We start from the raw sequence: 110,997 nt of genomic DNA, 5'->3' as shown, positions 1-110,997 counted from the left end.
CCTGAATCCAAGAGACATATCCACAGCTCCTTCCTTGCCTCGTGAAACAATATGTTATAAAAACATAACATGTCAAGCCCAACCTCGGACGATCGTGTTTTCAAGGCCTTGGCGCACTCGCGCCGGCGCGAGTTGCTCGACCGGCTCAAGGATCATCCGCAGACCACCGGGGCGCTCTGCGAGGCTTTCCCGGACATGGATCGCTGCACGGTCATGATGCATCTGAAAGTGCTGGAAGAGGCCGATCTGGTCGTGGCGAGGCGCGAGGGGCGCGAGCGCTGGAACCATCTCAACGCGCTGCCGATCAGGCAGATCCACGACCGCTGGATCGGCCAATATGCGGGCCATGCGATCAGCATCCTCGACCGGCTGAAGTCGGATCTGGAGGGATGATGCCGCGCTGCAAGGGCAATCTCGGTCTGTCCGCCGTCAGGGTCGACGGTCCGGCTGGACGAATTGAGCCGATTTATCTATAAGCCGGCCATTCCGACAGAGAGCCCCGCGGGCCTTCGCAGGCACGCTTGCAGCGTTCTGAAATTTTGAATTCGAGCATTTGCCGGGTGATCGCGCCCGGCCGAGAAATGCTCTAGCCGAACACGACAGGGGTGCCATGGCTGGCCATTCGCAGTTCAAGAACATCATGCACCGGAAAGGCCGCCAGGATGCGGTGCGGTCGAAAATGTTTTCCAAGCTGGCACGCGAAATCACCGTCGCCGCCAAGACCGGCACGCCGGACCCGGCGATGAACCCGCGGCTGCGCCTTGCGGTGCAGAACGCCAAGGCGGTGTCGATGCCGAAGGACAACATCCAGCGCGCCATCAACAAGGCCTCCGCCGGAGATGCCGAGAACTACGAGGCCGTGCGCTATGAGGGCTATGGCCCCGGCGGCGTGGCGCTGATCGTCGAGGTGCTGACCGACAACCGCAACCGCTCGGCGTCCAATGTGCGCGCCGCCTTCACCAAGGCCGGCGGGGCGCTCGGCGAAACCGGCTCGGTGTCGTTCATGTGGAACCGCGTCGGCGAGATCTATTACCCGGCTTCGGCCGGCAGCGCGGACACGGTGATGGAAGCCGCGATCGAGGCCGGTGCTGACGACGTCGACTCGGACGAGGAAGGCCACACCGTCTATTGCAGCTTCGAAAATCTCGGCGAGGTATCTAAGTCGCTCGAAGCCGCGCTCGGCGAAGCGGAGTCGGTCAAGCCGATCTGGCAGCCACAGAACAACGTGCCGGTCGATGAAGAACGGGCGCAGTCGCTGATGAAGCTGGTCGCCACCCTTGAGGACGACGACGACGTGCAGAGCGTCTACGCCAATTTCGAGGTCGACGACGAAACGATGGCCAAGCTCAGCGCGGCCTGATCGGCTGATCCATGAGCGGAACTCGATCCGACATGAGCGAGAAGCCGCGGCCCGCCATCCGCATCACCTACTGCACGCAATGCCAGTGGCTGCTCAGAGCCGGCTGGATGGCACAGGAGCTGCTCTCGACCTTCGGTACCGATCTCGGCGAGGTGACGCTGGTGCCGGGCACCGGCGGCATCTTCACGATCTCCTGCAACGACCAGCTTATCTGGGAGCGCAAGCGCGACGGCGGTTTTCCGGAGGCGGCGAAGCTCAAGCAGCTGGTCCGCGATGTCATCGACCCGGAGCGCGATCTGGGACACGCCGACCGCAAGACGCACAAGAAGACGGACCCCGCCTGAGGCGGTGTTTTATCCGCTGGCCGCTCTCTTCAAATCAGCGCCAGGATGAAGCAGGCCATCGCCACGATCGCGGTGATGGTGCGGACGTGGTTCCACATTACCCATTGGCGCAGATGGTTCGCCCACACGGCGGCGCCGTTGCTGCTGGCCGGGTCGACGGCGGCCAGGGCGTCGTTGAGCGGTACGTTGAACACCATGGTCACGATCGGGTTGCCGACGAGATAGATTACGGCGCCGGCAAGCAGCCAGTACGAGCCCGATTGGCTCCAGCCCATGATGACAGCGGCAATCAGCACCAGGCAGATGAGGCCGGTGCCGAAAAGCGCCGTCATGAAGGCGGGCGTAATTACGGTGATGTTGATCGAATTCATCGCTGCGATGCCGGCTGGGACGGGCAGCCTGGCAAGTGCTGCCATGACGAAATTGGAAAAGGCGAAGAAGACGCCGCCGACCACGCCAGAGCCGATCGCGGCAATGAAGGCGAGGGCGGGAAGAATTTTCATCATCTCAGTTACTCCAGACGCCGCTGGCTGCGGTTTCGGTTGCATAGGCGAAGAAGTCTTTCGGCCGGCGGCCGAGCGCGCGCTGCACGCCGTCGGTCAGCGATTCGTTGCGGCCGTCGAGCACCTCGGTGAAGAGCTCGTTGAGCAGCCAGGCGAATTCCGGCGGCAGGTTGTGCGCAGCCACCGTTTCGGTGAATTGGGCATGCGAGATCCGCCGATAGCGGATGTCGCGGCCAGTGGCTTTGCCGATTTCGGCGACGGCCTGAGCAAAGCTCAGCAGACGCGGGCCGGTGAGTTCGTAAAGCTGGCCGGCATGGCCCGGCTCCGTCAGCACGGCTTCGGCGACATCGGCGATATCGTCGACATCGACGAAGGGTTCGCCGACAGCGCCGACCGGCAGGGTGACTTCGCCTTCGAGTATGGATTCGATGAGGAAGCCTTCGCTGAAATTCTGCGAGAACCATGAGCAGCGCAGGATCGTCCAATCGGCACCGGAGACCTTGACCATTTCCTCGGCGCGCTGAGCCTCCGTCTCGCCGCGACCGGAGAGCAGCACCAGCCGCTTGATGCCGCGCTCGACGGCAAGTTTGGCCAACGCCTCGACAGTTTCGGCGGCGCCCGGCACCGCGATGTCAGGATAGCAGCTGATGTAGACGGCGCCGACGCCGTCGAGGGCCGCGCCCCAGGTGTTCTTGTCCGACCAGTCGAAGGGAGGCGTGCCTGCGCGGGAGCCGATCCGCACCGGGATCCTGCGGGCGATCAACCGTTCGACCAGCCGCCGGCCGGTCTTGCCGGTGCCGCCCAGGATCAAAATCGGTTTCTGTGACGTGTCGGTCATCTCGATCTCCTCGTTTTCTGAATATGAGTAATCCTCATGTTTGCAAAACGTGATAAACCCTCGTATTTTGTGAGTCAAGCCAGTTTCTCGAGGATCTTTCGGAGGAAGCTCATGCAAGGCAGGGTAGCCGCGAAGCTCGACCAGGAAATCGCAATGCCCCGGCGAGCGCCGACGCAGCAGCGCAGCCGCGAGCGGGTCGAGCGGATGCTTGCCGCCGCCGCGGCGCTGATCGCCGAGCAAGGCAGCGATGCCATGCGCATGGGCGAGGTGGCGGAAAGAGCAGGGGTGTCGATCGGCTCGCTCTACCAGTTCTTTCCCGACAAGCGGGCGATCGTCTGGGCGCTGGCCGAGCGCTACACCGCCGAAAGCCAGGCCTGCATCTCGGCGGCGCTGAAGGACGTCAGCGACGCCGAGGGGCTGAAGCGGGCGTTTTCGGAGCTGGTCGACATCTATTACGGGATGTTCCTGGCCGAACCGGTGATGCGCGACATCTGGTCGGGCACGCAGGCCGACAAGGCCTTGCGCGAACTCGAACTGGCCGACAGCCGGGCCAATGCCCGATTCCTCGTCGCGGTGCTGAAGCGGTTGCGTCCCGGCGCAGATACCGTGGCGATGGAGACGGCGGCGCTGCTAGTCTGGCAGATGGGCGAGGCGGTCATGCGGCTGGCGATCTCCGTCGACCGGGAGGAGGGCGACAGGCTGGTCGCGGCCTATAAGCGCATGGCGCTGCGGGAGCTGGTGGAAGGGTAGGTACAACCTGGTCGGGTTTCCCGCAGCGTCTGTGGCCAACAAAAAACCCGCCTCGGAGGCGGGTTTTTGATCTGCGACACGTTTAGAAAGGCTTAGAGGCCGAAACCTTCGAAACGCTTCTTGAACTTCGACAGGCGGCCGCCGCGGTCGAGCAGGGTCTGCTGGCCGCCGGTCCAGGCCGGGTGCGTGGTCGGGTCGATGTCGAGGTTCATCGTGTCGCCTTCCTTGCCCCAGGTCGAGCGGGTCAGGTATTCGGTGCCGTCGGTCATGACGACCTTGATGGTGTGGTAGTCGGGATGGATATCGGCCTTCATTGTCGTGTTCCTGGCTTGCCGGCGCTGGTGACGGGCCGATGGCCTGCGTCGATGCGCCCCTTTTTAAAACTCGAAGCCGCAGCTAATGAAAAGCCACGGCTTCTAAAACGGTCGGCGAGCCTATACATCAGCCGGAATTGAATCACAAGGCCGCGGCAGGCGCATATTGAAGCGCATGACGAACACGCGGCCAGAGGAAACGCTCATGGCGGATATTGGTGTCAGTGGTGACGAGCGCAGGCGCTCGGTCCGGCCGCTCAGGAACCTTTTTCCGTACGTCATGCAGTACCGCAAACTGGCGGTCGGCGCGATCATATCGCTGATCGTTGCGGCAGGGACGACGCTGGCCCTGCCGATGGCCGTGCGGCGCATGATCGATCACGGCTTCCAGGCGGCGGGCACTACCTTCATTGCCGAGTATTTCGCCGCGCTGGTGCTGATGGCGGCCGTGCTGGCGGCGGCGTCCGCCAGCCGCTACTACTTCGTCATCACGCTCGGCGAGCGGGTCGTCGCCGACATCCGCCGCGATGTCTTCTCCCATGTCACGACGCTCTCGCCGGCCTTTTTCGATCGCTCGCAGTCGGGCGAGATCGTGTCGCGGCTTGCCGCGGATACCACGCAGGTGAAGTCGGCGGTCGGCGCCACGGCATCGGTCGCGCTGCGCAATCTCATCCTCGGCGTCGGTGCCGTGGCGATGATGGTCTTCACCAGCCCAAAACTGTCCGGCCTGGTACTGGCCGCCATCCCGCTGATCGTGCTGCCGCTCGTCGCCTTCGGCCGTTCGGTGCGGCGCAAGTCGCGGCTGGCGCAGGATACGCTGGCGGAAGCCACTGCCTATGCCAGCGAGCAGATCGGCGCCGTGCGCACGCTGCAGGCCTTCACCAACGAGAAGCTGGTGACGGGGCGCTTCTCGGCCGCCGTCGAGGCCGCCTTCGAGGCGGCGCGCACGTCGGTCTTCGCCCGCTCCTTTCTCACCTTCTTCGCCATCTTCATGATCTTTTCATCGGTGGTGGCGGTGCTCTGGTTCGGCTCGCGCGACGTGCTTGCCGGCACGATGTCGGCCGGCACGCTCGGCCAGTTCCTGCTCTATTCGGTGTTCGCCGCCGGCGCACTTGGCGCGTTGTCGGAAGTGTGGAGCGAGCTGTCGCAGGCGGCGGGCGCCGCCGAGCGTCTGACCGAGATCCTGGCCGAGAAGCCCGCCATTCAGGCGCCCGCCGATCCGCAGCCGCTGCCGGCCAAGGCCAAGGGCGCGATCAGCTTTGACGATGTCTCCTTCTCCTATCCCGCGCGGCCGGACCGGGCCGCCGTGCATGGGCTGAGCTTCCAGGTGAAGCCCGGCGAGACGGTGGCGATCGTCGGTCCTTCGGGCGCGGGAAAAAGCACCGTCTTCTCGCTTATCCTGCGCTTCTACGATCCGGAGAGCGGCCGTGTCGTCATCGACGGCGTCGATCTGCGCCAGGCCGATCCGGCCGCAATCCGCCAGCGCATCGCCATCGTGGCGCAGGACGTCACCATCTTCGCGGCCAGTGCTGCCGACAATATTGGCTTCGGCCGGCCGGGCGCCAGCGATGCCGAGATCGAGGCGGCGGCAAAGGCGGCGCTTGCCGACGAATTCATCGGCAAGCTTGAAAAGGGCTATGACAGCCAGGTCGGCGAGCGCGGTGTGACGCTTTCGGGCGGCCAGCGCCAGCGCGTGGCGATCGCCCGCGCCATTCTGCGCGACGCACCGATCCTGCTGCTCGACGAGGCGACCTCGGCGCTCGACGCCGAAAGCGAAACGCTGGTGCAGACGGCGCTGGAGCGGCTGATGCGCGGCCGCACCACCATCGTGATCGCCCACCGGCTGGCGACGGTACTCAAGGCCGACCGCATCCTGGTCATGGAAGGCGGGCGCATCGTCGAGGAAGGCACCCACCAAAGCCTTGTCGCCAAGGGCGGCACCTATGCGCGGCTCGCCAAGCTGCAGTTCGAGACCGGAGCGAGCGCCTTCAAGGGCGCGGCGGAGTAGCGCCCGCCGGCAGGCGTTATCAGTCGCCGTACCGCTTGCGCAGGTGCTCGGTGAAGTAAACGGCGTTGAGCTTCTCGCCGGTGGCGCGCTCGAGCAGGTCCGGCGTCGACCAGCGCGAGCCCTGCGACCAGATCTTGTCGCGTCGCCACTCATTGATGGCGCTGAAGTCGCCCTTGGCGAGATCTCCGTCGGCTGACGGATGCTCCCTGGTCAAGGCGGCCCACTGCTGTGCCGCCATCATGGCGCCCAGGGTGTAGGACGGGAAATAGCCGAAGGCGGCGCCCGGCCAGTGCACGTCCTGCATCGGCCCGTCGGCCGGGTTGTCGATGGTCGACAGGCCGAGATAGTCGCGCATCTTGGCATCCCAGGCCTCGGGCAGGTCGGCGGCCTCCAGCCGTCCTGAGACGAGCTCCTGCTCGAGCTCGTAACGCAGGATGACATGCAGCGGATAGGTGACCTCGTCGGCGTCGACGCGGATGAAGCCGCGTTCCACATGATGGACATGCGGCAGGATGTCGTCGATCGACCAGGCTTCGCCGAGATGCTTCTCGACAACCGGCAGCGCCCAGCGCCAGAAGGCGGGGTTGCGGCCGATCTGCTTCTCCACGAACAGGCTCTGGCTCTCATGCACGGCCATGCCGCGCGCCTTGCCGAGCGGCCAGTGCGACCAGGCTTTCGGCAGATTCTGTTCGTAAAGCGCGTGGCCGGTCTCGTGCAGCACTCCCATCAGCGCCGACAGGAAATCGGAAGTCTTGTAGCGGGTGGTGATGCGCACATCGGTCGGCACGCCGCCGCAGAAGGGATGGTGCGATACCGCCAGCGAGCCATGGGTGAGGTCGAAGCCGACCGCCGCCATCATGGCAAGACCAAGCTCGCGCTGCTTCTCGACGGCGTAGCTGCCGGAGAGCGGCTTGAGTGCGTGCTTCGCCAGCCGCGCATCCTGCATCGCCAGCGCATGCGGCAGGAAATCCTTGAGGAAAGCCTTCAGCTCGACAAACACCGGCGTGATGTCGGCGGCGCGGTTGCCGGGATCGTACTGCTCCATCAGCGCGTCATAGGGGGCGAGGCCGAGCGCCTCGGCGCGCAGCGCCGCTTCTTCCCGCACCAGCGTCACGACGCCTTCCAGTGCCGGCAGGAAGCCCGCCCAGTCATTCTTGGCGCGCAGGTCGCGCCAGAGCTGCTCGGAGCGCATGCGCGCCGTCGTCTGGCGCTCGACAAATTCGACCGGCAGGCAGGTGAGGTTGGTATATTGGCGGCGCAGTTCCCTCACCGCAGCCTGCTGCTCGTCGTTCAGCGGTTCGGCTTCGGCGGCGGCGATCCAGTCGCCGATCTCCGGTGCGGTAGCCTGGGCGTGCAGCATGCCGGCCAAGGCCGACATCGCCTCGGCGCGCTTCTCGCCGCCGCCAACCGCCATGTGGGTCGCCTCATCGGCGCCGAGAATGGCCAGCGCATGTTCCAGCGCTTCGAGCCTATGGCCGAGCTGATCGAGTTTTTGGAAGGACATGGAGGGTTTCCGGCTGCAAAGGGGTTGGCGCGAAAAGATACCAAGGCGCGCAGCTTGGCAACCCTGATCCGCCCGTTCCGGATCAGCCCATCTTGCCTTGCAACAGCGCTGCGTGATCAAGGTTGGGGCCAACGAGCGGAGGGGACAATGATCGGCAATATCCTGACCGGGCTGGTGGCGCTGATCCACTGCTACATCGTCTATCTGGAGATGGTGCTGTGGGACACGCCGCGCGGCCACAAGGCGTTCAACCTCAAGCCGGACTTCGCCAGCGCCTCGAAAGTGCTCGCCGCCAACCAGGGGCTCTATAACGGCTTTCTTGCTACAGGCCTGATCTGGGGGCTCTATCTCGGCACCGGTGGGTTCCAGATCAAGATGTTCTTCCTGCTTTGCGTTGCCGTCGCCGGCCTCTATGGCGGGGCGACCGTCGGCCGCAAGGTCCTGTTCGTCCAGACGCTGCCTGCGGTGCTTGCCATTATCGCGCTTTGGCTCGGCCGGTGACTGAAAAAAGGACGCCCTCGGGCCAGGTCCCTCGGGCGCCAGATCGTCCCTTCCTGGTCTCGAAACGGCAGTCGCGGCCCGAAACCGCTCAGCCGTTCGGATAGTGACCGCCGTCGGCGCCGTCGCCCATCAGGAAGCCGCTGCCGGTATCGGTTCTCAGCTTCTGGTCGACATTGTCGAGACGGCGCAGCAGATCGTGATATTGCGCAGCCGGAATCCTGCCGTGATCCGAAGCGGCTACGTGCTCGGCCACCTGGCTGATGTGCGCGGCGCGCATATGCAGTTGCTGCGCTTCCGAGGCCGAGATGTCGTTTGCTTGCCGCGCGTCGGCGATGCCCTGATCCACACCCTGGACCTGCTCGATCAGGCTGGTCACCCGCGGTCCGGTGAAGTCGGTTGGATCGGTTGCGTCGAGAGCGCCCTTGTGATGTCCGGCGGCGTAGGCGCCGGCGAGCGGAGCGGCAATCAGAATCGCGGCGAGAGTTGCAGTCTTGAGAGATGTCAAAGCGCGCATGACGGCGCGTCCTCCTGCTGGGGAAGGAGCGGCCATCCCGCTCTGCTTCCGAGCTAGTGGGCCGTCCGGTTCCGTCGCGTCGCGATGGGAGGCATCGCCGGCGGTTCCCGGCCCTGCGCAGCAAATTAGGGCCTCCAAGTCGCCGAGTGTAATTAAAAAAAGATAATGTTTTCAGGCCTTGCCGGCGAGCTTCTGCGCGCTAGAGTTGAGCCTGCGAACAAATTCGCGTGAGTTCGCGTGATGCCGGATCAACGTTCGGTGAGCTTCAGTTCAATTCGGCGATTCTTGCTGCGCGCCTCATCCGTGTCGGCCGGATCGAGCGGCTGGAATTCGCCGAAGCCGGCGGCTACCAGCCGGTTCGCCGGCACGCCGTTCTCGATCAGGAACTTCACCACCGAGGTCGCACGGGCGGTCGACAGCTCCCAGTTGTCGCGATAGCGGCCGGTGCCGGACAAGGGCTTGTTGTCGGTGTGGCCATCGACGCGCAGCACCCAGCTGATCTCGGGCGGGATTTCCCTCTGCAGCTCGATGACGGCATCGGCGAGCTTCTTCATCTCGACCTTGCCGGCATCGTTGATCTCGTCGGAGCCGGTCGGGAACAGCACTTCCGACTGGAAGACGAAGCGGTCGCCGACGATGCGGATGTTCTCGCGGTCGGCGAGGATCTCGCGCAGTCGGCCGAAGAAATCGGAACGGTAGCGGTTGAGCTCCTGGACGCGCTGCGCCAGCGCCACGTTCAGGCGGCGGCCGAGATCGGCAATCTTGGTGTTGGACTCGCGGTCGCGCTGCTCGGACACGTTGAGCGCGTCCTCGAGCGCCGCGATCTGCTTGCGCAGTGCGGCGATCTGCTGGTTGAGGATCTCGACCTGGCTCAGCGCTTGCTGGCTGATCTGGCGCTGGTTGCTGAGTTCGCCGGACAGCGCGTCTGCCCGCTTGTTGGCCGCGTCGCCGGCGCCGGCACCCTGCTCCAGCAATTGCTGAAGACGGCTCTTTTCCGCCTCCGCCGCCGACAGCGAGGCCTGCAGATTGGCGAGCGTATCTTCCTTGTCCTGGCTGTTCGAGCGCTCCAGCGCCAGCAACTGCGTCAGCTCGTTGATCTGCGAGTTGAGGCGGCTGAGCACCGTGTCCTTGCCGGAGATTTCGCGGCTGAGCAGGAATTGCGCCAACACGAAGACCGTCAGCAGGAACATGATGGCGAGCAGAAGCGTCGACAGCGCGTCGACGAAGCCGGGCCAGTAGTCGATGCGGCGATCGGCGCGCCGCCTTGCCAGCGCCACGTCAGTGCACTCCGGTCTTCTTCAGGGCGTCAGCGATCTTTTCCAGCGTGTTGCGCATCGCCTTCTGTTCGTCCGACTGCGCCTCGACCCAGTCGCGCATGATCTGCTGTTCGGAGCGCATGTTCTTGACCAGTCCGGAAATGCCGTCCGCCAGGTTGGCCATGGCGGTGGCGACGCGCGGGTTGGAGCCGCCGCCGTTTTCCTGCAGGCTGCGCAGCCGTTCCGACAGCAGGCGGATCTCCTCCGACGGCTCGGCGCGCGCCGATTCCGACACGACGATATCGGACGAGAGATCGGTGACCGAGGACAGCCAGTTCTCGAGCTCGGTGTAGAAGCGGGTCTGGGCGCGGCCCGCCTGCAGGTCGAGGAAGCCGAGCACCAGCGAGCCGGAGAGGCCGAACAGCGAGGACGAGAAGGCCGTGCCCATGCCGGCGAGCGGCGCCGAGAGGCCCTGCTTGAGCGCGTCGAGTACGGCGGCGGCATCGCCGCTGCCGGGGTCGAGCGCCTCGATCGTCTCGCGGATTGAGGCGATGGTGTTGAGCAGGCCCCAGAAGGTGCCGAGCAGGCCGAGAAACACCAGCAGTCCGACAAGATAGCGCGAGGTGTCGCGGCTTTCATCGAGGCGCGTGGCGATGGAATCGAGCATGGTGCGCATCGAAGAGGTCGAGAAGGCGATCGTCGACGAGCGGCCGATCATCGCCTTCATCGGCGCCAGGAGCACCGGCTCGGTGGTCTCGGAGCCGGCGCGGAAGGAGTTGACCCAGCGCACCTCTCTGAACAGCCGGCCGACCTGGGCGAAGGCGAGCAGGATGCCGACGGCGAGCACGCCGATGATCAGCCCGTTGAGGCCGGGATTGCTGGAGAAGGCGGAGGAGATCTGGCGGGTGAGGATGGCGGCGATGAAGGCGACGATGACCAGGAAGATCACCATCGTGAGCAGGAAGACCTGCGGGCTCGACAGTTTGTGTGGATCGTAGACCAGGACATCCGAGCGCCTGCCGAAGGATCTGAGAAAAGCCATCCGTGCCCCGTTTCCGATGCCACCCGCCGCAGAATTGCCGCGACTCTAAACGGAATTGTGACCAAATTGAATGGTGCTTGACAATATCGCCCCGCGCGGGTCGTTTCAAAAACGGCTGATGACCAGACAGTCGACCATGGCGGCCAGGTGCAGCCCGGCGCCGGTGACGACGAAGCCATGCCAGACGGCATTGTGGAAGCGCAGGCCTTTCCAGGCAAAGAAGATGACGCCCAATGAATAGACGATGCCGCCCGCGACCAGCAGCATGACGGAGGCAGGCGGCAGCGTCGCGGCCAGCGGTCCGGCGAGCACGACGCCGCTCCAGCCGATGGCGAGATAGAAGAGGATCGCCAGCCGGTCGTAGCGCCCGGGCAGGAACATCTTGATGGCGATGCCCATTGCCGCCGCGCTCCACACGATAACGATCATCGGCATGGCAAGCGCGGACGTGTGGAGCTGGGCCAGGAAAGGCGTGTAGGTGGCGGCGATCAGCAGATAGATCGCGGCATGGTCGAAGCGGCGCAGGATCCACTTCGCCGGCCACGAAATCGGCCACAAATTATAGGCCAGCGATACCGACAGCACGGTGAGCAGCGACACAACGTAGAAGACGGCGGCGACATACTCACCCGGGCCGGAATGGAAGGCGGCTAAAGCCAGGAAGGCAGAGCCGGCGGCGATCGCCAGCACGATGCCCACAGCATGGACGATGCCATCGGCGATCATCTCGGCGCGCGAATAGTGCCAGCGGCCGACAAAGGGGATTTCGATCGTTGTATTTGCGCGAGCGTCGTTCATGAATGATCCTGCAACCATAATCTGGGCAGTCGCGGATCAGTATTTCAAGCTTCGGTTGCGGTTTTGCGACGAGCGCGCTGCGCGTCCTTTCGACGCGCAAAGGAGGCTGCAGCCCTTTGATTTGCGCTTATCCGTTCCGAACCGGAGGTCAGCGAAATCGATTCCCGATTTCGGGGTGATGCGATAGGGGCGCTTCAGCGCGCAGCCAGCGGCTTCTTTACCGTCTTCAAGAGGGCGCGTTGGATAAGCTCGTTGCCGGCGACGATGGAGCCGGCCTCCAGCATGTCCTGCCCGCCATCCATATCCGAAACGAAGCCGCCCGCTTCACGGATGAGCAGGGCGCCGGCGGCGATGTCCCAGGCCGAAAGGCCGGTTTCCCAAAACCCGTCCATGCGGCCGGCCGCGACATAGGCGAGATCGAGCGAGGCTGAGCCAAGGCGGCGGACGCCGGAGACCTCGGCCATGACATTGCGCAACTCGATCAGGAAATTGCCGTGCTGGCCGCGCCCAAGATGCGGCACGCCGCAGCCGATCACGGCATCGGTGAGCTTGGCGCGTCCGGCGACGCGCAGCCGGCGGTCGTTCATGAAGGCGCCGCCGCCGCGCTCGGTGGTATAGAGCTCATCCATGGCCGGATTGTAGACGACACCGGCGACGATCTGGCCCTGGCGCTCGAGCGCGATCGAGACCGCGAAGAGCGGGATGCCGTGGAGGAAGTTGGTCGTGCCGTCGAGCGGGTCGACGATCCAGCGATGCTGGCCGTCCTCGCCGTCGACGGCGCCGCGCTCCTCCATCAGGAAGGCGTAGCCCGGCCGCGCCTTCGACAGTTCGGTAAAGACGATCTCTTCGGCCTTGCGGTCGGCCTGGCTGACATAGTCGCCAGGCCCCTTCATCGAGACCTGCAGGTTCTGCACCTCGCCGAAATCGCGCGACAGCGACCGGCCGGCCTTCATCGCGGCCTGGACCATGACATTGAGGAGAGCGGAACGCGCCATTCTTCTTCTTCCTGTGTTGGCCGTTTTATTCTGCGCGACGCACGTAAGTGATCTCGTTGGTGTCGACGATGATGCGCTCGCCGGCCGAGATGAAGGGCGGCACCAGAACGCGGACACCGTTTTCCAGCACTGCAGGCTTGTAAGAGGACGCCGCCGTCTGGCCCTTCACCACGGGGTCGGCCTCGGTGATGGTCAGCGTCACCTGGTCGGGCAGCGAGATGCCGATCGGCCGCTCCTCGTAGAGCTGGACCGTGACCATCATGCCGTCCTGCAGGAAGGCGGCGCGCTCGCCGACGAAATCCTTGTTCAGTTCGAGCTGCTCGTAGCTTTCGGTGTCCATGAAAACCAGCGCGTCGCCCTGCTCGTAGAGGAAGGAGAAATCCTTCATCTCCAGCCGGATCTGCTCGACGGTCTCGGCCGAGCGGAAGCGCTCGTTGAGCTTGGTGCCGTTGATCAGGTTCTTCAGCTCGACCTGGTTGTAGGCGCCGCCCTTGCCGGGCTTCACGGTGTTGGTCTTGACCGCGACCCAGAGGCCGCCGTCATGCTCGATGACATAGCCGGGACGGATTTCGCTGCCACTGATCTTGGCCATGTTGAACTGATCCGGAATGAGATTTTTGGCGCGGAGCGCGCTTTGGCGCCTCCAAGACCACAAATCGCATTGAGTGGCAAGGGAGGCGTCACGAACGCTCATGGAGATGGCCGCTGCCGTGAGCCGTCTTTTCAGGGCAGCCGGTTCGCCCTCTGCAGCGCCTGCTTGGTCTGACCGTCGTCGAGGCCCTGCAGGAAATCGTCCATCTGCGGGTCGATCAACCCGGCGCGCCGGGCGACGATATACCAGGCTCCGGCCAGGATCAGATCGGGGTCGGTACCGATGCCGCCCATATAGAGTTTGGCGAGGCGGTTCTGGGCGGCGACATTGCCGCCTTCGGCCGCGCGCCTCATCCAGGCAAAGCCCGATTTCAGGTCGCGATCGCCGCCGCGCCCCTCGATCATCCATGCGGCGAGGTCAAGTTGCGCGGTGTCGTAGTTCTGCCGGGCGGCCTGCGCCAGCAGGGTGCGTGCCTTGGCGTCGTCGCGCGGTTTGCCGCCGGCGCCGTTGGCGTAGATTTGCGCCATCGCATATTCGGCGTCGGCAAGGCCGGTACTGGCGGCGCGCTCATAATACACAGCCGCCTTGGCGATGCCGGCATCGCCCGGATCCTGCTGGACGAGCAATTGGGCGAAGTTGAACTGGGCCAGGCGGTTGCCCGCCTCGGCGGCGGCCTGCATCAGCGCATAGGCTTCCTTGGCGTCCTTCTTCACATAGCGTCCGTCGAGCAGCATCAGCGCATATTGGAACTGCGCCTCCGGCACGCCCTGCTCGGCGGCGAGCCCATACCATTTCGCGGCCTCTGCCGCGTTGAGTGGCACGCCCAGCCCACGCGACAGGATCTCGGCGACCAGTGTCTGCGCCGCGGGGTCGCCGTTCTTGGCCCGCACCATGGCAAGGTTGTAGGCGGTCTTATAGAGGCCGCGCTGGAAGGCGCCGTAGGCGGCGTCGGGGAGCTTGGCGCCGAAGCGATCGGGATTGATGGTATCGGCCGATGGCGGTTGAAGCGTTGCCGGCTGTGGCAGCGGTGTTTCGATCGGCTTATCGGCATGGGCCGCGCCAGTATTCGGGGCGGCAGCATTCGGGGCGCCGGTATTTGGGGCGCCTAAATTCGGAATGCTTGTATTCGAGGCGCCGCTAGCAGGGGCGCTTGTATCCGGCGCGCCCGTGTCGGGTGTGGTCGTGTCCGGTCTGGGCTGCGGCACCGGCGGGGTCTCGGCGGCCAGCGCAGCGGCCGCCTGGATCGTCAAGGCAGCGGCCAACGCCGCGAAGGAAAGCCGGGGCCAGCGCACGTCAGTCCTCGAAGCGCGGCGCGATTTGGTCGAGCAGCGCGTTGGCCGCGGCGACCGCCGCGCGCGGATCGAGTCCGTCGGCGAAGACGGCGCTGGAGAGCGCCACGAACTCGGCGCCGGTGGCTGCTACCGTTTCCACCGACGCAAGCTCGGAGCCGGCCATGACGATGCAAGGAATCTGGATCATCTGCGCCCACCATTCACCGAGAGCGAGATTGCGGTGGTGCGGCTCGGGCTTGTTGTCATAGCCGAAGCGGCCGAAGAACATGTAGTCGGGCCGCTCCTCGCCGAGCTCCAGCGCCTCGTCGCGGGTCTTGGCGCCGCCCGCGCCGACCATCATCCTGTCGGCCAAGCGCTTAATCGTTTCGGCCAGTTCCTGGCGGTTTGCCTCGACATGGATGCCATCGGCATGGACGCGGCCGGCGATGCGGCTGTCGCCGGCGATGATGACGGCGACGCCGGCGGCCTGCGCGATCGGCACGATCTTCTCGGCGAAGGCCTGGAAGGCGGCGTCATCCATGCCGTTTTCGGGCAGGATCAGCGAGGCGACGTCGCCGCCGTCGAAGGCGGTGCAGATGTGCTCGGGAGTCACAAGCGGCGGCGCGATCAGCACGATTCGGCAGCGATTGGGCGGGGTTGCTTCATTCATCGGTCTTCGATCCCGGTTTTCGCCTATGCCGGGCGAACATGGTGGCATTGCGGCATAGAGCAAAGCGTCCGGCTTGAACAGGAGGCGGGCGAAGATCGCCGCTGAAAAGCGTCGCGGCAGCAGCGGCTTGCGCAATCTTCAAGGACTGACAGACGGCCTGTTGAAGCTGCTGATGGACGCTAACGAAACGACCGCTAGGTTAGCAAGCGAAAGCACGGGAAGAGCATGGCGCAAAATATCTACGACAAGGCCGATTTCTTCGAAGGCTACAGCCGTCTGCATCGTTCGGTGGAAGGGTTGGACGGCGCGCCCGAGTGGCCGGTTCTGCGCGCCATGCTGCCGAAGGTGGGTGGTCTAAGCATCGTCGATCTCGGTTGCGGCTTCGGCTGGTTCTGCCGCTGGGCGCGGGCGCAGGGAGCCAAGCAGGTTCTGGGCCTCGACCTGTCGGAAAGGATGCTCGCCCGAGCACGCGCCGCCGGCTCCGACGAAGCCATAGCCTATGAGCGCGTCGACCTCGACGAGCTGAGCCTGCCGAAGGCGCGCTTCGACCTCGCCTATAGCTCGCTTGCCCTGCATTATGTCAGCGATGCCGCGCGGCTGTTCGCGACGGTTTACCAGGCCCTGGTCCCTGGCGGGTTCTTCGTCTTCTCGACGGAGCATCCGATCTTCATGGCTCCAAGCAATCCGGGCTGGTCCGTGGACGCCGCAGGAAGGAACGTCTGGCCCGTCGATCAGTATCTGGTGGAAGGGCCGCGCACGACCGACTGGTTCTCCGAGGGCGTGGTGAAGCACCACCGCACACTCGGCACCACGCTCAACAACCTGATCCAGGCCGGGTTCACCATCGGCCGCGTGGAGGAATTCTGTCCAACTGAAGGGCAGATCGCCGCCAGGCCTGAACTGGCCAAAGAGGTCGAGCGGCCGATGTTTCTTCTGGTTCAGGCGCGGCGATGAGAGGTCGCCGGCATCGCCGGCGCGGGTGCGTCAAAGATCCAGCTTGTAGCCGATGTGGCTCGGCTTGAAGCCGACCCGTTCGTAGAAGCGGTGCGCGTCGAGCCGGCTCTTGTTGGTCGTCAGTTGCACCACCCTGCAGCCGCGCTCGCGGCATCTTTCGATCGCCCATTCCAGCAGGCTATGCCCGAGCCCCTCTCCGCGCCGGCTCGCCGCGACGCGCACCGCCTCGATCTGGCCGCGCCAAGCGCCCTGCAACGACAGGCCTGGGATAAAACTGATCTGCAAGGTGCCGATGACTTCGGCGCCGTCCGTCATCACCGCCAGGAAATGGTTCGGGTTGCCGTCTATGGTCGCGAAGGCGTCCTGATAGGCTTGCGCCAAAGGCACGCTTGCATTCTCGCGGGCGCGGCCAAGCGCGTCATCGGCAAGCATCGCGACGATCGCCGCAAGATCGGCTTTGTCCGCGCGGCGGATCAGGACTTCGCTCATCGTCAAACCTTGTGCTGGGCGGGTGACCTTATGCATGGCCCGCCGCCAGCCGCAAACTCGGCAGGCTGGATTACGGACAGTTGATCGCGCCGACCGGCTGGCGGGGCGCTTCGGCTATCGCGGTCTTTCGCTTTCTGGTCTATTGCAAGTCTCCCGCCATCCTCCAGCCGTTTCTTGTCGCCGTATCTCCCATGTCAGGCCTGCTCAGCGATCCCTGGTTCTATGCCGCCGCCATTCCGGCGGTCATCCTCGTCGGCCTGTCGAAGGGCGGCTTCGGCGGCGCCGTAGGCTTCGTCGGCGTGCCGCTGATGGCGCTGGCCATCCCGCCGGTGCAGGCGGCGGCCATCCTGCTGCCGATCCTTTGCCTGATGGACATCGTTTCGGTGTGGACATGGTGGGGCGTCTATGATCGCAAGATGCTGGTCGACATGATGCCCGGCGCCGTCATCGGCATCGGCCTCGGCTGGCTGACGGCGGCCCTGGTGACGGAGGAAATGGTGCGGCTGATCGTCGGCGCGGTCGCGCTGGTCTTCGTCCTGCGCTGGATCTATCTGCAGTTTCGCCACGGCGCCGACCACGAGGTGGAGCCGAACCGCATCGCTGCGGCGTTCTGGGGCATCGTTGCGGGCTTCACCAGCTTCGTCGCCCATGTCGGCGGCCCGCCCTTCCAGGTCTACGCGCTGCCGATCCGGCTCGACCCGAAGGTGCTGTCAGGGACGGCGGCGATCTTCTTCGCCGCTACCAACGCGCTGAAGCTCATTCCCTATTTCGCGCTTGGCCAGTTCGACAGCGCCAATCTCACCGCATCGTTTGCGCTGATGCCGCTGGCGCCGCTTTCCACCATCGCCGGCGCCTGGCTGGTGCGCCGCATGCGGCCGGAGGTGTTTTATCCGTTCACATACGCGACGGTGGCGGTGGTGGCGCTCAAGCTGCTCTGGGATGGTATTGCGGGCCTGATGTGATGGGCAGGGCGGCGCACCGGCGCCGCCCGCTACAGAAGGATCAAGCGGCGCTCGGCACCAGCTGGCGGCCGCCGCCAAGCGCAAGCGCTGCGCCGGACGCGATCACCAGCACCATGCCGGCGAGGATGCCGATGTCGTGAAGCGTAGGCTTCAGCACCATGTCGGCGATGATCACCAGCATCACCGCGTAGTCGAAACGCGCCCAGCGCATCATGCGCTGGCCGATGGCGAGAACCGCCGGCGTCACGCCTTCCTTGGCGACCATGGCCCCCCTCCGCTCGCCGGTCGGCTTGAAAACGAGCATGCCGATCGAGAAGGTCGTGGCGTAGCCGACAAGGCCGATGATGATCCACAGGTCGGAAAAGCCAACCCAGAAGCCGCACATGATCAGGCCGAAAATCAGGGTGAGCATCGACATCGGCGCGAAGAAGCGGCCGCCGAGCTCGCCGCTCGCCCGCATCGCTTGCAGCTTGTCCTGGATGTTGCCGGCGCGCTCGGCGAGCACGCCGAGCAGGAACAGGACGAAGCCGCCGCCGACCCACAGGATGGCCGAGACGACGTGAAGGAATTTGACGATCGAATACCAGTCCATGGTGTGCTCCTGCATTTCTTGATCGGTGACGGCGTCGACTGCGCCAGCCCAGAGGAGCGGGCGTTTAGCGCGGAGCGTGTTTCGAAACGATGTCGCGGCGGCGGGGCCGATGTTTCGGCGCCACCATATGCATCCAGGGCTTGATGGCGCGGGAGGAGTCGGGCCGTCCCGTTCCGGCACAGGAAAAGTCCGTTCGCTTGAAAATTCTGCGCGGCGTTAAGGCTTCATTAAGCTTTACAGGCGTTTACTAGGACCATCCAGTTTGTCTGGATTCTTACCGAGTGGTTGGAGCCACTTTGTTTGACGCCTCCCTGTTAAACTCCTGAGAGCCGCCTTATCCGCGGCTCTTTTTTTGCCCGTTGGCCGCCGGCGGGCAGCGCGCCTCGGCGTTAACCGTTTGTTAAACATGCGCTTGCCTTCATGGGCATCGAAGCGCATTTTCAAGCCTCAGTCGTTTAAGGGTGCAGGCCGTATCGGCAAGGATGCCGAATCGGCTTGCGGCAGTGCAGGGGCGTATCGATGAACGAGCCTTCGAAGGGCAGCGCGAAAACCATAAAGCTCGCGGAACGCCGGGTTTTCTCCCAATCCTTCAAGCCGCTTTACCAGGAGGGCATGGGCCTGGTCGAACAGGCGGCCGAATATCTTGACGGCAAGGGCAGGCTCGAAGCCAAGAAGCTGTCGCGCACGGCGGCGACGCTCTATGCGGCCGAATCGATGCGTCTTACCACGAGGCTGATGCAGGTCGCCTCCTGGCTGCTTTTGCAGCGCGCGGCCAATTCCGGCGAGATGACCCGCGACCAGGTCGCCTCGGAAAAATCCAAGGTGCGGCTCGATACCGCCTCCGCGCATGACGAGGCGCTGGGCTGGAGCGAATTGCCAAAGGACTTCCTGGACCTGGTGAGCCGGTCGCTGCGCCTGCAGGCGCTGGTGAAGCGCATGGACGAGGAGATCTACGGCGGCGCCATGAACGACACGCCGGCCGCCACCCGCCGCGCCAACCCGGTCTCCGATCAGATCAGCTTGCTGAACACGGCCTTCGCCCGCGGCTAACAGGCTGCTCCGCACGCTCTGATGGCCATCTGGCGCCGTTTTTTGCGCGTCCGGTCCTCGCGTACCAAAGCACGCTCCGCACCGGTTCTTGAAAACGCCGCCATATGACTCATCGGACCGAATTCTGAAGCACCCCGCCCTGCACAGGCTGTTTCTGGTTTGTTCACAATTCACTGGCATCGCCATGCGCCGCGGTTAGACTTGGCGCATGGGGGAAGCGATTCGCATCATCGGCATCGATCCGGGCCTGAGGCGCACCGGCTGGGGCATCGTCGAGAGCCTCGGCAATTCGCTGCGCTTCGTCGCCTCCGGCACCGTGCGTTCCGACGACAAGGCGCCGCTCGCAACAAGGCTCTGCCAATTGCATGATGGGCTCGCCGAGGTGCTGCACCAGGCCATGCCGCACGAGGCGGCGATCGAGCAGACCTTCGTCAACAAGGATGCCACAGCGACGCTGAAGCTCGGCCAGGCGCGCGGCATCGCCATGCTGGTGCCGGCGCGCGCCGGGCTGGCGGTCGCGGAATACGCGCCCAACGCGGTCAAGAAGGCGGTGATCGGCGTCGGTCACGGCGAGAAGAAGCAGATCCATATGATGGTGAAAGTGCTGATGCCGAAAGCGGTGTTCGAGACCGACGATGCCGCCGATGCCCTGGCCATCGCCATATGTCATGCGCATCACCGTCAAAGCGTCGCCTACCGAATGGCGGCGCTGGCCGGGTAGTGTTCTTGACTTGTTCTCATTTGCGCAGTAAGTAATACCTTCGGAGTATTACCATGCGTGTGACCACCAAAGGGCAAGTCACGATCCCCAAACAAATAAGGGACCACTTGGGCATAGGCCCGGGTTCGGAGGTCCAGTTCGTGGCTACGGACGAGGGCGCCCGGCTTGTCGCCGTCAACGAAAACATTTCGGAGGAGGAAGCTGCCCGCAAATTCAAAGAGGTCCTCGGCAAGATGGAGGGGACGCTGGATTTGGGCGGCATGACGACGGACGAGTACATGGAGTGGTTGAGGGGACCACGTGAAAATCTCGACGTTGATTGACACAAACGTGCTCATTGACGTCTGGGGTCCGGCTGGGCCGCTGACGGAATGGTCTTCGTCCGCGATTATCTCCTGCGGACGCGATGGCGCGTTGGTCATCAACAGCATCGTCTGGTCCGAGCTTGCTCCCCTTGTTGCTTCCGAAGCAATGCTGAGGAAAGCAGCCGAGAGGCTTGAAATGGATCGCGAGTTTTTGCCCTGGGAAGCCGCATTCTTGGCTGGGGTGGCACATTCCCGTTATCGGCGGGCCGGCGGTGTTCGAGAGCGGACCTTGCCGGATTTTTTCATTGGTGCTCATGCGGCCGTTGCTGGTCACCGCCTATTGACGCGCGACGCTCCTCGCTATCGCAGCTATTTTCCCGACCTCGAAATCGTCTCTCCGGAAACGCATCCATGAAGGCCAGGACATGATCGGCAAGCTGAAGGGCACGCTGGATGAGATCGACGAGGATTCCTGCGTCGTGGACGTGCACGGCGTCGGCTATGTCGTCCATTGCTCGGCTCGCACGCTTGCCGCGCTGCCGTCCCCCGGCGAGGCGGTGGTGCTGTTCATCGAGACCTATGTGCGCGAGGACATGATCCGGCTATACGGCTTTCAGACCCCGCTCGAGCGCGAGTGGTTCCGCCTTTTGATGAACAATGTGCAGGGCGTCGGCGCCAAGGTGGCGCTGGCCGTGCTGTCGACGCTGGCGCCGCCCGACCTCGCCAATGCGATCGCGTTGCGCGACATCGCCATGGTGTCGCGCGCACCGGGCGTCGGCAAGAAGGTGGCCGAGCGCATCGTCACCGAATTGCGCACCAAGGCGCCGGCCTATGCGGGCGCCGCCACCGGCACGATCGGCCTCAAGCAGGAGCTTGGCGAAGGCGTGGCGGCAGCACCCATCACCGACGCGGTCTCGGCGCTGGTCAATCTCGGCTATTCGCGCGACATCGCCGCCAATGCGGTGGCCACGGCCCTAAAGTCGGCCGGCGAAGGGGCGGACGCCTCGAAGCTGATCCGCTTCGGCCTGAAGGAACTGGCGCGGTGAGGCGGCGCTTGTCCCGGTCCTTGCCGTATGCAAGGAAGACCGCATGAGCCTTTCGCCCCGTCTCATTGCCCCCGACAAGCGCGGCGAGGATGCCGACCAGAGCTTGCGGCCGCAGTCGCTTGACGAGTTCGTCGGCCAGGCTGCGGCGCGTGCCAATCTCAAGGTCTTCGTCGATGCCGCCAAGAGCCGCGGCGAGGCGCTCGACCATGTGCTGTTCGTCGGCCCGCCGGGGCTCGGCAAGACGACGCTGGCGCAGATCATGGCGCGTGAGCTCGGCGTCAATTTCCGCTCGACGTCGGGGCCGGTCATCGCCAAGGCCGGCGACCTTGCGGCGCTGCTCACCAATCTCGAGGAGCGCGACGTGCTCTTCATCGACGAGATCCACCGGCTCAATCCGGCGGTGGAAGAAATCCTCTACCCGGCGATGGAGGATTTCCAGCTTGACCTCATCATCGGCGAGGGGCCGGCGGCGCGCTCGGTCAAGATCGATCTTGCCCGCTTCACGCTGGTTGCGGCGACAACCCGGCTCGGACTTTTGACGAATCCTCTGCGCGACCGTTTCGGCATCCCGGTCAGGCTCAATTTCTACACGGTCGAGGAGCTGGAGCAGATCGTGCGCCGCGGCGCCCGCATCCTCTCGATGCCGCTCGGTGACGACGGCGCGCTGGAGATCGCGCGCCGCGCTCGCGGCACGCCGCGCATTGCCGGACGTCTGTTGCGCCGGGTGCGAGACTTCGCCTCCGTCGCCGGAAACGGCCATGTCGATAAACGCATTGCCGACGAGGCGCTGACCAGGCTGGAAGTCGACGGGCTCGGCCTCGACGCGCTCGACCGCCGGTATCTCTCGATGATCGCCCGCAACTTCGGCGGCGGACCGGTCGGCATCGAGACGATCGCGGCTGGGCTGTCGGAACCGCGCGACGCCATCGAGGACATCATCGAGCCCTATCTGATCCAGCAGGGGTTCATCCAGCGCACGCCGCGCGGCCGCGTGCTGACCGCCAATGCCTGGCGGCATCTCGGCCTTGAAGCACCGAAAGACCTCGCGCAGCAGCAGATCAGCCTGTTCCAGGAAGAGTAACGGACATTTGTTCGTCGGACGCGCCTTGAAGGGCTTCCTGCGCGAAATCTCCCCAGCTCCGCCAAGCTGAAGGCACAATTGCAGCCTCTAAGGCAGCTTGACGCATTTCCGAGGGTCGGGGCTGACCGATGATCACCAGACGTGGCTTTCTGCGCCTCATCGGCGGATCGTTCCTGTCTATGGTGTCGTTGAGCGCCTATGCGGTCGGCATTGAGCCGATGCTGCTCGCCCATGTGAAACGCTATTCGCTGACGCCGCCGCACTGGCCCGCAGGCCTCAAGCTGCGCGTCGCAGCACTGGCCGACATTCATGCCTGTCATCCCTGGATGACCTCGGAGCGGATCGCCTCGCTCGTCGAAAGGACGAATGCCCTGCAGCCAGACCTGATCGTGCTGCTCGGCGACTATGTCGATGGAATGCGGCTGGTCACGGCCGAAGTGTCTGCACCGGAGTGGGCCGCCGCTTTGTCAGGGCTGAAGGCGCCGCTCGGCGTGCTCTCGATCCTCGGCAATCACGACTGGTGGCACGATCATGCGGCGCAACTGGCCATGGCCGGGCCAACGGCCGCGCGCAAGGCACTGGAGAGCGTCGGCATCCCGGTGCTGGAAAACGACGTGATGCGGCTGGAGAAGGACGGGCAGGGCTTCTGGATCGCTGGACTCGCGGACCAGCTGGCAATCCGGCCGAGCAAAGCCCTGGGCCGCCACGGCTTCAAGGGTCTCGACGACCTCGGCGGGACGCTTGCCAAGGTGCAAGGCGACGAGCCGATCATCCTGCTCGCGCATGAGCCGGACATCTTTCCGAAAGTGCCTTGGCGAGTTTCGCTGACGCTTTCGGGCCACACCCATGGCGGGCAGGTGCGGCTGTTCGGCTATTCGCCGGTCGTGCCATCCGACTTCGGCAACCGCTACGCCTATGGCCATGTCGTCGAGAACGATCGCAACCTGATCGTCTCCGGTGGGCTCGGCTTCAGCATCATGCCGGTCCGTTTCGGCATGCCGCCGGAGATCCTGCAGATCGATCTCGGGTAGCTCCAGTATTTTTCACGCGGACGGAAAACCGCGCAGGCGCCAAGCGCCAGCAGCCCCGCCATCAAGGTCTTGATCATCGCGCCCATCGGTGCCATCCGGTTCTCGCGCCAAAGTTCAGGCCTGAAAAGGAAAGCGCGATGGACGATCATGGTGAATCCGCAGCGCTCAGCGCCGGGCTCTCGGGGGCGCTGACGCAATCCGGCCATCGCCTGATGGCCCGCGTCTACTATGCCGACACCGATTTCTCCGGCGTCGTCTATCATGCGCGCTATCTCGAATTCTTCGAACGTGGGCGCTCGGACTATCTCAGGCTCGCCGGCGTCCATCACACCGAGCTTGCCGATGGCAAGCATGGCGAGCGCATCGTCTGGGTGGTGCGGCGCATGGAGATCGACTTCCGTTCGCCGGCCCGCATGGACGACATCCTCACCATCGACACGCGCACCGAGGACATTTCGGGCGCCCGCATCTTCATGGCGCAGCAGTTGAAGCGTGGCGGCGAGGTGCTGGTCGAAGCGAAGGTCGAGGCGGCGATCATCGGCGAGAACGGCCGGCCGCGCAGATTTCCGAAGGAATGGATCGCGGCCTTTATGCCGAGGACGAGCGACTGATCACCGCGAACCGGCTTCGGCCGAATCCCTGTCACGCAGGAGTTGCCCGTTCTGGGACAACGACATGCACCAAAACACCTAAAGCGCGTCGCCTGGACCTGCTTCAGCGCGATGTGCACTGATCGGCCGCGTCCAGCATGGCGCCGGCCCGGTGGGCGCGGCAATGCGCCACGCTTCATATCCTAACCCATCCTTAACCATAACGGTTCATGAAGGAATTGGTGAAGATTGGCGCAATTCGTGTGCCTTCCTTTCACCAAGATTTGCCCCGAAAACGCCGCGAAACGGTGCATTCGGGGCTTGTCCCGCGAGCTTCAGGCTTCGCGCGATCGGACCAAAGGGATGCCATGGGCCAGCCGCCAGCGATGCCCGGAAAAATCTTAAGGACGTAGTCATGGAAAACATCGCACTCGCCGACCCGGGCGCGCATTTGTCGATATGGGCCTTGTTCATGCAGGCCGGCTGGGTGGTCAAATTGGTCATGATCGGCTTGCTCTGCGCCTCGATCTGGACCTGGGCAATCATCATCGACAAGCTTGTCGCCTATAGCCGCATGCGGATGGCGCTCAACCGCTTCGAGCAGGTGTTTTGGTCGGGACAGTCGCTCGAGGAGCTCTACCGCACGCTCGCCGACCGCAAGACCACCGGCATGGGCGCGATCTTCGTCGCCGCCATGCGCGAATGGAAGAAGAGCTTCGAGAAGGGCGCCAAATCGGCGCTGGCATTGCAGACCCGCATCGACAAGGCGATGGATCTCGCGCTGACCCGCGAGATGGAAAGGCTGGAGGGTCGGCTCGGCTTCCTCGCCACCACGGGTTCGGCCGCGCCATTCATCGGCTTGTTCGGCACCGTCATCGGCATCATGACCTCCTTCCAGGCGATCGCCGCCTCGAAGAACACCAGCCTGTCGGTCGTGGCGCCCGGCATCGCGGAAGCCCTTCTGGCGACGGCCATCGGCCTGCTCGCGGCCATTCCGGCCGTCATCGCCTACAACAAGCTGTCATCGGATGCGAACAAGCTCGCCGTGCGCATGGAAGGGTTTGCGGATGAGTTCTCCGCCATACTCTCGCGCCAAATCGATGAAAAAGTCGCGCAGAAGGCCTGAGGTACGATCATGGGTATGTCTGCTGCTAGCGCAGGTGGCATAGGGCGAGGCGGACGCGGCCACCGGCGGCGCGGTCGTCATCATGGCCTGATGTCGGAAATAAACGTCACGCCGATGGTCGACGTGATGCTGGTGCTGCTGATCATCTTCATGGTCGCGGCGCCGCTGCTCACCGTCGGCGTTCCGATCGACCTGCCCGACACGAAAGCCAAGGCGATGAATGTCGACACGCAGCCGATCACGGTGTCGATCAACGCGGCCGGCCAGATCTATCTACAGGAAACCGAGATCCCGATCGAGGAGCTGGTGGCGAAGCTGCAGGCAATCTCGAAGACCGGCTATGACGAGCGCATCTTCATTCGCGGCGACAAGTCGACGGATTATGGCACCGCCATGAAGGTCATGGCCCGCATTTCGGCGGCCGGCTACAAGAACATCGGCCTGGTTTCGCTGCAGGAACAGGATCAGTAAACGCCAAATGCGGACCGGCCTCACCTCATCGGTCATCTTGCATGCGGTGGCGCTGGCCTTCGGGCTGTTCACGCTGTCCTCGCCGCCCGCCATGCCGGCTTCCGACGTGGAGTCCGTCGCGGTCGACATCGTGCCGATGGAAGCGATCGCGCAGACCCTGCAGGGCGACAAGAAAGCGGTCATGCATGACAAGCCGGCGCCGCTGCCGACCAAGCGCCCGGATATCGTCCCCGACGCGCAGAAGGTCGGCGAGAACAGCGTCGACACCGACAAGCCGGCGACGGACGAAGCCAAGCCGAAGCCGGTCGAGAAGACATCCGCGCCGCCCCCGGCGCCGACGCCGACCGAGAAGCCGGCGGTCGAGGACGTGCCGAAGCCGCAGGAAAAGCCGAAGCCGACCCCGGCGACCGAAGTCGCGCCGACGCCGACACCTAAGGAAGAGGTCAAGCCCGAGCCGGTCAAGCAGACGGAGCCGAAGCCGACACCCGCCAAGGAGCCGACGCCAGCGCCGCCGAAGGACACGACCGCCGCCATCCAGAAGGAAGAGGTCAAGCCGGACGCCGTCGCCGAGGCGATCGCCAAGGAGCAGCCGACCGAGGAGGCTAAGCTTCCGGACTCGGCACCTGCCCCTGCAGCGCGGCCAAAGCCGCAGCCCGCTCCCGCCGAAAGCGCCAAGGCGCCGGAGCGCAAGGACGCGGAAAAGCCGGTGAAGGAAGCTTCCTCGAAGCCGAAGTCGGATGAAAAGCAGTTCAACGCCGACGAGATTTCAGCACTTCTGGACAAGCAGAAGCCGTCGGGTGGCGGCGCCAAGCGCTCCACGCAGCAGTCGTCGCTCGGCGGCGAGAAGGATCAGGGCCAGAAGCTGTCCAAATCCGAGCAAGGCGCGCTCGAAGCTCAGCTCGGCGGCTGCTGGACGTTGCCCGTTGGACTGGAAGGTTCGGAGAACTTCGTCGTCGTGGTCCGGTTCAATCTCGATACCAACGGCAAGCTCGACGGCCGCCCGTCGATCGAGCAGTCGAGCGGCAACCGGCAGTTCGACGAAAGCGCAGTGCGCGCGGTTCAAAAATGCGACGTGGCCGGCCTGCAAGTTCCAGCCGGCAAGCAGGATATTTGGAACGACATCCGGGTCACCTTCGACCCAAGGGAGATGCTTGGCCTATAGGCTTTGCGTCCGAACCATCAAAGAAGAGAAGCGAGAAGACATGAGATCTTTCCTCAAGCCGCTCCTGACGATTGCAGCCATGGCGCTGGGCATGACGACCGCCGCCACCTTGCCGGCCTGGGCGCTCGTCGAGCTCAACGTCAACAAGGGCAATGTCGAGCCGCTGCCGATCGCCATCACTGACTTCCAGTCCAATGGTGAGCTCGGCGCCCAGATCACGGAGATCGTCACGGCCGACCTCAAGCGTTCCGGCCTGTTCGCGCCGATCGACAAGAGCGCTTTCATCGAGAAGATCTCCGGCCCGGACGCCACGCCGCGCTTCGATGACTGGAAGGTGATCAATGCGCAGGCGCTGGTCACCGGCAGCGTCGGCAAGGAAGCCGACGGCCGTATCCGCGCCCAGTACCGGCTATGGGACACCTTTGCCGGCCAGCAGATGGCCGGGGAGCAGTTCTTCGCCAATGACGCCAATACCAGGCGCGTCGCCCATATCATCGCCGATGCGATCTACGAGCGGCTGACCGGCGAGAAGGGTTACTTCGATACGCGCGTCGTCTTCGTCGACGAATCCGGCGCCAAGAACGCGCGCAAGAAGCGTCTTGCCATCATGGACCAGGACGGCGCCAACGTCCGCTACCTGTCGGACGGCCGTTCGATCGTGCTGACGCCGCGCTTCTCGCCGAACCGGCAGGAAATCACCTACATGTCCTATGAGAGCGGACAGCCGAAGGTGTATCTGCTGCAGATCGAGACCGGGCAGCGCGAGCTGGTCGGCAATTTCCCCGGCATGACGTTCGCGCCGCGCTTTTCGCCCGATGGCCAGAAGGTGATCATGAGCCTGCTGCGCGATGACGGCAACTCCAACATCTTCGCCATGGATCTGAGAAGCCGTTCGACCACGCGGCTCACCGACTCGACCGCCATCGACACCTCGCCCTCCTATTCGCCCGACGGCTCGCAGATCGTCTTCACCTCCGACCGCGGCGGCGGCAGCGGCCGCTCGCAGATCTACGTCATGGGCGCGGACGGCTCCAACCCGCACCGCATCTCGTTCGGCGACGGCGTCTATTCCACGCCGGTGTGGTCGCCGCGCGGCGACCTCATCGCCTTTACCAAGCAGTCGGGCGGCGAGTTCCAGATCGGCGTCATGAAGACCGATGGTTCGGGCGAGCGCATCCTGTCCTCCGGCTTCCAGCAGGAGGGGCCGACCTGGGCGCCGAACGGTCGCGTGCTGATGTTCTTCCGCGACTCCGCCGGCGGGCCGAAGCTGGTCACGGTCGATCTTACCGGCCGCAACGAGCAGCAGATCCCGACCTCGAACTTCGCCTCGGATCCGGCCTGGTCGCCGTTGCTGGAGTAGGCAGAGGAACGGAAGAATTTAGGAACGGCGAACTGACGAACTGAGGAAAATGGAGGACCGGGGGCGCTTGTAAATCTCAGAGAGAAGCTGGCTTAATTTCTTCCTTCAATTCCTCAGTTCTTCAGTTCCTCAATTCCCCCTTTTTTCATGTTTTGGCCGCATTTCCGCCTACGGTCGCCGCGCATTGTGAGCCTAGCTAAATCGGCCGAGGACGGCGGCTCGAAACGAAAAATTAACCGTGTTTCTTGAATGCCGGTTAACCCAAACGTGGTTACTGGGTGATCAACGAAATCACTCGAATGCGAAGGAGAGGCGGCATGGGCCGTATCGCAGCACTTACCAGAAATCCGGCGATGATCGCGCTGGTGGCGGCTCTGGCCATCACCGGCTGCGCCTCGAAGAAGACGCCGAACAGCGCCGCCGATCTCGGCCTCAACGGCGCCGGCTCTGCCACGCCCGGCTCGGCGCAGGACTTCACCGTCAACATCGGCGACCGCATCTTCTTCGACACCGACTCCTCGTCGATCCGCGCCGACGCGCAGACGACGCTGTCGCGCCAGGCGCAGTGGCTCAACCAGTACAGGCAGTATGCCATCGTCATCGAAGGCCATGCCGACGAGCGCGGCACGCGCGAGTACAATCTGGCGCTGGGCGCCCGCCGCGCCGCTGCCACCCGCGACTTCCTGGTTTCGAAGGGCGTCGCGGCCAACCGTCTGAAGACGATCTCCTACGGCAAGGAACGCCCGGTCGCCGTCTGCGACGACATCTCGTGCTGGTCGCAGAACCGCCGCGCCGTCACCACGCTCTCGGGCGCCGGTTCCTGACGCGCCGCGCCGGAAATCGATATCGATTTTCGGAAACGCTCATAAGCGCCACAGCGTCCTTGGCGCGTCTGACGACGCGCGGCGCTGTGGGCGGCAAAAATACAACATCGCTGAACGAAAGGCGGCCTCCGAGCCGCCTTTTTCATATGCGACAGCTTGAAACAAAATTTGGCCGAAGTCTCGCGTCCTGCTAAGAGCGCGAGGGCGCTTTATCCCCCTCCGATTTGGAAAGGCGCATCGGGCCAACAGATTTTCACGGCGAGAGACATAATGCATTTCAGAACGGTCCTGAGCGGCACGCTTGCGCTGCTGCTCCTATCAAGCATCGCAGGCGTCGCAGCCCCGGCGGACAGCGGGCAAGCCTCGAACAGCGGCTTCACTTTCCATCTGCCGACGCTGGGCATTTTCGGCGACAAGAAGAAGACCGAGCAGGCGCAAGTCGCCCAGCAGGACGGCGCCGGCATGACCGGTCTGGAGGATCAGATCCGCCAGATGAACGGCAAGCTTGAGGAACTCAATTTCCAGATCCTGCAAATGCAGGAGCAGATGCGCAAGCAGCAGGAGGACAACGAGTTCCGCTTCCAGCAGCTCGAAGGCGGCTCGCAGGGCGCGAAGCCAACCGGCCAGAAGAAGTCGGAGGCCGCGCCGCAGGACGGCAGCAGCGGCAACACGAATATGGGCGATGCTGGCGCCGGCGACAGCGGCACCGACACCAACGTCGCAACGGCTCCGGCGACGCAAGCTCCGGCCGGCTCGGCTCCGCAGGACGGCGGCGGCAAGAGCGTCGGCGACGTCATCGTCGAGTCTCAGACCGGCGACCCGGGCAAGTTGATCACCGGCGCGCCGCCGAAGACCTTCGGCACCATTACCGTCGACAAGAACGGCAATGTCGTCAATGCCGACCCCGCCCCGCAGGCGGGCTCGCAGACGGAAGCTCCCGCGGCTACGGCAAACGCGCCTGCCGCGGAGACCGGCAGCAAGGCTGGCAAAGGCAAGTCCGGCGGCACGGTCATGGCCTCGCTGCCCTCGACCAACAATCCGGACGAACTCTACCGCAACTCCTACCAGTTCATCCTGTCGGGCGACTATCCCACCGCCGAGCAGGGGTTCCGCGACCATATCTCGCGCTTCCCCAAGGACGCCAAGGCGGCGGACGCGCATTACTGGCTGGGCGAATCCCTGCTTGGCCAGCAGAAATACCGCGACGCGGCGGAGGTTTTCCTGGCCGCCAGCAAGGATTATCCGAAGGCCAAGAAGGCGCCCGACATGCTGCTCAAGCTCGGCGTATCGCTGGTCGGCCTCAAGCAGAACGACGTGGCCTGCGCCACTTTCAACGAGATCGGCAAGCGCTACCCGGATGTTTCCGGCACGCTGAAGGAACGCATCAAGCAGGAAAAGGCGCTGGCCTCGTGCTAGCTTGCGTGTCGTTGTCCCAGAATCGGGACCGCTTGTGGACGACGCGCAGTGATGTTCGGTACCGAGACTGACCTTTCGGATCGCCTTTTCCAAGACTTCGACTTCTCCCACGGCGCCGTTGCGGCCGTGTCCGGCGGCAGCGACTCGACCGCCCTTCTCCATCTGCTCAAGCACCACCTCGACCGTACCCTGCCCGCGGCAAGGCTGCTTGCGGTGACGATCGATCATGACCTCAGACCAAGCTCGGCGGCCGAAGCGCAAGCTGTCGCCCGGCTTTGCGCCGAGCACGGCATCGCGCATCGCACGCTCGTCTGGTCCGGCCGCAAGCCATCGACCGGCTTGCCGGCCGCCGCGCGCGAGGCGCGCTACCGGCAGCTGGCCGAGGCAGCCGAAGCGGAAGGCATCGGCGCGGTGGTGACCGGACATACCGCCGACGACCAGGCCGAGACCGTGCTGATGCGGCAAGCTCGTGAAGGGGATGCACGCAACGAGGATCCACGCGACGGCCGCGGCCTCGCCGGCATGGCGCCCGCGACGCTCTACGATTGGCGGGTCTGGATCGCCCGCCCGCTGCTCGCCACGCGCCGCGCGGCATTGCGGGAGATGCTGAAGCGTCGCGGCATCGGCTGGACCGAGGATCCGACCAATGTCGACCGGCGCTTCGAGCGGCCGCGCCTGCGCATCTCGCTCACGGGCGGGGCCGGCGAGGCGCGCCTCATGGAAGCAATCGCCAAGGCCGGACAGGCAGCCGCCGAGCGCGAGAACCTCGGCCAGCGTGCGGCGGCGCTGATCGGCGCCTTCGCTCGCCAGCCGGCTCCGGGGCTCATCCGCCTCGATCGCGATTTCGCAAGTGGTGAGGATAGCGAAGCCGCCGTCTATGCATTTCGCATCCTGCTCGCCACGGTCGGCGGCGTCACGTTCCTTGTCGACGAGGCGCGTTGCCGGGCGCTGTTCGAGCATCTGCGGTCGGGGACGCTTTGCGCCACATTGTCGCGGACGGTGGTCGACGCGCGCCGCACCGGCATTTTCCTCCACCGCGAGGCCCGCAATCTGCCCGCAGTTCCGGCTGCTGAGCAGGCCCTATGGGACGGTCGGCGGAGGATCACATTGAGCGACAGGCCGAGCGGGTTGGTGATCGCGCCAGCAGGTCCCGGCGCCGCCAAGCGATTTACCCCGGAAGGCGACGTTCCGGCGAGCTTGCTGCGCAAGGCGCTGGCCGCCGAGCCCGCGCTGTGGCGCGGCGGCGAACGCCTTGATTTGGCTGGCGGTGATGCCGCGCCGGCGGCGACGGCGATCGTTCCTGCGGTGTCGCCCTTCACCCGCTTCCTGCCGTCCTTCGATCTCCGGCCCGCTGCCGCCGTCGCCGCGCTGATCGGCGCGCCGCCGCTGCCGCCCTCGCCTTTTCGCGGCCATGATCCCGGCGGAGCATGGGCGAAAGCTTAACCGAGGCATGCTGTTCTGCTTGGCAAGGGGAGACGCTCTCCCTATGTTAGGCCCAAGCCTCCAATCACCATCGTGGGTCCGCGCGCGGACGCCAACAGGACAATAGATGAATCCGAATTATCGCAACCTCGCGCTCTGGGCGATCATAGCGGTCCTGCTCATCGCCCTGTTCAATCTTTTCCAGACGCCGCAGACGCGCGGCGCTTCGAGCGAGATTGCCTATTCGCAGTTCCTGCAGGATGTGTCTTCCGGCCGGGTCAAGAGCGTGACGATCGCCGGCGCCCGTATCTCGGGCAACTATACGGACAACGCCAACGGCTTCCAGACCTATTCGCCGGGCGATCCGTCGCTGGTCTCCAGGCTGCAGGACAAGAACGTCACCATCAATGCGCGGCCTGAAAGCGACGGTTCGAACTCGCTGTTCGGCTATCTGATCTCGTGGCTGCCGATGATCCTGATCCTCGGCGTGTGGATATTCTTCATGCGCCAGATGCAGTCCGGCTCCGGCCGCGCCATGGGCTTCGGCAAGTCGAAGGCGAAGTTGCTCACCGAGGCGCATGGCCGCGTCACCTTCCAGGACGTCGCCGGCGTCGACGAGGCCAAGGAGGACCTGGAGGAGATCGTCGAGTTCCTGCGCGATCCGCAGAAGTTCCAGCGGCTCGGCGGCAAGATCCCGCGCGGCGTGCTGCTGGTCGGCCCTCCCGGAACCGGCAAGACGCTGCTCGCCCGCTCCGTCGCAGGCGAGGCCAACGTGCCGTTCTTCACCATCTCCGGCTCGGATTTCGTCGAGATGTTCGTCGGCGTCGGCGCAAGCCGGGTGCGCGACATGTTCGACCAGGCCAAGAAGAACGCCCCCTGCATCATCTTCATCGACGAAATCGACGCCGTCGGCCGCCATCGCGGCGCCGGCCTCGGCGGCGGCAATGACGAGCGCGAGCAGACGCTGAACCAGCTGCTGGTCGAGATGGACGGCTTCGAGTCCAACGAAAGCATCATCCTGATCGCCGCCACCAACCGGCCCGACGTGCTCGACCCGGCGCTGCTCAGGCCGGGCCGCTTCGACCGCCAGGTGGTCGTGCCCAACCCCGACATCGTCGGCCGCGAGAAGATCCTCAAGGTGCATGTGCGCAACGTGCCGCTGGCGCCCAATGTCGACCTCAAGGTCATCGCGCGCGGCACGCCCGGCTTCTCCGGCGCCGACCTGATGAACCTGGTCAACGAATCCGCGCTGATGGCGGCGCGTCGCAACAAGCGGCTCGTCACCATGGCCGAGTTCGAGGACGCCAAGGACAAGATCATGATGGGCGCCGAGCGCCGCTCGTCGGCGATGACGCAGGCCGAGAAGGAGCTGACCGCCTATCACGAGGCAGGCCACGCCATCCTGGCGCTCAACGTGCCGACGGCCGATCCGCTGCACAAGGCGACCATCATCCCGCGCGGCCGCGCGCTCGGCATGGTCATGCAGCTGCCGGAAGGCGACCGCTATTCGATGAGCTACAAATACATGATCTCGAGGCTGGCGATCATGATGGGCGGCCGCGTCGCCGAGGAGTTCAAGTTCGGCAAGGAGAACATCACCTCCGGCGCCTCCTCCGACATCGAGCAGGCGACCAAGCTGGCGCGCGCCATGGTCACGCGCTGGGGCTTCTCCGACAAGCTCGGCCATGTCGCCTATGGCGACAACCAGGAAGAGGTCTTCCTCGGCCATTCGGTGGCGCGCCAGCAGAACATCTCGGAAGAGACCGCGCAGATCATCGACGCCGAGGTGCGCCGGCTGATCGACGATGCCTATTCCACCGCCAAGACCGTGCTGACCAAGAAGAAGAAGGACTGGATCGCGCTGGCCGAAGGGCTGCTCGAATACGAGACCCTGACCGGCGAGGAGATCAAGCAGCTGATCGCTGGCCACAAGCCCGCCCGCGACCTTGGCGACGACACGCCGCCCAGCCGCGGCTCGGCTGTGCCGAAAGCCGGCACCGGCGGCCGTCGCAAGAAGGGCCCCGAGCCCGAAGGCGGCATGGAGCCGCAGCCGCAGGGCTAAGGCTCGATCGAAAACGAAACATAAAAAACGACGCCGCGGCTCAGACCGCGGCGTTGTTGTTTGCGAGGTCACAGACGATTGGCGAGTCGCTCGCGGACCGCACCTGCAAGATCGGCGTCCGGCGCAAGCGCCAATCTTCCTTCTGGCTCATCACGCTTCTGGCCTCGCATGGCACCCCGAACCTCCCGCGCAAAACGCACGAAACTGTTCGCGATGTCTTCGCACACCTGTTCGCGATGTCCTCAGTCCATATAGGGGGAGATTGGTAGCTTCGCCGGCGGGGGTTCTTTTGCGGCGCCGATATGCCTCTTTAAGCGCGTCCAACGAAAAAGCCCGCGCATCTCGCGATGCGCGGGCCTTGGTCTTGGAGGTAAGCGCTGAGCGATCAGCTCTTCAGCTTGGCGTTGCAGAGGCTGTAGAAGCCGCCGCCCTTCTGGATCCACCGCAGGCCGTTCAGCGTGTTGGCGTCCTTGTTGGCATAGTACTGCTCGAGGCAGGTGTGCATGCGGGCCTTGGCCGGCGTCTCGTTGGCGAATTTCGGCGAGATGGCGGTCGGGAAGGTCACGCCCTTCGGCGCAGCCACGCTGGGCTTTGCCGGTTCCTTGGTGAAAGTCGCCTCGGTCGGAGCCGGCACGGTGTCGTCGTCGTCGCCGGCGCCGCATTCGGTCTTGCGGAAGTCGTTCCACTTCATGCCGTTGAGCTTGTTGGCGGTCTTGGCAGCCTGGTACTTGCTGCTGCATTCGGCCATGGTCAGGCCCTTGGCCGAACCACCGTCAGCGGCGGTGGAAGTCTTGCTGGTGGCAGGTTTGGCGGTTGCCGCAGCAGTGGCGCCGGGGCCGCATTCAGCCTTGCGGAAATCGTTCCACTTCATGCCGTTCAGCGTGCCGGCCGCCTTAGCGGCCTGATACTTGGTGCTGCATTCCTTTGCGGTCAGGCCCTTGGCCGTGTCGTCCGAGGCAGCTGCCGTCTTTGCCTTCTTGGTGTCAGAAGCCTTGGTCTCGGTCGCAGCCTTGGTCTCAGTCGCCGCCTTGGTGTCGGTCGCCGCCTTGGTGTCGGTCGTGGCGGAAGCGTCGCTGCCGCACTGGGCCTTGCGGAACTGGTTCCAGGTCTGGCCATTGAGCGTTCCGGCGTCCTTGGCCGCGTTGTACTTGGTGCTGCACTCGGCCATGGTCAGCGCGTTGGCCGGCGCCGCCAGGAACAGGGTTGCGACGGCGATGCCCGTCAATGCTGCAAGTCTATGAATAAGCATGGCGTTTTTCTCCCTTGCTGCCGCCAAATGGTGCCTATACCAAATCAATAGCTCTCAACTTCGGGCTGCGCCAGATGCTTCCCGCGCGGATGCCCTCACAAAGTGTGTTCCTGCCGACAAGGTGCTAAATTGCTGGCGCTCGGTTCGAGCAAATAAGGTTTTTACAACCGTGTCGGGCGGAAAAGCTGTCTGGGCTTCTATATTCCCGTTACAACGAGAGGTCGTGGCAGGCCGCCGAATCACTTGACCCGTCCGCGACAATGATTTTCTAAGCAATGGTAATATATAATCACGAAACGTGATGATCGGATGCGGCCCAATTGTGGCAATACGGGCGGCTGAAAACGACGGGGACTTTGGCAGGTATGGCAGGGCAGTATTTCGGCACCGACGGCATTCGCGGACGCGCCAACAAGTTTCCCATGACGGCCGAGGTGGCCATGCGGGTGGGTATGGCCGCCGGCCTTTCTTTCCAGCGGGGCAACCATCGGCACCGCGTCGTGCTCGGCAAGGACACGCGGCTTTCCGGCTACATGATCGAGAACGCGATGGTGTCAGGCCTGTGCGCCGCCGGCATGGACGTGTTCCTGCTCGGGCCGATTCCGACACCGGCGGTCGCCATGCTGGTGCGCTCGCTGCGCGCCGACATCGGGGTGATGATCTCGGCCTCGCATAACCCCTATTACGACAACGGCATCAAGCTGTTCGGCCCCGACGGCTATAAGCTCTCCGACGAGATCGAGGAGCGAATCGAAGGCATGCTCGACAAGGACATCGAGTTGTCGCTTGCCGATTCCGACGGGCTGGGGCGTGCCAAGCGCGTCGACGGCGTCCACGACCGCTATATCGAATTCGCCAAGCGCACGCTGCCGCGCTCGATGTCGCTTTCCGGGCTTCGGATCGTCGTCGATTGCGCGAACGGCGCCTCATACAAGGTGGCGCCGGAGGCGCTGTGGGAGCTCGGCGCCGAGGTGGTCGCCATCAATGTCGAGCCGAACGGCTTCAACATCAACAAGGAGTGCGGCTCGACCCATCCGGCCGGCCTGCAGAAGAAGGTGCACGAGGTGCGCGCCGATATCGGCATCGCGCTCGACGGCGACGCCGACCGTGTGGTCATCGTCGACGAGAACGGCGCCATCGTCGACGGCGACCAGATCATGGCGCTGATCGCCGAGTCCTGGCACCAGAGCGGACGGCTGGCCGGCGGCGGCGTCGTCTCGACGGTGATGTCCAATCTCGGTCTTGAGCGTTTCCTTGGCGACATGAAGCTGCAGCTGCACCGCACCAAGGTCGGCGACCGCTATGTCGTCGAGCACATGCGCGCGCACGGCCTCAATGTCGGCGGGGAGCAGTCCGGCCATATTGTGCTGTCCGATTTCTCGACCACCGGCGACGGCCTGGTTTCGGCGCTGCAGGTGCTGGCCTGCATCAAACGGCAGAACCGGCCGGTCAGCGAGCTGTCGAAAAAGTTCGAGCCGGTGCCTCAGCTTCTGAAGAACGTCCGCATCTCCGGCGGCAAGCCGCTGGAGGAGGCGCCGGTCAAGGCAGCCATCGAGGAAGGGCGCAACCGCCTGGGCAAGGCCGGCCGCCTCGTTATCCGACCGTCCGGCACCGAGCCGCTCATCCGCGTCATGGCCGAAGGCGACGATCCGCAGCTGGTCGAGGCCGTCGTCAACGAGATCGTCGGCATCATCTCGGATACCCGCAGCGCCGCCTGATCGCCGCAGCAAACCGGACGATCGCACCTGCAAGCCCGCCGCCAGGCGGGCTTTTTCAAGCGCGCGCAACACCCCCGGACAACGGAATACCCTCTAAAATTGTAGGCATTCGTGGTTAATCGGTACGGTTAAACGGCTTTTAACCTTTGCAATTCATTATCCACGCCGAGGTTCATCTTCGGGCGATGTCGTCCCGAGGCTTCTTAGGGGTGACAGCATGTTCGATACCGCAAGAATGGCACTGTTTGCCGCGCTGTTGGCGGGAGTGGCCGGACCGGCCCTCGCCGCCGACCTGGGGGAACCACCGCCGGTGGAGGAAGCTCCGCCGCCGGTGGTCGAGGCGCAGCCGATCGACGTCGGCGGCTGGTATATTCGCGGCGACATCGACTACCACAAGTCGACCTTGCGCGGCATCGACTACATTACATACGGGCCACCGCCCGGCACCAACGATTTCGATTTCGGCAAGCTGAAGGGCGGCTTCTCGCTCGGCGGCGGCGTCGGCTACAAGATCAACGATTACTTCCGAACCGATCTGACGGCCGACTATTGGTTCAAGTCGGACTTCAACGGCCAGACCTCGGACCTCGTCACGACATCAACCGAGGTGTCGAGGATGAGCGCGCTGCTGCTGTTGGCCAATGCCTATGTCGACATCGGCACCTATCACGGCATCACGCCTTACGTCGGCGCCGGCATCGGCGGCGCGCACGTCAAGTGGGACACGGTCCACGATCCGAACACCACCGAAACCAACCCGGGTTCGTCCAACTGGCGCTTCGCCTATGCGCTCATGGCCGGCGCTTCCTACTGCCTGACCGACAGGGTGATCCTCGACGCAGGCTACCGCTTCACTCACATCCAGGGCGGGCGCATGTTCGAGTTCGATTCGACGAGTTCCGGGCCGGGGTTCGACCACGGCATCAACACGCATGAGGTGCGCGGCGGTCTGCGCTACCAATTCGGCGGCAACAATGGGTGCACTACACCGGTGGCCTACCAGCCTGAGCCGGAGCCGATCTACACCAAGTAGCCGCTTCGAGATCCTGAAATTCTGCCGATCGCCCGGCGCCAGCCGGGCGATTTTCTTTTGTGGGTGGCCGGTAAAACAGCATCGAAATCAATTCGGTAACCCCCTGTTATCCTTAACCGGCACTTAACCACTATGGTTAACAATGCTCCTGAAACGGCAGCTGTGCTCGCGTTCGCGACTGGCGCCAATCTCAGGAGCCGGGGACCATGACATCAAAATCGTGTATCGCACTGGCGCTCGCCGCAATCGTGTTGATGCCGGCGACACAGGCGGTGTCGGCCGACTACGATCCGCCGATCTATGTCGATCAGGCGCCGGATTATCAGCCGGTCGAGGTAGGCTCCGGCTGGTACCTCCGCGGCGACGTCTCCTATCTGGTGGAGAAGAGCTTCAGGAATGAGGATTTCGCCTCCCCGCCGGGGAGCTTCAGCGACAAAGAAGACCCGATCTTTGCGAGTATAGGCTTCGGCTACCATTTCACCGATTACCTGCGTGCTGATTTCAATTTCGGTTATCTGCCGGGCAACAGGGTCAGTGTCGGCTACGATGACACATTGATCGTGACACCGCCGGCCACGGCAACCGTGGCATCCGCGACCCTCAAGAATTATGCATTCTCGGGCATTCTCAACGGTTACGTCGACCTTGGTACCTATATTGGCGTTACACCTTATGTTGGAGCGGGTCTCGGCATTGTGCGGAGCAAGTACAATCTTTCAGCGAGCTATTTCACCGACAACGCTGATCCCTCCGATGATTTCACCCAAACCGATAACAAGACGAAGTATTCACTTGCGTACACCTTGAATGCAGGTTTTGCTTACCAGGTCTCAAAGAATGTGCTGATAGATCTGGGATATCAGTATTTCTCAGCGCCTGATGCTGAATATGCGACAGCCGACAGCCTGACCTCCTACTCGATCCGAAAGGGGATCAGCAATCACCAGGTCAAGCTCGGGCTGCGCTACGATCTTTGGTGAGCGAGAGAACTCGGAAATTGCCGCCGGCGGATCGAGCGGTCCGCCGTTCTTTTTCGTTTCCGGCGCGTGGTGCCGTGAGACAAATATCCCGACAGCGACAAAAACTTTGCTCTTGACGCCGAAAGCCTGAAAGCATATCGCCGTCCGTGGGCCACCCCTCCCCAACGAGGGGCCACTATCTGGAAGGATAGACCACGATGACGACGCTTACCAAGCCCGGACTCCGTCCGGCAAACCCCAATTTCTCCTCAGGTCCCTGTGCAAAACGCCCCGGCTGGTCGGTCGAGGCGCTGAAAGCTGCTGCGCTCGGACGCTCTCACCGCGCCAAAATCGGCAAGGGCAAGCTCGAACAGGCGATCGAGCTGACGCGCGAAATCCTCAAGGTCCCGGCCGGTTACCGGATCGGCATCGTGCCGGCATCCGATACCGGCGCGGTCGAGATGGCACTGTGGTCGCTGCTTGGCGAGCGCGGCGTCGACATGGTCGCCTGGGAAAGTTTCGGTTCCGGCTGGGTGACCGATGTCGTCAAGCAGCTCAAGCTCGCCGATGTGCGCAAGTTCGAGGCCGGCTACGGCGTGTTGCCGGATCTGACGCAGATCGATTTCGATCGCGACGTGGTCTTCACCTGGAACGGCACGACCTCCGGCGTGCGCGTGCCGGACGGCGATTTCATTCCGACCGACCGCAAGGGTCTCACCATCTGCGACGCCACCTCGGCGGCGTTCGCGCAGCGGCTCGACTTCGATAAACTCGACGTCGTCACCTTCTCCTGGCAGAAGGTGCTGGGCGGCGAGGGCGCGCACGGCATGCTGATCCTCAGCCCGCGCGCCGTCGAGCGGCTGGAAACCTACAAGCCGGCCTGGCCGCTGCCGAAGATCTTCCGCCTGACTTCCGGCGGCAAGCTGATCGAGGGCATCTTTAAGGGCGAGACCATCAACACGCCGTCGATGCTGTGCGTCGAGGACTATCTCGATGCGCTTCAATGGGCGAAGTCGATCGGCGGCCTGGAAGCGCTGATCGCCCGCGCCGACGCCAACGCCGCGGTGCTGGACCGGTTCGTGGCCAGGTCGTCGTGGCTCGGCCATCTGGCCGTCGATCCGGCGACGCGCTCAAACACTTCCGTGTGCCTGTCCTTCACCGATCCGGACGTGGCGGCGCTCGATGCCGACGGTCAGGCGGCTTTCGCCAAAGGTATCGTCTCGACGCTCGACAAGGAAGATGTCGCCTACGACATCGGCTCCTACCGCGATGCGCCGCCCGGCCTTCGCATCTGGTGCGGCGCGACCGTCGAGACCTCCGATCTCGAAGCACTGCTGCCCTGGCTCGACTGGGCCTTCGCCATGCAGAAGGCGTCGCTGAAAGCGGCCGCCTGAGTCATTCGCGGCGGCCTTCGGGCCGCCGATCCCAAACGGATCAATCCCATTCTTCAAGGAGGCCGCCATGGCGCCCCGCGTTCTCGTCTCGGATAAACTTTCAACCACCGCCGTGCAGATCTTCAAGGACCGCGGCATCGAGGTCGACTACCTGCCCGATCTCGGCAAGGACAAGGAAAAGCTTCTCGAAGTGATCGGCCAGTATGACGGCCTCGCCATCCGCTCAGCGACCAAGGTCACCGAGAAGCTGATCAATGCCGCCACCAGGCTCAAGGTCGTCGGCCGCGCCGGCATCGGCGTCGACAATGTCGACATTCCGGCGGCTAGCCGGAAAGGCATCATCGTGATGAACACGCCCTTCGGCAATTCGATCACCACGGCCGAGCATGCCGTTGCGATGATCTTCGCGCTGGCGCGCCAAATCCCGGAGGCCAACGCCTCGACGCATGCGGGAAAATGGGAGAAGAACCGCTTCATGGGCGTCGAGATCACCGGTAAGACGCTGGGCGTGATCGGCTGCGGCAATATCGGCTCGATCGTCGCGACGCGCGGCGTCGGCCTGAAGATGCATGTCGTGGCTTTCGATCCGTTCCTGTCGGACAGCCGCGCTGAAGAACTCGGCGTCGAGAAGGTCGAGCTCGACGAGCTTTTCGCGCGCGCCGACTTCATAACCTTGCACACGCCGCTGACCGACAAGACGCGCAACATCATCGATGCGGCCGCGATCGCCAAGATGAAGGACGGCGTGCGAATCATCAATTGCGCGCGCGGCGGGCTGGTCGTCGAGGCCGACCTGGTCGCGGCGCTGAAGAGCGGCAAGGTGGCCGGCGCCGGCGTCGATGTTTTCGAGGCCGAGCCGGCGGAGAACAATCCGCTGTTCGGCATGCAGAATGTCGTGGCAACCCCGCATCTCGGCGCCTCGACCACCGAGGCGCAGGAGAACGTTGCGCTGCAAGTGGCCGAGCAGATGGCCGATTACCTGATCAAGGGCGCCGTTTCCAACGCCATCAACATGCCCTCGATCACCGCCGAGGAAGCGCCGCGACTGAAACCCTTCGTCAAGCTGGCCGAGGTGCTCGGCGCCTTTGTCGGCCAGGTCACCGAAGATCCGATCAAGGAGGTGGAGATACTGTTCGACGGCTCGACCGCGACGATGAACACGCGCGCGCTGGTCAGCGCCACTCTTGCCGGCCTGATCCGGCCGCAGGTCTCCGACGTCAACATGGTCTCGGCGCCGATCATGGTGAAGGAGCGCGGCATCATCGTCGCCGAGGTCAAGCGCGACAAATCTGGCGTCTTCGACGGCTACATCAAGCTCACCGTCAAGACCGAGCACATGACGCGCTCGATCGCCGGGACCTGCTTCTCGGACGGCAAGCCGCGCTTCATCCAGATCAAGGGCATCAACCTCGATGCCGAGGTCGGCCAGCACATGCTCTACACGACCAATGCCGACGCGCCCGGCATCATCGGCCTGCTCGGCACCGTCTGCGGTGAGAACGGCGTCAACATCGCCAACTTCCAGCTCGGCCGCAACCGGCCGGGCGGCGATGCGATCGCGCTGCTCTATCTCGACGCACCCTTCCCGGAAAGGGTGCTCGATCAACTGCGGGCGCACCAATCGATCGATTCGGCCAAACCGCTGCACTTCGATGTCGGCGCCGCCTGAAAGATCATGCCCCGCATGCTTCGGCATGCGGGGCATTCCCCTACAGAACGGCCCTGCTGCCGCTGTATTCGGCCAGCGCGATGCCTCCGAGCACGAGCCCAAGCGCAAGACCCTGATAGAATTGGAACTGCTCGCCGACGATCAGCACCGAAAGCAGGGTGCCGAAGATGGGCACCAGATTGATGAACAGTCCGGCGCGATTGGCGCCGATCAGCTCGTTGCCCTTGATGTAGAAGATCTGCGAGACGACGGACGCGCCGAGCGCGGTGTAGAACGCGACCGCCCATCCTCGCGCGTCCGGGACGATGACGCGGCCCGCCGCCACTTCCCAGACAAAGAACGGCACCGAGGTCAAAAGTGCGGCGAGCGACAAAGCCAGCATGAAGCTCTGCCAGCGGACGGCCGGCTTCAGGCGCAGCCCCACCGAATAGAGGCTGTAGCAGAGGACCGCGACCAGCATGATGGCGTCGCCGAAATTGAGCTCGAGCTTCAGCAGCTGGCCGAGGTCGCCTTGGCTAGCGGTCAGGGCGACGCCGAGGATGGTGAGCGCGACGCCGACGATCTGCAGGCGCTGCACGTGCAGCCTAAACAGCACGAAGTTGGCGAGGATGATGACGATCGGTATGGAGGCCTGCTCGATCGAGACATTGATGGCGGTCGTGTAGTTCAGCGCCGTGTAGAAGATGACGTTGAACACCGTGAAGCCGCAGGCGCCGAGGCCGGCGACCAGCAGCCAATGCCGGCGCAGTTCAGGCCAGTCCTCGCGAAGCGTCCGCCAGCCGACGGGCAGCATGATCAGCACCGCCAGCACCCAGCGCAGGAAAACCAACGTCATCGGCGACACATGGCCGACGGCGAGCTTGCCGGCCACGGAATTGCCGCCCCACAGCAGCATGGTGGAGAGCAGGAACAGATAGGCGGCTCGATGCATCGCTTAATCCTGGACCGGCAGGCGCGGTGGAAGAAGGATGCCGGCCTATTGCGATGGCGAGGCCAAGTAAATGATGCGAAAGCCGGAATTTGTTGTGCCTGGTTTGTTGTGCCCTGGGTGGTTTCGGGGACAAAGAAGGGGTCGCATCGGCCTGCACATGAGGCTATAGAGGCCTGTCGTTTCAAGCCGCCAAGGCGGCATCTCAAAGGAAAAGAACATGGCCAATGTGGTGGTCGTCGGCTCGCAGTGGGGCGACGAAGGCAAGGGCAAGATCGTCGACTGGCTGTCGGAGCGCGCCGACGTGGTCGTGCGCTTCCAGGGCGGCCACAATGCAGGTCATACCCTGGTCGTCGACGGCAAGGTCTACAAGCTTTCGCTCTTGCCGTCCGGCGTGGTCAGAGAGGGCAAGCTGTCGATCATCGGCAACGGGGTGGTCTTCGATCCGCACGCCTTCGTCGCGGAAACAAAGAAGCTCAAGGAGCAGGGCGTGGAGGTGACGCCCGAACGCCTGAAAATCGCCGAAAACACCGCGCTTATCCTGTCGCTGCACCGGGAGCTGGACGGGTTCCGCGAAGACGCCGCCTCGAATTCCGGAACCAAGATTGGCACGACCCGCCGCGGCATCGGCCCCGCATATGAGGACAAGGTGGGCCGGCGTGCGGTGCGGGTGATGGATCTGGCGGATTTGGAAACGCTTCCCCTGAAGGTCGACAGGCTGCTCACGCATCATAATGCGCTGCGCCGCGGGCTCGGCCATCCGGAAGCGACCCAGGAGGCGATCATGCAGGAGCTGACCTCGGTGGCCGGCGAGATCCTGCCTTACATGGACCGCGTCTGGAAGGTGCTCGACGACAAGCGCCGCGCGGGTGCGCGCATCCTGTTCGAGGGCGCGCAAGGCACGCTGCTCGATATCGACCACGGCACCTATCCCTTCGTCACCTCATCCAACACCGTGGCAGGGCAAGCGGCCGCCGGCTCCGGCACCGGCCCCGGCGCGATCGGCTATGTGCTCGGCATCACCAAGGCCTATACGACGCGCGTCGGCGAAGGGCCGTTCCCGACCGAGCAGAAGAATGAGGTCGGCGAGTTCCTCGGCACGCGCGGCCACGAATTCGGCGTCGTCACCGGCCGCAAGCGCCGCTGCGGCTGGTTCGACGCCGTGCTGGTGCGCCAGGCGGTGGCCGTCAACGGCATCAAGGGCATCGCGCTCACCAAGCTCGACGTGCTCGACGGGCTGGACGAGATCAAGGTCTGCACCGGCTATCGCCTCGATGGCGAGTTGATCGACTATCTGCCGGCCAGCCAGGGCGCCCAGTCGCGCGTCGAGCCGGTCTATGAGACGCTCGAAGGCTGGAAGGGAACGACGGCCGGCGCCAGGAGCTGGAACGATCTGCCGGCGCAAGCCGTCAAATATGTCCGCCACATCGAGGAGCTGATCGGCGCCCCGGTTGCACTGCTTTCCACCAGCCCGGAGCGGGACGACACGATACTTGTGACCGATCCGTTTCAAGACTAGTTTCACAGCGCTTCCAGGCGCTACGGCTGATTTGCGGCCGGCCCGGGAAAGAATTGCAGGTCGACTGACGCATGGCAGATTTCGTTGGTGTTCTGAAAAAACAGCTTGCGAAGCACAGCGAGCCCTCGCCCGAGTTGCGCAAGCGGATTTACGAGAATGCTCGTGAGATGCTGGCGAAGAAACTCGCGAACTATTCTCCGCCGTTGTCGGCCGAGGTCATCAGCAAGCAGAAACGTTCGCTCGAAGATGCCGTCGCCAGCGTCGAGCGCGAGTATGCCAAGCCTGCTCCGGCGCCCAAGCCGGCTCCAGCGGAAGATCCCCTGGCGGAGCTGGAACATATTTTTTCCTCGATCGACCGCAACAAGAACCAGCCGAGCCACGTCCGGCAGCCGTCGGTGGCGAAGCCCGAACCTGCCAAGCCGGAGCCCTTCAAGCCGGAGCCCTTCAAGCCGGAGCCCTTCAAGACGGCGCCCGCACCGGCGCCGGTGAAGGCGGAACCGAGCTGGCAAGCCGCAGCAAAGACGGAACCAAGCTGGCAACGGGCAACGAAGACTGAGCCCGGCGGCTGGCACAAGGTGCCCGCGGCACCGCCGCCCATGCCCTCGCCGCGCGAGGACGATGTCGGCCTGCCCGGGATGAACGCCGCCGAACCGGACGAGGACAGCGATGTCTTTGCCAATGACGAGCAGCCGGCCGATACTTTCCAGCGGCTGCGGCCTGCGCCGCGCAAGCGCAGCTATGGCGGGTTGATTGCTGCCGTTGTCGCATTGCTGGTGCTGGCCGGCGGCGGGTACGGCGTTTGGCTGAACAAGGATGCGTTCAGCTCCATACTCGGCTTGAAGGGCGGCAGCAGCCAGACCGTCTCGACCGAGCCTCTGGTCAAGCCTGCCGCCCCGACAAAGCCGACCGCCGAGACGGCGGCCGCGCCGCCGGCTGCGGGCAATAACGCGGCTGCAGCCAATGAGCCGGCCGAAACGGCGAAATTCACCCAGCGGCTGACGCCCGAGGGCAAGGAAGTAGATCCTGGTCCGGCCGGCGGCCAGAGCACCATCGGCGAGGGCGAATCCGTCGCCGCGCTGACCACGCCGCCGCCAGCCGCGCCTGGGATGACGCCGGCGCCCGCCGCCGGCACGCCGCCCGCCGCGCCAACTCCGGCCGCGACCCCGCCCGCCGCCGACACTCCGCAGGCTGCGCAAACCCCGCCAGCGAGCCCGCCTGCCGGGACCACGCCGTCGGCGCCCGCCGGTGCCGCCGCCAATCCGCCCGCGCCGGCCGCCGGAACCACGCCTCCGGCCGCGGCGGCCACTCCGCCTGCCGCTGGCACGACTCCGCCACCCGCGTCCGGGACTGCGCCTGCGACGGCCCAAGCGACCGTGCCGGTCGGCCAGAAAGCGATCTTCTATGAGGAGCGCACCAGCACCCAGCAGGGAACCGCCGAGCCCGGCAGCATCGTCTGGTCGTTGGTGCAGGAATCGCCGGGCGGCGACCTGCCGCCGGAGCCGGCGATCCGCGCCGAGGCGACGATACCCGGCAAGGACATCCAGCTGCGCATGACCATCCGGCGCAATACCGACCAGACGCTGCCGGCCAGCCACATCATCGAGATGATCTTCCTGACGCCGGAAGGGTTTGACGGCGGCGGCGTCGACAACATCCTGCGCATCGCCATGAAGAGCTCGGAACAGGACGCCGGCAGCCCGCTGATCGGCATCCCGGCCAAGATCGCCGACGGCTTCTTCCTCGTCGCCCTCAACGACACCAAAGCCGACGAGGACGCCAACCTGACGCTGCTCAGGGGGCAGGCCTGGATCGACGTGCCGGTGGTCTACAAGACCGGACGCCGTGCCCTGCTCACCATGGAAAAGGGCATTCCGGGCGAGAAGGTTTTTGATGAGGCGCTGAAGGCCTGGGCGACGAAGACGTCCGGTTGAGGCCGAGCGGCTCAGAAGCCCTGAAACAGCATGTCGAGCGCTGCAACGATCTCGTCGTGATGCTTCGCGAGGTTGAAACGGTTTTCCCCGAGTTCCGTCGCAGCCCCCGTAGCGATCAGATGGGTGGCCATGACCAGCTTGCGTCCATTGATTTCGAAGACCGGATGCAGCTTCCGCATTGGCGGCGGCGCCGACGCGAGGGGCAAAAGCGGAACGACGACGCGCGTCTTGAAATTGTCGAGCAGGTCGGATTGAACCTCGAGGACGTAGCCGCCTTCGATGCCGCTGGCGGCAAAGGCGTCATAGCGCGCCATCAGAACGCCTATGCTCCTTGAGCGGAACGCCGTACGTGTCGACATACTCGTTCCAGGCATCCATGGTGGCGCGGTTTTCGAGCTTCCACAGCCGCGTTTTCTCGGCTGCCACGGCTTCTGCGATCCCGGCTTCGGCGGCACGAGATACATTCACGTTGAGCCCCTTGGCTTCCTTCATGAGCTGTGAATCGATCGATAGATTTGCCGGCTGGCGGACCGCATTTGCGGCAATCTTGCGCATGATAGCCTCCGCAACATGCGTATAGAATATGCGCATCACGCGAGTGCTGCAATGGATAGCTTGGACCAGCGCGACCTTCGCGACCGAACCGGCATGGCAAATTCGCCCTCAAATGCTATAGTCGCGCAAGCGGCAGGTCTGACCGGAGACGGCGATGACCAGTGCGAAGATCGACGTTCGTGAGCTGGGTGAAGCCGTTTTCCTGACCGATGGCGGCCTCGAGACCTCGCTTGTTTTTCTGGAAGGCCTCGATCTGCCCTCCTTCGCCGCCTTTCCGCTTCTTGGCGAGGAGGAGGGGCGGACGACGTTGGCCCGCTATTTCCGCCAGTATCTCGACATCGCCGACAAACACGGGGTCGGCTTCGTGCTCGATACTCCGACGTGGCGCGCCAATCCGGACTGGGGCGAAAAGCTCGGCTATTCGAAAGTCGCATTGTCGGGCATAGACATGCAGGCAGTGTCATGGGCGCGGGCGCTGGCTGCGCCCTATGTTGCGCGTGGCATGACCGTGCTGGTCAATGGGGTGGTCGGGCCCCGTGGCGACGGCTACCGCATTGACACAGTCATGACGCCCGCCGAGGCCGAGACCTATCACGGCGATCAGGTCAAGGCGTTCCGCGATGCCAGCGCCGATATGGTCAGCGCCATCACGATGACCTATGCGCAGGAGGCTGCCGGAATAGCCTGTGCCGCGATGGCGGTGGGGCTCCCGTCGGTGATTTCGTTTACCGTCGAGACGGACGGACGCCTGCCTTCGGGGGAGAGCTTGAGAGACGCCATCGAGACCGTTGACGACGAAACGGACGGCGCTCCCGCATATTTCATGATCAACTGCGCACATCCGAGCCATTTCGACGCCGTCCTTGCCGGCGACGGACGCTGGATCAGGCGCATTCGCGGCGTGCGGGCCAACGCCTCAGCCAAAAGCCATGCCGAGCTGGATGCGGCGACCGAACTCGATCCAGGCGATCCTGTCGACCTCGGCCGGCGCTACCGCGCCATGCGCGACCGCTTCGGCCAGATAGCCGTGCTTGGCGGCTGCTGCGGCACCGACAGACGCCATATCGCTGCGATCTGCGAGGCCTGCCTCTGAGCCTTGCCGATAGCGGCTAGCCTTCCATCTCCTCGCGTAGCATCTCCAACTCCAGCCACTCTTCCTCAAGTGAGGCCAGCGTGGTGCGCTCCTTGTCGAGCGCGGCGATGGTCTTCTGGAACGATGCGGGATCGCGCTCGTAGAAGGACGGGTCGGCGATACTGTTCTCCAGCCTTGAGATGGACGCGCTCACCGCCTCGATCTTCTTCGGCAGGGATTCCAGCGCGAACTTCTGCTTGAAGGAGAGCTTCTTGGCCGGGCTTTTAGCGCTGGTCTGTTCGGCTCTGGCCGTCGCTTCGTTCGCTTCAGCCTTCGGCCTTGCCTTGCGCTCCTCCAGCTTCGAGCCGCCGCGTTGCGCCAGCATGTCGGAATAGCCGCCGGCATATTCGATCCAGCGTCCGGCGCCGTTGGGCGCGATCACGCTGGTGACTGTGCGGTCAAGGAAATCGCGATCATGGCTGACCAGGACGACCGTTCCGGCAAAGCCGGCGACCAGTTCCTGCAGCAGCTCCAGCGTCTCCATGTCGAGGTCGTTGGTCGGCTCGTCGAGCACCAAAAGGTTCGCCGGCCGCGCCAGCACCCGGGCCAGCAGCAGTCGCGCCCGCTCGCCGCCTGAAAGCTCGCGCACCGGCGTGCGCGCCTGCTCCGGCTTGAAAAGAAAATCCTTCATATAGGAGACGACGTGGCGCTGCTCGCCATTGACCACAAGGTTCTCGCCGCGCCCGTCGGTCAGGTAATTCGCCAGCGTCTCCTGCGGGTCGACGGCCTCGCGCTTCTGGTCGAGTGTTGCGATTTCCAGATTGACGCCGAGCCGCACGGTGCCGGCATCCGGCGGCAGCTCGCCGGTCAGCATCTTGAGAAGCGTCGTCTTGCCGACGCCGTTCGGCCCGACAAGGCCGACGCGATCGCCGCGCTGAATACGGGTCGAAAAGCCCTTGACCACGGTGAGGTCGCCAAAACTCTTCTCGATGCCCTTGGCTTCGATCACCAGCTTGCCGGATTCAGCGGCGTCGCTTGCCACCATCGTCGCCGAACCCTCGGCGCCGCGATGGCTGCGAAAACGCTGGCGCATGGCCTGCAGCTCGCCGAGCCGGCGCATGTTGCGCTTGCGCCTGGCGGTCACGCCATAGCGCAGCCAATGCTCCTCGCGCACGATCTGGCGGCCGAGCTTGTGCTGTTCGCGCTCTTCCTCTTCAAGCACCTGGTCGCGCCATTCCTCGAAGCGCGCGAACCCCTTGTCCAGCCGGCGCGTCTGGCCGCGGTCGAGCCAGACGGTGGCGCGCGAGACGCGCTCGAGAAAGCGGCGGTCGTGCGAGATCAGGATCACGGCCGACGAGGTGCGGGCAAGCTCTTCTTCCAGCCATTCGATGACCGACAGGTCGAGATGGTTGGTCGGCTCGTCGAGGAGCAGGATATCGGGCTCCGGCGCCATGACGCGGGCCAGTGCTGCGCGGCGCGCCTCGCCGCCGGAAAGGTCGTTCGGCCGCTCCTCGCCGGTCAGGCCGAGATGCTCCATCAGATAGGTGGCGCGATGCGGGTCGTCGGCCGGCCCGAGGCCGGCCTCGACATAGGCGCGCACGCTGGCGAAGCCATCCATATCGGGCATTTGCGGCAGGTAGCGCACCGTTGCCGAGGGCTGGCGGAATACTTCGCCGTCCTGCGGTTCGATCAGCCCCGCGACGATCTTGAGCAGCGTCGACTTGCCCGAACCGTTGCGGCCGACAAGCGCGATCTTCTCGCCGGCGGAGGCGCTCAGCGCCGCGCCGTCGAGCAGCGGCGTGCCGCCAAAAGTCAGTTTTATGCCATCCAGATTGAGAAGAGGCGGTGCCATGTCAGCTTTCGGGAAGAGGATAGGGGTGGGCGAGCAGCAGCGCCCGGCCACGCTCGAGCGCGATCTCGAGCCGACCCTTGATCTCATTTGATATGGTAAGCGATGAGCCGAACGCCACCTCGACACCGTCCAGCGGCCATTTGGCGCCTGAGACCGTCAGGCCGGCGAGGTCGGAGAAGCCGAGCACCGAGAACAGCGTGCCCTCGGCGTAGTCGAAGCCGGCTTTGCCCGGCAGGATCGGCACGCCTTCCTGCGCGCCGCTGGTCAGCAGCACGGTCATGCCCGCCTCGGCCAGCCGCACGCTCAGAGCCAAATGCAGAAAGGCATGATCGGCGCGCTTGCCGCCGAAGGCGCCGGCCAGCACCAGGCTGGTGGCGCCGCGCGCCAGCGCCTCGGCAATGGCGAGCTCGCCGTCGGTCATGTCCTTCTCGGTCGGGAAAATCTTGCGCGGCACGGCGGCCAGATTCTCCGGCAGGTTTGGCGGTACCGAGTCGAAATCTCCGACCCAGAGCTCCGGCAGGAGGCCAAGCATATGGGCATGGCCGATACCGGCATCGGCGGCGATGATGCGGGAGCCTTCGATCTGGCGATCGAGGCGAGGCGTGCGGACGAGATCGCCGCCAAGCAGGATGGTGAATGTGCCCATGGCCGTCGCCCTTACCAGCCCGGCCCACGAAACGGAAGCGGGCGCGTCCAAACGGAATCGCGCTTCGCTACCGCGGTGAACGGTGATGATCCCCGGAAACTTCCGCTTGCGCGCCGCATCGGCCGGGCCTATGTCTCGAAATGCTCTAACGGGGTGCCGGACGCTGATTTTGCGAACCGGCTGAGAGGCAACGAAAGCCAACCCGCTGAACCTGATCCGGTTTGTACCGGCGGAGGGATTAGACGCTTCGGACCATCCGACGCCTCAATTCCTTTAACGCGAACGAAGGAGGCGCCGATGCGCTCGTTATTGTCCAACCTTGTTCTTGCAGCCGGCCTTGTTTCGCTTTTGGTGGGCGTCGGGCCTGCCGAGGCGAAAGACAAGCTTACCGTCTACACCTACGAAAGCTTCACCGCCGACTGGGGTCCCGGGCCCGCGGTGAAGAAGGAATTCGAGGCCGAATGCGGCTGCGATCTCGAATTCGTCTCGGTTGCCGACGGCGTGGCACTGCTCAACCGCGTCAAGCTGGAGGGCGCCGGCACCAAGGCCGATGTCGTGCTCGGCCTCGATACCAACCTGACCGCGGATGCCAAGGCGAGCGGCCTATTCGCGCCGCATGGCGCGGTGGCCGATTTGAATGTGCCCGGCGGCTGGAAAGACGACACTTTCGTGCCTTTCGACTACGGCTATTTCGCCGTCGTCTACGACACCGAAAAGCTGAAGACCCCGCCGAAGAGCTTGAAGGAACTGGTCGAGGGCACCGGCCCCGACAAGATCATTATCCAGGATCCGCGCACTTCGACGCCGGGCCTCGGGCTGCTGCTGTGGGTCAAGTCGGTCTATGGCGACAAGGCGCCGGAAGCCTGGGCCAAGCTGAAGCCGAAGGTGCTGACCGTGACGCCGGGCTGGAGCGAGGCCTATGGTCTGTTCACCAAGGGCGAGGCGCCGATGGTTCTCTCCTATACCACTTCGCCGGCCTACCACATGGTGGCCGAGAACACCGAGCGCTATCAGGCGGCGTCCTTCGAGGAGGGCGAATATCTGCAGATCGAGGTCGCCGGCATCACCAAAACCGGCGCGAAGAACCCGCTGGCGGAAAAATTCATAGCCTTCATGACCGGGCCCAAGTTCCAGGACATCATCCCGGAGACCAACTGGATGTTCCCGGCCGGCAAGACCGACAAGCCGCTCAACCCGGCCTTCGAAAAGCTGGTGAAGCCGACCAAAACCCTGCTGTTCAGCCCGGACGAGGTGGCGGCCAACCGCAAGGCCTGGGTGGATGAATGGCTGGCGGCGATGAGCAAGTAGGACGCAGGATGGCGCTTGAGCACCCCCCTCTGTCCGGCCGGCCATCTCCCCCGCAAAGGGGGATCGGTGATTTCGCTAGCCGCCGACGGTGTAGGAAGAGCGGCAAAGCTGCCAATCTCCCTCCTAGAGAGGGAGATGTCCGGCAAGGCAGAGGGGGGCGCGACGGAACGCGGCGTTCGCTAGCTCGAGCCAACGTGGTGCAGCGTGCAATCCACGCCGCGCCCTGACCCTCACATCACTGCCGGCATCATCGCCCTTGTCGCCATTACTTTGCTCATCGGCGGCGCCTTCGCCGGCCTCATCCTCGAAGGCGCAAGCGGTCCGTCCAGCGCTGCCGCGGCCTTCGACAGCTATCTGCTCCGCGTCGCCCGCTTCACGCTTTGGCAGGCGCTGCTGTCGACATTGCTTTCGGTCTTGCCGGCAGTGTTCGTCGGCCGCGCCCTGTCCAGGCACACCAACTTTCCCGGACGTCGCCTGATCCTGCAGTTGTTCACGGTGCCGCTGGCGCTGCCGGCTATCGTCGCCGCGCTCGGCGTGTTGGCGCTTTACGGCCATGCCGGTTATTTTGCCGGCATCCTCGGCACGTTCGGCGGTGGGGAATGGCCGGGCATTTACGGCCTTTCCGGCATCCTGGTCGCGCATGTCTTCTTCAACCTGCCATTGGCCACGCGGCTGTTCCTCGAGGCGCTCGGCACCGTGCCGGCCGACCAGTGGCGGCTGGCGAGCCAGCTCGGTATGGACGCTCGGTCGGCCTTCCGGCTGATCGAATGGCCGGCGCTGCGCACGGTGCTGCCGGGGGTCGCCGGGCTGGTCTTCATGCTGTGCATCACCTCCTTCACAATCGTACTGACGCTGGGTGGCGGGCAGGCGGCGACGACGCTAGAGGTCGCGATCTACCAGGCGCTGCGCTTCGATTTCGATCCCGCGCGGGCCGTGACACTAACGTTTCTGCAGATCGTGCTGACCTTCGTCGTGGTCGCCATGCTGACGCGACTCGGCGCCAACACGGTCGGCGATGCGAATCTGCCGGTAGCGCCACGCCGCTATCTTGCGACCAGCACCACCGAGGCCGTGTTGAATGCCGGCCTCATCGTGCTTGCGCTGCTGTTCGTCGCCGCACCGATGGCGGCGACCGTGCTCGCCGGGCTGGAGGCGGATCTCGGCCGGCTGGCCGGCGAGGACGCCGTGCGCCGCGCGACGCTCACCAGCGCCGGGCTCTCCTTTCTCTCGGCGCTGTTTTGCGTGATGCTGTCGCTGTCGCTGATCGCCGCCCGACGCGCACTGGCCCTGAGGCGCCGCGCGGGCGGCGCCATGTCGCTTCTCGAACATGCCGCCGACACCGGCGCCGGTTTCGTGCTGGTCGTGCCGCCCATCGTGATCGGCGCCGGCTGGTTCCTGGCTCTGCGCAACATCACCGATGTGTTCGCCATCGCACCTGTCATGGTCGTCGCGGTGAATGCGGTGATGGCGATGCCTTTCGCCATTCGCGCCGTCCGCCCTGCCTATGACGCGGCGAGCGAGCGCCACGAGCGACTCTGCCTGGCGCTCGGCATTTCCGGCTGGAACCGGCTGCGGCTGGTCGACTGGCCGTCGCTCCGGCGGCCCTTGGCCACCGGCTTTGCGTTCGCCATGGCGCTGTCGCTCGGCGATCTCGGCGTGATCGCGCTGTTCGGCAGCGATTCCGTCCAGACCTTGCCCTATCTTCTACTCGCGCGCATGGGCAGCTACCGGACCGCCGACGCCGCGGGGCTGGCCTTGCTGCTCGGCCTCGTCTGCCTGATGCTGGTTGTCGCCGCCGACTGGCTGGGGCGGGAGGCAAAGGCATGACGAGGGATTATAATGGCATCGCGGCCACGAAGGGCCTGGCCGTCACGTTGGACGGCGTATCCTTCAGCTATGGCGAGGCATCCTTCCGGTTCGATGTCGAATTCGCCGCCGGCAGGATCACCGCCATCATGGGGCCGAGCGGTTCAGGCAAGTCGACGCTGCTCAATCTGGTGGCCGGCTTCGAATCACCCAATGCTGGCAAGGTGCTGATCGGCGGGATCGATGTCGACAATGCGCCGCCCTCGGCGCGGCCGGTGTCGATGGTGTTCCAGGAAAACAACCTGTTCGCCCATCTTTCGGTCGAGGGCAACGTCGGGCTTGGCCGCTCGCCATCGCTCAAGCTCACGGCCGACGACCACCGCGCGGTCGCGGAAGCGCTGGGGCGTGTCGGCCTTGCCGGCAAGGAAAAGCGGCTGCCGCGCGAGCTTTCCGGCGGCGAGCGGCAGCGCGTCGCGCTGGCGCGGGTGCTCATACGGGACCGTCCGGTGCTTCTGCTCGACGAGCCTTTCGCCTCGCTCGGCCCGGCGCTGCGCGAAGACATGCTCGATCTCGTGGCCGGCATTCACGCCGAGCGACAGATGACCGTCCTTTTCGTCACGCACCAGCCGCAGGACGCGCGTAGCATCGGCCAGCAGATCGCGTTCGTCGACGAGGGCAGGGTCGCGGCAACAGGGTCGGCCGCCGATTTCTTCGACGGTGCTGGACCGGAGGCCTTCCGGCGCTATATCGGCGATCGAGGCGGTAGCGTTGCCGGATGACAACACATTGCCCGGAAGCGGACATAATTTACGGCCAAACCGGCTGCGGGTGATCAGGCGTTTGCTTGCCTTGTCCGGGGGAGTGTGGCTAGGTCCGGCCATGCTGGTCCGGGTGGGCCGTGATTTGCCGAAAGATTACGAAAGGAAGCCGATCTGACAGCCGGCATCGAGAGGGTATGGACTAAGCCGCTGGCGCGATTTTTCGCGATGGCCGGCTTTGCCGTGGCGCTGGCGAGCTGCCAGATGTTCACGCCGCCGGACGTGCAGGAGTCCGGCTTCCAGCCCTCCGATAAGCCGATCACCGTCGACAATGTCGTCGCCAACGCCAGGCTGGCCGAAATGGCCAAAGCGCAGCATCCGCGGATTCTCGCCACCTATGGCGGCGAATATTCCGATCCGAAGCTCGAGCGCATGGTGGCCAAGGTCGTCGGCAATCTGACGGTGGTCTCGGCCAATCCGACCCAGACCTATCGCATCACCATCCTCAACTCGCCCAACGTCAACGCCTTCGCGCTGCCGGGCGGCTATCTCTATGTCACGCGCGGTCTGCTGGCGTTGGCAAATGATTCCTCCGAGCTTGCGGCCGTCATCGCGCATGAGATGGGCCACGTCACCGCCAATCACGGCCTGCAACGACAGCAGCTCGAGGCCGAGGAAGGCTTGGCGACCAAGGTCGTCTCCGACGTGCTCGGCGACAGCCCGACGGCCAAGGCCGCGCTCATCCGCGGCAAGCTGAGGCTTGCGCAGTTTTCGCGCAACCAAGAACTGCAGGCCGACGCGATCGGCATCAAGTCGATCGGCGAAGCGGGCTATGATCCCTATGCGGCCGGCCGCTTCCTGCAGTCGATGTCGGCCTATACCGATTTCCGTTCGGTCAGCGGCGCCACGGATGCCAGCCTCGACTTCCTGGCCACGCATCCCAACACGCCGCAGCGCATCGAGCTGGCGCAGCGGCTCGCCCGCAACTTCGGACCGCCCGGCGTCGGCACGCGCGACCGCGATGCCTTTCTAGCCGGCATAGACGGGCTGCTCTACGGCGACACGCCGGAAGAGGGCTATGTGCGCGGCCAGACCTTCCTGCATCCCGGCCTTGGCGTGTCGTTCTCGGTGCCCGAGGGTTTCGTCATCGACAATTCGGCGGCCGCGGTGACCGCGACCGGTCCGGGCGACATCGCCATCCGCTTCGATGGCGTGGCGATCGACAAGTCTGTGTCGCTCACCGACTATATCCGCAGCGGCTGGGTCGCCGGACTAGACGATGCCAGCGTGCGCCAGGAAACGGTCAACGGCAACGAGGCGGCGATGGCGCATGCCAGCGCGCAAGGGTGGCAGTTCGATATCGCGGTCATCCGGGCCGGCGGACAGGTCTACCGGCTGCTGACTGCGGCACCCTCGGCCAGCACCGCGCTGGAGCCGGTCGCGCGCTCCGTCAGCAGCTCCTTCCGCACGTTGAGCGCGGCCGAGAAGGCGGCGCTGAAGCCGCTGCATATCCGGGTGGTCACTGTGCAGCCCGGCCAGAACATGGGCACGCTTGCCGCTCAGATGGTCGGCGTCGACCGAAAGCTCGACCTGTTCCGGGTGCTCAACGCAATGTCGCCGGGCGCGAGCGTGTCGGCCGGCGACAAGGTCAAGATCGTCACCGACAAGTAGGGTCGCATCCCGTTTCGTGCTTCCGCAACGAATCAGCCGCGCGCTTCTATTCAGTCAACCCGGGCGCGCGGCTGCCGCAGCAATCAGAGCCCGCCACTGCTGCCGCCTTCAGGGCTGGTCTGGCCGCCGGTGCTGCCCCCGCTGCCCTCACCACTTTGGCCGCCGCCGGACCCCGAATGATCGCCGCTACTGCCGCGCCAGGGCGCCGGCCCGGTATCGGTCTGAGGTGGTTTGACCACTGTCGGGACTGTCACCGTCGGCGTCTTCGGCGCGGGTGTGCGGACAACCTTTACCTTGGTGACTATTTTCGTCACAACCTTCGGCTTGCACACTGCGACCGTTAAGGTGCTGCGCGCGGGAAGGCCGAGAATGCTCATCGAATATGCCTCTTGCCGCGCGATGCCGGCTTTGAGGAAAGCCAAGGCGCGGGCCTCGTCGGCGGGCACGCCGTTGCGGCCATCCTTGAAGATCACGGCGAGATCGTTCATCGCGTTGACGTGCCCCATGGCCGCCGCCTTGAGCAGCAGGTCCAATCCCTTGCCGGTATTCTGCTCGACGTCGACACCATTGAACAAGGCTCGCCCCCAAGCGGCCATCGCATAGGGGTCTCCCTTGTCGGATGCTTCTGAATAGAAGCTGATCGCTTTCGCGGAGTCCGCGGCCGGTCCTATTCCGGACGAAGCGATATGGCCGAGCTCGAACATGGCGCGGACGTGCCCCCTGTCGGCAGCTTCCTGGATAGCTTTCCTGGCCTCGTCGACCTTGCCGGACGCCAGCAGCGCCCGCCCAAGCTCGTAGCGAAACCGAGCGACGTCGGGGTAGGCCTTCACCGCCGCCTGGCAGGCCTCAGCGGCCTCGCCGGTGATCTCGTTCTGCAAACGGCCGGGCGCGACGCCCTGCAGGTCGAGCGGTGCGCCCGCCGCTTGGTCGCAGGGGTCGACGCTTGGCGACAGCTTCATCATCGCTGCCTTGGACGCGCTGCCGCCGCGGATTTGGAAGCCAATCTGGACCGGAGCAGCCGAGCCGATCTGCGGCTCGTAACGCAAATTATCGACTTCACCGGCCATCAGGCTGGAATCCGGAGACAGGGTCCGGTCCGGCAGCGACAGAGTTCCCGCTGCCGGATAGCTTGCAAGCTTCAGGCTGAGTGCGGGGTCGTTGCTCGGGAAATCGAGCTTCAGCGGAACCGGACCGACGCCAACCGGGATGCTGATATCGCGATTTTCGATCGCCTCGGCGGCGCCGGTGAGGTGGATGCCGATCTCTGGATCCGGCTGCTTCTGCTTGGCCGTGACCTCCTGACCCCCGGCGTCATCGTGGCGCATCAGCACCACCTCGTCGACCAGCGAGGAATTCTCCCACGGAACCTGCTTGCCGTTGGTGGCTTTGACCACGTCGCGGCGAACCGCCGCCATCACCGTGCGGATTTCCTGGTTGGGCGCCAACGCGTGGCGCGAAAAGGCAGATGAGAACGGGCTGAGGGCACCGCGCCCGTCATAGGCGACCGCGCCTGGCTCGGTGGCGAAGGCAATCAGCGTGTTCAGTGAGCTCTTCACCTGCGCAAGGCCGGCGTCGCCCGCGACGATCAACTGGTCCCTCAGCCAGTAATCCTGGCGGGGGAAAGGATTGTTCCGGCAGGCGTCGAGGATGATCACCTGGATCTTCGCTTTCGAGCGCAATTGCTCCAGCACGTCGTCGAGCTTGATCGCCTGGACCTCGATGTCGGCGGCATCCTTCAGCGACGCATCGACGGGGATCAGGAAATTCTCGCCCCCGATCTGAAAACCATGGCCGGAATAGTAGACGACGGCCAGATCCGCACCGTCCGCCGCGGCGAGATAGTTGCGGAACCGCTCCTCGAACTGAAGCTTGGTCAAGTCCTTTGCGACGAAGACGTCGAAGCCGGCCAGTCGGAACGTGTTCGCGACGTCCTGAGCATCTTTGTCCGGGTTTTTGAGAGCCGGAATATTTCGGTATTCGGCATTGCCGATGACCAAGGCAACCCTTCGATCGGCGTGAGCCTCGAACGCGGTGAAGCACACGAGAACCAGGGCTGCAAGGAACGCGCAGCATCGCAGCATGGCAAACCCCCATCCGCTAAAGTTGGTGCAGTCAGGAAGACAGTTTACGCCGCGAGGGTCTGTTAAAGAATTCACAATCCATGGCTACGGATGCAGAAAGCCGCCAAGAGATGGCCTCCTGACGTCTTCGAGCCGCTGCCTCGGCTTTCAGGCGGCTTCCGCCAGGAATTCGGGGTTCTGCTTCACTAGCGCCGCCCGCAGCTTTTCCATGGCGCGGGCTTCGATCTGGCGGACGCGTTCCTTGGAGATGCCGAGCGCCTCGCCGAGCGATTCCAGGGTGGCGCCGTCGTCGCTAAGGCGGCGCTCCTCGATGATGCGCAGCTCGCGCGCATTGAGCGCGCCGAGCGCGCTTTTCAGCCAGACCGCGCGGCGCTCGACGTCGATCGTTTCGCCGACGACCTCGTCGGGAAGCGGATCCTCCGAGACCAGGAAATCCATCCGCTCGGCGGCGCCGTTCTCGTCGGCAAGCGGGGTATTGAGGGAGCTGTCGGGGGCCGAAAGACGCGAATCCATCATTGCCACGTCGGCTTCCGGCACGCCGAGCGCGGCCGAAACCTCGCGGTACAGCGAGGCATTGGAGAGCGGCTCGGCGCCGTTGGCAAGCCGCGCGCGCAGCCGCCTCAGATTGAAGAACAGCGCCTTCTGCGCGGAGCTGGTGCCGCCGCGCACGATCGACCAGTTGCGCAGGATATAGTCCTGCATCGAGGCGCGGATCCACCAGGTGGCATAGGTGGAGAAACGCACTTCGCGGGCGGGCTCGAAGCGGGCAGCCGCCTCCAGCAGGCCGACATGGCCTTCCTGAATGAGGTCGCCGAGCGGCAAACCGTAGTGGCGGAATTTGGAAGCCATCGAAATCACCAGCCGCATATGGGCGACGGTGATCAGATGCAGCGCGTCCTGATCCTTTTTTTCCCTCCAGCGTATGGCCAGGAGATGCTCCTCGTCGCGCTCGAGATAGGGAGCCTTCATTGCCGCCCGGAGCAGTGTCCGTCCTGCCACATCCTCGATCATGCCGGCTCCTTTGGCGGTCGTTGCACTGGATGACGGTTGAAATGACGTCGCAGCGCCCTACAACAGCCAGCAACGTGCCAGAAGCGCGAATGGTTCCGTAGTGCCGGCGGATGCATATGCCTGCCGAAAACGTTTCTGTTATCGATCCGTGAGGCTTGGCTTGGCGGATTTTTCGCTGGTTTTGAGAACTGGATTTCTGGAACGGTGGTTTTTTGGAATCTGGTTCCTTATTTCTTGAGGTTCCATCTGCCAGTTTGCGGCTCTCACCATGCGCCGGGGCACCGGTCAAAACGGGATCACAGAAAAATGAAATGGCTCAAATCGCTTCTCGTCGCCGGAACGCTGCAGGTTCTGGCAGTCACAGCCGGTCATGCCGGCGCCAATCTCGACCAGATCAAGCAGGCGGGCGTGATCAAGGTCGGCACGGAGGGCACCTACGCGCCCTTCACCTATCATGACGAATCCGGCGCCCTGGTCGGCTTCGACGTGGAGATCGCCAAGGCGATCGCCGAGAAGCTCGGCGTCAAGGTGCAGTTTCTCGAGGGCAAGTGGGACGGCCTCATCGCGGGGCTCGACGCCAACCGCTACGACGCCGTCATCAACGAGGTCGGCATCACCGACGCGCGCAAGGCCAAGTATGATTTCTCAGATCCCTACATCGCCTCCAAGGCGGTGCTGATCGTGCGCGGCGACAACAGCGACATCAAGACATTCGCGGATCTCAAGGGCAAGAAGGCGGCGCAGTCGCTGACCTCGAATTTCGGCAAGCTCGCCGAGAAGAACGGCGCCGAATTGGTCGGCACCGACGGCTTCGACCAGTCGATCCAGCTGCTGCTCACCGGTCGCGCCGACGCCACCATCAACGACAGCCTGTCCTTCCTCGATTTCAAGAAGCACAAGCCCGACGCCAATGTGAAGATCGCCGCGCAGGAAGAGAATGCCGATTATTCCGGTGTCATCGTGCGCAAGGGCGATCCGGAACTGGTGGCGGCGATCAACAAGGCGCTGGCCGACATCAAGGCCGACGGCACCTACAAGAGGATTGCCGACACATATTTCGGCCAGGACGTCTCGCAGTAAGCCCAGTCATCCCTTTTGCTTGAGTTCCGGCGGGCCGTCTTTGACGGCCCGCCGATTTTTACCTGATAGTCGCTCGCATGCGGCCAGAGGGTCGCAGCGTCCGGAAAGGAGAAGGGCTCCGTGCCGCACTGGTTGCAATTGATGCTGGAGTCGCTGCCGGCGCTGCTATGGGCGGCACTGATCTTCACCGTGCCGCTGACGCTGCTGTCCTTCGCCTTGGGGCTTATCGCCGGGCTGGTGACGGCGCTGATCAGGCTGTTCGGCCCGAAACCGCTGGTCGCTCTTGTGCGCTTCTATGTCTGGATCTTTCGCGGCACGCCGCTTCTGGTGCAGCTCTTCCTGATCTTCTACGGCCTGCCGTCGGTGGGCATCCTGCTCGATGCCTTTCCCGCAGCGTTGATCGGCTTCACGCTCAATATCGGCGCCTACACGTCGGAGATCATCCGCGCCGTCATCGGCTCGGTGCCGAAAGGGCAGTGGGAGGCCTCCTATTCGATCGGCATGACCTGGAGCCAGGCGATGCGGCGCACGATCCTTCCGCAAGCGGGCCGGGTCGCGGTGCCGCCGCTCTCCAATACGTTCATATCGCTGGTCAAGGACACCTCGCTCGCGGCGGCAATAACGGTGCCCGAAATGTTCCAGGCTGCGCAGCGCATCGTCGCCACCACCTACGAGCCGCTGATCCTCTATGTCGAGGCGGCGGCGCTCTATCTGGCGATGAGCTCGGTGCTGTCGGCTCTGCAGGCGCGGCTGGAGGTGCGGCTCAACCGCTATGGCGGCTTCCTGGAGGCCAATGCATGATCGGCCTTACCAACATCGAGAAGCGCTTCGGCGACAATCTTGTCCTGAAAGGTGTCACCGTCAGCATCGACGAAGGCAGTGTCACGGCGCTGGTCGGGCCTTCGGGCGGCGGAAAAAGCACGCTCTTGCGCTGCATCAACCTCTTGGAAATTCCGACCTCGGGCACTTTGCGCATCGGCGACGAGACGCTGGAATTTCGGCCGGGCGCCAAGGTACCGGCGGCGGACATTCAGCGCGTGCGGCTGCAGACCGGCATGGTGTTTCAGAATTTTCAGCTCTTTCCGCATCGCACCGCGATCGAGAACGTCATGGAAGGGCTGGTGACGGTGCTGAAATGGCCGCAGGCGCGGGCGCGCGAGCGGGCGATGGCGCTGCTCGAGAAGGTCGGCATGGCGCATAAGGCCGATGCCTGGCCGGCGACTCTGTCAGGCGGCCAGCAGCAGCGCGTTGCGATCGCCCGGGCGCTGGCGCCGTCGCCGCGCGTGCTGCTTTGCGACGAACCGACCTCGGCGCTCGATCCGGAGCTGGCGCAGGAAGTGGTCGACGTGCTGGGTCAGCTGGCCCGCGAGGGCACCACCATGGTGATGGCCACGCATGATCTGAGACTTGCCTCCAAGATCGCGCAGGAGGTGGTGTTCCTCGATGCCGGCTCGATCGTCGAGAAGGGCCCGGCTTCGATCGTGTTCGACAATCCCGAGCGCGAGCGGACCAAGCGCTTCATCGCCTCGCTGCGGCAGGAGGAAGCGCGGAAGGAAGGCGGGGGCGGGGGATCAGGTACGATTTCTTCATAAGTTGGCGCTGCCCCTCATTGCTCTGCCGGGCATATCTCCGCGTATAGTGACGGGAGAAAGGACGCTTTCATCAGAGAGTTCGCCTATCGCCAACGTTTCAGAATGGGCGCCAACGACGCCGTCATCTCGCTTCTCCCCGTTCACTATACGGGAGAAGGTGCCGGCAGGCGGATGAGGGCAGCACCGACCTTCCGATATTGCGCGCAACAAAAAACCCGGCGCCAGGCCGGGTTCTTCGTTGTCCGGCAGGCGAATGCTCAGGCAGCTTCTTCCTGCTCGGCTTCCTCGTTGTCGGCCTTGGCGCCGCGCTTCGGACCCTTGTTGAGGTTGACCTCGATGAGGCGAACCGCCTCGGTCTCCGACATGCGGTTGACGGCGGCGATCTCGCGAGCCATGCGGTCGAGCGCGGCTTCGTAGAGCTGGCGCTCGGAATAGGACTGCTCCGGCTGGTTGTCGGCGCGATAGAGGTCGCGCACCACTTCCGAGATCGAGATCAGATCGCCGGAATTGATCTTGGCATCATATTCCTGCGCGCGGCGCGACCACATCGTGCGCTTGATGCGGGCGCGGCCCTGCACGACCTTCAGCGCGCGATCGACATAATCCTCTTCCGAGAGCTTGCGCATGCCGATAGAGGTCGCCTTGGCGACCGGCACCTTAAGCCGCATCTTGTCCTTCTGGAAATCGATGACGAACAGCTCCAGCTTGTGACCCGCGACTTCCTGCTCGTCGATGGCCACGATCTGGCCGACGCCATGCGCCGGATAAACGATAAACTCACCGGTCTTGAACCCGTGACGGGCCGCGGTGGACTTCTTCTGCGGGGTGATCGTTGCCATTACGCCCTGAACTCCTTAGTTGTAGCGCCGGCATGGCGGCGCCGGCTGAACTCAGACGATCGGCGGAAGCCGATCTTTAGCCGCACAACAAGTGAACTCACCGGAATAAGCCGGGGCCGACAAACCGCACGAATGCGATTGCCTGCCCCAGATCGCTCTGGTCCGGATTTGAAAAGTTCACCTTTCAGTGATTTGGGGCGTTAGCGCCATAAATCGACGTTGTGTCACCGGCATGTTTCGCGGATATAACACAAAAAGTCGGAAGAATCAAGGTTTTGCTGCATTCGCTAACGCCATGCGCCATCGCTGGCTGTCAAGAGAGCAATTGTACCGGCTCGCTTACGTGGCGTCATGCCGGCTTGCCCGGCCCGGCCGTCAGTCGCCTTCGCCGGGCTCCGGCGAGAAATACTTCTCGAACTTCCCGGCCTCGCCGTCGAAGTTCTTGGCGTCGGCCGGCGGCTCTTTCTTGGCAGTGATGTTGGGCCATTTCTCCGCGTATTCGGAATTGACCTGCAACCATTTGTCGAGCCCGGACTCGGTGTCCGGCTTGATCGCGTCGGCCGGGCATTCCGGCTCGCACACGCCGCAGTCGATGCACTCGTCAGGATGGATGACGAGCATGTTCTCGCCTTCGTAGAAACAGTCGACCGGACAGACCTCGATGCAGTCCATGTATTTGCATTTTATGCAATTGTCGGTCACGACATAGGTCATCGCAGGCTCCGGGACGTCCCGTATTTGCTGGGCTTTTTTGGTGAGGTAACGCCTTTGCCCGCCGCTTGCAAGGGCAGGACTTCCCGCCTGAGCCGGCATCGCGGAAAGGAATTCCGCGCGCCTGCCGCGACGAGGTTCCGTCGTATCTTCTAGTCCTCGCCGAGCAGCCGGTCCGTCTGCCGCCGCTGCCGCTTGGTCGGACGGCCGGTGCCGGCCTCGCGCAGCGCCGGAATGGCGTCAGGAACCGCCTCGCCCTTGGGCGTCGGCGGCGGCGACATATCCTCGTAAAGCAGCCGCGCCTCGTCGGCAGGACCACGCCGGGCGCCAGGCCCAAGCACCTTCCAGACAAGGATTCGGCGGTCGAGCGTGATGGTCAGAACATCGCCGGCCTTGACCAGATCGGAGGCCTGCGCTGCTTTGTCGCGATTGATGCGGACGCGCCCGGCAATGACGAGCTTAGCCGCCAACGACCGGGATTTCACCGCACGCGAGAAGAACAACCATTTGTCGATGCGCTGGCGGCCTTCTCCAACCATCGCGACCGGCCGAGGCTATTTCTTCAGCTGGTCGCGCAAGGCGGCGAGCTTGGCAAAGGGTGAATCCGGATCGAAGCGCTGCGGACGCTCCTCGCGCGGCTTGCTCTGGAAGGTCGGCTTGCTGCCGCCTGCGGCATTGCCCTTGCCGTCCTGCCTGTTGCCTTTCCAGTCCGGCCGGCCCTCGCGGCGGCCCCCCTCGTGGCGATCGGCACGCTCGCCCTGAGGCCTGCCTTCGCGCCGTTCGCCGCCTTCGCGTTCCGGTCTCGGCTTGAACTTCGAGCGGTCGAAGCGCGGCTTGCCGGCCCCGTCGCGCTGGTCGCGGCGGCCCTCACGGGCTGGCCGATCGCCGGCCTGGCCACCCGTGGCAGCCGCCTGGCCATCGCCTGCCGCCTGGCCGTTGCGCGGACGATTGTCGCGGCGATTGTCATGGCGGTGGCGCGGGCGCGAATGGTCGAAGCGCGCCTGCCGCCACAGCAGGATCGGCTTCTGCTCTTCCGGCTCGGCGGAGGGCTCTGCGCCTTCACCACTTTCGCCCTCGTGGGGAGCGCCGGCGTCGCCGGTGTTGGTGCCGCCTGCATCGTTGGCGCCGTCAGCCCCACCCGCGTCGCTTCCCGCCGCGACCTCCCCCATCGAGGTGGAGGCGTCGGCGCTTTCATCCGACCCAAACGCTGCTGCAGCGTCCACCGCTGCAGCGGTCTCCACAGGCGGAGTCTCTTCCGCGACCGCAGCCGACGCTTCCGCCGGATCTTTCGCGTCAGGCTCCGTCGCGGCTTCCGCGATGGCTTCGGCAGGAACTACAGCGGCAGCCGGCTCGGATCCCTCGATCGTTGTCTCTGCAACCGTGTCTGTTGCCACGGCGTGCGCCTCTGCCGCCTGTGCAGCACGCGCAGCCTCTTCCGCCGCAAGCTTCGCAGCCGCGGCCTCGCGGGCGGCATTGTCCAGCGCGTCGAGCTTGGCCTTCACCTCCGCCGCCGGCTTCGGTTCGGCGCGATAGCCAAGGCCTTTTAGGATCTCTTCCATGTCGTCGGCGGTGGCGCCGAGGATCGACATCATCGGCGGCGTCACCATGAAGGCGTGGCCGTCATAGGCGCCGTCCGGTCGCTGGCCGAGGCCGGGCTTCCAGTTGGTCGCGGGGCGAATGAGATCGGCCAGCCGCTCTAGGATATCGACGCGCACGGCGCGGCGGCCGAGATTGCGATAGCCGGCGAGCTTGTAAAACGTCTTGTCGAAAGCAGGATCGATGACCACCGAGGTGCGGCCCGATGCCAGCGCATGCACCACGTCGCCGAAGCCTGGCTTGTCCTTGCCGTCGCTCTTAAGCGCCCAGAGCAGCGTCACCAGCCCGGCCGGCGCCGGCTTGATCAGCGCCGGCACGAAGACGTGGTAGGCACCGAAGCGCACGCCAAGACGCCGCAGCGCCGCGCGGCCTTCCTGGTCGAGCGACTTCATTTCCTCGGCGATGTCGCGGCGGTTGATGAGACCGAAATGCTCGACGAGCTGGAAGGCGATGCCGCGCGCGATGCCGGTGAGCTGCTCGGCATTCTTCAAATCGACCAGCAGCTTCAAGAGCGACTCGATCTGGAAATTGACGAAACGCTCGGCGCGCGCCGCGACCTTGTCGCGGGCAGGGCCGGTGAGCTGCTCGTCGGCAAGCAGCACAAGGCGCGGCTTCAAGGCCTCGTCGCCGGCAACCAGGGTGCCGATCGGCGCGCCGATCCAGCGCAGGACACCGTCCGAGCCCAATGCCAGATCGCCGTTGGCGCAGGCGGCGAAGCGCTCGGCGCGCGTCTCGAACTCAGCCGCGAGCGCCTTCTGGGCAGCGGTGCGCACCGCCTTGGCGTCCTCGCCGCCGGCGCTCTGGTCGGCGGTGAAGCGGAATCCCTGCAGTTCGCCGACGTGATGGCCTTCGACGAGCACGGTTCCGGTTGGGCTGATTTCAGCTTCAGGCATGGTATTTTCTCTAAGGCGCCGCATGAGGACGGAAGTCCTGCGGTCTACGAAGCGTTTCGTCAACCGCTCATGCAACGCATCCGACAATCTGTCTTCGATTTCGCGCGTCTTTTCCTGCCAGTGTAGCTGATCGGCCAGCCAACCCGGTCGGTTGGAGACGAAGGTCCAGGTGCGGATCTGGGCGATCCGGTGCGACAGCGTGTCGATATCACCATCCGTGGTGTCGGCCCGCCGCACCTGCTCGGCCATGTAATTCTCATCGACATGGCCATGGCGTGCAAGGTCCATATAGATCGAGGCGATGAGGTCGGCATGCTGGGCGGGCGCGATCTTGCGGTAGTCCGGCAGCGCGCAGGCTTCCCACAGCAGCGCCACGCGCTCTCTGCCGGTGGCTAGCGTCCTGATGTCCGCGTCGCGCGACAAATGTTCCAGCGCCTGGGCGTCGACCGCCGGCAATGCCCGGGTCAGCCCTTCGACCGGCGCGTTGGTCTCGATCGAGCGTTTCAGGGCATCGAGGCTGGCAAAATCGAAATCGGCGGTGCGCCACTGCAGCACCTTCACCGGGTCGAAATCGTGCCCCTCGATCTTCTTGACCAGATCCTCGTCGAACGGATCGACCTGGCCGGTAACGCCGAAGGTGCCGTCGCGCAGGTGTCGGCCGGCACGCCCCGCGATCTGGCCTAGCTCGGCGGCGGTCAGGTTGCGGTATTGGTAGCCGTCGAACTTGCGGTTCTGGGCGAAGGCGACGTGCTCGAGGTCGAGGTTCAGGCCCATGCCGATGGCATCGGTGGCGACCAGATAGTCGACGTCGCCCGACTGGAAGATCTCCACCTGGGCATTGCGGGTGCGGGGACTGAGCGCGCCGAGAACGACGGCAGCACCGCCCTGCTGGCGGCGGATCAATTCGGCGATGGCATAGACCTCGTCGGCGGAGAAGGCGACGATCGCCGTGCGCCGCGGCAGGCGGGTGAGCTTCTTCGAGCCGGCATAGGCAAGATGCGACAGCCGCGGCCGCGTCACCACCGAGACGCCCTTCAGCAGGCGTTGCAGGATGCCGTGCATGGTGGCGGCGCCCAGAAGCAGCGTCTCCTGGCGGCCGCGCAGATGCAAGATGCGGTCGGTGAAGATGTGGCCGCGTTCGAGGTCGCCGGCGAGCTGCACCTCGTCGATGGCGACGAAGGCGGCATCGGTCTCTCGCGGCATCGCCTCCACGGTGCAGACGGAATATCTCGCGCTCGCCGGCACGATCTTCTCTTCGCCGGTGATCAGCGCCACCTTGCTGGCGCCGACCTTCTCGCAGACGCGTGTATAGACCTCGCGGGCAAGGAGCCTCAGCGGCAGACCGATGATGCCGGTGTCGTGCGCCACCATGCGCTCGATGGCGAGATGGGTCTTGCCGGTGTTGGTGGGGCCGAGCACGGCCGTCACGTCGCGGCCGGAAAGGATCAGCGGCTGGGAGGGTTTCGGCTGGATATTCATCGGCTCGGAAATGAGGCTTTCTGCCGCTCGTTGTCGGGGACGCGGCGGTGCCGCCGCGTGTGACAGGGCACACATAGGGATTTCAGACGCGAAGCGAAAGCGGAATGTTCTCATCAACAGATGGCGCGACGACAGGCAAGGTCAAAATCCGCGGTCGATTAACCGTTGGAACGAGTCTGGAACGAATCGGCGACGAATCACTGACTCACTCTGATTCAGGTTTTGTTCACGGCTATATGTGGATTTTTTGGCCATGAGTCTCACCACATGCTGAATCTGTGAACTGGCCCGTTTCGTGCTTGGCTCGCGCTGGTTCCGGAGCGTCGTTAACCTTTGCGGGGGAGCGACCGCGACGGACTCGAGCGCGGCCGCGAACATTATGAAATGGTTGATCTTTCCTAATCGTCGTTAATCTTTTTCGCGCTGTTTCCGGCGTGGCCCGTTAACCTTTTGGCCAAAGCCGGAACGAATCGGCGACGAATCAGCGATCTGCAAAAATTCCCGGTTTGTTCACCCCTAGATATGGTGTTGTCCAAAGCTTGTGCACCGAAAAATTCACAGCATGTGAACCGGGTTTCCACAGGGCGCGGGGAGGCCGTTAAGTATTGCGTGCCAAATTGAGGCATGCCCACCCGGTGCCGCCGGAGCGCAGACAAAAACAGGCGGCCCGTTTGCGGCGGGCCGCCTGCCATCGGTGTCAGAAGAGTTCAGCCGAATAAGATCTCAGGCGAAATACTGGCCGCCATTGGCGCTTATCGTCGAGCCGGTGATGAAGCCTGCGTCTTCCGAGGCGAGGAAGACGACGCAGCGCGCAATCTCCTCCGGCTCGCCGAGACGGCCGACCGGGATCTGAGCGATGATCGATTCCCGCACTTTTTCCGGCACGGCCATGACCATGTCGGTGGCGATGTAGCCGGGGCAAACAACGTTGACGGTGATGCCGGCGCGGGCGCCTTCCTGGGCAAGCGCCTTGGTGAAGCCGATGTCGCCGGCTTTCGAGGCCGAATAATTGACCTGGCCCATCTGGCCTTTCTGGCCGTTGATCGAGGAGATGGTGATGACGCGGCCGAACTTCCTATCGCGCATGCCGTTCCATAGCGGATGCGTCATGTTGAAGACGCCGGAAAGGTTGGTGTCGATGACCTCCTTCCACTGCTCGCGGGTCATCTTGTGGAACATGGTGTCGCGGGTGATGCCGGCATTGTTGACCAGCACCGAGACCGGACCGAGATCAGCCTCGACTTGGGCGATGCCGGCGGCGCAAGCGTCATAATCGGCGACCGACCATTTGTAGACGGGGATGCCGGTCTCGGCCTTGAATTTCTGGGCCGCCTCGTCATTGCCGGCATAGTTCGCGGCGACCGAATAGCCGGCATTCTTCAGGGCCACCGATATCGCCGCACCGATGCCGCGCGATCCGCCCGTGACGATTGCTACCTTGCTCATGCATTTCCTCCCTTTGGTCGGAAGAGCGAATAGGGAGTGGCGAACAGCGAGTAGGGATCCGATAGCCCGTCGTGCAACGCCCCTATTCGCTACTCCCCATTCGCTATTCGCTCAGTTCGCCATTCGCTCAGTTCAAGGCTTCCACACACATCGCAACGCCCATGCCGCCGCCGATGCAAAGCGTCGCGAGGCCCTTCTTTGCGCCGCGGCGGCGCATCTCGTAGACCAGCGTGTTGAACACGCGGGCGCCCGAGGCGCCGATCGGATGGCCGATGGCGATGGCGCCGCCATTGACGTTGACGATCGAGGGATCCCAGCCCATGCCCTTGTTGACGGCGCAGGCCTGCGCGGCGAAGGCCTCGTTGGCCTCGACGAGATCGAGGTCCTTGGCCGACCAGCCGGCCTTCTCCAGCGCCCGCTTCGACGCCGGGATCGGGCCGGTGCCCATGATCGCCGGATCGACGCCGGCGGTCGCCCAGGAGGCGATGCGGACCAGTGGGGTGATGCCGCGCCTGGCAGCCTCGGCCTCGCTCATCAGCAGCGCGCCGGCGGCTCCGTCATTGATGCCCGAAGCATTGGCGGCGGTGACGGTGCCGTCCTTGTCGAAGGCCGGCTTCAGCTTGGTCATGGCATCCAGCGTAGCGCCGTGGCGGATGTATTCGTCCTGGTCGACGATGGTGTCGCCCTTCTTGCCCTTGATGGTGACGGCGACGATCTCGTCCTTGAACTTACCGGCCTTCTGTGCCGCCTCGGCCTTGTTTTGCGAGGCCAGCGCGAACTCGTCCTGGACTTCGCGGGTGATCTGGAACTGACGAGCGACGTTCTCGGCGGTGTTGCCCATATGGTAGCCGTTGAAGGCATCCCATAGGCCGTCCTTGATCATGGTATCGATCATCTTGTAGTCGCCCATCTTGACGCCGGCGCGCAGGTGCTGGGCGTGCGGCGACAGCGACATCGATTCCTGGCCGCCGGCGACGATCACCTTGGCGTCGCCGGTGGCGATCTGCTGCATGCCGAGCGCAATGGCCCTCAAGCCCGAGCCGCAAACCTGGTTGAGGCCCCAAGCAGTCGTCTCCTTGGGCAGACCGGCATTGACGGAAGCCTGGCGGGCCGGGTTCTGGCCCTGAGCGGCGGTCAGCACCTGACCGAGGATGACTTCGTCCACCTCCGCCGGGTCGACCTTGGCACGCGCGAGCAATTCCTTGATGACGACCGCGCCGAGCTCGTGCGCGGGGGTGGTGGCGAAACTGCCGTTGAAGGAGCCGACTGCTGTGCGGGCTGCGCTGGCGACGACGATTGAATTGGAAGCGGACATTTTCTTCTCCAGGCTTCGAGGTGTCGTTAGGCTATCCTTGGAGACTTTCTTGCCCGTTCAAGCACCTGAGTCAAACCGGAAATCGGCATGGCCGCCATGCGCGGCAAGCAAGTCGAGCGCTTATCGTGACGGCGTAGCCATCGCGCTGCAGCACAATTTGGCCCGCCCTTTCGGCATTAATTGATGCCGCACTGCACAAACCGCTTGGAATTGTGACGCTTTTGCGCATATCCTCGACAAATGGCGCAATCGTTACCGGCCGCTTACTGTGAACGCGCCGGTATCCTGGGGAGGATACGGATGGCCGCAAAAGACGACCCGATCGTCATCAAGAAGTACGCCAACCGCCGGCTCTACAACACCGGCACCAGCACCTATGTGACGCTCGAAGATCTGGCCGAGATGGTCAAGAAGGGCGAAGAATTCACCGTGCAGGACGCCAAGACCGGCGACGACATCACGCATCCGGTGCTGACCCAGATCATCTTCGAGCTGGAGAACAAGGACGGGCAGAACATGCTGCCGATCCCGTTTCTGCGCCAGCTGATCTCCTTCTACGGCGACCAGATGCAGATGATCGTGCCGAGCTTCCTCGAACAGTCGATGATCGCCTTCTCCAAGGAGCAGGAGCGTTTCCGCGAGCAGCTGAAGGGCGCCTTCGGCAAGACGCCGATCGACATGATGAAGACGCCGATGAAGGCGCTGGAGGAACAGACGCGGCGCAACGTCGAGATGTTCCAGAACGCGATGCGCATGTTCACGCCGTTCCCGTCCGGCGGCCCCAATTCCGCTGCGCCCGCCGAGCCGCCGAAGAAGGACGAGAAATCCGACGACCTGCAGGAATTGAAGGCGCAGATCGCCGCCATGCAGCGCAAGCTCGACACCATGTCGTGACGGCTAGCCGTCAGGTGTTCCTGCAGGGCCGTCATAGCGGGCTCGCGGCCTGATCGGCCTGTTGCTCGTCACCTGCTCGATGGCATGCGCCGTCCAGCCGATGCTGCGACCGAGCGCGAACAGGCGAAAGGGCGCGTCGGCGGGGAGATTGAGGCTGCGCGTCAGCGCGGCCAGCGCGAAGTCGACATTCGGGCGCATGCCTGTCGCGGCAAGGACGGCGTCGCGCAGATGCAGCAGACCGTCAGCGATGTCGAGGTCGGGCAGCAGAGCCTCCGCGCGCGGATCGCCTTCGGGATAGAGCTGATGGCCGAAGCCGGGCAGTGGCCGGTCGTGGGCCAGCCAGCGCGCGATCGTCTCGTCCGGCCCGAGCCGCTCGGCATCCTCGACCAGCGCGATCGCCGCGGCGCCGGCGCCGCCATGACGCGGGCCGGTAAGGGTGGCAAGCCCGGCAAGCAGGCAGGCCGCGATCGGCGCGCCGGTCGAAGCGGCGACGCGTGCGGCGAAGGTCGAGGCGTTGAGCTCGTGATCGGCCAAAAGCACCAGCGCCCTGCGGATGAGATCGGCACCGGCAGCGTCGACCGACCAGCCGCGCGCCAGCCTTTCATGTACCGGCTCCGCCCCCGGGCTTGCACCGAGTGACGTTGCGAGCACGCTGGTGGCGCTGGCGCCATCCTGCTGCAGCATGCCCGGCCTGCGGCCGAGCGAAGGCCGGCCTGCCGCGGCAAGCGCCGACAATCTTGCAAAGGCCGTCGGGGTGCCGCTCTCGCGAACGATCGAAGCGGTCAGCGACGCGAAGGAGATTGCGCTGCCGGATGCCCAAAGCAGGCTTGCTGCCTCCTCCAGCGTCGCTGTCGCGGCAAGTGCAACGGCATCCTTGCCACGATAGACCAGGCGGCCATGCAGCACGGTCGAGATGGCGGTGGTGATCGCTGGCTCGCCCCAGGCGATGGCGCTTTCGGCGATCGCCTGGGGGCTGCGCCCGCGCGCCCGGCGGGTGGCGAGCGCGGCTATGTCGTCGGCTCGATACTGGCTGCGGCGCGGATCGGCCCCGTCGGGCCGCATGCCGATGCGGCCGCGGCTGACATAGGCGTAAAGCGTCTGCGGCCGGACCTTGAGCCGCGCCAGCGCTTCCTCCCGCGTCAGCCATTCGGACAAGTCCGCACCGCCTCATATTGATTCAGTTGATCAAGATTGATGCGTTGATTGTAGAGCATTAACTGCAGTGCACAAAGGGTCAAGGAGACAGTCATGGCAAATGGGCTCGATGATGTTGTGGCGGCGGAGACGGTTCTTTCCGATGTCGACGGCGCGGGCGGCCATCTCACCATCCGAGGCCATTCGTTGACGGAACTCGCCGGGCACTGGCGCTACGGCCAGGTGGTCCGTCTGTTGTTCGACGGGTTCTTCGACGAGCTTCCCGGCGACAGCGAGCTGGAGAAGGCGATCGGCAATGCGCGTGTCGAGGTTTTCGAACGGCTGCAGCCGATGCTCGCTGAACTTCCAGCGCTCGATGTCTACAGCGGCATGCGCGCCGGCATCGCCCTGCTGCCCGACGGCGACTCGCTCGCCGACGCGCTCCGGCTGATCGCGGCGCCGGCGGCGCTAACCCCGGCCCTGCTGCGGCTCGGACGCGGCGAGAAGCCTGTTCCTCCGGACGCACGCGCCGATCATGCGACCGACATGCTGCGAATGCTCTCCGGTACGGCCTCGCCGGCGCTTGCCAAGGCGCTCGATACGTATCTGGTGACGGTCTGCGACCATGGGCTCAATGCCTCGACCTTCGCAACGCGGGTGGTGGCGTCGACGCAGGCGGGCTTGACCTCGGCGATCCTGGCCGGGCTCGGCGCGCTCAAAGGCCCGCTGCATGGCGGCGCGCCGGGGCCGGTGATCGAGATGCTCGACGCGATCGAGGCGAGCGGCGACGCGGCCGCCTGGCTGCGAAAAGAGATCGCGCGCGGCGAGCGCATCATGGGCTTCGGCCATCGCATCTACCGCGTGCGCGACCCACGTGCCGACGTGCTGAAAGCCGTCGTGCGGCGGCTGGGCACACGTTATGAGACCGGCAGCCGGCTGGCCTTCGCCGAGACGGTGGAACAGGCGGCACTCGACGTGCTCAGGGTCGCCAAGCCGCAACGCTCGATCCAGACCAATGTCGAATTCTATACCGCGCTCCTGCTCGAAGCCGCGGGCTTCCCGAAGGAGGCGTTCTCCAACGTCTTTGCCGCCGGCCGCGTCGCCGGCTGGATTGCGCATGCGCGCGAGCAGCAGGCGACCGGACGCCTGATCCGGCCGCAGTCGCGCTATGTCGGGCCGGTGCCCGATCTCGTCGCCTGACGCCGCGAGCAAACCCCAATGCAATACTCCGCGTCCGGCAGCGGACAGTTTTTTCATGAGCGAAATTTCACCCGATCACGCTTGTGTGCTCGTGTTCTTGCCTTGGTCCGTCCTTATATGCTGCGCTGCAACATAGGCTGACGGCAGCGGTCCCGCTCCAATGACGCAGGGGCAGGCCGGCACATCGAGACAAGGAACGCCATGGCGAAGAACGGCAAGGCGGGGGACAAGAAGAAGATCAACATCGCGCTTCAGGGCGGCGGTTCGCACGGCGCCTTCTCCTGGGGCGTGCTCGATCGTCTGCTCGAAGACGGGCGGCTTGAGATCGCTGCCGTGTCCGGCACCAGCGCCGGCGCGATGAATGCGGTGGCGCTGGCCGACGGCTTCGTGCGCGGCGGCGTCGAGGGCGCGCGCACAAAGCTCGATGATTTCTGGCGTGCTGTGGCCTCGAAGGGGCGGTTCAGCCCGGTGCAACGCATGCCGTGGGACGTGGTCTGGGGGAACTGGTCGATCGAGAACACGCCCGGCTATTTCTTCTTCGACACCATGTCGCGGGTCTTCTCGCCTTACGTCGCCAATCCGCTCGGCCTCAACCCGCTGCGCGATGTGGTCGAGAAGGAGATCGACTTCGGCAACGTGCACGCCTGCAAGTCGATGGAGCTCTTCATTTCGGCGACCAATGTCGAGACCGGGCAGCTGCGCGTCTTCTCGGATGGCGAGATCGACATCGACACGGTGATGGCGTCGGCCTGCCTGCCGCAATTGTTCCGCGCCGTCGAGATCAAGGGCGTGCCCTATTGGGATGGCGGCTATGGCGGCAATCCGGCGCTCTATCCGTTCTTCAAGACTGCGGCGGCCGAGGACGTGCTGCTCGTGCAGATCAACCCGGTGGTGCGCGAAGGCACGCCGAAGAGCGCCAACGAGATCCAGAACCGCATCGACGAGATCACCTTCAATGCCGGGCTGCTGCGCGAATTCCGCTCGATCGCCTTCGTCAAGGAACTGATCGCGGCGGGACGGCTGCCGCATGGCGAATACCGCGACATCCGCATGCACCGCATCGATGCCGACGAGGCTTTCAAGGATCTGTCGGCCTCGTCCAAGGTCAACGCCGAATGGGCCTTCCTCGCCTATCTGCGCGACCTTGGCCGCAGTGCGGCCAGCGACTGGCTGGAGGAGAACTACGACGCGGTCGGCAGCCGAGCGACGCTCGACCTCTCGGGCGAGCTCGACGACGGCTTCAAGCCGATGCGCGGCCCGGCCCCGGGCCGGCGGGTCAAGGAATTCCTCGCCGCGCGCATCAAGCCAGAGTCAGCGCGCCGGCGAGCCTAGTTGCCCAACCCTGTCGCACGTTTCAGCAGGCGCTGAGGTTTCCCTTGCGGAACCGGCGATATGCTGGATTCACCTCCGTCGCGCGAGTAGTTTACCTCGACGTAAACGGGAGGTAGCGATGCTGCAGACCAGACAGAACTCTCTCGGGGTCAAGTTTGAGGCGCAGTGCAGGGCCTTCGAGAAGGACCCCTTTCCTGGCCTCGCAGTGCGCAAGGATCGGCTGAAGCGGCTGCTGGCGCTGACCGAAAAGCATGAAGCCGAGATCTGCACGGCGATCGACAGCGATTTCACTGGACGGGCGGCGCAGGAAACGCGGCTTGCGGAACTGTTCGTCGTTCGCGCCGGCATCAAGCACGCCATCCGGCATCTGCGCGGCTGGATGCGCGAGCGCCGCGTCGCCACCAGCCTGCCGTTCCTGCCGGGGCGCAACCGCCTTCTGCCGCAGCCGCTCGGGGTCGTCGGCATCGTCTCGCCCTGGAACTATCCGTTCCAGCTTGCCATCGCGCCGGCAACTGCCGCTCTAGCCGCCGGCAACCGGGTGCTGCTCAAGCCGTCCGAGCTGACGCCGAACTTTTCGGACCTGCTCGCCCGGTTGGTCGAAGAGCATTTTTCTTCCGACGAGATGAGCGTTGCGGTCGGCGATGCCGAAGTCGGCAAGACATTCGTGTCCATGCCTTTCGATCATCTCCTGTTCACCGGCTCCACCGCGGTCGGCCGGCAGGTGGCGCTAGCCGCGGCCGCCAATCTGACGCCGGTGACGCTCGAACTTGGCGGCAAGTCGCCGGCGATCTTCGATGCGTCGTGCGATCTCGACGCTGCGGTCGCGAGCGTCGCCTACGGCAAGCTCTTGAATGCGGGCCAGACCTGCATCGCACCCGACTATCTGATGGTCCCGCAAGGGCAAGGCGCGGCGATCGCCGCAAAACTTGCCGGCGCGATGGCGCGGCTCTATCCGCGCCTGGGCGACAATCCCGACTACACGGCGATCGTCAGTGAACGGCACCAGCGGCGCCTGAGCGACATGGTCGCCGAGGCGCGCGAAAGCGGCGCCGATGTCACCGAGGTCAACCCGGCAAATGAAAGGCTCGGCTGGTGCGACCGCAAGATGGCGCCTGTCCTGGTCAGGAACGCCGGCGAGAGTTTGCGGCTGATGCGCGAGGAAATCTTCGGGCCGGTGCTGCCGATCCTCGAATACGGCACGATCGATGAGGCGATCGGTCACGTGAACCGCGGCGAGCGTCCGCTCGCCCTCTATTGGTTCGGCAAGAACAGCGCCAATCGCCAAAGGATCGTGCAAGAAACCGTTGCCGGCGGTGTGACGGTCAACGACTGCATGATGCATCTGGTGCAGGAACGGCAGCCATTCGGCGGCGTCGGCGAGAGCGGCATGGGCGCCTATCACGGCGAATGGGGTTTCCGCACCTTCAGCAAGGAAAAGCCGATCTTCGTCCAATCCAGGCTGAGTGCCGGGGCCCTGCTCAGGCCGCCTTATGGCCGCACATTCGAGCGGCTGTTCCGCTTGCTAAACCTGATCACCTGATCGGATTTATTTTCGGATTGGGCGCGTCCTCTGATTGTCCCATGCTAATGCGACAGGTCATTCGCAAAAAAATTCTTCATCATACTGACGCCTGCTGCCATTGAGTGTCCGATCGGCCGAAAAACCGGCCCCGATTGAGAAAAGCCAAGCAGTCCAGCATGTAAAACGCGGAAAAGACCAGCGCCCCAAGCTCGGCGGCGCAATAATCCATCAAAGTTTCTGACTGTTTTGCGCAACGGCTTTGCGGTAGAAGCGCGCTTCGCCGATCACGGCAAATTGAAGATGGCTCTGCGCGCCCCCATATCGGCCGCGCGCCCGGGGATCGAAACCGTCGACCTCGCCCAAGCCTGCAACGGAAAAAATGACGATGCCGAAAATCAGGTTTCACAAGCTTGCAGCCATTGCTGTGCTCATCGGATCCGCTGCCTGGATGGCAACGGGCGAGTTCTCGTCCGTGGGCAGCGCCGCCGATCACCAGAAGGAGGGAGGAGCAGGCAAAGCCGCGCAGTCCGGCGCCGAAAAGCCGAAGACGGCGGAGGCCGAGCCGAAGGCAGCATTGCGCACCGTCGCGGTGGTGACGCCGCCGCGCAAAACCTTCGCGCGGGCGATACGGATCTCGGGCCTGACCGAAGCCGACAAGCGCGCTGTGCTTGCTGTCCGCGTCGCCGGTGTGATCGACAAGCTCCCGGTCAAGCAGGGCGATCACGTCAAGACCGGCGACCTCGTGCTGATGCTTGCCGCCGAGGAGAAGCTCTCGAATGTCGATAATGCCAGGCAGCTGCTGGCGCAGCGCAAGGCCGAGCTCGACGCAGCCGAGCGGCTGGCCAAAACCGGGAACCTGCCCAAGCTGCAGCTCGACACTGCTCGGTCGAACCTGACGGCGGCGCAGTCCATGCTGGAGACGGCGCAGGCCGAACTCGACCGCAACGAAGTGAAGGCTCCCTTCGACGGCGTCATCGACCGCGTGCCGGTCGAGCTCGGCAGCTCGGTGATGCAGGGCGGCGAGGTGGCCACCATCCTCAAGCTCGACCCGGTGATCGCGCGCGGCGAGATCAGCGAGCGCGACCTGCGCTACATCAAGATCGGCGACCAGGCCAACGTGCGCCTTGTCAACGACCAGAAAGTCACCGGCACGGTGCGCTACATCAGCCGTGACGCCTCCTCGCAGACCCGCACCTTCCGTGTCGAGGTGGCGATCCCCAATGCCGACGGCTCCATCCCCGCCGGCATGACGGCCGAGATCACGCTCAGCGCCCAGCCGACCGATGCGGTCATGCTGCCGCGCTCGGTGGTGACGCTGGGCGACAAGGGCGACCTCGGCATCCGCGCCGTCGGCAAGGACGACAAGGTGGCGTTCTTCCCGATCGACCTCGTCGACGACACGCCGAAGGGACTGGTGCTCGGCGGCATACCGCAGGACGCGCGCATCATCGTCGCCGGCCAGGAACTGGTGAAGGAAGGCGATCTGGTGAAGCCGGTCGAGGCCGACCAGGCAACCATCAACAAGCTGATCAGTGAAGCCTCCGCCGGCACGCAATAGCGCGGTCGCCGCGCCGGCTCGGCCGGCGCCGCTGGCCAATGTCGCGGCTTCCAGGGAAACAGCAGGCATAAGTCATGGACATCGTCAGACTCGCCATTCACAACGCCCGCCTCACAATATCGGCGCTGATGTTCCTGCTCGTCGCGGGCTGGGTCGCCTATCAGTCGACGCCGAAGGAAGCGGAGCCGGACGTTCCGATTCCGATGATGTATGTCAGCCTGATCTACCAGGGCATATCGCCGGAGGACTCCGAACGGCTGCTGCTCAGGCCGATGGAAAGCAAGCTCAAGAGCCTGAAGGGGCTCAAGGAGATGCGCTCGGCCGCCTTCCAGGGCGGCGGCTACGTGCTGGTCGAGTTCCAGCCGCAGACCAATCTGGCCACCGCGCTGCAGGACACGCGCAGCAAGGTGCAGGACGCCAAGGCCGACCTGCCGCAGGCGGCGGAGGAGCCGACCGTCACTGAAGTTAACGTCTCGGAATTCCCGGTTCTCGTCGTCACGCTTTCCGGCGACGTGCCGGAGCGCGTACTGACGTCGGCGGCGCGCGAATTGCGCGACCGCATCGAGGAGGTGGCAGGCGTGCTCGAAGGCTCGCTGCAGGGCGCGCGCGACGATCTGGTCGAAGTCGTCATCGATCCGGTGAAGCTCTCCTCCTACGGACTCCAGCTCGATCAGGTGATCCAGGGCGTCGGCGCCTCCAACAGCCTGGTCGCGGCCGGCAATCTCGAAGGCTCCGAGGGCAAATACGCGGTCAAGGTGCCGTCGCTCATCGAGACGCCCGAGGACGTCGCCAAACTGCCGGTCGTCGCCACGCCCAATGCCGTGGTGCAGGCCAAGGACGTCGCCACCATCCGCTCCACCTTCAAGGACGCCGAGACGGTGACCCGCCTCGACGGCAAGCCGGCGATCGCCATCGAGGTGAAGAAGCGCATCGGCGCCAACCTGATCGACACGCTGAACCATGTCCGGGAGGTGTCGGACACCTTCATCAAGACGATGCCGGAAGGCATGCACGTCACCTACACGCAGGACAAGTCGGTCTTCGTCAACCAGCTTTTGGGCGACCTGCAGAACCATGTGATGATCGCGGTCATCCTGGTGTTCATCGTGATCCTCTACGCGCTGTCGGGACGCGCCTCGCTGCTCATCGGCCTCGCCATTCCGTCGTCCTTCCTGATCGGCATCCTGCTGCTTGCAATGATGGGCTACACGATCAACATGATCGTGCTGTTCAGCCTCATCCTGGCGGTCGGCATGCTGGTCGACGATGCCATCATCGTCACCGAATTCGCGGAGCGGCGCATGAGCGAGGGCATGCCGAAGGCCGATGCCTTCGCGCTAGCCGCCAAGCGCATGGCCGGCCCGGTCATCGCAGCGACAATGACGCGCATCGCCGCGTTCTCGCCGCTGCTCTTCTGGCCCGGCATCATCGGCGACTTCATGAAGTACATGCCGATCACGCTGATCGTGACGCTGTCGGCCTCGATGCTCTATGCGCTGGTCTTCGCGCCGACGCTCGGCGCCATCTTCGCCAAGGCGCCGGCGCATCACGAGGACAGCGATCGCGACGGCTGGTATATGGCGCTGGTCAAGCAGGCGGTGCGTTTCCCGATCACCGTCATCCTGCTCACCGTCGGCCTGCTGGTCGGCGTCGGTTTCGCCTATTCGAAATACGGCGCCGGCGTCGAGTTCTTCCCCAGCGTCGAGCCGGATTACGGCCTGCTCTATGTGCATGCCCGCGGCAACCTTTCGCTGGCCGAAATGGACGCCGCAACCAAGACGGCGGAAAGCCGGCTGCTCGGCTGGCCGGGCGTGAAATCGGTCTACACGCGCGTCGGCAAGACGCAAGGCGGCGGCCAGGACATCCCGGAAGACGTGGTCGGGGTGATCCAGTACGAATTCGTCGACTGGCGCGAGCGCAAATCCGCCAACCAAATCCTCGATGATTTGCGTGGCGTCATGGCCGGCATTCCCGGGGTCGATGTCGAAGTGCGCGTGCCCGAGGCCGGCCCGCCGACCGGCAAGCCGATCCAGATCAGGCTTTCGGCCGCCGACCCGGCCGGGCTCGACGACAAGGCGCGCGCCGTCGCAGCCCGCATCGCCAAGGTCCCCAACGTGATCGATGTTTCCGACGGCCTGCCGCCGCCCGGCGTCGACTGGGCGCTTGAGGTCGATCGCGCCAAGGCGGCGCAATACGGCATCAGCCCGACCTCGGTGGGCACGGTGGTGCAGCTGGTAACGAACGGCCTCAAGCTGTCGGAATACCGGCCGGCCGGCGCCGACGACGCCGTCGACATTCGCCTGCGTCTGCCGGAAGACCGGCGCACGCTCTCGACGCTCGACGAGCTCAGGGTGCAGACCTCGCAGGGCTCGGTGCCGATCTCGAACTTCGTGGTCAGGAAGCCCGAGCCGACAGTCGGCGTCCTCAACCGCATCGACGGCGCGCGCACCGTGGTGGTGCAAGCCAATGTCAGCGCCGGCGCGCAAGTGGCAGCGGTGCAGGCGGAAGTCACCAAGGCCGTGGCCGACATGGATCTCGGCAGCGGCATACGCTGGAAGCTCGCTGGCTCCAACGAGGACAGCGCGGAAGCCAGCGCCTTCCTTAGCAAAGCCTTCGGCGCGGCGATCTTCCTGATCTTCCTGGTGCTGCTCGCGCAGTTCAACAAGTTCACCAGCGTGTGGCTTGTTCTGTCCTGCGTTGTGATGGCGACGATCGGCGTGTTCCTCGGGCTGCTTCTGACAGGCGAGGCCTTCGGCATCGTGATGTCGGGCATCGGCGTCATTGCGCTTGCCGGCGTGGTGGTGAACAACAACATCGTGCTCATCGACACCTATGACCGGCTGCGCGAGGAAGGCTGGGACAAGATGGATGCCGTGCTGCAGACCTGCCGCGAGCGCGCGCGGCCGGTGGTCCTGACCGCGGTGTCGGCCATCCTCGGCGTGCTGCCGATCGCCTTCGGCCTCGGTCTCGAAATCTTCCATCACGAGACGACGATCAACGCGCCATCGACGCAGTGGTGGATTTCGCTGTCGTCGGCGATCGTCTTCGGCCTGTCCTTCGCCACCTTGCTGACGCTGGTGGTGACGCCCTCGATGCTGATGGTGTTCACCCGAGCCAAGGTGAAGCCCGGCGCCCGGCGTGGCTGGCTCAGCCGCCTGTTCCGCCGCGGCAAGGGCGAGCTCTCGACAGGCGAGCCGGTAGCGGAAGCCAATGCCGAGCCGGCGGTCGCCTTCCCGAAAGCCGCCGAGTAGAGCGACTTCGCAACTCAGGTACATAAAGCCGCTCGGGAACTACCGGGCGGCTTTTTGCATTGTTCCCTCGAAGTTCAACCAGACGGCGAGGGTTTTCAATGACGATCGGTACAATTCTCGTAATAATCCTGATCCTGATCCTAATCGGCGCCGTGCCGGCATGGCCGCACTCGCGGTCTTGGGGCTATGGGCCTTCGGGGATTGTGGGAGTCATTCTGGTAGTGTTGCTGATCCTGCTTTTGATGGGCAGGATCTGAACCGACGACCATTTGCGGCCGGGCCTTGAAGTCCGGCCGTTTTCATCTTGAGGTTGTTCTTTGCTCAGGCGGCCTGACGCATGGGCGCGACGGCTATGCCGATGTCTTGCATGGCTTCCGCCACTGCTCGGGCGAGCGGGGTGTGCGGGATTTCGCCGATGACCTCTTCCAGGCGCGCTGACGCCAGCCGGTGCGGCTCGAAGCGCAGGTAGGACATCGAGACGATCTCGCGCCACATGGTTACGAACGGGCTGCCGGCGCGCAGCACCCACCAGGGCATAAAGGTGAGTTTCAGCTTGCGGCCGAGCGCCTTTTCGGCGGCAGCCTTGATGTCGAGATCGGTGACGGCGTGGCCGGGGAAATTGATGGCCTCGTAAAAGCCGAGCTTATCGAGATTGCGCGCCAGTGCGACAAAGGCCACCGCGAAGTCGGGCAGATAGGCCCATTCGTGCACGAGCTTGGCCGGGCCGGCGGCGGTGTAGACCCCCTTTTCCATCTTGGCGGCGACGACGAGATCGAACCAGCCGCCGCTGCCGGTGCCGCCAAAGAAGTCGCCGGCCCTAAGCAGAATGGTGCGCACGCGGCCCGCATCGGCTTCGCGACGGAAAAGCTCCTCCATGGCGACGCGGATGCGGCCCTTGTCGGTGGTAGGATGGAAAGTCGTTTCCTCGGTGATCACCTGCGGCATCGGCGAGCCGTAATTATAGACAGTGCCCGGGAAAAGATGCAGCGCGCCGTTCGCCCGACAGGCTGCCATGACGTTCTCGGCCATCGGCAGGCATTTGCCCCAGTCGGTATAGATCGGGTTCAAGCCATTGAAGATGATGTCGACGCCTTGCGTGGCGCGGATCAGCGACTGGCGGTCCAAAGCGTCGCCAGCGACGGCAATAGCGCCCTTGAACTCGGGCGGCACCTTGCCGGTGCGGGTGACAGCGCGGACGTCGAAACCGGCGTCGATGAAGGCCTTGACAACCACGCGTCCGAGCCGGCCATTGGCGCCCAGAATTGCGATCTTGGTCATTGTTCGTCTCCGTTGCTTGCGTTTGCCCGCTTAATCTGACGTCTTCAAAGCCGAATGGAAATTGACTAAGGTCGGCACCCTGTTATTCAAAAACGAATGAATGAATTCGACTGGAATCTGATCAAGAGCTTCGTCGCGGTGGCCGAGACCGGCAGCCTTTCGGCCGCCGCGCGCAAGCTCGCATCAAGCCAGCCGACGCTCGGCCGCCACATCGCCGAGCTGGAGCAGGCGCTCGGCGTCACGCTGTTCCGGCGCGGGCGGCGCGGCTACGAACTCACGGAGGCAGGCAGCGCACTCTACGAGCGCGGAAAGGCAGTCAGCGAGCAGGCCAATGCGTTCTCATTGCTTGCGCTGGGCTCGGTCGAGGCGATCGAGGGCACGGTGCGCATCGCTGCCTCGGAGGTGGTTGCGGCCTGCGTGCTGCCGCAGATCACGGCGCGCCTTGGCGAGGAAGAGCCGGGCATCGAGGTCGAGATCGTCGCTTCCAACCAGGTCGAGAACCTGCTGCGGCGCGACGCCGACATCGCCATCCGCATGGTCAGGCCGGCGCAGAATGAGCTGATGGCGCGCAAGGTCACCGATATCGCTCTCTGCATATGTGCCGCGAAATCCTATCTCGACCGGCATGGACGCCCGCAGAAGCCGAGCGATCTCGCCGACCATCCTTTGGTCGGATTCGACCGCAGCGATCAGATCGTTCGCGGCCTCACCGCGTTTGGCATCCCGGTCAGCCGCAGCAACTTCCGATTCAGGACCGACAACCAGATCGTGCTGTGGGAAGCGGTGCGGGCCGGCAATGGCATCGGCATCGGCCAGGAGCCGCTCGCTAGCCGCGATCCTCGACTGGAGAAGCTGTTGCCGGAGGTTCCCTTGCCCGTGCTGCCGGTGTGGCTTGCAATGCACCGTGACGTGCGCACCAGCATGCGCATCCGCCGCGTGGCGGATTTCCTGCATGAAGAGCTGAAGCGCTACTCCGCCGGCGCAGGCTCGGCGGCGAATTCGGCGCGGTGAGCCAGGTTTGCCATCAACAGCACGATGACCAGCAGGCCGGAAAGCGCGACGAAGATCGGGCCGAAGCTCGAATGCTCGGCGACGAAGCCGATCGCCGACGGCGCCACCAGGATTCCTGAATAGCCCATCGTGGTCACGACGCTCATGCCGGTGCCGGAAGACAAGCCTTCCTGGTTGCCGCCGGCCGAAAACAGGATCGGCACCATATTGGCGATGCCGAAACCGCAGAAGGCGAAAGCGGCAATGGCAAGATAAGGCGAGGGGGAGAGGCCGGCCACCAACATGCCGGCGGCAGCGACAAGCGCCGAGCCGCGCAGCGTCGCCACCGCGCCGAAGCGGTTGCGCACGCCGTCGCCGAGAAAGCGCATGAGCGCCATGACGCCGGAGAAGGCAGCATAGGCGAGGCCGGCAATCGCAAGGTCGGCGCCGAGCTCCTGCTGGAGGTAGAGCGCGGCCCAGTCGAGTACGGCGCCCTCTGAGACCATGGTCAGCAGCGCCATCAACCCGACCAGATAGACAATTGTGTGCCGCGGCAGCGTAAATTTCTGATGCCCGGCGGCCTGCGGCCTGTCGTCGGCGATGAGGTAGCGAACAGCAAAGGCGATGACCAAAAAGGCGAGCGCCGTCACCGCAATCGCATGCGCGAGATAGCCGTAGTTCTGAATGGAATAGCCACCAAGCGCGCCGCCGGCGAAGCCGCCGAGGCTCCAGAAGCCATGCGAGGACGACATGATGGCGCGGGAGAGCCGTCGTTCGACGATCACCGCGTTGGAATTCATGGCGACGTCCATGCCGCCGATCGAGCCGCCGAAGACGAGCATCGCGAGGGCCGCGAGCGGCACGTTGGGCGCAAGTGCCACGACCAGCAGGCCGAAACTGCCGCAGATGCCGAACCAGCGCAGCACGGGGCGCGAGCCGTGCCTGGAAATGAGATGGCCGCACCAGGTCATCGCCATCACCGCGCCGACACCAAACAACAGGATCAGCAGGCCGAGGGTGAATTTCGAGATGTCCAGCCGGGTCAGAAACACCGGGATCTGCGGCGCCCAGCTGCCGGTGAGAAAGCCATTGGCCAGGAAAATGCCGGCAACGGCCCAGCGGCCGCGCGTCGCGGCTTGCCTTGTGGTTTGCACGCTCATGGTTTGAAGTCCGAATGCTTTGCGCGGCAAATTAGATCGATTCAATTTGTAGTCAAGAAGTGCTATGGCAGAAGCGTTGGACCAAGAGGCGCGGACCTGTGAGGAATGGGCTCTACTTTGGAGATTTGGCCGAAACGCCTCCTTCGCCATCCATGGGCGAAGCAGGAGCGAAGCGACGCGCGCAGACCCTGGGATGACAAAGCAGCAGGGGCGAGCCAAATAGGACCGTTCAATGATCCTTCGGCCGCCTGGCCTCGAACTCAGCCTTCTTGGCCTCGGAGGCTTCGGTCTGGTTGAGCGCCTGCCATTCGGCATAGGGCATGCCATAGATGATCTCGCGCGATTCGTCCTTTGTCAGCGCAATGCCGTCGGCCTCGGCCGCCTCGCGATACCAGTTCGACAGGCAGTTGCGGCAGAAGCCGGCCAGGTTCATCAGGTCGATGTTCTGGACGTCACCGCGTGCGCGCAGATGCTCGACCAGCCGGCGGAAGGCGGCGGCCTCGAAATCGCGTTTCCGTTCTTCGCTGAGTTCGGTCATTTCGTGGTCCCCGGCCTCTCGGCCGTTTTTTAGGCCGGCCCGGTGCGCGAGCCGAACATCTTCACCTCGTGTATATCGGCACGGCGGTCGACGGCGTCAACGATCGGAGCCAATCGCTCCGCCCATTGAACAGCGCCAGCGCGGTCGGCGATCAGGTCCTGACGGATCTCGAGCAGGGCATGGGCATAGCCGTTGACAATGGCATGGCGGAACATGGTGTCGCCGCGCAGCGCGCCGTCATAGGGCTCGTTGTCGCCGACGATCAGCGCCTTGTCTTCGGCCAGCATGTCGATCAGCGGCCGCGCAACGCGGTCGTCGCGGTCCCACAAGATGCCGACATGCCAGGGGCGGATGAAGCCTTGCATGCGAGGGGTGAAGGAATGCACCGAGAAGATGAACGGCGCTTTGCCGGAGGCCTGCGCCACCGAGGAAATCATCGCCCCGACCGCGTCGTGATAGGGGCGGTAGAAGCGGTCGAGCCGTCTCTCCCGCTCCTCGGCGGCCATGGGATAGTTTCCCGGCACGACGGTACCGTCATAGAGCTGGCGGATCAGCGTCGGGTCGTCCTCGCCCCGGTTGGGGTCGATCAGAAGGCGGGAGAAGCCGGCCAGCACGGCCGGCGCATTGAGCGCCGCCGCCAACTCGCGCGTCACAGTCTCGACGCCGATGTCATAGGCGATGTGGCGCTCGAACTCGGCAGCCGGCAGGCCGAGGCTGCCATACTCTTCCGGCAGGTCGCGACGGGCGTGATCGGCCAGAAGCACGATGCCCTTCTTGCGGTCGCCCTCGACGATGTCGAAGGGCGCGAAAGCTGTGGATCGGGTCATCGGCTGAAAACGGTCTGTTCGTTGGCGTCCGGGCGGGGTGGTATCGTCATTCCACGAAGAGGACTGAGGCGCAATGCCGTTGTTTGGCCACGGTTTCTGCAAAGAATCCCGGATGGGACGCCAAATCGTTCACCGGACCCTTCTAAATCGATTGGAATTGAATAAAACGGCGCGTTGACATGCGCCCGGAGTTTGCTGAAAAGGTGCTTCGACGATGCAGATGTGGTTCGCCAAGGGTTTTGGATTGGGTTGCGCCGGCAGGCTGCGCAAGCGCCTGAGCCTGCCGCTCCTGATCTTTGGCGCGGGCCTGTGCGCGCTCGCCGCGACCTCGCCGGCGCGCGCCGACTTCCGCGTCTGTAACGCGACGCAGAACCTGGTCGGCGTCGGCATCGGCTATCGGGCGAAGGCCGGCTGGATCACAGAGGGCTGGTGGCACATCGAGGGGTCGACCTGCAAGACGCTGATCGAGGGGCCGCTGTCATCAAGGTTTTACTATCTTTATGCAGAAGACGCCGAGCGCGGCGGGCGTTGGGACGGCCCGATCAACATGTGCGTCGCCGAAAAAGAGTTCAAGATTGCCGGCGTGAATGATTGCGTGGCCCGGGGCTTTCAGCGCGCCGGATTTCAGGAATATGACACGGGCGAGCAGGCAAGCTGGATGGTCCAGCTGACTGACGAGCCCGCAACGGGCGGCGCGCCAGCGGCCCCCGCTCCGGGAACGAACAATCAATGAGACGTAACCGCAAGGTCAAGATCCTCGCCACCATCGGTCCGGCTTCCTCCTCCGAGGAGATGCTGCGAAAGCTCTTCGAGGCAGGCGCCGACGTCTTCCGCATCAATATGAGCCATACCGACCACGAGCTGATGCGCACGCTTGTCGGCCGCATCCGGGCCGTCGAGGCGGCGGTCGGGCGGCCGATCGGCATCCTCGCCGATCTTCAGGGGCCAAAGCTCAGGGTCGGCAAGTTCGCCAATGGCAAGGAAGCACTGACCGTCGGCCAGACCTTCACGCTGGATGACAGTCCGGAACCCGGCACGTCGAAGCGCGTCTACCTGCCGCATCCGGAAATCCTGAACTCGGTCGAGGCCGGTCACCGTCTTTTGATCGATGACGGCAAGCTGGAGCTCAAGGCGGTCAAGAGCGACGGCAAGTCGATCGCCTGCACGGTGGTCGCCGGCACCGGCATCTCCGACAAGAAGGGCGTCAGCCTGCCCGACACCGATCTGCCGGTCGGCGCGCTGACCGAGAAGGACCGCGCCGATCTCGACGCGGTGCTGGCGGCAAGCGTCGACTGGGTGGCGCTGTCGTTCGTGCAGCGGCCGGAGGATCTGGCCGAAGCGCGCAAGATCGCGCGCGGCCGGGCCCTCATCATGGCCAAGATCGAAAAGCCGCAGGCGGTGGCGCGCCTGGCCGAGATCATCGAACTCTCCGACGCGCTGATGGTCGCGCGCGGCGATCTCGGCGTCGAGATGCCGCTCGAGGCCGTGCCCGGCATCCAGAAGCAGATCACGCGAGCCGCCCGCCGCGCCGGCAAACCGGTGGTGATCGCGACCCAGATGCTGGAATCGATGATCACCGCACCCGTGCCGACCCGCGCGGAGGTCTCGGATGTGTCGATCGCCGTCTTCGAAGGCGCGGACGCGATCATGCTTTCGGCCGAATCCGCCGCCGGCGCCTACCCGGTCGAGGCGGTCGCGATGATGAACCGCATCGCCACCAAGGTCGAAGCCGACCCGACTTATGCCGGCATCATCAACGCCCAGCGCTCGGAACCGGAAGCGACCGGGGCCGACGCCATTTCGCTCGCTGCGCGCGAGATCGCGGAGACGCTGAAACTGTCGGCGATCATTTCCTACACCGCCTCTGGAACAACTGGTCTGCGCGCCGCGCGCGAACGGCCGCAAGTGCCGATCGTGGCGCTGTCGCCGATCGTCAACACGGCGCGCCGGCTCTCGCTTCTGTGGGGTACGCATTGCGTGGTCTCGGAGGACGCTATCGACCTCGACGATATGGTCGACCGCGCCTGCCGCATTGCCCTCGAGGAAGGCTTCGGCAAGCCGGGCGACCGCGTCATCATCACGGCGGGCGTGCCGCTGAGGACGCCCGGCTCCACCAACATGCTGCGCATCGCCTATGTCGGATCAGAGACGCACTAAGCTATTGCCCGTATTCAGGTGGGACCGGCCTGTGAAGCGCGCCTCCCTGCGCTTCCGGGGCTCATGTGGTTAAGTCGGTCCGCTCCGGTTCTGGGAATCCGCTCTGCTCGGCTCGGCCTAATTTGAATCTCGACACCTTCCGGTCCCGAGCTTAGCCCGGCGCCAGCTCGGCGTCCGGCACCTTCAGTTCCGGGTACCTGTCAGCGCCTTGCGCGTCGCCGGCGATCCGGCTTTCCACAACACTCGCCATCGACTGCAGGTCGACCGGCGCGCCCGCCGCCCATTCGATGGCGCCGACGACGAGGTCGGGGGCGATCCAGTCGGGCTTGTGGCCGAGATTCGCGACCCAGACCAGCTCGGCGCCGGGAATGTCGCGTTCGAGGCCGACGGAATGGACCGTGGCATAGACCACCTTGTCGCGATCGCCGGAGATGACCAAGGTCGGCGCCCTGATCTCACGGTAGCCAGGCGAGGCAGCGCGCACATAATCGTAAAGTTGGGCCACATCGCGGGCGTTGGCGCGGAAGGCAGGCGGCCTCAGAACAAGCGGAATGGAAGCCTTGCCGATATAGCCCTTCGGCACATTGTTCGGTGAAAACACGCAGGCCGTGGCATTGCCGATCCGCAGCATGCCCGCCGCGTAAGCGATGGTCTCGGAAAACAGCCAGCCGACCACCGGAACAGCCGTCAATTTGTAATACCAGGCGGTCGCGCCGCCCGGCCACGGATGGCTCACGGGCGCCAGGAAGACGAGGCCGAGCGTCTTTTGCGGATGCTGGCGCGCGAAGGCGGTTGTGACCGCGCCGCCGAAGGAATGGCCGACGATGATCGCCCTTGCGATGCCGAGCCGATCCATCAGCGCGGCGACAGTGTCGGCCTGCGCCGCCAGCGTTTCGTTGTCGCCGCGCTCGGACCAGCCGAAGCCCGGTCGGTCGAGGAACAGCAGCTCGGCGCGGCCCTCGAGCAGAGGCCTCAGCGGCAGCATCTGGTCCTTGAGATTGGCACTGGCGCCATGGATGAAGACGACAGACGGCAGACCGGCGCCGGCGGCCGGGACGTGGACATAATGGATGCGGGCACCATCGATGTCGGCGAATGCGCCGATCGGCGGATTGCGACGCTCGATCAGCCAGACGCAGGCGCGGGTAATGCCGGCAAGGGCGATGAGGGAGGCAACGAGGAGGAGGAGCGCGACGCAGATGAGGTACATGCGGAAAGTACGAGGGCGAGCGGATTTAGTTTAGGAGCACGGTGAGTTTGGCGAGCTGGCGGCCTGCTGCCAGCCCAAATTATTGCCCGCTTCGGTGGAGTATCGCAAACGTTCAGCTTGGCCGGCCTGTCAACGTCAGGACGAAGCAGGAGCGAAGCTCCGTCGCGAAGCCGCTGGCATCCACGCCGTCACCTTGCGCGACGGCTGCAGCGGAGCAGAGGTCTGCACCACCGTCGCGGCGCGGGAAGTCACGGCATGGTCGTTGGGTCAAGCCCGAGGATGACGAAGAGCTGCCCCTCAAATGCCCTCGCCGGCCAGGTCTTCCGACAGCGTCGAGACCTGGCCCTGGGCGCTGCGCATCATCGGATAGATGGTGAGCACCTTCTGCCAGGCCTCCAGCGCCGACTGCTTGTGGCCGGTCTCGGCCATGATCTGCGCGAGACCCGACAGCGCGCCGAAATGGCGCGGTTCGAGCCGCAGCGTGTGGTCGATGTCCGACATCGACTTTCCATAGTTCTTCATCAGGAAATGGACGGTAGCGCGGCGGTTCCAGCCTTCGGCATAATCGGGCTGCAAGGTCACCACCTGATCGAGGAAATCGAGCGCGACGTCGAATTTCTGGTCTTCCGCCGCCCTTTGCGCCCATCGCATCATCAGGTCGATCGAGGCGCTGCCGGACTGGTTCCACTCATTCCAGATGCGGCCGGCGATGCGTTCGGCGGCCTTCTCGTTGCGCTCGCGTCTGAGATCGGCAAAGAGCTGGTCGAGCCGCCCCTGCCTGGTCGAGGCGACCGGCGGCGGCGTGATGGCGGGCGCCGGCGAAGCGGCGGGCGGCGTGGCCTCATCCTGCGCCGAAGCGGGCAAGGTCGTTCCGGAAAGGACCAGGGCAATGAAGAACGCAAAAAGAATCCGCATGTCCGGAATCTAGTCCCGGACGGCGGATCGTCAAAATGATTTTAGCGTGAGAGGGCCGGCGAACCGGCAGTCGACATCAGCGGGCGCGGCGCTTAGCGCCGCGCGCAAGTCTCAGCCCTGGCGCGCCTTGTAGCGCGGAGCGGTCTTGTTGATGATGTAGATGCGTCCCTTGCGGCGAACCAGCCGGTTGTCGCGGTGACGCGCCTTGAGCGCCTTGAGCGAGTTCTTGATCTTCATGGTCTTGCCTGTTCGGTCGGGGGCCCGGTCCCGGGCCGAATTTTAAAGGCGCGCCCGAAAAAAGCGCGCCTTGAACTTGCGTGGCTCATAAACGAGGAGCCTTGCCCGTGTCAACCGCAAGCGGGCGGCTCTTATGCCGCAAATGGTGCGCTGATCAAATATTCGCCATAGGTAACGCGCGGCATTGCGCGACTCAGAGGCGGCTGGAATGTTGCGGGCCACGCCAGAGCGGGACATAGGTCCCCTCCGGTTATGTCTATTTGTTTAGCCGCATTTCTGCGACGCCAAGCGATTCCTCTAGGTTGCAGATGCTCTCAGCGAAACGGAGTCTTATCATGCGCCGTCTCTTTCTGCCCGCATGCCTTGTCCTCATCGCGACGGTTCCGGCTGCATGGGCCGAGGACTGCGATCGCAGCGACGACAGCCAGTCGATGATGAATATCTGCGCCAATGCCGATTATCAGGCGGCCGATGCCAAGCTCAACGCCGCCTACAAGGATATTGTCGGCCGCAATGACGAGAAGGCCAACAAGTTGCTGCAGACCGCACAGCGCGCCTGGATCGCCTTCCGCGACGCCGAATGCGCCTATTCGACCGCCGACAGCGAGGGCGGTTCCATCCACCCGATGGAGGTTTCGCAATGCCTGACGGAGCTGACCACGGAGCGCACCAAGCAACTCACCTTTGGCCCCAACTGCCAGGAAGGCGATCCGAGCTGCGCCAGCCCGGACGAGGACGAAGACGTGCAGTAGCCGGCGTTAGCGCCGACGCTCAATGCGCGTGAAATGGCCCATCTTGCGGCCGGGCCGCGACTCGGCCTTGCCGTAGAGATGCAGCATCAGGCCGGGCTCGGCGAGCAGCGCCGGAACCTTCAGCATGTCATCGCCGATCAGGTTTTCCATGACACAGTCGGAATGCCGTGCAGGCGAGCCCAGCGGCAGGCCGGCGACGGCGCGGATATGCTGTTCGAACTGCGAAACGATGCAGGCGGCTTCCGTCCAGTGGCCGGAATTGTGGACACGCGGCGCGAGCTCATTGGCTAAAAGCGAACCGTCGGCGAGGACGAAGAACTCGACGCCGATGACGCCGACATAGTCGAGCGCCGCAAGGATTTTTGCTGCCGCTTGCTTCGCCGCCGATACGGTGTCCGGTGCGATGGCGGCCGGCAATGTCGACGTTCGCAATATGCCTTCGCGATGGATATTCTCGGCCGGATCGTAGGCTGCAACCGAGCCGTCCTGCCCGCGCGCGGCAATCACCGAAATCTCGCGCTCGAAAGCGACCAGCGATTCGAGGATCAGCGGCACATTGCCCATCGCCTCGCAGGTGCCGGCAAAGCCGCCGGTCTCCATGTTGCGGAAGACGCGCTGGCCTTTGCCGTCATAGCCCATGCGGCGCGTCTTCAGCACGCCGCTGCCGCTGAATTTCTTCAGCGCGGCCGTCAGCTGCTCGTCATTGTCCACTGGGCAGAATTCGGCTGTGGGAACGCCGATGCCGTTCAGGAAGCTTTTTTCGGTCACGCGATCCTGCGCGATTTCCAGCGCGCGGGCCGGCGGACAGACGGGAACGCGCGCCGCGAGTGTCTGCGCCGCTTGAACCGGGACGTTCTCGAATTCGTAAGTGACGACAGCGCTGGCGCCGGCCAGTTCGGCAAGGGCCGCCGGATCGTCATAGGCGGCGACGATCTGACGGTTAGCGACCTGCGCCGCCGGGCTGTCGGCCTGTGGCTCCAGGACGATGGTGCGATAGCCGAGGCGGGCGGCGGCCATCGCCAGCATGCGGCCGAGCTGGCCGCCGCCGATGATGCCGATGGTCGATCCCGGGGCCAGGCTCACGGGGTATCCGCCGGCTCGGTGGCGACCTTGGCGGTCTGTGCGGTGCGCCAGGCATCGAGGCGGGCGGCGAGTTTTTCATCGCTCAGCGCCAGGACGGCCGCGGCTAGAAGGGCGGCGTTGGCGGCACCGGCCTTGCCGATCGCTAACGTGCCGACCGGAATGCCGGCCGGCATCTGCACGATGGAGAGCAGCGAATCTTGGCCGGACAACGCCTTGGATTCCACCGGCACGCCGAAGACGGGCAGCGGCGTCATCGCCGCCGTCATGCCGGGCAGGTGCGCCGCGCCGCCGGCGCCGGCGATAATCACCTTGTAGCCGGCCGCCTTGGCGCCCTTGGCGAATTCATAGAGGCGGTCCGGCGTGCGGTGTGCCGAGACGATCAGTTTTTTGTGCGGGATGCCCAGCGCATCCAGCGTTTCCGCCGCCTGGCGCATCGTCGCCCAGTCGGACTGGCTGCCCATGATGATGGCGACTTCGGCACGCTGATCGGTCAAGGTTTTCGCTCCCGGCGGCAAAGGCGCGCCTTAGCGGAATTCGCCGGCAGCCGCAAGGATTGTCGCGGCTGTGGGCCGACGGTGGGGAGGTCTAGTCCGGCCAGCGCAGCGCCCCGGATGAATCCTTGCGCGCCGCTTTCATCGCATCCGCGGGACGCTCCTTCGCGGTCAGCACGGCGCGCAGCCGCTCGGCGACGATCTCGGCCTCGCCGGGATGCAGGTTGCACGGGTCGAGGAAGAAGTGTCCGCGCTCGACCTCATGGTTGCGCACGATGACGGGCGGTGAGCCGGCGGCCAAAGCCGAGGTTAGGCCCGCGGCGGTGAAGCGGCTCTCCGGACGGACGAAGACCTGCAGGCGGTCGAGCGGGTTGGCGGTTGGGTCGGGCACGATCTCAGCGCCAATGCCCGGAATGCCTTGCAGCGCATCCTTCCACAGATCGAGCGCCGCCTCTTCGCGCCGGCGGAGGCCGGCATGGTCGCGCTTTTCCCAGGCGTCGAGCGCCGCCATGGTGCCGGCGATGCTTTCCTTGCCGACCTTCATGGCCCGGGCGACGCCGCGATTCTGCAGATAGGCGGCGCGCACCAGATCCTTGCGGCCGGTGACGATGCCGCTGGTCGGGCCACTCAGGAATTTGTGGCCGCTGTAGACGACGATGTCGGCGCCTTGCGCGAGAAATGTCCGCAGATCGTATTCCGAAGCGGCATCGACGATCACCGGCACATTCTTGGCGTGGCAGATCTCGCAGAACTCCTCCAGCGAAAGCATGCCGTACTGCACCGTGTGGTGGGCGACGACGTAAAGCGCGGCCGCCGTGCGCTCGTTGATCGCCTCGCGCACGTGGTAATCCTGCGTGACGCTGACGGTGCCCGCCGGAATGACCTTGGCGCCGGCCACGCGGATCGACTGATCGATCGGCGCGCCGTAATTGACGATATGGCCGAGCTGGATGACGACCTCCGATTTCAGCCCTTCGGTGTCGTCGGGCAGCCGTTCGATGGCCAGCAGGTTGGTGCCGGTCATCGCTCCGGCGATCGCCATGGTGATGCCTGAGGCGCAGCAGGCGGTGATGAAGCCGGCCTCGCCGCCGGTGAGACGGGCGACGACTGCGCTCGCGGCGCGCTGCAAATCGTCCATCTCCACCCATTGCGAGGCGATCTCGGCCATGGCGCTGATCGCTTCCGGGACGATGATGGAAGCGCCGAGTGTCGTCATCGTGCCCGAGACGTTGATGATCGGACGCAGTCCCAGCCGCTCGCGGATCGTGGTGTTGGAGCCGGTCTCGGAATAGGTTTTCATGGCAGCAGATCCCAGTGTCAGGCGGCGATCTCGACGACCGCTTCGATTTCGACGGTGATGTTTCCAGGCAGCGAGCCGACGCCGATCGCCGAACGCGCGTGGCCGCCGATCTTGTCAAAGACATCGGCGAAGAGATCGGAGCAGCCGTTGACCACCTTCGGGTGATCGCTGAAGGTCGGCGTCGCATTGACGAAGCCGAGCAGCTTGACGACGCGCACGATGCGCCCGAGGTCGCCCGCCGCCGCGTGCATGACGGCAAGCAGGTTGAGGCCGGTGAGCCGGGCATGCTCATAGGCCTGTTCGACGGTGACGTCCTCGCCGACCTTGCCGGTGCAAAGCGTGCCATCGGCGCGCAGCGGCCCCTGGCCCGAGAGGAAGATCAGCCGGCCGCTCTCGGCATGAGTGACGAAGTTGGCGATGGGCGTTGGCGGCTCGGGCAGCGTCAGGCCGAGTTCGGCGAGCCGGGTGTAAGGCGTCATGGAAGAATGCTCCTTGGATGGCATTTGCCATCCGATGTCAGAATTGCGAGGCTCGGAAGCGCGCCAAAAAAGTCCGCAGGCGCTCGTTCGTGGTCTCCGCGGCAAGCACCTCCTTCGGCGGCCCGACGGCACTGACGCCGCCGTCGGCCATGAAGACGATGCGGCTTGAGGCGTCGCGGGCGAAAGCCATCTCATGCGTCACCATCACCATGGTCATGCCGTCCTCAGCGAGGCTTTTCACCACGGCCAGAACCTCGCCGACGAGTTCCGGATCGAGGGCCGAGGTGATCTCGTCGAGCAGCAGGATCTTCGGCTCCATGGCGACGGCGCGGGCGATGCCGACACGCTGCTGCTGGCCGCCGGAAAGCTCGGCGGGCAGGCTGTCGGCCTTGTGGGCGAGACCGACACGACCCAACCAGTGCTCGGCGATCGAGCGCGCCTCGGCGCTGCTCTTGTCGCGTACCTTGGTGAGGCCGAGCATGATGTTGCCGGCCGCCGTCAGATGCGGGAACAGGTTGAAGCCCTGGAACACCATGCCGGTCTCGGCGCGCATGGCGGCCAAGTCGCGCTCGCTGCGGCGCTGGCGCGCGCCGCCGTCGCGAAAACCGACCTCCTTGCCGTCGATGCGGATCGAGCCGCTGTCGTAGCTTTCGAGGAAGTTGACGCAGCGCAGCAGCGTGGTCTTGCCGCTGCCGGACGGTCCGATGATGGCGACCACCTCGCCCTTCGCCACCTTGAGGCTGACCGAGCGCAGTACCTCGACCGAGCCAAAGGATTTCGAGACCTCGGCGATATCGAGAAGCGCAGGGCTGTTATCGGAAGTGGTGGCCATTGTGCTATTCCCGGATGAAGGCAAAGCGCTGCTCCAGCCGTCGGCTGGCAAGCGAAAGCGCGTAGTTGACGCCGAAATAGAGGAGGGCGCCGAGGATATAGAGCGGCATCGCCTCATAGGTGCGGCCAATGACCTGGTTGATGGCCTGCATCAGATCGGTGATGCCGAGCAGCGAGACCAGCGCGCTGCCCTTGACCGCGTCGGTGACGCCGTTGATCCAAGGCGGCAGGAAGCGGCGGAAGGCCTGCGGGAAAATCACGTAGGTAAGGCGCTGGCGAAAGGTCAGGCCGATCGCCATCGCCGCTTCCGACTGGCCTTTCGGGATCGAGGCGACCGCGCCGCGCAGATATTCGACGACCTGCGCGGTCTTGAACAAGGTCAACGCCAGCACCGCCGCCCAGAAGGACTGGAGATGCACGCCGACGGCCGGCAGGCCGTAATAGACGAAGAAGATCAGCACCAGGATCGGGATGCCGCGGACGGTGTCGCTGAAGATCCGCACCGCCCAGCGCAAGGGTGCGGGCCCGTAGACGAGGCCGACGCCGAGGACAACGCCGGCGATCAGCGACAGCACCACGACCAGCAGCGACACCCAAAGCGTCAGCGCGAAGCCTTCGGCGAGGAACGGCAGGGCGTAGGCGATCTGGCCAAGCATCAGCGCGCCGTCCTATACCAGCGCTCGACCAGCCGGAGCGCGAAGAGCAGGGCGTAACCCGTCACCAGATACATCGCCGTCACCACCAGATAGACCTCGACGATGCGGAAGGTGTTGAAGTTGATCCACTGCGCGCCATAGGTCAGTTCGGGCACGGAGATGACGGAAGCGACGGACGTGTCCTTGAACAGCGAGATGAAGGTGTTGGAAAGCGCCGGCAGGGTGATGCGCATCATCGTCGGCAGCCGCACATGGACCAGCCGCTGCCATGGCGTAAGGCCGATCGCCTTGCCGGCATCGATTTGGCCGCGCGGCACGGCTTCGAGGCCGGATCGGAACACTTCGACCAGATAGGCGCCGCTGTAGACGGCAAGCGTGGCGACGAAGGACGTCTGCGCGCTGTAGGCTAGGTCGATGACGGTCGGCAGACCGTAGAACACCAGATAGACCAGCAGGATCAGCGGCACGTTGCGGATGAATTCGACGTAAGAGGCGATAATGCCGCGCACGACACGCCCGGCCGAGACATACCAGACGGCCAGTACCAGTCCGATGACAATGCCGATGGCGATCGAGATCACGGCAAGCTCGAGGCTGAGCAGCAGTCCGCCCCAGAGCTTGTCGAAATGGCGCCAGATCAGGTTGAAATTGAGCGTATAGCCCATGCGTCCGTCTCAATGGCCTGTGGTGACGATCCAGAATTCGCCACTGCAGGAGCCCGTGTCGAGGAGAACAGGCGGAAGGGCGCTTGCTGCGGCCCTCCGCCGGCTAAAGTCAGACAGGCCTCGTCAGATGACCGGGAAGCCCGGATGGCGCGGCGGCGGTTCCTGGCCGAAATATTCCTTGAAGGCAGCGTCGTAGAGTGCCGTCTCGTGGCCGAACATGGCGATGGTGAAGGTCTGGTTGACGTAGGTCAGCCAGTCGAGGTCGCCCTGCCTGATGGCCGCGCCGTAAAGCATCGAATACCAGCTCTTGCCGGCGTCGAAATATTTGTCCGGGTTGCGCGAGGCGAGCCAGCGCACGGTGGAGAGGTCGACCGCGGCGGCGTCGACGCGCTTGGATTCCAGCGCCTGCAGCACGTTGGCCTGGGTGTCGATCTGCATCACTTGCGCCTGCGGCAGGGCAAAGTGCACCGAGTTTTCGGCATCGACATTCTGCAGGATCGAGATGCGCGTGGCCGAGCCGTTCGCCAGCAGCTTGTCGAAAGTCTTGTTCTCGGAGCCGGGCAGCGTCAGCAGCGCGACGCCTTCGACATAGTAGGGGCGCGAGAAGTGGATCAGTTGCGAGCGCTGCGCCGTCATGGTCATGAACTGGATGGTGATGTCGACCTTGTTGGTGGTCACGTTCGGAATGCGCTGCGCCGGATCCTGCATGACGAATTCGACCTTGGTCGGGTCATCGAAAAGGCCCTTGGCGAGGATGCGCCCCATAGTGATGTCCATGCCGACCAGCTCGCCGGCATCGTTCTCGAAATGCCACGGCGCGTTGGTGCTGCCGGTGCCGACGATCAGCTTGCCGCGATCGAGCGCGGTCCGCAGCACGCTATCGGACGCGGCTTGCGCGGCGGCCTTCTCGGCGCTGACCGCGGTGAGCGCGCCGGCGGTGGCAAGTCCGGCCATTCCCAATTTCAGAAAATCACGTCTTCCGGATGTGTCGTTCACGGCGACCTCCTTTGGTGTGTGTTCCCCATGAATACACGCGTCAGCAATCGATATACGATTGTCTCTTACAAGAGACGTATGTATCCTGTACAAGACAGATACTAACACCGGGAATCGACAATGCAAGATGGCGAAGCGCTGACCGAGTGGCAGGCCGCAGGTTCGGACGAGGAGAGGCCCGCGAACTCTCGCGAGAAGGGTCTCAACCGCGCGCTGCACATTCTGGAGTTCCTGCATGCCACGCAGCGCGCGATCGGCATCGGCGAGCTGGCCAAGGGGCTCAACGCCCCCCGCTCGACGACTTACACGCTCGTTCGCGAGCTGGTCGGTGCCGGTCTCCTGGAGATGGCCGGCGACGGCAACCGCGTCTATTTCGGCAAGAAGCTTTACCTCTACGGAATGGCCTATATGCGCGGCAACGACCTCCTCAGGCGCGGACGGCAGGAGGTCGACACGCTGTCGCGCGAGACCGGCGAGACCTCGGAGCTGTGCATGCTGCAGAGCGGCCGCTACACGATCGTCCATTCGAGCCCGGGCACCAGGCCGTTCCGCATCAGCTCGGCCACCGGCCTGCAGATCCCGCTGCCTTGGACCGCGTCGGGCCGGCTGCTGCTCGCCGGCCTGGAACGCAGCCGGATCGAGGCGATGATCTCCCAGGACGACCTCGTGCTGCCGGATGGCCGCAAGATCGAGCTCGACGACTTCATCGACGACATCGCAAAAGCCCGCGTCACCGGCTATTGCGTGACGTCGGGCCTTGTCGACGCCTATACCAAATGCTTGGCGGCGCCGGTCTTTTCAGCGCCCGGGAAGATCGAGGCGACGATGTGCCTGGTGGTTCCGATCGACACGTCGGAAGATCGGACAGGCGAGCTGGTCGCGCTACTGCGTGACCGCGCCGCGCGGCTATCGATCCCCTAGCCGTCGAGCGAAGGAAGCTGCCGGTCAGGCGATGATGTCGGGGATTATGCGGTCTTCCAGCGCCATCAGCCGGTCCTTCAGCATCAGCTTCTTCTTCTTCATGCGCTGGATCTGCAGCGGGTCGCAACCCATGGCGATCATCGCGTTGATGGCGGCGTCGAAATCGGCGTGTTCCTGTTTGAGCCGGGAATATTCGAGGCGTATCTCAGCCTGTTCCTGTTCGGACATTATCTACCGTCTGCGTATGCGTCGCCCAGGGATGGGCCTTTGGGCGGGGCCGGTGGGGTTTGTGACCGGCGCGCCGCTGATATCACATTTCACATTGTCGTGGAATGCTACCACGCGGCATTCGACATCGAGATTGGTTGGTGGCAAACTGTCATCGTGCCGTCACAGTTGCGACCTGCGGTGGACGTGCCTGAGACGGCTGCAATCGAGGAATCCATGAAAGGGAGAACCAATCATGTCTCTTGCATCCCATCTTGATGAGCTGCAGCGGAAGCACGGCGACATCGAGCGCGAGCTTATCGACGCGATGAATCATCCTTCGGTAGACGACCTCGAGATCGCCACTCTCAAGCGGCGCAAGCTGGCAATCAAGGACGAGATTGAAAAGCTGAAGGCGAAACCGACGGCACACTGAAACTCCTCTAGGCAACATAACCGCACCCGTCGGGTGCAACCCAACCGGTGGCAAGAATGCCGCCGGTCTGACGAGTTTACGCTGAATTTCCCGACTCTTCCCGGAATGCAACCGCAGCCCGATGTGGGCTGCTGAACCGCACGGCCGCCAACCAAGCGCAGCCGATTTGCGGACCGTGGCTGTCACCGGCCATTGACAAGCCATCTTTGCTCCGCCACCTCATGCCCGGAACTTCCAGATGAAGGCGGCCGGCATGACCGGATATTTTTCTTCTCCTTTCCCGCGCCGCGCATCGGTCGGCGTCGATGTCGGCGGCGTGATGGTCGGCGGCGGTGCGCCGGTCGTCGTGCAGTCGATGACCAACACCGATACCGCCGACATCGATCAGACCGTTGCCCAGGTGGCGGCGCTGCATCGCGCCGGCTCGGAGATCGTGCGCATCACCGTCGACCGCGACGAGAGCGCGGCCGCCGTGCCGCGCATCCGTGATCGGCTGGCCCGGCTCGGCGTCAACGTGCCGCTGGTCGGCGACTTCCACTATATCGGTCACAAGCTGCTCGCCGATCACCCGGCCTGCGCCGAGGCGCTGGCGAAATACCGCATCAACCCCGGCAATGTCGGCTTCAAGGAAAAGAAGGACCGCCAGTTCGCCGCGATCGTCGAGATGGCGGTCAGATACGACAAGCCGGTGCGCATCGGCGTCAACTGGGGCTCGCTCGACCAGGAGCTCTTGACCCGGCTGATGGATGACAACCAGGGCCGGGGCTCGCCGCTCACCGCCCAGGAAGTCACCCGCGAGGCGATCGTGCAGTCGGCGATCCTGTCGGCGGAGATGGCGGAAGAGATCGGGCTCGGCCGCGACAAGATCATCCTGTCGGCCAAGGTCAGCGGCGTCCAGGATCTGATCGCCGTCTATTCCGAGCTTGCGACCCGCTCCAACCATGCGCTGCATCTCGGGCTGACCGAGGCCGGCATGGGCACCAAGGGCATCGTCGCGTCCTCGGCTGCCATGGGCATCCTTCTGCAGCAGGGCATCGGCGACACGATCCGCATCTCGCTGACGCCGGAGCCGAACGGCGACCGCACGCGCGAGGTGCAGGTGTCGCAGGAACTTTTGCAGACGATGGGCTTCCGGCAGTTCGTGCCGATCGTCGCGGCCTGCCCCGGCTGCGGCCGCACGACCTCCACCGTCTTCCAGGAGCTGGCTCAGAGCATCCAGGCCGACATCCGCAAGAACATGCCGGTGTGGCGCGAGAAATATCCGGGCGTCGAGAACCTCAAGGTCGCGGTGATGGGCTGTATCGTCAACGGCCCCGGCGAATCCAAGCACGCCGACATCGGCATATCTTTGCCCGGAACCGGCGAGACGCCGACGGCGCCGGTGTTCATCGACGGCAAGAAGGCGGCGACGCTGCGTGGCCCCTCGATCGCGCAGGATTTCGAAAAGATGGTCGCCGACTATATCGAGCAGCGGTACGGACACGGCAAAGCCGCCGCGGAATGAGCCATGCAGCGCTTGCTCAGGACGGCACTGATCCTGATTTGCGCGCTGATCCCTGCCGGTCAGGCATTCGCCGATCCGCCGCAGTCGCGATCGGCCGCAAAACGGCTGATCAATCGCGTCTGTGACCTGATCGAGACCCAGGCCGAGCAAAATGGCCTACCCAAGGATTTCTTCGCCCGGCTGATCTGGAAGGAGAGCCGCTTCGATCCCAATGCGGTGAGCCCCGTGGGCGCCGAAGGCATCGCGCAGTTCATGCCGGGCACGGCCAAGCTGCGCGGGCTTGCCGATCCCTTCGACATCGGGCAGGCGATCCCCGCCTCGGCCAAGTATCTTGCCGAGATGAAGGCGGGCTACGGCAATCTCGGCCTCGCGGCTGCCGCCTACAATGCGGGCGAGAACCGCGTATCGCGCTGGCTGTCCTCCGGCGGCTTCCTGCCGATGGAGACCGAAAGCTATGTCTTCGACATCATGGGCGAGCCGGTCGACAAGTTCTCGGACACCGCCTATGCCGGCACTATCCGGCCGCTCGATCCGAAGATGAGCTTCGCGGTCGCCTGCCGCAGGCTGCCGGTGATCATGTCGCGGACCGTCGCCATGGCCTCGATCAACGTCAAGCCGTGGGGCGTCCAGGTGGCCGGCAATTTCCGCCGCTCCGCCGCAATCAGCCAGTGGTTGCGGGTTCGCGGCCGATTCCCTTCCCTGCTTGGCAGCCATGATCCTGTGGTCAGCCGCGTGCGCACGCCGATCGGCCGGCGCGGCATCTATGCGGTCAGGATCGGTGCCGACTCGCGCGCCGAGGCCAACGGCATCTGCAATAAGCTGCAAAGCGTCGGCGGGGCGTGCCTGGTTATGCGAAACCGGTAGCTCAAGCCGTCTTCGCCGCCACCGTCTCGCTGAGCCAGGTGCCGATCTTGGCGCCGAGGCGGTCCGGGGAGACCGGCTTCGGCAGGTAGTCGTCCATGCCGGCCTCCATGCATCTTTCGCGGTCGCCCTTCAGCGCATGCGCGGTGACGCCGATGATCGGCGTATGGCTGCCGTTCTGCCCTTCGATGGCGCGGATGGCGCGCGTCGCCTCGTAACCGTTCATCTCCGGCATGGAGACGTCCATCAGCACCAGCCGGGGCCGCAGCGAGCGGTACATCTCGACCGCGGTGCGGCCGTTGCCGGCAATGCGATAGCTGAGGCCGAGGCCGTTGAGGATCTGGCCGAAGACCAATTGGTTCACGTCATTGTCCTCGGCGATCAGGATATCGATCGGACCGCCCGGCGCCGCCGCCGGTTCGGGCGCGAGGACCGGAACGGCTGGACCGCGGATGACGGTGAAGGGCGGCGGAGCTGACTGGACGACGACCGGCTCGCGCAGGAAATGCGCCTTGCCGCCTTGCGTGCGCGCCTTCTGGATGGCGGAGATCACGGTGCCGAGCAGCACCGCCGAACGCGCCGGCTTGGTGAGATGCGCGACGATGCCGAAATCGATCACCAGTCGGCCGAAATCGACCTGGTCGACCGAAGTGAGCAGCACGACCGGAATGGAAGACAGGCGGCTGTCGGCGGCGATCGCCTTGGCGACATCGGCGCCGTTCATGCCGGGCATCTGGTAGTCAAGGATGATGCAGTCCACCGAAGCGCCGAGCTGGCAGGCGCGGTCGAGAAAGGCGAGGCCGACGGCGCCGCTTTCGGCCGCGGCGCAGTCGAAGCTCCAGCTGCGCAGCTGCTCGAGCAGGATCTCGCGATTGACCGGGTTGTCGTCGATGACCAGGACGCGGGCGCCGGTTACGTCGACCGGCACGATCTCGTCGCGCGCCTGCTGTTTGTGTGCCGGCAGCGGTACGGCGAACCAGAAGACCGAGCCGCGGCCGATCTCGCTTTCAACGCCGATCTTGCCGCCCATCAGGTCGACGAGGCGGGCGGAGATGGCAAGGCCGAGCCCGGTGCCTTCGTGACGACGGGTGGACGAGCCGTCGACCTGGGCGAATTTCTCGAACACGCTCTGCAGCTTTTCGGCGGGGATTCCGATGCCGGTGTCCTCGACGCGGACCTTGAGCTGGACGGTCCCATCGACCACATCGCCGCCGACATCGATCAGCACATGCCCCTTCTCGGTGAACTTCACCGCATTGCCGAGCAGGTTGGTAACGATCTGGCGGAAACGGCCGGCGTCGCCGACGACGAAGCCAGGCAGGCGCGGGTCGACGCGCACGATGAGCTCGAGGTTCTTTTCGGCAACGCGGGCCGAGACCAGCGTGGCCACGTCCTCGACCGCTTCGGCCAGGCGGAACGGGGCGGGGTCGAGCGTCAGCTGGCCGGCATTGATCTTCGAGAAATCGAGAATGTCGTTGATGATGGTGAGCAGCGCGTTGCCGGATTTGACGATGACGTCGGTGAAGGTCTTCTGGCGCGGCGTCAGCTCGGTCTTGGCGAGAAGCTCGGCCATGCCGAGCACGCCGTTCATCGGCGTGCGGATCTCATGGCTCATATTGGCGAGGAATTCCGATTTCGCCCGGTCGGCCGCCTCGGCCTTGAACAACGATGCGGCGGTTTCGGCGAAGGCGCGGCGGATCGCGTTCTCCATCGGCCGGAAGATCAGAACCGCGGCGATGGCGATGACGGCGATCAGCAGACCGCTCGCCCATAGGAGCAGCCGGTCGCTGGCGGCATCGGCGAGGCGCCGCTCGTCATCGAGCGCGGTGCGCACGCGAACCAGCATCGGCTGGGCGAAAAGATCGTTCTGGTTGCGGATCTCGCGGTAGCTCCATTCGTCGACTGTCTGGGCCACCGACATCAGGTTGAAATTGCGCACCATGTCGCGCGCCGACCAGAACAGATCGTCGTTCACCGAAGCGGATTCGAGCGCATTGAGCGTATTCTTCGACAGCCGCGGCCTGATCGCCGCGAGCTGCGCGTTCAGGATTTCGATCTCGCCCATCAGCCGTTCGGAATGGCCGCGCGCGGCTGCGGTCAGCCCATCGCGGGTCTCAGCCCGCCACACGGTTCCGGTCGTCTCGGCGAAATTGGTGGCGTTGCGCAGGTCGCGCGAGAAGATGACGAAATTGCCGCTCAAGGCATCGACTTCGTGGCGGTATGAGTTCACGCGGTTGAGCGCGAACATGACGGCCGCCGAGGCCAGGGCAAAGACGAGCAATCCCGAAATATAGCGGACCCGGATCGACCGGATGAAGGAGGAATACTCCGGCATGCGTAACCCCAACCCAAACGCACAATTTTAACGGTCGGGATTACGCTTGATTTACATTAAGATTTCGTTGGTGCGGCTGCCTGTCTTGCCTGCGCATTTAGGGCTCAGGGGCAGATTTAAGCACGTCAATCCGTCGACAGGGAAAACTCGTTGGCGATGGTGACGTGGTGGTGAATGCGTCCCTCGAAATACTTGGCCAACACCGCCTCGGTCGCGGCGCGAGATTCCGAGCGGGCGGGGCTCGCGAGCGCGGCCTCGACCGCGGCCATGTCGCGATAGTTGATTGCCAGGATCATCGGGAATTCCGGCGCGCCGTCGTCGCGCTTCTCGGCAAAGCTGACGCGTACGTCTAGCGCGCCCGGGAAAGCCTTCCACTTCGGCAGGACGGTTCTGATCACATCCTCGCGGAAGGCTTCGGTTTGGCCGTCCTTCACCTTGCCTTCAAACAGCGCATAGCGTGTGATCATGCTGCGGGCTCCTCATCCTTGCGTCGGAAAAATTCCATCAAAGCGGCCTGGTCCTCGCCACCCAGTCCGGCGGCCGTCAACAGCCGGTGCACTTCGGCGCAGACGGCCGTCAGCGGCATTGCGGTGTGCGTGCGCCGCGCCAGGTCCTGCGCAGCGTTGAGGTCCTTCACCATGTTGTCGATGCGGCCGGTGCGGCGGTAGTCGCGGGTGGCGAAGCGCGGCAGGTATTCCTGCAGGATGGCGCTGTCGGCGCGGCCGCCCTTCAGCGCCTGCGGAATCTTGAGCGCGTCGACACCGGCGTCCAGCGCCAGCCGCGTCGCTTCCGCCACAGCCATGAAATTCAAGGCGCACAGCACCTGGTTGATCAGCTTGGTCGTCTGGCCCGCGCCAGCCGGACCCATATGGGTATAGTTGGTGGCGACGTCGCGCAGCAGCTTATGGGCGTCGGCGACATCCTGTGCCGCGCCGCCCGCCATCAGCGTCAATTCGCCGACCAATGCCTTCGGCGCGCCGCCCGAGAGCGGAGAGTCGACCCAGCGCAGGCTCCTTTCGCCGGCGTCCGCCGCCAGCTGGCGCGTCGCGTCGGGGTCGATAGACGACATGTCGATGATCAGCGTGCCGGGCTTCGCGCCGGCGGCGACGCCGCCATCTCCGAACACGGCGCGGCGCACGATTGCCGCGGAATTGAGGCTGAGGATGACGAAGTCGGCCGCTGCGGCGGCCGCGGCCGCGCTGGCCGCGGCGCTGGCGCCCTTCGCAACCAGCGTTTCCACCTTGGTCGTGTCGAGATCAAACACGAAGAGCCGGTTGCCGGTAGCGAGCAGGCGATCGCCGATCGCTCCGCCCATGGCACCGGCACCGATTAGCGCGACTGTGTTGGTCATGACGGTCGCTCCTCAAATCTGGACGTTATGTCCGCGACAATCTTTTCGAGCGGTGCGTCGATCGCCACCGCGATGGCATTCTCGTCCTTGCCTGGCACTTCCAACGTCGCGAACTGGCTGTCGAGCAGGCTGGTCGGCATGAAATGGCCGGTGCGCTCGCTCATGCGCCGGGAAATCAGTTCACGCGAACCATCGAGATAGATGAACAGCACCGGCGCGCGGGCCTGCTCGGTGATGAAATCGCGATAGGCGCGCTTCAGCGCCGAACAACCGACGATGACCGGTGCGGGCTGCAGCCTCAGCGTTCCGCCGACTTTCGCCAGCCATGGCCACCTGTCGGCGTCGTCAAGCGGAATGCCTGCGCTCATCTTGGCGGTGTTGGCTTCAGGGTGCAGCTTGTCGCCATCCACATACGTCGCGTGGATCGCACGGGCCAGCGCCTCGCCAACCGTCGTCTTGCCCGAACCGGTGACGCCCATGACGACCATGCGCGGCGGCAGGTCAGATCGAAGCTGTGATGCCGCCATCGACATAGAGGACATGTCCGTTGACAAAGGAAGAGGCGTCCGAAGCCAGGAAGACGCAGGCGCCGACCAGTTCTTCGACCTTGCCCCAGCGGCCAGCCGGCGTGCGCTTTTCAAGCCAAGCGCTGAAGGCCGGGTCGGCGACAAGGGCCGCATTGAGCGGCGTGTCGAAATAACCGGGCGCGATGGCGTTGCATTGCAGGCCGTGCCTGGCCCAGTCGGTCGCCATGCCCTTGGTGAGATTGCCGACCGCGCCCTTGGTCGCCGTGTAGGGCGCGATACCCGGCCGGGCGAGCGCGGTCTGCACGCTGGCGATGTTGATGATCTTGCCGCGGCCACGCCGGATCATGTGGCGCGCCACGGCCTGGCCGACATGGAAGACGCTGGCGACGTTGGTCTGCAGCAGGCGCTCGAACGCGTCGGCGGGAAAGTCCTCGAGCGGCGTACGGAACTGCATGCCGGCATTGTTGACGAGGACGTCGATCGCTCCTTGAGCCTGCTCGAACGCATCGATGGCGGCGCGTACCGCATCATGGTCGGTCGCATCGAAAGCGAGCGTCGCAGCGCCGGGGATTTGCGCGGCCGCAACGGCGAGTTTTGCCTCGTCGCGGCCGTTGAGGACCACTTTGGCCCCGGCGCCGGCGAGCCCCTTTGCCAATGCAAGGCCGATGCCTTGCGAGGAGCCGGTGACGAGCGCGGTGCGCCCGGTGAGATCGAACAAGGTGGACGACATTTTCTCGATTGCCTCTCGTCGCTATCCGCCTTATGTTATCGATAACATCAGCTGTCAAGTCAAGTGGAGCGAAAACCGATGCAGCGGCCCCATATCCTTCAGGTTGGACCTTATCCCGCGTGGGACGAGGTGCCGCTCAACGAAGCCTTCGTGGTGCATCGTTATTTCGCGGCCGAGGACAAGCCGTCCTTCCTCGCCGACGTCGGGCCGCAGGTCCGCGCCATCGCCACCCGCGGCGAACTCGGCGCGAACCGCGCCATGATCGAGGCGTGCCCGGCACTCGAGGTCGTCTCCGTCTACGGCGTCGGCTTCGACGCGGTCGATCTGTCGGCGTGCCGAGAGCGCGGCGTGCGGGTCACCAATACGCCTGATGTGTTGACCAACGACGTCGCCGATCTCGGCATCGCCATGATGCTGTGCCTGTCGCGCGGCATGATCGGCGCCGAGCGCTGGGTGCGCGATGGCAGTTGGGCCTCTAAAGGCCTTTACCCGCTGAAGCGCCGAGTCTGGGGCCGGCGGGCCGGCGTGCTCGGCCTCGGCCGCATCGGCTGTGAGGTGGCCAAGCGTCTGGCCGGCTTCGGCATGGATATCGCCTACAGCGACGTCGCGCCCAAGGATTTCGCCGCGGACTGGGAGTTCGTCGCCGATCCCGTCGCCCTGGCCGGCCGTTCGGATTTCCTGTTCGTGACGCTCGCGGCGTCGGCCGCGACGCGCCACATCGTCAATGGCGAGGTGATCGCGGCGCTTGGCGAGGACGGCATGCTGATCAACATTTCGCGCGCCTCCAATATCGACGAGGAGGCGCTGCTCGATGCGCTCGAGAAGAAGGCGCTCGGGTCTGCCGCGCTCGACGTTTTCGAGGGCGAGCCGAAGCTCAATCCGCGGTTCCTGGCGCTCGACAACGTCCTTTTGCAGCCGCACCATGCGTCGGGCACTATCGAGACACGCAAGGCGATGGGCAAGCTGGTACGCGACAACCTTGCCGCCCATTTTGCTGGCCAGCCGTTGCTGACGCCGGTGCTGTGAAATTGTTTTACGCAAGTTTTCACGCAAAGCCTGCCTGCACAGTCCGAGGAGTTCGCCTGCCATGAAGTCGATCGTCATCCACGCCGCCAAGGACCTGCGCATCGAGGACCGCCCGGTCGAGAAGCCGGGGCCTGGCCAGGTGCTGTTGCGTCTTGCCGCCGGCGGCATCTGCGGCAGCGACCTGCACTACTACAATCACGGCGGTTTCGGAACGGTGCGCCTGAAGGAGCCGATGATCCTCGGCCACGAAGTCTCCGGCGTGATCGAGAGCCTCGGGCCGGGAGTGAGTGGACTGCAGACGGGACAGCTTGTCGCCGTGTCTCCGTCGCGGCCTTGCTATAGCTGCCGCTATTGCCGCGAGGGCATGCACAACCAGTGCCTCAACATGCGCTTCTACGGCAGCGCCATGCCGTTCCCGCATATCCAGGGCGCGTTTCGTGAAATGCTGGTGGCGGACGCGATTCAGTGCGTCCCGGCCGACGGCTTGACCGCCGGCGAGGCGGCGATGGCCGAACCGCTGGCCGTCTGTCTGCACGCGACGCGCCGTGCCGGAGAGATGCTGGGCAAGCGCGTGCTGGTCACCGGCTGCGGGCCGATCGGCCTGCTGTCGATCATCAGCGCGCGCCGCGCGGGTGCCGCCGAGATCGTCGCCGTCGACATCGCCGATTTCACGCTGTCGATGGCCATGCGCGCCGGCGCCGACAAGACCATCAACACCCGAAGCGAGCCGGAAGGTTTGGCGCCCTACCTTGCCGACAAGGGGACCTTCGACATCCTCTACGAATGTTCGGGCGCGGCGTCGGCGCTGGCGCAAGGCATCGCTGCGCTGCGTCCGCGCGGCACCATCGTCCAGCTCGGCCTCGGCGGCGCCGAGATGGCACTGCCGATGTCGACGGTGACCGCCAAGGAACTGTCGATCAACGGCTCGTTCCGCTTCCATCCCGAATTCGCCGTCGGCGTCGAGCTGATGCGCAAGGGGCTGATCGACGTGAAGCCGCTGATCACCCACTCGGTGCCGGTCGACGAGGCGCTTTCCGGCTTCGAGCTCGCCAACGACCGCAGTCAGGCGATGAAGGTCCAGATCGCGTTTGCGTGAGCCGCAACGGCGCGTTGCATTCCGCCGTGATATCGATAACGTACGGCCATGCAATCTTCGCCCAAACGGCCGACCATGGCCGATGTCGCGCATCGCGCCAACGTCTCGACGATGACCGTGTCGCGCGCTTTCAAGCGCGACGCTTCGGTCAGCGCCGATACGCGCGACCGCATTCTGAAGGCGGCTGAAGAGCTCGGCTATGTCTTCGACAGCATCGCCGCCAATCTGTCGTCGCGGCGCTCCGGCTTCGTCGCCGCGACGATCCCCTCGATCAACAACGCCAACTTCGCCGACACGGTGCGCGGCATGACCGAGGGCCTGCGCGACAGCGGGCTGGAGATCCTGCTCGGCTTCACCGACTATAATGTCGAGGAGGAGGAACGCCTGGTCGGGCAATTGCTGCAGCGTCGCCCGGAGGCGATCATCGTCACCGGCGGCCGGCACACGTCGCGCTGCCGCAAGTTGCTGGCCAATGCCGGCGTTCCGGTCGTGGAGACCTGGGATTTGCCGTCCGACCCCATCGGCCACGTCGTCGGCTTTTCCAATGCCGATGCCGGGCGGCTGATGGTCGATCATTTCGTTCAGCGCGGCTATTCGAGGCTGGGCTTTATCGGCGGCGACACCTCGCGGGACACCCGTGGTCTGGACCGCCGACGCGGCTTCGTCGCGGCGCTGGAGGACCGCGGCCTCGACGTTTCGCGCGTGATTGCCTCCGGCGTGCCGCCGATCTCGATGCGCGAGGGCGCGACCGCCATGGTCGAGATGATCTCGCGCTGGCCGGACACACAGGCGGTGATGTGCGTGTCCGACCTCTCCGCCTTCGGCGCCCTGATGGAATGCGTTCGACGCGGCATCCGCGTGCCGGACGACGTGGCGATTGCCGGCTTCGGCGCCTATGATCTCGCCGAGCAGTCGGTGCCTTCGATCACCACGATCGACGTCGGCGCGCATGAGATCGGCATCCGCGTCGCCGAGCTGGTGCTCGACCTGCTCAACGGGCGGCGAGCGCTCGACGATCGCGTCGTAGTCGGCATGACGCCCAAGGTTGTTGTGCGGCACACGGCCTGAAGCGTCGGAAAAAAACAAACGGCCGGCGGGATGATCGCCGGCCGCTCGCTGATCGTTCTGGAGGGCGTCTATTTGCCCCAGATCTTCTTGTATTGGTCGCGGTAGCCGTTGCCCGGGTCGAAACGGTTGTCCGGGCCGCCGTCGAACTCGACATTGTCGGAAGTCACCACATGCAGCGGCGAGATGTAGCCCGACCATTTCTCGCCGGCCATGGCGCGGTTGAGCTCGTCGACAAGCTGCCAGCCCTGCAGGTTCAGCGGCTCGGCCACCGTCACCTTCTGGAACTGGCCGGAGCGGATGCGCTGGTAGGCCGATTCCGAACCGTCGCCCGCCGCGACGTTGATCGGCGCATCGGTGCCGGACTTGCCGGCCGCCGCGAGCGACGGCCCCATAAAGTCGAAATAGAGGTCGTTGATCGCCAGCGAATGGGTCCATTGATCGCCGTATTTCTGCAGCAGCGAGGTGGTGAGCTGCGGCATGCGCTGCGAGGTCTCGGCGATCGGCGTGTCGACATATTCGAGCACCTTCCCGCCGAGATCCTCGATCTCCTTCTTCATCCGGTCCGCCTTGGCGATAGCGATCTGGTAGGTGGAATCGGTGAAGATGATGACGCCGGGCTTGCCCTTGGCGTCGACAAAGGCCCAGTCGGCCGCCGCCTTCGAAACTTGCATTGGATCGGTCGAGACGTTGGCGACGATGCCGAGATCGTCGATCGGGCCGACGGTCGGCGCGGCGTGCCAGGCCACCATCGGGATCTTGGCCGTCTTGGCCTGCTCCATCGCCGGCTTCTGCTCGACGGCGTCGAAGCCGTTGATGATGATGCCATCGGGATTGAGCGCCAGCGCCTGGCCGAAGGCAGCGGTGCGGCCGCCGATGGAGCCGGCGCCGTCAAGCGTCTTGACCGTCCACCCCAGGGCGGCAGCGGCTTCCTCGACACCCTTGGTGACGCCGAGGATGCCGCCGTTCTTCATGTCGGCGCCGAGCACGACGATGGTCTTGCCGGCAGCCCCTTTCGGTCCCGTGGTCGGTCCGTCCCACTTCTCGACCTTGCTGGCATATTTATCGACCACCGCTTTGGCGTCGGCCATCGGGTCGGCCAGCGCCGGCGAGGCGATGCCAAGCGCCAGGCAGGCAATTCCGAGCTGTAGGACTGTTCTGCGCTGCATATCGTTTCTCCCATTAAGCATTGTCGGTTGTATTTGTTGATTGGCTGGTGGCTGGTCGGCTGGTGGGCGCGGATGCCGGCACCACCGCGCCGCGGCGCCGCTGCGCGTAGCCGGCAATGCCGATCGCGACGAGCAGGGTGACGCCGTTGAACAACGGCTCTACCCAGAACGACCCGCCGAACTGCTGGATGCCGGAAATGCCTACGGCGAGGATAACGACGCCGACGATCGTGCCCCAGACATTGACGCGGCCCGGCTTGATGGTAGTCGATCCGAGG

General features: G+C 64.6%; 110 protein-coding genes and 1 riboswitch (2 of these 111 running past the window's edge). Of the genes, 57 read left to right on the top strand and 53 right to left on the bottom strand.

Translation table 11 applies throughout. The features are described 5' to 3' along the window. Nucleotides 1-18 carry the 5' portion of an SRPBCC domain-containing protein gene (locus P9217_RS26775; RefSeq protein ID WP_067001716.1) on the bottom strand. Its footprint begins 465 nt before the window's first position, so 18 of the gene's 483 nt are visible here — the first part of the coding sequence; its start codon is at nt 16-18; its stop codon lies beyond the left edge, outside the window. 51 nt (nt 19-69) lie between these two features. On the opposite strand from P9217_RS26775, the gene P9217_RS26770 reads away from it, so the two are divergent. The 3 genes from P9217_RS26770 to P9217_RS26760 all read left to right on the top strand — a co-directional run bounded on the left by P9217_RS26770 (nt 70) and on the right by P9217_RS26760 (nt 1,704). After that, entirely contained in the window at nt 70-393 is a 324-nt protein-coding gene (locus P9217_RS26770) for a helix-turn-helix domain-containing protein (RefSeq protein WP_127241645.1), read from the top strand. Between the two features lie 217 nt (nt 394-610). Beyond that, on the top strand, nt 611-1,360 hold the full coding sequence (locus tag P9217_RS26765; RefSeq protein ID WP_095799759.1) for a YebC/PmpR family DNA-binding transcriptional regulator: 750 nt from the start codon (nt 611-613) through the stop codon (nt 1,358-1,360). A gap of 32 nt (nt 1,361-1,392) precedes the next feature. After that, the gene (locus P9217_RS26760) at nt 1,393-1,704 is read left to right on the top strand and encodes a SelT/SelW/SelH family protein (RefSeq protein ID WP_095799760.1); all 312 of its coding nucleotides are present in this window, start codon (nt 1,393-1,395) and stop codon (nt 1,702-1,704) included. A gap of 29 nt (nt 1,705-1,733) precedes the next feature. On the opposite strand, the gene P9217_RS26755 is transcribed toward P9217_RS26760, so the two are convergent. Both P9217_RS26755 and P9217_RS26750 read right to left on the bottom strand, forming a co-directional pair. Then, nucleotides 1,734-2,210: a DUF1772 domain-containing protein gene (locus P9217_RS26755; RefSeq protein ID WP_067001727.1), complete on the bottom strand. Its 477-nt coding sequence runs from the start codon at nt 2,208-2,210 to the stop codon at nt 1,734-1,736. Nucleotide 2,211: 1 nt separating this feature from the next. Beyond that, nucleotides 2,212-3,045: an NAD(P)H-binding protein gene (locus tag P9217_RS26750; protein WP_278088161.1), complete on the bottom strand. Its 834-nt coding sequence runs from the start codon at nt 3,043-3,045 to the stop codon at nt 2,212-2,214. A 111-nt stretch (nt 3,046-3,156) separates the two neighbouring features. Here P9217_RS26750 and P9217_RS26745 point away from each other — a divergent pair, with 111 nt between their 5' ends. Continuing rightward, a complete protein-coding gene (locus tag P9217_RS26745) occupies nt 3,157-3,795 on the top strand; it encodes a TetR/AcrR family transcriptional regulator (protein WP_067319486.1) in 639 nt (212 codons plus the stop codon). Nucleotides 3,796-3,887: 92 nt separating this feature from the next. Here P9217_RS26745 and rpmE read toward each other — a convergent pair whose 3' ends face one another. Then, a complete protein-coding gene (gene rpmE / locus P9217_RS26740; RefSeq protein WP_040974396.1) occupies nt 3,888-4,109 on the bottom strand; it encodes a 50S ribosomal protein L31 in 222 nt (73 codons plus the stop codon). Nucleotides 4,110-4,314: 205 nt separating this feature from the next. Here rpmE and P9217_RS26735 point away from each other — a divergent pair, with 205 nt between their 5' ends. Then, nucleotides 4,315-6,117 carry an ABC transporter transmembrane domain-containing protein gene (locus tag P9217_RS26735; protein WP_067319702.1) on the top strand — a complete coding sequence of 601 codons (1,803 nt, stop codon included), beginning with the start codon at nt 4,315-4,317 and terminating at the stop codon, nt 6,115-6,117. Nucleotides 6,118-6,136: 19 nt separating this feature from the next. On the opposite strand, the gene P9217_RS26730 is transcribed toward P9217_RS26735, so the two are convergent. After that, nucleotides 6,137-7,621: a peptidase M32 gene (locus P9217_RS26730; protein ID WP_067319484.1), complete on the bottom strand. Its 1,485-nt coding sequence runs from the start codon at nt 7,619-7,621 to the stop codon at nt 6,137-6,139. A 147-nt stretch (nt 7,622-7,768) separates the two neighbouring features. Between P9217_RS26730 and P9217_RS26725 the strand changes: the two genes are divergently transcribed. Continuing rightward, complete coding sequence (locus P9217_RS26725; RefSeq protein WP_067319482.1) at nt 7,769-8,122, top strand: DUF1304 domain-containing protein; 354 nt, start codon at nt 7,769-7,771, stop codon at nt 8,120-8,122. Between the two features lie 88 nt (nt 8,123-8,210). Here P9217_RS26725 and P9217_RS26720 read toward each other — a convergent pair whose 3' ends face one another. From P9217_RS26720 to P9217_RS26685, 8 genes are all read right to left on the bottom strand, one after another. After that, entirely contained in the window at nt 8,211-8,636 is a 426-nt protein-coding gene (locus tag P9217_RS26720) for a hypothetical protein (RefSeq protein ID WP_067319480.1), read from the bottom strand. Between the two features lie 248 nt (nt 8,637-8,884). Beyond that, on the bottom strand, nt 8,885-9,913 hold the full coding sequence (locus P9217_RS26715; RefSeq protein WP_067319478.1) for a peptidoglycan -binding protein: 1,029 nt from the start codon (nt 9,911-9,913) through the stop codon (nt 8,885-8,887). Between the two features lies 1 nt (nt 9,914). Then, nucleotides 9,915-10,934 carry a MotA/TolQ/ExbB proton channel family protein gene (locus P9217_RS26710; RefSeq protein WP_067319476.1) on the bottom strand — a complete coding sequence of 340 codons (1,020 nt, stop codon included), beginning with the start codon at nt 10,932-10,934 and terminating at the stop codon, nt 9,915-9,917. Nucleotides 10,935-11,039: 105 nt separating this feature from the next. After that, complete coding sequence (locus P9217_RS26705; protein ID WP_067319474.1) at nt 11,040-11,732, bottom strand: hemolysin III family protein; 693 nt, start codon at nt 11,730-11,732, stop codon at nt 11,040-11,042. A gap of 194 nt (nt 11,733-11,926) precedes the next feature. Continuing rightward, the gene (locus P9217_RS26700; RefSeq protein WP_067319472.1) at nt 11,927-12,727 is read right to left on the bottom strand and encodes an inositol monophosphatase family protein; all 801 of its coding nucleotides are present in this window, start codon (nt 12,725-12,727) and stop codon (nt 11,927-11,929) included. A 25-nt stretch (nt 12,728-12,752) separates the two neighbouring features. Next, nucleotides 12,753-13,319 carry an elongation factor P gene (gene efp / locus P9217_RS26695; RefSeq protein ID WP_067001754.1) on the bottom strand — a complete coding sequence of 189 codons (567 nt, stop codon included), beginning with the start codon at nt 13,317-13,319 and terminating at the stop codon, nt 12,753-12,755. A gap of 131 nt (nt 13,320-13,450) precedes the next feature. Next, a complete protein-coding gene (locus tag P9217_RS26690; RefSeq protein ID WP_278088321.1) occupies nt 13,451-14,437 on the bottom strand; it encodes a tetratricopeptide repeat protein in 987 nt (328 codons plus the stop codon). A gap of 175 nt (nt 14,438-14,612) precedes the next feature. Further along, entirely contained in the window at nt 14,613-15,260 is a 648-nt protein-coding gene (locus P9217_RS26685; protein WP_095799967.1) for a thiamine phosphate synthase, read from the bottom strand. Nucleotides 15,261-15,485: 225 nt separating this feature from the next. Between P9217_RS26685 and P9217_RS26680 the strand changes: the two genes are divergently transcribed. Then, entirely contained in the window at nt 15,486-16,214 is a 729-nt protein-coding gene (locus P9217_RS26680; protein WP_095799764.1) for a class I SAM-dependent methyltransferase, read from the top strand. 30 nt (nt 16,215-16,244) lie between these two features. On the opposite strand, the gene P9217_RS26675 is transcribed toward P9217_RS26680, so the two are convergent. Then, nucleotides 16,245-16,703, bottom strand: a complete 459-nt coding sequence (locus P9217_RS26675) for a GNAT family N-acetyltransferase (protein ID WP_095799765.1) — start codon at nt 16,701-16,703, stop codon at nt 16,245-16,247. 191 nt (nt 16,704-16,894) lie between these two features. On the opposite strand from P9217_RS26675, the gene P9217_RS26670 reads away from it, so the two are divergent. After that, complete coding sequence (locus P9217_RS26670; RefSeq protein ID WP_095799968.1) at nt 16,895-17,665, top strand: sulfite exporter TauE/SafE family protein; 771 nt, start codon at nt 16,895-16,897, stop codon at nt 17,663-17,665. Between the two features lie 40 nt (nt 17,666-17,705). On the opposite strand, the gene P9217_RS26665 is transcribed toward P9217_RS26670, so the two are convergent. Continuing rightward, nucleotides 17,706-18,257 carry a DUF2269 family protein gene (locus tag P9217_RS26665; protein ID WP_278088160.1) on the bottom strand — a complete coding sequence of 184 codons (552 nt, stop codon included), beginning with the start codon at nt 18,255-18,257 and terminating at the stop codon, nt 17,706-17,708. 519 nt (nt 18,258-18,776) lie between these two features. Here P9217_RS26665 and P9217_RS26660 point away from each other — a divergent pair. From P9217_RS26660 to ftsH, 16 genes are all read left to right on the top strand, one after another. Next, on the top strand, nt 18,777-19,307 hold the full coding sequence (locus P9217_RS26660; protein WP_095824088.1) for a DUF1465 family protein: 531 nt from the start codon (nt 18,777-18,779) through the stop codon (nt 19,305-19,307). Between the two features lie 208 nt (nt 19,308-19,515). Beyond that, entirely contained in the window at nt 19,516-20,028 is a 513-nt protein-coding gene (ruvC, locus tag P9217_RS26655; RefSeq protein WP_067001770.1) for a crossover junction endodeoxyribonuclease RuvC, read from the top strand. Between the two features lie 53 nt (nt 20,029-20,081). Then, nucleotides 20,082-20,351, top strand: a complete 270-nt coding sequence (locus P9217_RS26650) for an AbrB/MazE/SpoVT family DNA-binding domain-containing protein (RefSeq protein ID WP_067319466.1) — start codon at nt 20,082-20,084, stop codon at nt 20,349-20,351. Beyond that, a complete protein-coding gene (locus P9217_RS26645) occupies nt 20,329-20,748 on the top strand; it encodes a type II toxin-antitoxin system VapC family toxin (protein WP_278088159.1) in 420 nt (139 codons plus the stop codon). Before P9217_RS26650 ends, P9217_RS26645 begins: the two co-directional genes overlap by 23 nt. A gap of 10 nt (nt 20,749-20,758) precedes the next feature. Next, entirely contained in the window at nt 20,759-21,379 is a 621-nt protein-coding gene (gene ruvA, locus P9217_RS26640) for a Holliday junction branch migration protein RuvA (protein ID WP_095799766.1), read from the top strand. A gap of 43 nt (nt 21,380-21,422) precedes the next feature. Further along, complete coding sequence (gene ruvB, locus P9217_RS26635) at nt 21,423-22,460, top strand: Holliday junction branch migration DNA helicase RuvB (RefSeq protein ID WP_067002199.1); 1,038 nt, start codon at nt 21,423-21,425, stop codon at nt 22,458-22,460. A gap of 128 nt (nt 22,461-22,588) precedes the next feature. Next, nucleotides 22,589-23,491, top strand: a complete 903-nt coding sequence (locus P9217_RS26630; RefSeq protein ID WP_095799767.1) for a metallophosphoesterase — start codon at nt 22,589-22,591, stop codon at nt 23,489-23,491. 137 nt (nt 23,492-23,628) lie between these two features. After that, nucleotides 23,629-24,102, top strand: coding sequence for a tol-pal system-associated acyl-CoA thioesterase (gene ybgC / locus P9217_RS26625; RefSeq protein WP_278088158.1), 474 nt, complete (start codon nt 23,629-23,631; stop codon nt 24,100-24,102). 394 nt (nt 24,103-24,496) lie between these two features. Further along, complete coding sequence (gene tolQ, locus P9217_RS26620) at nt 24,497-25,207, top strand: protein TolQ (protein ID WP_067001789.1); 711 nt, start codon at nt 24,497-24,499, stop codon at nt 25,205-25,207. Nucleotides 25,208-25,216: 9 nt separating this feature from the next. Continuing rightward, the gene (gene tolR, locus P9217_RS26615; RefSeq protein WP_067319458.1) at nt 25,217-25,678 is read left to right on the top strand and encodes a protein TolR; all 462 of its coding nucleotides are present in this window, start codon (nt 25,217-25,219) and stop codon (nt 25,676-25,678) included. 7 nt (nt 25,679-25,685) lie between these two features. Then, nucleotides 25,686-26,840, top strand: coding sequence for a TonB family protein (locus tag P9217_RS26610; protein ID WP_095824085.1), 1,155 nt, complete (start codon nt 25,686-25,688; stop codon nt 26,838-26,840). 79 nt (nt 26,841-26,919) lie between these two features. Then, a complete protein-coding gene (gene tolB / locus P9217_RS26605; protein WP_245299761.1) occupies nt 26,920-28,200 on the top strand; it encodes a Tol-Pal system beta propeller repeat protein TolB in 1,281 nt (426 codons plus the stop codon). 317 nt (nt 28,201-28,517) lie between these two features. Next, complete coding sequence (gene pal, locus P9217_RS26600) at nt 28,518-29,024, top strand: peptidoglycan-associated lipoprotein Pal (protein WP_067001802.1); 507 nt, start codon at nt 28,518-28,520, stop codon at nt 29,022-29,024. 270 nt (nt 29,025-29,294) lie between these two features. Next, a complete protein-coding gene (ybgF, locus tag P9217_RS26595) occupies nt 29,295-30,440 on the top strand; it encodes a tol-pal system protein YbgF (RefSeq protein WP_278088157.1) in 1,146 nt (381 codons plus the stop codon). A 51-nt stretch (nt 30,441-30,491) separates the two neighbouring features. Further along, nucleotides 30,492-31,883 carry a tRNA lysidine(34) synthetase TilS gene (tilS, locus tag P9217_RS26590; RefSeq protein ID WP_278088156.1) on the top strand — a complete coding sequence of 464 codons (1,392 nt, stop codon included), beginning with the start codon at nt 30,492-30,494 and terminating at the stop codon, nt 31,881-31,883. Between the two features lie 106 nt (nt 31,884-31,989). Further along, nucleotides 31,990-33,924 (top strand): ATP-dependent zinc metalloprotease FtsH, encoded by a 1,935-nt coding sequence (gene ftsH, locus P9217_RS26585; RefSeq protein ID WP_067001810.1) that lies wholly within the window; start codon nt 31,990-31,992, stop codon nt 33,922-33,924. A 385-nt stretch (nt 33,925-34,309) separates the two neighbouring features. On the opposite strand, the gene P9217_RS26580 is transcribed toward ftsH, so the two are convergent. Then, nucleotides 34,310-35,173, bottom strand: a complete 864-nt coding sequence (locus P9217_RS26580; protein WP_127247211.1) for a hypothetical protein — start codon at nt 35,171-35,173, stop codon at nt 34,310-34,312. Nucleotides 35,174-35,538: 365 nt separating this feature from the next. Here P9217_RS26580 and glmM point away from each other — a divergent pair, with 365 nt between their 5' ends. The 5 genes from glmM (at nt 35,539) to serA (ending at nt 41,946) form a co-directional block, all read left to right on the top strand. Then, entirely contained in the window at nt 35,539-36,891 is a 1,353-nt protein-coding gene (glmM, locus tag P9217_RS26575) for a phosphoglucosamine mutase (RefSeq protein WP_067001816.1), read from the top strand. 217 nt (nt 36,892-37,108) lie between these two features. Continuing rightward, complete coding sequence (locus P9217_RS26570; RefSeq protein ID WP_067001819.1) at nt 37,109-37,924, top strand: outer membrane protein; 816 nt, start codon at nt 37,109-37,111, stop codon at nt 37,922-37,924. 206 nt (nt 37,925-38,130) lie between these two features. Then, complete coding sequence (locus P9217_RS26565; RefSeq protein WP_095824079.1) at nt 38,131-38,904, top strand: outer membrane protein; 774 nt, start codon at nt 38,131-38,133, stop codon at nt 38,902-38,904. 197 nt (nt 38,905-39,101) lie between these two features. Then, a complete protein-coding gene (locus P9217_RS26560) occupies nt 39,102-40,277 on the top strand; it encodes a phosphoserine transaminase (protein WP_278088155.1) in 1,176 nt (391 codons plus the stop codon). Nucleotides 40,278-40,344: 67 nt separating this feature from the next. Continuing rightward, a complete protein-coding gene (gene serA / locus P9217_RS26555) occupies nt 40,345-41,946 on the top strand; it encodes a phosphoglycerate dehydrogenase (RefSeq protein WP_067001828.1) in 1,602 nt (533 codons plus the stop codon). A 40-nt stretch (nt 41,947-41,986) separates the two neighbouring features. Here serA and P9217_RS26550 read toward each other — a convergent pair whose 3' ends face one another. Then, nucleotides 41,987-42,877, bottom strand: coding sequence for a DMT family transporter (locus P9217_RS26550; protein WP_278088154.1), 891 nt, complete (start codon nt 42,875-42,877; stop codon nt 41,987-41,989). A 217-nt stretch (nt 42,878-43,094) separates the two neighbouring features. On the opposite strand from P9217_RS26550, the gene P9217_RS26545 reads away from it, so the two are divergent. Both P9217_RS26545 and P9217_RS26540 read left to right on the top strand, forming a co-directional pair. After that, nucleotides 43,095-44,393 (top strand): adenylosuccinate synthase, encoded by a 1,299-nt coding sequence (locus tag P9217_RS26545; RefSeq protein ID WP_067001833.1) that lies wholly within the window; start codon nt 43,095-43,097, stop codon nt 44,391-44,393. A 71-nt stretch (nt 44,394-44,464) separates the two neighbouring features. Then, nucleotides 44,465-46,324, top strand: a complete 1,860-nt coding sequence (locus P9217_RS26540) for a hypothetical protein (protein WP_278088153.1) — start codon at nt 44,465-44,467, stop codon at nt 46,322-46,324. 11 nt (nt 46,325-46,335) lie between these two features. Here the strand turns inward: P9217_RS26540 and P9217_RS26535 are convergent, their stop codons facing one another. Together P9217_RS26535 and P9217_RS26530 are read right to left on the bottom strand one after the other, a co-directional pair. Continuing rightward, on the bottom strand, nt 46,336-46,638 hold the full coding sequence (locus P9217_RS26535) for a CcdB family protein (protein WP_127217233.1): 303 nt from the start codon (nt 46,636-46,638) through the stop codon (nt 46,336-46,338). After that, nucleotides 46,625-46,879, bottom strand: a complete 255-nt coding sequence (locus tag P9217_RS26530) for a type II toxin-antitoxin system CcdA family antitoxin (protein WP_127217234.1) — start codon at nt 46,877-46,879, stop codon at nt 46,625-46,627. The genes P9217_RS26535 and P9217_RS26530 overlap by 14 nt, the downstream gene beginning before the upstream one ends. A 154-nt stretch (nt 46,880-47,033) precedes the next feature. Between P9217_RS26530 and P9217_RS26525 the strand changes: the two genes are divergently transcribed. Continuing rightward, on the top strand, nt 47,034-47,972 hold the full coding sequence (locus P9217_RS26525; RefSeq protein ID WP_095824076.1) for a homocysteine S-methyltransferase family protein: 939 nt from the start codon (nt 47,034-47,036) through the stop codon (nt 47,970-47,972). 16 nt (nt 47,973-47,988) lie between these two features. Here P9217_RS26525 and P9217_RS26520 read toward each other — a convergent pair whose 3' ends face one another. Further along, complete coding sequence (locus P9217_RS26520; protein WP_127403910.1) at nt 47,989-49,803, bottom strand: ABC-F family ATP-binding cassette domain-containing protein; 1,815 nt, start codon at nt 49,801-49,803, stop codon at nt 47,989-47,991. Nucleotide 49,804: 1 nt separating this feature from the next. Further along, nucleotides 49,805-50,449: a thiamine diphosphokinase gene (locus P9217_RS26515; protein ID WP_127217122.1), complete on the bottom strand. Its 645-nt coding sequence runs from the start codon at nt 50,447-50,449 to the stop codon at nt 49,805-49,807. A 139-nt stretch (nt 50,450-50,588) separates the two neighbouring features. Next, nucleotides 50,589-50,704: riboswitch (TPP riboswitch) on the top strand. Between the two features lie 42 nt (nt 50,705-50,746). Here P9217_RS26515 and thiB point away from each other — a divergent pair. The 4 genes from thiB (at nt 50,747) to P9217_RS26495 (ending at nt 55,992) form a co-directional block, all read left to right on the top strand. Further along, nucleotides 50,747-51,757: a thiamine ABC transporter substrate binding subunit gene (gene thiB, locus P9217_RS26510; protein WP_278087878.1), complete on the top strand. Its 1,011-nt coding sequence runs from the start codon at nt 50,747-50,749 to the stop codon at nt 51,755-51,757. Nucleotides 51,758-51,961: 204 nt separating this feature from the next. Beyond that, on the top strand, nt 51,962-53,584 hold the full coding sequence (thiP, locus tag P9217_RS26505) for a thiamine/thiamine pyrophosphate ABC transporter permease (protein ID WP_278087879.1): 1,623 nt from the start codon (nt 51,962-51,964) through the stop codon (nt 53,582-53,584). Further along, entirely contained in the window at nt 53,581-54,342 is a 762-nt protein-coding gene (gene thiQ, locus P9217_RS26500) for a thiamine ABC transporter ATP-binding protein (protein ID WP_278087880.1), read from the top strand. Before thiP ends, thiQ begins: the two co-directional genes overlap by 4 nt. Before the next feature lie 207 nt (nt 54,343-54,549). Next, nucleotides 54,550-55,992, top strand: a complete 1,443-nt coding sequence (locus tag P9217_RS26495; RefSeq protein ID WP_095799779.1) for a M48 family metalloprotease — start codon at nt 54,550-54,552, stop codon at nt 55,990-55,992. Between the two features lie 83 nt (nt 55,993-56,075). Here the strand turns inward: P9217_RS26495 and P9217_RS26490 are convergent, their stop codons facing one another. Beyond that, nucleotides 56,076-58,073, bottom strand: a complete 1,998-nt coding sequence (locus P9217_RS26490) for a caspase family protein (protein ID WP_278087881.1) — start codon at nt 58,071-58,073, stop codon at nt 56,076-56,078. 147 nt (nt 58,074-58,220) lie between these two features. Beyond that, nucleotides 58,221-59,084 (bottom strand): RNA polymerase factor sigma-32, encoded by an 864-nt coding sequence (locus P9217_RS26485; RefSeq protein ID WP_278087882.1) that lies wholly within the window; start codon nt 59,082-59,084, stop codon nt 58,221-58,223. A gap of 306 nt (nt 59,085-59,390) precedes the next feature. Here P9217_RS26485 and P9217_RS26480 point away from each other — a divergent pair, with 306 nt between their 5' ends. From P9217_RS26480 to P9217_RS26470, 3 genes are all read left to right on the top strand, one after another. Continuing rightward, on the top strand, nt 59,391-60,164 hold the full coding sequence (locus P9217_RS26480) for an amino acid ABC transporter substrate-binding protein (RefSeq protein WP_127216866.1): 774 nt from the start codon (nt 59,391-59,393) through the stop codon (nt 60,162-60,164). A gap of 120 nt (nt 60,165-60,284) precedes the next feature. Next, entirely contained in the window at nt 60,285-60,965 is a 681-nt protein-coding gene (locus P9217_RS26475) for an ABC transporter permease subunit (RefSeq protein ID WP_278087883.1), read from the top strand. Then, complete coding sequence (locus P9217_RS26470; protein WP_095782552.1) at nt 60,962-61,756, top strand: amino acid ABC transporter ATP-binding protein; 795 nt, start codon at nt 60,962-60,964, stop codon at nt 61,754-61,756. Before P9217_RS26475 ends, P9217_RS26470 begins: the two co-directional genes overlap by 4 nt. Before the next feature lie 257 nt (nt 61,757-62,013). Here the strand turns inward: P9217_RS26470 and P9217_RS26465 are convergent, their stop codons facing one another. From P9217_RS26465 to P9217_RS26440, 6 genes are all read right to left on the bottom strand, one after another. Continuing rightward, nucleotides 62,014-62,595, bottom strand: coding sequence for a CarD family transcriptional regulator (locus tag P9217_RS26465; protein ID WP_040974338.1), 582 nt, complete (start codon nt 62,593-62,595; stop codon nt 62,014-62,016). A gap of 375 nt (nt 62,596-62,970) precedes the next feature. After that, on the bottom strand, nt 62,971-63,309 hold the full coding sequence (fdxA, locus tag P9217_RS26460) for a ferredoxin FdxA (RefSeq protein ID WP_067001876.1): 339 nt from the start codon (nt 63,307-63,309) through the stop codon (nt 62,971-62,973). A 149-nt stretch (nt 63,310-63,458) separates the two neighbouring features. Beyond that, the gene (locus tag P9217_RS26455; RefSeq protein WP_127241207.1) at nt 63,459-63,845 is read right to left on the bottom strand and encodes an RNA-binding S4 domain-containing protein; all 387 of its coding nucleotides are present in this window, start codon (nt 63,843-63,845) and stop codon (nt 63,459-63,461) included. Between the two features lie 15 nt (nt 63,846-63,860). Beyond that, complete coding sequence (locus P9217_RS26450; protein ID WP_278087884.1) at nt 63,861-67,274, bottom strand: helicase-related protein; 3,414 nt, start codon at nt 67,272-67,274, stop codon at nt 63,861-63,863. Nucleotides 67,275-67,997: 723 nt separating this feature from the next. After that, the gene (locus tag P9217_RS26445; protein ID WP_067319406.1) at nt 67,998-68,720 is read right to left on the bottom strand and encodes a beta-ketoacyl-ACP reductase; all 723 of its coding nucleotides are present in this window, start codon (nt 68,718-68,720) and stop codon (nt 67,998-68,000) included. Nucleotides 68,721-68,847: 127 nt separating this feature from the next. After that, entirely contained in the window at nt 68,848-70,035 is a 1,188-nt protein-coding gene (locus P9217_RS26440) for an acetyl-CoA C-acetyltransferase (protein WP_095799786.1), read from the bottom strand. 300 nt (nt 70,036-70,335) lie between these two features. Between P9217_RS26440 and phaR the strand changes: the two genes are divergently transcribed. After that, complete coding sequence (phaR, locus tag P9217_RS26435) at nt 70,336-70,929, top strand: polyhydroxyalkanoate synthesis repressor PhaR (protein ID WP_067319402.1); 594 nt, start codon at nt 70,336-70,338, stop codon at nt 70,927-70,929. A gap of 3 nt (nt 70,930-70,932) precedes the next feature. Here the strand turns inward: phaR and P9217_RS26430 are convergent, their stop codons facing one another. Further along, nucleotides 70,933-72,084, bottom strand: coding sequence for a citrate/2-methylcitrate synthase (locus tag P9217_RS26430; RefSeq protein WP_278087885.1), 1,152 nt, complete (start codon nt 72,082-72,084; stop codon nt 70,933-70,935). Between the two features lie 93 nt (nt 72,085-72,177). Here P9217_RS26430 and P9217_RS26425 point away from each other — a divergent pair, with 93 nt between their 5' ends. The 6 genes from P9217_RS26425 (at nt 72,178) to P9217_RS26400 (ending at nt 81,183) form a co-directional block, all read left to right on the top strand. Next, entirely contained in the window at nt 72,178-73,263 is a 1,086-nt protein-coding gene (locus P9217_RS26425; RefSeq protein WP_278087886.1) for a citrate synthase/methylcitrate synthase, read from the top strand. A gap of 201 nt (nt 73,264-73,464) precedes the next feature. Further along, complete coding sequence (locus tag P9217_RS26420) at nt 73,465-74,595, top strand: patatin-like phospholipase family protein (protein WP_067319396.1); 1,131 nt, start codon at nt 73,465-73,467, stop codon at nt 74,593-74,595. A 118-nt stretch (nt 74,596-74,713) separates the two neighbouring features. Next, on the top strand, nt 74,714-76,135 hold the full coding sequence (locus tag P9217_RS26415; RefSeq protein WP_278087887.1) for a coniferyl aldehyde dehydrogenase: 1,422 nt from the start codon (nt 74,714-74,716) through the stop codon (nt 76,133-76,135). Nucleotides 76,136-76,502: 367 nt separating this feature from the next. After that, on the top strand, nt 76,503-77,675 hold the full coding sequence (locus P9217_RS26410; RefSeq protein ID WP_127325276.1) for an efflux RND transporter periplasmic adaptor subunit: 1,173 nt from the start codon (nt 76,503-76,505) through the stop codon (nt 77,673-77,675). Between the two features lie 74 nt (nt 77,676-77,749). Beyond that, on the top strand, nt 77,750-80,926 hold the full coding sequence (locus tag P9217_RS26405; protein ID WP_278087888.1) for an efflux RND transporter permease subunit: 3,177 nt from the start codon (nt 77,750-77,752) through the stop codon (nt 80,924-80,926). A 98-nt stretch (nt 80,927-81,024) separates the two neighbouring features. Beyond that, nucleotides 81,025-81,183, top strand: coding sequence for a DUF3309 family protein (locus P9217_RS26400; protein WP_040991775.1), 159 nt, complete (start codon nt 81,025-81,027; stop codon nt 81,181-81,183). 64 nt (nt 81,184-81,247) lie between these two features. Here the strand turns inward: P9217_RS26400 and P9217_RS26395 are convergent, their stop codons facing one another. Continuing rightward, nucleotides 81,248-82,204 (bottom strand): SDR family oxidoreductase, encoded by a 957-nt coding sequence (locus P9217_RS26395; RefSeq protein ID WP_278087889.1) that lies wholly within the window; start codon nt 82,202-82,204, stop codon nt 81,248-81,250. A 96-nt stretch (nt 82,205-82,300) separates the two neighbouring features. Here P9217_RS26395 and P9217_RS26390 point away from each other — a divergent pair, with 96 nt between their 5' ends. Continuing rightward, complete coding sequence (locus P9217_RS26390) at nt 82,301-83,215, top strand: LysR family transcriptional regulator (RefSeq protein ID WP_278087890.1); 915 nt, start codon at nt 82,301-82,303, stop codon at nt 83,213-83,215. Here P9217_RS26390 and P9217_RS26385 read toward each other — a convergent pair. The 3 genes from P9217_RS26385 to P9217_RS26375 form a co-directional block, all read right to left on the bottom strand. Further along, a complete protein-coding gene (locus P9217_RS26385; RefSeq protein WP_278056741.1) occupies nt 83,173-84,354 on the bottom strand; it encodes an MFS transporter in 1,182 nt (393 codons plus the stop codon). The genes P9217_RS26390 and P9217_RS26385 overlap by 43 nt on opposite strands. 229 nt (nt 84,355-84,583) lie before the next feature. Beyond that, nucleotides 84,584-84,892: a DUF1244 domain-containing protein gene (locus P9217_RS26380; protein ID WP_067319384.1), complete on the bottom strand. Its 309-nt coding sequence runs from the start codon at nt 84,890-84,892 to the stop codon at nt 84,584-84,586. 29 nt (nt 84,893-84,921) lie between these two features. Continuing rightward, nucleotides 84,922-85,719: an N-formylglutamate amidohydrolase gene (locus P9217_RS26375; RefSeq protein WP_095799796.1), complete on the bottom strand. Its 798-nt coding sequence runs from the start codon at nt 85,717-85,719 to the stop codon at nt 84,922-84,924. Between the two features lie 214 nt (nt 85,720-85,933). Between P9217_RS26375 and P9217_RS26370 the strand changes: the two genes are divergently transcribed. Beyond that, nucleotides 85,934-86,452: a DUF1036 domain-containing protein gene (locus P9217_RS26370; protein WP_170950279.1), complete on the top strand. Its 519-nt coding sequence runs from the start codon at nt 85,934-85,936 to the stop codon at nt 86,450-86,452. Beyond that, nucleotides 86,449-87,876, top strand: a complete 1,428-nt coding sequence (gene pyk / locus P9217_RS26365) for a pyruvate kinase (protein ID WP_067319379.1) — start codon at nt 86,449-86,451, stop codon at nt 87,874-87,876. Before P9217_RS26370 ends, pyk begins: the two co-directional genes overlap by 4 nt. Nucleotides 87,877-88,027: 151 nt before the next feature. Here the strand turns inward: pyk and P9217_RS26360 are convergent, their stop codons facing one another. From P9217_RS26360 to ykgO, 3 genes are all read right to left on the bottom strand, one after another. Continuing rightward, entirely contained in the window at nt 88,028-89,086 is a 1,059-nt protein-coding gene (locus tag P9217_RS26360; protein ID WP_278087891.1) for an alpha/beta hydrolase, read from the bottom strand. 297 nt (nt 89,087-89,383) lie between these two features. Then, a complete protein-coding gene (locus P9217_RS26355) occupies nt 89,384-90,001 on the bottom strand; it encodes a hypothetical protein (protein WP_067319375.1) in 618 nt (205 codons plus the stop codon). 111 nt (nt 90,002-90,112) lie between these two features. Next, on the bottom strand, nt 90,113-90,238 hold the full coding sequence (gene ykgO, locus P9217_RS26350) for a type B 50S ribosomal protein L36 (protein WP_040974291.1): 126 nt from the start codon (nt 90,236-90,238) through the stop codon (nt 90,113-90,115). A 335-nt stretch (nt 90,239-90,573) separates the two neighbouring features. On the opposite strand from ykgO, the gene P9217_RS26345 reads away from it, so the two are divergent. Then, nucleotides 90,574-90,990, top strand: a complete 417-nt coding sequence (locus tag P9217_RS26345) for a lysozyme inhibitor LprI family protein (protein ID WP_067319373.1) — start codon at nt 90,574-90,576, stop codon at nt 90,988-90,990. A gap of 6 nt (nt 90,991-90,996) precedes the next feature. Here the strand turns inward: P9217_RS26345 and P9217_RS26340 are convergent, their stop codons facing one another. From P9217_RS26340 to P9217_RS26305, 8 genes are all read right to left on the bottom strand, one after another. Further along, nucleotides 90,997-92,073, bottom strand: a complete 1,077-nt coding sequence (locus P9217_RS26340) for a 5-(carboxyamino)imidazole ribonucleotide synthase (RefSeq protein ID WP_278087892.1) — start codon at nt 92,071-92,073, stop codon at nt 90,997-90,999. Further along, complete coding sequence (gene purE, locus P9217_RS26335; protein ID WP_067319690.1) at nt 92,070-92,567, bottom strand: 5-(carboxyamino)imidazole ribonucleotide mutase; 498 nt, start codon at nt 92,565-92,567, stop codon at nt 92,070-92,072. Before purE ends, P9217_RS26340 begins: the two co-directional genes overlap by 4 nt. A gap of 91 nt (nt 92,568-92,658) precedes the next feature. After that, nucleotides 92,659-93,864: an aminotransferase class V-fold PLP-dependent enzyme gene (locus P9217_RS26330; RefSeq protein ID WP_278087893.1), complete on the bottom strand. Its 1,206-nt coding sequence runs from the start codon at nt 93,862-93,864 to the stop codon at nt 92,659-92,661. A gap of 17 nt (nt 93,865-93,881) precedes the next feature. Continuing rightward, nucleotides 93,882-94,343, bottom strand: a complete 462-nt coding sequence (locus tag P9217_RS26325; protein WP_067001934.1) for a RidA family protein — start codon at nt 94,341-94,343, stop codon at nt 93,882-93,884. A 37-nt stretch (nt 94,344-94,380) separates the two neighbouring features. Then, nucleotides 94,381-95,175, bottom strand: a complete 795-nt coding sequence (locus tag P9217_RS26320; RefSeq protein ID WP_278087894.1) for an amino acid ABC transporter ATP-binding protein — start codon at nt 95,173-95,175, stop codon at nt 94,381-94,383. A 4-nt stretch (nt 95,176-95,179) separates the two neighbouring features. Next, nucleotides 95,180-95,830 (bottom strand): amino acid ABC transporter permease, encoded by a 651-nt coding sequence (locus P9217_RS26315; RefSeq protein WP_067001941.1) that lies wholly within the window; start codon nt 95,828-95,830, stop codon nt 95,180-95,182. Beyond that, the gene (locus P9217_RS26310; RefSeq protein ID WP_067319366.1) at nt 95,830-96,495 is read right to left on the bottom strand and encodes an amino acid ABC transporter permease; all 666 of its coding nucleotides are present in this window, start codon (nt 96,493-96,495) and stop codon (nt 95,830-95,832) included. Before P9217_RS26310 ends, P9217_RS26315 begins: the two co-directional genes overlap by 1 nt. A gap of 123 nt (nt 96,496-96,618) precedes the next feature. Then, nucleotides 96,619-97,449 carry a transporter substrate-binding domain-containing protein gene (locus tag P9217_RS26305; protein ID WP_197504271.1) on the bottom strand — a complete coding sequence of 277 codons (831 nt, stop codon included), beginning with the start codon at nt 97,447-97,449 and terminating at the stop codon, nt 96,619-96,621. A 162-nt stretch (nt 97,450-97,611) separates the two neighbouring features. Here P9217_RS26305 and P9217_RS26300 point away from each other — a divergent pair, with 162 nt between their 5' ends. After that, nucleotides 97,612-98,412 carry an IclR family transcriptional regulator gene (locus tag P9217_RS26300; RefSeq protein WP_095824056.1) on the top strand — a complete coding sequence of 267 codons (801 nt, stop codon included), beginning with the start codon at nt 97,612-97,614 and terminating at the stop codon, nt 98,410-98,412. Between the two features lie 24 nt (nt 98,413-98,436). On the opposite strand, the gene P9217_RS26295 is transcribed toward P9217_RS26300, so the two are convergent. After that, nucleotides 98,437-98,640, bottom strand: coding sequence for a DUF465 domain-containing protein (locus tag P9217_RS26295; RefSeq protein WP_067001951.1), 204 nt, complete (start codon nt 98,638-98,640; stop codon nt 98,437-98,439). Nucleotides 98,641-98,875: 235 nt separating this feature from the next. Here P9217_RS26295 and P9217_RS26290 point away from each other — a divergent pair, with 235 nt between their 5' ends. From P9217_RS26290 to P9217_RS26280, 3 genes are all read left to right on the top strand, one after another. Next, nucleotides 98,876-99,055 (top strand): YdcH family protein, encoded by a 180-nt coding sequence (locus P9217_RS26290; protein WP_040998838.1) that lies wholly within the window; start codon nt 98,876-98,878, stop codon nt 99,053-99,055. 253 nt (nt 99,056-99,308) lie between these two features. Continuing rightward, nucleotides 99,309-100,559 (top strand): flavodoxin-dependent (E)-4-hydroxy-3-methylbut-2-enyl-diphosphate synthase, encoded by a 1,251-nt coding sequence (gene ispG, locus P9217_RS26285; protein WP_278087895.1) that lies wholly within the window; start codon nt 99,309-99,311, stop codon nt 100,557-100,559. 3 nt (nt 100,560-100,562) lie between these two features. After that, nucleotides 100,563-101,423: a lytic transglycosylase domain-containing protein gene (locus tag P9217_RS26280; protein ID WP_095799807.1), complete on the top strand. Its 861-nt coding sequence runs from the start codon at nt 100,563-100,565 to the stop codon at nt 101,421-101,423. Between the two features lies 1 nt (nt 101,424). Here the strand turns inward: P9217_RS26280 and P9217_RS26275 are convergent, their stop codons facing one another. The 5 genes from P9217_RS26275 to P9217_RS26255 all read right to left on the bottom strand — a co-directional run bounded on the left by P9217_RS26275 (nt 101,425) and on the right by P9217_RS26255 (nt 106,363). Continuing rightward, nucleotides 101,425-103,755: a response regulator gene (locus P9217_RS26275; protein WP_278087896.1), complete on the bottom strand. Its 2,331-nt coding sequence runs from the start codon at nt 103,753-103,755 to the stop codon at nt 101,425-101,427. A gap of 125 nt (nt 103,756-103,880) precedes the next feature. Further along, nucleotides 103,881-104,222, bottom strand: a complete 342-nt coding sequence (locus P9217_RS26270; RefSeq protein ID WP_127241079.1) for a hypothetical protein — start codon at nt 104,220-104,222, stop codon at nt 103,881-103,883. Next, entirely contained in the window at nt 104,219-105,106 is an 888-nt protein-coding gene (locus tag P9217_RS26265; protein ID WP_127247186.1) for an NAD(P)-dependent oxidoreductase, read from the bottom strand. The genes P9217_RS26270 and P9217_RS26265 overlap by 4 nt, the downstream gene beginning before the upstream one ends. Further along, nucleotides 105,103-105,639 carry a gluconokinase gene (locus P9217_RS26260; RefSeq protein ID WP_278056905.1) on the bottom strand — a complete coding sequence of 179 codons (537 nt, stop codon included), beginning with the start codon at nt 105,637-105,639 and terminating at the stop codon, nt 105,103-105,105. Before P9217_RS26260 ends, P9217_RS26265 begins: the two co-directional genes overlap by 4 nt. Further along, on the bottom strand, nt 105,608-106,363 hold the full coding sequence (locus P9217_RS26255; protein WP_095799812.1) for an SDR family oxidoreductase: 756 nt from the start codon (nt 106,361-106,363) through the stop codon (nt 105,608-105,610). Before P9217_RS26255 ends, P9217_RS26260 begins: the two co-directional genes overlap by 32 nt. A gap of 78 nt (nt 106,364-106,441) precedes the next feature. On the opposite strand from P9217_RS26255, the gene P9217_RS26250 reads away from it, so the two are divergent. The 3 genes from P9217_RS26250 (at nt 106,442) to P9217_RS26240 (ending at nt 109,553) form a co-directional block, all read left to right on the top strand. Next, nucleotides 106,442-107,389: a 2-hydroxyacid dehydrogenase gene (locus tag P9217_RS26250; protein ID WP_278087897.1), complete on the top strand. Its 948-nt coding sequence runs from the start codon at nt 106,442-106,444 to the stop codon at nt 107,387-107,389. A 61-nt stretch (nt 107,390-107,450) separates the two neighbouring features. Next, nucleotides 107,451-108,485 carry an L-idonate 5-dehydrogenase gene (locus P9217_RS26245; RefSeq protein WP_278087898.1) on the top strand — a complete coding sequence of 345 codons (1,035 nt, stop codon included), beginning with the start codon at nt 107,451-107,453 and terminating at the stop codon, nt 108,483-108,485. Between the two features lie 48 nt (nt 108,486-108,533). Beyond that, nucleotides 108,534-109,553, top strand: coding sequence for a LacI family DNA-binding transcriptional regulator (locus P9217_RS26240; RefSeq protein WP_278087899.1), 1,020 nt, complete (start codon nt 108,534-108,536; stop codon nt 109,551-109,553). A gap of 68 nt (nt 109,554-109,621) precedes the next feature. Here P9217_RS26240 and P9217_RS26235 read toward each other — a convergent pair whose 3' ends face one another. Together P9217_RS26235 and P9217_RS26230 are read right to left on the bottom strand one after the other, a co-directional pair. Further along, a complete protein-coding gene (locus P9217_RS26235; protein ID WP_067319345.1) occupies nt 109,622-110,719 on the bottom strand; it encodes a substrate-binding domain-containing protein in 1,098 nt (365 codons plus the stop codon). A gap of 13 nt (nt 110,720-110,732) precedes the next feature. Beyond that, on the bottom strand, nt 110,733-110,997 hold the 3' end of the coding sequence (locus P9217_RS26230; protein WP_095799814.1) for an ABC transporter permease. It continues 818 nt past the right edge of the window; only the last 265 of its 1,083 coding nucleotides appear in the window; its start codon lies beyond the right edge, outside the window — the gene reads right to left on this strand; it ends in the stop codon at nt 110,733-110,735.

This window comes from Mesorhizobium sp. WSM4989 (assembly GCF_029625795.1).
Classification (GTDB): Bacteria; Pseudomonadota; Alphaproteobacteria; order Rhizobiales; family Rhizobiaceae; genus Mesorhizobium.
The sequence above is the reverse complement of the archived record's forward strand: the minus strand, read 5'-3'. Positions and strand labels throughout refer to the sequence as shown.

Excerpts from the sequence above, each read along its gene's own strand:
- P9217_RS26245 (WP_278087898.1), top strand. The coding sequence starts at position 107,451 with ATGAAGTCGATCGTCATCCACGCCGCCAAGGACCTGCGCATCGAGGAC.
- P9217_RS26450 (WP_278087884.1), bottom strand. The coding sequence starts at position 67,274 with ATGAATATCCAGCCGAAACCCTCCCAGCCGCTGATCCTTTCCGGCCGC.
- P9217_RS26680 (WP_095799764.1), top strand. The coding sequence starts at position 15,486 with ATGGCGCAAAATATCTACGACAAGGCCGATTTCTTCGAAGGCTACAGC.
- P9217_RS26770 (WP_127241645.1), top strand. The coding sequence starts at position 70 with ATGTCAAGCCCAACCTCGGACGATCGTGTTTTCAAGGCCTTGGCGCAC.
- P9217_RS26260 (WP_278056905.1), bottom strand. The coding sequence starts at position 105,639 with ATGTCGATGGCGGCATCACAGCTTCGATCTGACCTGCCGCCGCGCATG.
- P9217_RS26495 (WP_095799779.1), top strand. The coding sequence starts at position 54,550 with ATGGCCGGCTTTGCCGTGGCGCTGGCGAGCTGCCAGATGTTCACGCCG.
- ruvA (WP_095799766.1), top strand. The coding sequence starts at position 20,759 with ATGATCGGCAAGCTGAAGGGCACGCTGGATGAGATCGACGAGGATTCC.
- P9217_RS26745 (WP_067319486.1), top strand. The coding sequence starts at position 3,157 with ATGCAAGGCAGGGTAGCCGCGAAGCTCGACCAGGAAATCGCAATGCCC.
- P9217_RS26610 (WP_095824085.1), top strand. The coding sequence starts at position 25,686 with ATGCGGACCGGCCTCACCTCATCGGTCATCTTGCATGCGGTGGCGCTG.
- P9217_RS26490 (WP_278087881.1), bottom strand. The coding sequence starts at position 58,073 with ATGCTGCGATGCTGCGCGTTCCTTGCAGCCCTGGTTCTCGTGTGCTTC.
- P9217_RS26580 (WP_127247211.1), bottom strand. The coding sequence starts at position 35,173 with ATGCTTATTCATAGACTTGCAGCATTGACGGGCATCGCCGTCGCAACC.
- tilS (WP_278088156.1), top strand. The coding sequence starts at position 30,492 with ATGTTCGGTACCGAGACTGACCTTTCGGATCGCCTTTTCCAAGACTTC.
- P9217_RS26390 (WP_278087890.1), top strand. The coding sequence starts at position 82,301 with ATGAATGAATTCGACTGGAATCTGATCAAGAGCTTCGTCGCGGTGGCC.
- P9217_RS26415 (WP_278087887.1), top strand. The coding sequence starts at position 74,714 with ATGCTGCAGACCAGACAGAACTCTCTCGGGGTCAAGTTTGAGGCGCAG.
- ftsH (WP_067001810.1), top strand. The coding sequence starts at position 31,990 with ATGAATCCGAATTATCGCAACCTCGCGCTCTGGGCGATCATAGCGGTC.
- P9217_RS26395 (WP_278087889.1), bottom strand. The coding sequence starts at position 82,204 with ATGACCAAGATCGCAATTCTGGGCGCCAATGGCCGGCTCGGACGCGTG.
- P9217_RS26320 (WP_278087894.1), bottom strand. The coding sequence starts at position 95,175 with ATGGCCACCACTTCCGATAACAGCCCTGCGCTTCTCGATATCGCCGAG.
- glmM (WP_067001816.1), top strand. The coding sequence starts at position 35,539 with ATGGCAGGGCAGTATTTCGGCACCGACGGCATTCGCGGACGCGCCAAC.
- P9217_RS26310 (WP_067319366.1), bottom strand. The coding sequence starts at position 96,495 with ATGGGCTATACGCTCAATTTCAACCTGATCTGGCGCCATTTCGACAAG.
- P9217_RS26330 (WP_278087893.1), bottom strand. The coding sequence starts at position 93,864 with ATGAAAACCTATTCCGAGACCGGCTCCAACACCACGATCCGCGAGCGG.
- P9217_RS26300 (WP_095824056.1), top strand. The coding sequence starts at position 97,612 with ATGCAAGATGGCGAAGCGCTGACCGAGTGGCAGGCCGCAGGTTCGGAC.
- P9217_RS26420 (WP_067319396.1), top strand. The coding sequence starts at position 73,465 with ATGGCGAAGAACGGCAAGGCGGGGGACAAGAAGAAGATCAACATCGCG.
- P9217_RS26735 (WP_067319702.1), top strand. The coding sequence starts at position 4,315 with ATGGCGGATATTGGTGTCAGTGGTGACGAGCGCAGGCGCTCGGTCCGG.
- P9217_RS26355 (WP_067319375.1), bottom strand. The coding sequence starts at position 90,001 with ATGCGGATTCTTTTTGCGTTCTTCATTGCCCTGGTCCTTTCCGGAACG.
- P9217_RS26730 (WP_067319484.1), bottom strand. The coding sequence starts at position 7,621 with ATGTCCTTCCAAAAACTCGATCAGCTCGGCCATAGGCTCGAAGCGCTG.
- fdxA (WP_067001876.1), bottom strand. The coding sequence starts at position 63,309 with ATGACCTATGTCGTGACCGACAATTGCATAAAATGCAAATACATGGAC.
- P9217_RS26265 (WP_127247186.1), bottom strand. The coding sequence starts at position 105,106 with ATGACCAACACAGTCGCGCTAATCGGTGCCGGTGCCATGGGCGGAGCG.
- P9217_RS26315 (WP_067001941.1), bottom strand. The coding sequence starts at position 95,830 with ATGCTTGGCCAGATCGCCTACGCCCTGCCGTTCCTCGCCGAAGGCTTC.
- P9217_RS26755 (WP_067001727.1), bottom strand. The coding sequence starts at position 2,210 with ATGATGAAAATTCTTCCCGCCCTCGCCTTCATTGCCGCGATCGGCTCT.
- P9217_RS26525 (WP_095824076.1), top strand. The coding sequence starts at position 47,034 with ATGACCAGTGCGAAGATCGACGTTCGTGAGCTGGGTGAAGCCGTTTTC.
- P9217_RS26250 (WP_278087897.1), top strand. The coding sequence starts at position 106,442 with ATGCAGCGGCCCCATATCCTTCAGGTTGGACCTTATCCCGCGTGGGAC.
- rpmE (WP_040974396.1), bottom strand. The coding sequence starts at position 4,109 with ATGAAGGCCGATATCCATCCCGACTACCACACCATCAAGGTCGTCATG.
- P9217_RS26410 (WP_127325276.1), top strand. The coding sequence starts at position 76,503 with ATGCCGAAAATCAGGTTTCACAAGCTTGCAGCCATTGCTGTGCTCATC.
- P9217_RS26705 (WP_067319474.1), bottom strand. The coding sequence starts at position 11,732 with ATGAACGACGCTCGCGCAAATACAACGATCGAAATCCCCTTTGTCGGC.
- P9217_RS26290 (WP_040998838.1), top strand. The coding sequence starts at position 98,876 with ATGTCTCTTGCATCCCATCTTGATGAGCTGCAGCGGAAGCACGGCGAC.
- P9217_RS26660 (WP_095824088.1), top strand. The coding sequence starts at position 18,777 with ATGAACGAGCCTTCGAAGGGCAGCGCGAAAACCATAAAGCTCGCGGAA.
- P9217_RS26515 (WP_127217122.1), bottom strand. The coding sequence starts at position 50,449 with ATGGGCACATTCACCATCCTGCTTGGCGGCGATCTCGTCCGCACGCCT.
- serA (WP_067001828.1), top strand. The coding sequence starts at position 40,345 with ATGGCGCCCCGCGTTCTCGTCTCGGATAAACTTTCAACCACCGCCGTG.
- P9217_RS26345 (WP_067319373.1), top strand. The coding sequence starts at position 90,574 with ATGCGCCGTCTCTTTCTGCCCGCATGCCTTGTCCTCATCGCGACGGTT.
- P9217_RS26270 (WP_127241079.1), bottom strand. The coding sequence starts at position 104,222 with ATGATCACACGCTATGCGCTGTTTGAAGGCAAGGTGAAGGACGGCCAA.
- P9217_RS26280 (WP_095799807.1), top strand. The coding sequence starts at position 100,563 with ATGCAGCGCTTGCTCAGGACGGCACTGATCCTGATTTGCGCGCTGATC.
- P9217_RS26570 (WP_067001819.1), top strand. The coding sequence starts at position 37,109 with ATGTTCGATACCGCAAGAATGGCACTGTTTGCCGCGCTGTTGGCGGGA.
- P9217_RS26240 (WP_278087899.1), top strand. The coding sequence starts at position 108,534 with ATGCAATCTTCGCCCAAACGGCCGACCATGGCCGATGTCGCGCATCGC.
- ispG (WP_278087895.1), top strand. The coding sequence starts at position 99,309 with ATGACCGGATATTTTTCTTCTCCTTTCCCGCGCCGCGCATCGGTCGGC.
- P9217_RS26765 (WP_095799759.1), top strand. The coding sequence starts at position 611 with ATGGCTGGCCATTCGCAGTTCAAGAACATCATGCACCGGAAAGGCCGC.
- P9217_RS26565 (WP_095824079.1), top strand. The coding sequence starts at position 38,131 with ATGACATCAAAATCGTGTATCGCACTGGCGCTCGCCGCAATCGTGTTG.
- P9217_RS26235 (WP_067319345.1), bottom strand. The coding sequence starts at position 110,719 with ATGCAGCGCAGAACAGTCCTACAGCTCGGAATTGCCTGCCTGGCGCTT.
- P9217_RS26375 (WP_095799796.1), bottom strand. The coding sequence starts at position 85,719 with ATGACCCGATCCACAGCTTTCGCGCCCTTCGACATCGTCGAGGGCGAC.
- P9217_RS26670 (WP_095799968.1), top strand. The coding sequence starts at position 16,895 with ATGTCAGGCCTGCTCAGCGATCCCTGGTTCTATGCCGCCGCCATTCCG.
- P9217_RS26455 (WP_127241207.1), bottom strand. The coding sequence starts at position 63,845 with ATGGTTGGAGAAGGCCGCCAGCGCATCGACAAATGGTTGTTCTTCTCG.
- P9217_RS26425 (WP_278087886.1), top strand. The coding sequence starts at position 72,178 with ATGGCAAATGGGCTCGATGATGTTGTGGCGGCGGAGACGGTTCTTTCC.
- P9217_RS26550 (WP_278088154.1), bottom strand. The coding sequence starts at position 42,877 with ATGCATCGAGCCGCCTATCTGTTCCTGCTCTCCACCATGCTGCTGTGG.
- P9217_RS26760 (WP_095799760.1), top strand. The coding sequence starts at position 1,393 with ATGAGCGAGAAGCCGCGGCCCGCCATCCGCATCACCTACTGCACGCAA.
- P9217_RS26275 (WP_278087896.1), bottom strand. The coding sequence starts at position 103,755 with ATGCCGGAGTATTCCTCCTTCATCCGGTCGATCCGGGTCCGCTATATT.
- P9217_RS26400 (WP_040991775.1), top strand. The coding sequence starts at position 81,025 with ATGACGATCGGTACAATTCTCGTAATAATCCTGATCCTGATCCTAATC.
- P9217_RS26465 (WP_040974338.1), bottom strand. The coding sequence starts at position 62,595 with ATGGCAACGATCACCCCGCAGAAGAAGTCCACCGCGGCCCGTCACGGG.
- tolB (WP_245299761.1), top strand. The coding sequence starts at position 26,920 with ATGGCGCTGGGCATGACGACCGCCGCCACCTTGCCGGCCTGGGCGCTC.
- efp (WP_067001754.1), bottom strand. The coding sequence starts at position 13,319 with ATGGCCAAGATCAGTGGCAGCGAAATCCGTCCCGGCTATGTCATCGAG.
- ybgF (WP_278088157.1), top strand. The coding sequence starts at position 29,295 with ATGCATTTCAGAACGGTCCTGAGCGGCACGCTTGCGCTGCTGCTCCTA.
- P9217_RS26650 (WP_067319466.1), top strand. The coding sequence starts at position 20,082 with ATGCGTGTGACCACCAAAGGGCAAGTCACGATCCCCAAACAAATAAGG.
- P9217_RS26700 (WP_067319472.1), bottom strand. The coding sequence starts at position 12,727 with ATGGCGCGTTCCGCTCTCCTCAATGTCATGGTCCAGGCCGCGATGAAG.
- P9217_RS26480 (WP_127216866.1), top strand. The coding sequence starts at position 59,391 with ATGAAATGGCTCAAATCGCTTCTCGTCGCCGGAACGCTGCAGGTTCTG.
- P9217_RS26370 (WP_170950279.1), top strand. The coding sequence starts at position 85,934 with ATGCAGATGTGGTTCGCCAAGGGTTTTGGATTGGGTTGCGCCGGCAGG.
- phaR (WP_067319402.1), top strand. The coding sequence starts at position 70,336 with ATGGCCGCAAAAGACGACCCGATCGTCATCAAGAAGTACGCCAACCGC.
- ruvC (WP_067001770.1), top strand. The coding sequence starts at position 19,516 with ATGGGGGAAGCGATTCGCATCATCGGCATCGATCCGGGCCTGAGGCGC.
- P9217_RS26540 (WP_278088153.1), top strand. The coding sequence starts at position 44,465 with ATGGCAGATTTCGTTGGTGTTCTGAAAAAACAGCTTGCGAAGCACAGC.
- P9217_RS26665 (WP_278088160.1), bottom strand. The coding sequence starts at position 18,257 with ATGGACTGGTATTCGATCGTCAAATTCCTTCACGTCGTCTCGGCCATC.
- pal (WP_067001802.1), top strand. The coding sequence starts at position 28,518 with ATGGGCCGTATCGCAGCACTTACCAGAAATCCGGCGATGATCGCGCTG.
- P9217_RS26685 (WP_095799967.1), bottom strand. The coding sequence starts at position 15,260 with ATGAATGAAGCAACCCCGCCCAATCGCTGCCGAATCGTGCTGATCGCG.
- P9217_RS26380 (WP_067319384.1), bottom strand. The coding sequence starts at position 84,892 with ATGACCGAACTCAGCGAAGAACGGAAACGCGATTTCGAGGCCGCCGCC.
- pyk (WP_067319379.1), top strand. The coding sequence starts at position 86,449 with ATGAGACGTAACCGCAAGGTCAAGATCCTCGCCACCATCGGTCCGGCT.
- P9217_RS26360 (WP_278087891.1), bottom strand. The coding sequence starts at position 89,086 with ATGTACCTCATCTGCGTCGCGCTCCTCCTCCTCGTTGCCTCCCTCATC.
- thiQ (WP_278087880.1), top strand. The coding sequence starts at position 53,581 with ATGACGAGGGATTATAATGGCATCGCGGCCACGAAGGGCCTGGCCGTC.
- P9217_RS26485 (WP_278087882.1), bottom strand. The coding sequence starts at position 59,084 with ATGATCGAGGATGTGGCAGGACGGACACTGCTCCGGGCGGCAATGAAG.
- P9217_RS26295 (WP_067001951.1), bottom strand. The coding sequence starts at position 98,640 with ATGTCCGAACAGGAACAGGCTGAGATACGCCTCGAATATTCCCGGCTC.
- P9217_RS26710 (WP_067319476.1), bottom strand. The coding sequence starts at position 10,934 with ATGGCTTTTCTCAGATCCTTCGGCAGGCGCTCGGATGTCCTGGTCTAC.
- P9217_RS26630 (WP_095799767.1), top strand. The coding sequence starts at position 22,589 with ATGATCACCAGACGTGGCTTTCTGCGCCTCATCGGCGGATCGTTCCTG.
- P9217_RS26720 (WP_067319480.1), bottom strand. The coding sequence starts at position 8,636 with ATGCGCGCTTTGACATCTCTCAAGACTGCAACTCTCGCCGCGATTCTG.
- P9217_RS26405 (WP_278087888.1), top strand. The coding sequence starts at position 77,750 with ATGGACATCGTCAGACTCGCCATTCACAACGCCCGCCTCACAATATCG.
- P9217_RS26385 (WP_278056741.1), bottom strand. The coding sequence starts at position 84,354 with ATGAGCGTGCAAACCACAAGGCAAGCCGCGACGCGCGGCCGCTGGGCC.
- P9217_RS26325 (WP_067001934.1), bottom strand. The coding sequence starts at position 94,343 with ATGACGCCTTACACCCGGCTCGCCGAACTCGGCCTGACGCTGCCCGAG.
- P9217_RS26725 (WP_067319482.1), top strand. The coding sequence starts at position 7,769 with ATGATCGGCAATATCCTGACCGGGCTGGTGGCGCTGATCCACTGCTAC.
- P9217_RS26750 (WP_278088161.1), bottom strand. The coding sequence starts at position 3,045 with ATGACCGACACGTCACAGAAACCGATTTTGATCCTGGGCGGCACCGGC.
- tolR (WP_067319458.1), top strand. The coding sequence starts at position 25,217 with ATGGGTATGTCTGCTGCTAGCGCAGGTGGCATAGGGCGAGGCGGACGC.
- P9217_RS26545 (WP_067001833.1), top strand. The coding sequence starts at position 43,095 with ATGGCCAATGTGGTGGTCGTCGGCTCGCAGTGGGGCGACGAAGGCAAG.
- P9217_RS26255 (WP_095799812.1), bottom strand. The coding sequence starts at position 106,363 with ATGTCGTCCACCTTGTTCGATCTCACCGGGCGCACCGCGCTCGTCACC.
- P9217_RS26440 (WP_095799786.1), bottom strand. The coding sequence starts at position 70,035 with ATGTCCGCTTCCAATTCAATCGTCGTCGCCAGCGCAGCCCGCACAGCA.
- thiB (WP_278087878.1), top strand. The coding sequence starts at position 50,747 with ATGCGCTCGTTATTGTCCAACCTTGTTCTTGCAGCCGGCCTTGTTTCG.
- P9217_RS26520 (WP_127403910.1), bottom strand. The coding sequence starts at position 49,803 with ATGGCACCGCCTCTTCTCAATCTGGATGGCATAAAACTGACTTTTGGC.
- P9217_RS26675 (WP_095799765.1), bottom strand. The coding sequence starts at position 16,703 with ATGAGCGAAGTCCTGATCCGCCGCGCGGACAAAGCCGATCTTGCGGCG.
- tolQ (WP_067001789.1), top strand. The coding sequence starts at position 24,497 with ATGGAAAACATCGCACTCGCCGACCCGGGCGCGCATTTGTCGATATGG.
- ybgC (WP_278088158.1), top strand. The coding sequence starts at position 23,629 with ATGGACGATCATGGTGAATCCGCAGCGCTCAGCGCCGGGCTCTCGGGG.
- P9217_RS26560 (WP_278088155.1), top strand. The coding sequence starts at position 39,102 with ATGACGACGCTTACCAAGCCCGGACTCCGTCCGGCAAACCCCAATTTC.
- P9217_RS26530 (WP_127217234.1), bottom strand. The coding sequence starts at position 46,879 with ATGCGCAAGATTGCCGCAAATGCGGTCCGCCAGCCGGCAAATCTATCG.
- P9217_RS26470 (WP_095782552.1), top strand. The coding sequence starts at position 60,962 with ATGATCGGCCTTACCAACATCGAGAAGCGCTTCGGCGACAATCTTGTC.
- ykgO (WP_040974291.1), bottom strand. The coding sequence starts at position 90,238 with ATGAAGATCAAGAACTCGCTCAAGGCGCTCAAGGCGCGTCACCGCGAC.
- P9217_RS26305 (WP_197504271.1), bottom strand. The coding sequence starts at position 97,449 with ATGGCCGGACTTGCCACCGCCGGCGCGCTCACCGCGGTCAGCGCCGAG.
- P9217_RS26535 (WP_127217233.1), bottom strand. The coding sequence starts at position 46,638 with ATGGCGCGCTATGACGCCTTTGCCGCCAGCGGCATCGAAGGCGGCTAC.
- P9217_RS26445 (WP_067319406.1), bottom strand. The coding sequence starts at position 68,720 with ATGAGCAAGGTAGCAATCGTCACGGGCGGATCGCGCGGCATCGGTGCG.
- ruvB (WP_067002199.1), top strand. The coding sequence starts at position 21,423 with ATGAGCCTTTCGCCCCGTCTCATTGCCCCCGACAAGCGCGGCGAGGAT.